The 115,343-nt window shown below is 53.1% G+C and carries 115 protein-coding genes, 1 tRNA gene and 1 pseudogene (1 of these 117 running past the window's edge); 64 read left to right on the top strand and 53 right to left on the bottom strand.

Features of this window, described 5'->3' with window-relative positions:
• The 15 genes from VE954_RS11035 to VE954_RS10965 form a co-directional block, all read left to right on the top strand.
• Positions 1–1,384 carry the 3' portion of a tetratricopeptide repeat protein gene (locus tag VE954_RS11035; RefSeq protein ID WP_324952625.1) on the top strand. It extends 953 nt beyond the left edge of the window, so the window shows 1,384 of its 2,337 coding nt (coding positions 954–2,337); the start codon falls outside the window, past its left edge; its stop codon occupies positions 1,382–1,384.
• 9 nt (positions 1,385–1,393) lie between these two features.
• Positions 1,394–2,521, top strand: coding sequence for a sigma-54 dependent transcriptional regulator (locus VE954_RS11030; protein ID WP_324952623.1), 1,128 nt, complete (start codon positions 1,394–1,396; stop codon positions 2,519–2,521).
• Positions 2,518–2,955 (top strand): flagellar basal body rod protein FlgB, encoded by a 438-nt coding sequence (flgB, locus tag VE954_RS11025; RefSeq protein WP_324952621.1) that lies wholly within the window; start codon positions 2,518–2,520, stop codon positions 2,953–2,955. The genes VE954_RS11030 and flgB overlap by 4 nt, the downstream gene beginning before the upstream one ends.
• The gene (flgC, locus tag VE954_RS11020; protein ID WP_324952619.1) at positions 2,952–3,395 is read left to right on the top strand and encodes a flagellar basal body rod protein FlgC; all 444 of its coding nucleotides are present in this window, start codon (positions 2,952–2,954) and stop codon (positions 3,393–3,395) included. The genes flgB and flgC overlap by 4 nt, the downstream gene beginning before the upstream one ends.
• A gap of 15 nt (positions 3,396–3,410) precedes the next feature.
• Positions 3,411–3,743: a flagellar hook-basal body complex protein FliE gene (gene fliE, locus VE954_RS11015; protein WP_324952617.1), complete on the top strand. Its 333-nt coding sequence runs from the start codon at positions 3,411–3,413 to the stop codon at positions 3,741–3,743.
• A 19-nt stretch (positions 3,744–3,762) separates the two neighbouring features.
• Positions 3,763–5,382, top strand: a complete 1,620-nt coding sequence (fliF, locus tag VE954_RS11010; protein WP_324952615.1) for a flagellar basal-body MS-ring/collar protein FliF — start codon at positions 3,763–3,765, stop codon at positions 5,380–5,382.
• Between the two features lie 9 nt (positions 5,383–5,391).
• Entirely contained in the window at positions 5,392–6,615 is a 1,224-nt protein-coding gene (locus tag VE954_RS11005) for a FliH/SctL family protein (protein WP_324952613.1), read from the top strand.
• On the top strand, positions 6,615–7,973 hold the full coding sequence (locus tag VE954_RS11000) for a FliI/YscN family ATPase (protein ID WP_324952611.1): 1,359 nt from the start codon (positions 6,615–6,617) through the stop codon (positions 7,971–7,973). Before VE954_RS11005 ends, VE954_RS11000 begins: the two co-directional genes overlap by 1 nt.
• A gap of 14 nt (positions 7,974–7,987) precedes the next feature.
• A complete protein-coding gene (locus tag VE954_RS10995; protein WP_324952609.1) occupies positions 7,988–8,443 on the top strand; it encodes a hypothetical protein in 456 nt (151 codons plus the stop codon).
• 3 nt (positions 8,444–8,446) lie between these two features.
• Complete coding sequence (locus VE954_RS10990) at positions 8,447–9,211, top strand: MotE family protein (protein WP_324952607.1); 765 nt, start codon at positions 8,447–8,449, stop codon at positions 9,209–9,211.
• A 72-nt stretch (positions 9,212–9,283) separates the two neighbouring features.
• Positions 9,284–10,234 (top strand): methionyl-tRNA formyltransferase, encoded by a 951-nt coding sequence (gene fmt, locus VE954_RS10985; protein ID WP_324952605.1) that lies wholly within the window; start codon positions 9,284–9,286, stop codon positions 10,232–10,234.
• Positions 10,234–10,857, top strand: a complete 624-nt coding sequence (locus VE954_RS10980; protein ID WP_324952603.1) for a formyltransferase family protein — start codon at positions 10,234–10,236, stop codon at positions 10,855–10,857. Before fmt ends, VE954_RS10980 begins: the two co-directional genes overlap by 1 nt.
• Before the next feature lie 2 nt (positions 10,858–10,859).
• The gene (locus VE954_RS10975; protein WP_324952601.1) at positions 10,860–11,135 is read left to right on the top strand and encodes a hypothetical protein; all 276 of its coding nucleotides are present in this window, start codon (positions 10,860–10,862) and stop codon (positions 11,133–11,135) included.
• Positions 11,083–12,156, top strand: a complete 1,074-nt coding sequence (locus VE954_RS10970; RefSeq protein ID WP_324952599.1) for a hypothetical protein — start codon at positions 11,083–11,085, stop codon at positions 12,154–12,156. The genes VE954_RS10975 and VE954_RS10970 overlap by 53 nt, the downstream gene beginning before the upstream one ends.
• A gap of 150 nt (positions 12,157–12,306) precedes the next feature.
• Positions 12,307–13,827 carry a ChaN family lipoprotein gene (locus VE954_RS10965; protein ID WP_324952597.1) on the top strand — a complete coding sequence of 507 codons (1,521 nt, stop codon included), beginning with the start codon at positions 12,307–12,309 and terminating at the stop codon, positions 13,825–13,827.
• Positions 13,828–14,262: 435 nt separating this feature from the next.
• Here VE954_RS10965 and VE954_RS44195 read toward each other — a convergent pair.
• The 3 genes and pseudogenes from VE954_RS44195 to VE954_RS10950 all read right to left on the bottom strand — a co-directional run.
• Positions 14,263–14,676, bottom strand: a pseudogene (locus VE954_RS44195) (methyl-accepting chemotaxis protein); the annotation flags it as partial.
• A 1,021-nt stretch (positions 14,677–15,697) separates the two neighbouring features.
• Positions 15,698–18,049: a tetratricopeptide repeat protein gene (locus VE954_RS10955; RefSeq protein ID WP_324952593.1), complete on the bottom strand. Its 2,352-nt coding sequence runs from the start codon at positions 18,047–18,049 to the stop codon at positions 15,698–15,700.
• Between the two features lie 58 nt (positions 18,050–18,107).
• Positions 18,108–18,311: a flagellar FlbD family protein gene (locus VE954_RS10950; RefSeq protein WP_324952591.1), complete on the bottom strand. Its 204-nt coding sequence runs from the start codon at positions 18,309–18,311 to the stop codon at positions 18,108–18,110.
• Between the two features lie 151 nt (positions 18,312–18,462).
• Between VE954_RS10950 and prfB the strand changes: the two genes are divergently transcribed.
• The 14 genes from prfB (at position 18,463) to VE954_RS10880 (ending at position 33,146) form a co-directional block, all read left to right on the top strand.
• Complete coding sequence (gene prfB, locus VE954_RS10945; protein ID WP_324952589.1) at positions 18,463–19,527, top strand: peptide chain release factor 2; 1,065 nt, start codon at positions 18,463–18,465, stop codon at positions 19,525–19,527.
• 403 nt (positions 19,528–19,930) lie between these two features.
• Positions 19,931–21,994 (top strand): hypothetical protein, encoded by a 2,064-nt coding sequence (locus VE954_RS10940; protein ID WP_324952587.1) that lies wholly within the window; start codon positions 19,931–19,933, stop codon positions 21,992–21,994.
• A gap of 27 nt (positions 21,995–22,021) precedes the next feature.
• The gene (locus tag VE954_RS10935; RefSeq protein WP_349263812.1) at positions 22,022–23,131 is read left to right on the top strand and encodes a DUF444 family protein; all 1,110 of its coding nucleotides are present in this window, start codon (positions 22,022–22,024) and stop codon (positions 23,129–23,131) included.
• 2 nt (positions 23,132–23,133) lie between these two features.
• Positions 23,134–24,642: a SpoVR family protein gene (locus tag VE954_RS10930; protein WP_324952585.1), complete on the top strand. Its 1,509-nt coding sequence runs from the start codon at positions 23,134–23,136 to the stop codon at positions 24,640–24,642.
• Complete coding sequence (locus VE954_RS10925) at positions 24,608–26,350, top strand: hypothetical protein (protein WP_324952583.1); 1,743 nt, start codon at positions 24,608–24,610, stop codon at positions 26,348–26,350. The genes VE954_RS10930 and VE954_RS10925 overlap by 35 nt, the downstream gene beginning before the upstream one ends.
• A gap of 93 nt (positions 26,351–26,443) precedes the next feature.
• Entirely contained in the window at positions 26,444–27,013 is a 570-nt protein-coding gene (locus VE954_RS10920) for a biliverdin-producing heme oxygenase (RefSeq protein WP_324952581.1), read from the top strand.
• A 207-nt stretch (positions 27,014–27,220) separates the two neighbouring features.
• Positions 27,221–27,688, top strand: a complete 468-nt coding sequence (locus VE954_RS10915) for a response regulator (RefSeq protein WP_324952579.1) — start codon at positions 27,221–27,223, stop codon at positions 27,686–27,688.
• Between the two features lie 12 nt (positions 27,689–27,700).
• The gene (locus tag VE954_RS10910; protein WP_324952577.1) at positions 27,701–28,168 is read left to right on the top strand and encodes a histidine kinase dimerization/phospho-acceptor domain-containing protein; all 468 of its coding nucleotides are present in this window, start codon (positions 27,701–27,703) and stop codon (positions 28,166–28,168) included.
• Positions 28,169–28,255: 87 nt separating this feature from the next.
• The gene (locus VE954_RS10905; protein WP_324952575.1) at positions 28,256–29,188 is read left to right on the top strand and encodes a response regulator; all 933 of its coding nucleotides are present in this window, start codon (positions 28,256–28,258) and stop codon (positions 29,186–29,188) included.
• Positions 29,189–29,208: 20 nt separating this feature from the next.
• On the top strand, positions 29,209–30,117 hold the full coding sequence (locus VE954_RS10900; RefSeq protein WP_324952573.1) for a hypothetical protein: 909 nt from the start codon (positions 29,209–29,211) through the stop codon (positions 30,115–30,117).
• A complete protein-coding gene (locus VE954_RS10895; RefSeq protein WP_324952571.1) occupies positions 30,065–30,667 on the top strand; it encodes a sensor histidine kinase in 603 nt (200 codons plus the stop codon). Before VE954_RS10900 ends, VE954_RS10895 begins: the two co-directional genes overlap by 53 nt.
• Positions 30,668–30,706: 39 nt before the next feature.
• A complete protein-coding gene (locus tag VE954_RS10890) occupies positions 30,707–31,318 on the top strand; it encodes a DUF4360 domain-containing protein (protein ID WP_324952569.1) in 612 nt (203 codons plus the stop codon).
• A 191-nt stretch (positions 31,319–31,509) separates the two neighbouring features.
• Positions 31,510–31,806: a thiamine-binding protein gene (locus VE954_RS10885; protein WP_324952567.1), complete on the top strand. Its 297-nt coding sequence runs from the start codon at positions 31,510–31,512 to the stop codon at positions 31,804–31,806.
• A 20-nt stretch (positions 31,807–31,826) separates the two neighbouring features.
• On the top strand, positions 31,827–33,146 hold the full coding sequence (locus VE954_RS10880) for an erythromycin esterase family protein (protein ID WP_324952565.1): 1,320 nt from the start codon (positions 31,827–31,829) through the stop codon (positions 33,144–33,146).
• A 20-nt stretch (positions 33,147–33,166) separates the two neighbouring features.
• On the opposite strand, the gene VE954_RS10875 is transcribed toward VE954_RS10880, so the two are convergent.
• Positions 33,167–33,958 (bottom strand): UDP-2,3-diacylglucosamine diphosphatase, encoded by a 792-nt coding sequence (locus VE954_RS10875; protein WP_324952562.1) that lies wholly within the window; start codon positions 33,956–33,958, stop codon positions 33,167–33,169.
• 201 nt (positions 33,959–34,159) lie between these two features.
• On the opposite strand from VE954_RS10875, the gene VE954_RS10870 reads away from it, so the two are divergent.
• Genes VE954_RS10870 through VE954_RS10850 form a run of 5 tightly spaced genes read left to right on the top strand, consistent with a single transcriptional unit; the run spans position 34,160 to position 37,313 of the window.
• Complete coding sequence (locus tag VE954_RS10870; RefSeq protein WP_141731038.1) at positions 34,160–34,402, top strand: acyl carrier protein; 243 nt, start codon at positions 34,160–34,162, stop codon at positions 34,400–34,402.
• A gap of 56 nt (positions 34,403–34,458) precedes the next feature.
• Positions 34,459–34,908 carry a ribose 5-phosphate isomerase B gene (gene rpiB, locus VE954_RS10865; protein WP_324952560.1) on the top strand — a complete coding sequence of 150 codons (450 nt, stop codon included), beginning with the start codon at positions 34,459–34,461 and terminating at the stop codon, positions 34,906–34,908.
• A 22-nt stretch (positions 34,909–34,930) separates the two neighbouring features.
• Positions 34,931–36,184, top strand: coding sequence for a serine hydroxymethyltransferase (gene glyA / locus VE954_RS10860; RefSeq protein WP_324952558.1), 1,254 nt, complete (start codon positions 34,931–34,933; stop codon positions 36,182–36,184).
• Between the two features lie 3 nt (positions 36,185–36,187).
• Positions 36,188–36,679, top strand: coding sequence for a transcriptional regulator NrdR (gene nrdR, locus VE954_RS10855; protein WP_324952556.1), 492 nt, complete (start codon positions 36,188–36,190; stop codon positions 36,677–36,679).
• Between the two features lie 16 nt (positions 36,680–36,695).
• The gene (locus VE954_RS10850; RefSeq protein WP_324952553.1) at positions 36,696–37,313 is read left to right on the top strand and encodes a riboflavin synthase; all 618 of its coding nucleotides are present in this window, start codon (positions 36,696–36,698) and stop codon (positions 37,311–37,313) included.
• 65 nt (positions 37,314–37,378) lie between these two features.
• On the opposite strand, the gene VE954_RS10845 is transcribed toward VE954_RS10850, so the two are convergent.
• The 4 genes from VE954_RS10845 to VE954_RS10830 all read right to left on the bottom strand — a co-directional run bounded on the left by VE954_RS10845 (position 37,379) and on the right by VE954_RS10830 (position 42,368).
• Complete coding sequence (locus VE954_RS10845) at positions 37,379–37,621, bottom strand: hypothetical protein (protein WP_324952551.1); 243 nt, start codon at positions 37,619–37,621, stop codon at positions 37,379–37,381.
• A 271-nt stretch (positions 37,622–37,892) separates the two neighbouring features.
• Positions 37,893–39,152 carry a M28 family metallopeptidase gene (locus VE954_RS10840; RefSeq protein WP_324952548.1) on the bottom strand — a complete coding sequence of 420 codons (1,260 nt, stop codon included), beginning with the start codon at positions 39,150–39,152 and terminating at the stop codon, positions 37,893–37,895.
• Positions 39,153–39,226: 74 nt separating this feature from the next.
• Positions 39,227–40,057, bottom strand: coding sequence for an alpha/beta hydrolase family esterase (locus VE954_RS10835; protein ID WP_324952546.1), 831 nt, complete (start codon positions 40,055–40,057; stop codon positions 39,227–39,229).
• A gap of 127 nt (positions 40,058–40,184) precedes the next feature.
• Complete coding sequence (locus VE954_RS10830; RefSeq protein ID WP_324952544.1) at positions 40,185–42,368, bottom strand: beta-propeller domain-containing protein; 2,184 nt, start codon at positions 42,366–42,368, stop codon at positions 40,185–40,187.
• Positions 42,369–42,722: 354 nt separating this feature from the next.
• Between VE954_RS10830 and VE954_RS10825 the strand changes: the two genes are divergently transcribed.
• Together VE954_RS10825 and VE954_RS10820 are read left to right on the top strand one after the other, a co-directional pair.
• Positions 42,723–43,568: a TIGR02147 family protein gene (locus VE954_RS10825; protein ID WP_324952542.1), complete on the top strand. Its 846-nt coding sequence runs from the start codon at positions 42,723–42,725 to the stop codon at positions 43,566–43,568.
• Positions 43,565–44,122, top strand: a complete 558-nt coding sequence (locus VE954_RS10820; protein ID WP_324952540.1) for a hypothetical protein — start codon at positions 43,565–43,567, stop codon at positions 44,120–44,122. The genes VE954_RS10825 and VE954_RS10820 overlap by 4 nt, the downstream gene beginning before the upstream one ends.
• A gap of 15 nt (positions 44,123–44,137) precedes the next feature.
• Here the strand turns inward: VE954_RS10820 and VE954_RS10815 are convergent, their stop codons facing one another.
• Both VE954_RS10815 and VE954_RS10810 read right to left on the bottom strand, forming a co-directional pair.
• Positions 44,138–44,692: a hypothetical protein gene (locus VE954_RS10815; protein ID WP_324952538.1), complete on the bottom strand. Its 555-nt coding sequence runs from the start codon at positions 44,690–44,692 to the stop codon at positions 44,138–44,140.
• Positions 44,693–44,712: 20 nt separating this feature from the next.
• Positions 44,713–45,069, bottom strand: coding sequence for a hypothetical protein (locus tag VE954_RS10810; protein ID WP_324952536.1), 357 nt, complete (start codon positions 45,067–45,069; stop codon positions 44,713–44,715).
• 249 nt (positions 45,070–45,318) lie between these two features.
• Here VE954_RS10810 and ribB point away from each other — a divergent pair, with 249 nt between their 5' ends.
• Genes ribB through nusB form a run of 3 tightly spaced genes read left to right on the top strand, consistent with a single transcriptional unit; the run spans position 45,319 to position 47,343 of the window.
• Positions 45,319–46,464 carry a 3,4-dihydroxy-2-butanone-4-phosphate synthase gene (gene ribB, locus VE954_RS10805; RefSeq protein WP_324952534.1) on the top strand — a complete coding sequence of 382 codons (1,146 nt, stop codon included), beginning with the start codon at positions 45,319–45,321 and terminating at the stop codon, positions 46,462–46,464.
• A gap of 13 nt (positions 46,465–46,477) precedes the next feature.
• Entirely contained in the window at positions 46,478–46,909 is a 432-nt protein-coding gene (gene ribH / locus VE954_RS10800; protein WP_324952532.1) for a 6,7-dimethyl-8-ribityllumazine synthase, read from the top strand.
• A gap of 14 nt (positions 46,910–46,923) precedes the next feature.
• Positions 46,924–47,343 carry a transcription antitermination factor NusB gene (nusB, locus tag VE954_RS10795; protein WP_324952530.1) on the top strand — a complete coding sequence of 140 codons (420 nt, stop codon included), beginning with the start codon at positions 46,924–46,926 and terminating at the stop codon, positions 47,341–47,343.
• Between the two features lie 46 nt (positions 47,344–47,389).
• On the opposite strand, the gene VE954_RS10790 is transcribed toward nusB, so the two are convergent.
• Positions 47,390–48,211: a trypsin-like serine protease gene (locus VE954_RS10790; protein WP_324952528.1), complete on the bottom strand. Its 822-nt coding sequence runs from the start codon at positions 48,209–48,211 to the stop codon at positions 47,390–47,392.
• 199 nt (positions 48,212–48,410) lie between these two features.
• On the opposite strand from VE954_RS10790, the gene VE954_RS10785 reads away from it, so the two are divergent.
• The 3 genes from VE954_RS10785 to VE954_RS10775 are packed head-to-tail and all read left to right on the top strand — an operon-like array spanning position 48,411 to position 51,288.
• A complete protein-coding gene (locus tag VE954_RS10785; RefSeq protein WP_324952526.1) occupies positions 48,411–50,852 on the top strand; it encodes a trypsin-like serine protease in 2,442 nt (813 codons plus the stop codon).
• 19 nt (positions 50,853–50,871) lie between these two features.
• Positions 50,872–51,051 carry a CPXCG motif-containing cysteine-rich protein gene (locus tag VE954_RS10780; RefSeq protein WP_324952523.1) on the top strand — a complete coding sequence of 60 codons (180 nt, stop codon included), beginning with the start codon at positions 50,872–50,874 and terminating at the stop codon, positions 51,049–51,051.
• A gap of 15 nt (positions 51,052–51,066) precedes the next feature.
• Positions 51,067–51,288 (top strand): hypothetical protein, encoded by a 222-nt coding sequence (locus VE954_RS10775; protein WP_324952521.1) that lies wholly within the window; start codon positions 51,067–51,069, stop codon positions 51,286–51,288.
• An 8-nt stretch (positions 51,289–51,296) separates the two neighbouring features.
• On the opposite strand, the gene thrC is transcribed toward VE954_RS10775, so the two are convergent.
• The 4 genes from thrC to VE954_RS10755 form a co-directional block, all read right to left on the bottom strand.
• Positions 51,297–52,538, bottom strand: coding sequence for a threonine synthase (gene thrC, locus VE954_RS10770; protein ID WP_324952519.1), 1,242 nt, complete (start codon positions 52,536–52,538; stop codon positions 51,297–51,299).
• Positions 52,535–53,446: a homoserine kinase gene (locus tag VE954_RS10765; protein ID WP_324952517.1), complete on the bottom strand. Its 912-nt coding sequence runs from the start codon at positions 53,444–53,446 to the stop codon at positions 52,535–52,537. The genes thrC and VE954_RS10765 overlap by 4 nt, the downstream gene beginning before the upstream one ends.
• On the bottom strand, positions 53,439–55,958 hold the full coding sequence (thrA, locus tag VE954_RS10760; RefSeq protein ID WP_324952515.1) for a bifunctional aspartate kinase/homoserine dehydrogenase I: 2,520 nt from the start codon (positions 55,956–55,958) through the stop codon (positions 53,439–53,441). Before thrA ends, VE954_RS10765 begins: the two co-directional genes overlap by 8 nt.
• A 171-nt stretch (positions 55,959–56,129) precedes the next feature.
• On the bottom strand, positions 56,130–56,978 hold the full coding sequence (locus VE954_RS10755; protein WP_324952513.1) for an enoyl-CoA hydratase-related protein: 849 nt from the start codon (positions 56,976–56,978) through the stop codon (positions 56,130–56,132).
• A gap of 148 nt (positions 56,979–57,126) precedes the next feature.
• Between VE954_RS10755 and VE954_RS10750 the strand changes: the two genes are divergently transcribed.
• Genes VE954_RS10750 through VE954_RS10745 form a run of 3 tightly spaced genes read left to right on the top strand, consistent with a single transcriptional unit; the run spans position 57,127 to position 58,859 of the window.
• Complete coding sequence (locus VE954_RS10750; protein ID WP_324952511.1) at positions 57,127–58,485, top strand: sensor histidine kinase; 1,359 nt, start codon at positions 57,127–57,129, stop codon at positions 58,483–58,485.
• A gap of 42 nt (positions 58,486–58,527) precedes the next feature.
• Complete coding sequence (locus VE954_RS44190; RefSeq protein WP_414698992.1) at positions 58,528–58,629, top strand: Hsp20/alpha crystallin family protein; 102 nt, start codon at positions 58,528–58,530, stop codon at positions 58,627–58,629.
• Positions 58,593–58,859: a hypothetical protein gene (locus tag VE954_RS10745; protein ID WP_324952510.1), complete on the top strand. Its 267-nt coding sequence runs from the start codon at positions 58,593–58,595 to the stop codon at positions 58,857–58,859. Before VE954_RS44190 ends, VE954_RS10745 begins: the two co-directional genes overlap by 37 nt.
• Positions 58,860–59,243: 384 nt before the next feature.
• Here the strand turns inward: VE954_RS10745 and VE954_RS10740 are convergent, their stop codons facing one another.
• From VE954_RS10740 to tilS, 9 genes are all read right to left on the bottom strand, one after another.
• Entirely contained in the window at positions 59,244–60,788 is a 1,545-nt protein-coding gene (locus tag VE954_RS10740) for an aldehyde dehydrogenase family protein (protein WP_324952508.1), read from the bottom strand.
• Positions 60,789–60,802: 14 nt separating this feature from the next.
• Complete coding sequence (gene tsaE, locus VE954_RS10735; RefSeq protein WP_324952506.1) at positions 60,803–61,246, bottom strand: tRNA (adenosine(37)-N6)-threonylcarbamoyltransferase complex ATPase subunit type 1 TsaE; 444 nt, start codon at positions 61,244–61,246, stop codon at positions 60,803–60,805.
• Between the two features lie 9 nt (positions 61,247–61,255).
• A complete protein-coding gene (locus VE954_RS10730; RefSeq protein ID WP_324952504.1) occupies positions 61,256–62,011 on the bottom strand; it encodes a pyridoxine 5'-phosphate synthase in 756 nt (251 codons plus the stop codon).
• Between the two features lie 11 nt (positions 62,012–62,022).
• A complete protein-coding gene (gene glmM, locus VE954_RS10725) occupies positions 62,023–63,369 on the bottom strand; it encodes a phosphoglucosamine mutase (RefSeq protein ID WP_324952502.1) in 1,347 nt (448 codons plus the stop codon).
• Between the two features lie 67 nt (positions 63,370–63,436).
• Positions 63,437–64,366, bottom strand: a complete 930-nt coding sequence (locus VE954_RS10720; protein WP_324952500.1) for a CdaR family protein — start codon at positions 64,364–64,366, stop codon at positions 63,437–63,439.
• A complete protein-coding gene (gene cdaA, locus VE954_RS10715; protein ID WP_324952498.1) occupies positions 64,363–65,205 on the bottom strand; it encodes a diadenylate cyclase CdaA in 843 nt (280 codons plus the stop codon). The genes VE954_RS10720 and cdaA overlap by 4 nt, the downstream gene beginning before the upstream one ends.
• 71 nt (positions 65,206–65,276) lie before the next feature.
• On the bottom strand, positions 65,277–66,071 hold the full coding sequence (gene folP, locus VE954_RS10710) for a dihydropteroate synthase (protein ID WP_324952497.1): 795 nt from the start codon (positions 66,069–66,071) through the stop codon (positions 65,277–65,279).
• 23 nt (positions 66,072–66,094) lie between these two features.
• On the bottom strand, positions 66,095–68,044 hold the full coding sequence (gene ftsH / locus VE954_RS10705; RefSeq protein ID WP_414698993.1) for an ATP-dependent zinc metalloprotease FtsH: 1,950 nt from the start codon (positions 68,042–68,044) through the stop codon (positions 66,095–66,097).
• A 379-nt stretch (positions 68,045–68,423) separates the two neighbouring features.
• Positions 68,424–69,476, bottom strand: coding sequence for a tRNA lysidine(34) synthetase TilS (tilS, locus tag VE954_RS10700; RefSeq protein ID WP_324952493.1), 1,053 nt, complete (start codon positions 69,474–69,476; stop codon positions 68,424–68,426).
• A gap of 232 nt (positions 69,477–69,708) precedes the next feature.
• Here tilS and VE954_RS10695 point away from each other — a divergent pair, with 232 nt between their 5' ends.
• From VE954_RS10695 to tgt, 4 genes are all read left to right on the top strand, one after another.
• Complete coding sequence (locus VE954_RS10695; protein ID WP_324952491.1) at positions 69,709–70,590, top strand: flagellin; 882 nt, start codon at positions 69,709–69,711, stop codon at positions 70,588–70,590.
• Between the two features lie 43 nt (positions 70,591–70,633).
• Complete coding sequence (locus tag VE954_RS10690) at positions 70,634–71,554, top strand: flagellin (protein WP_324952489.1); 921 nt, start codon at positions 70,634–70,636, stop codon at positions 71,552–71,554.
• A gap of 242 nt (positions 71,555–71,796) precedes the next feature.
• Positions 71,797–72,474 (top strand): PDZ domain-containing protein, encoded by a 678-nt coding sequence (locus VE954_RS10685; protein WP_324952486.1) that lies wholly within the window; start codon positions 71,797–71,799, stop codon positions 72,472–72,474.
• A gap of 135 nt (positions 72,475–72,609) precedes the next feature.
• Positions 72,610–74,643 (top strand): tRNA guanosine(34) transglycosylase Tgt, encoded by a 2,034-nt coding sequence (gene tgt, locus VE954_RS10680; RefSeq protein WP_324952484.1) that lies wholly within the window; start codon positions 72,610–72,612, stop codon positions 74,641–74,643.
• On the opposite strand, the gene VE954_RS10675 is transcribed toward tgt, so the two are convergent.
• Positions 74,627–76,282: an AMP-binding protein gene (locus VE954_RS10675; RefSeq protein ID WP_324952482.1), complete on the bottom strand. Its 1,656-nt coding sequence runs from the start codon at positions 76,280–76,282 to the stop codon at positions 74,627–74,629. The genes tgt and VE954_RS10675 overlap by 17 nt on opposite strands.
• A 138-nt stretch (positions 76,283–76,420) precedes the next feature.
• On the opposite strand from VE954_RS10675, the gene VE954_RS10670 reads away from it, so the two are divergent.
• From VE954_RS10670 to VE954_RS10655, 4 genes are all read left to right on the top strand, one after another.
• Positions 76,421–76,939: a CinA family protein gene (locus VE954_RS10670; RefSeq protein ID WP_324952480.1), complete on the top strand. Its 519-nt coding sequence runs from the start codon at positions 76,421–76,423 to the stop codon at positions 76,937–76,939.
• Complete coding sequence (locus tag VE954_RS10665; protein WP_324952478.1) at positions 76,936–77,583, top strand: outer membrane lipoprotein carrier protein LolA; 648 nt, start codon at positions 76,936–76,938, stop codon at positions 77,581–77,583. Before VE954_RS10670 ends, VE954_RS10665 begins: the two co-directional genes overlap by 4 nt.
• Positions 77,584–77,747: 164 nt before the next feature.
• Complete coding sequence (locus tag VE954_RS10660; RefSeq protein ID WP_324952475.1) at positions 77,748–79,310, top strand: sigma 54-interacting transcriptional regulator; 1,563 nt, start codon at positions 77,748–77,750, stop codon at positions 79,308–79,310.
• A 99-nt stretch (positions 79,311–79,409) separates the two neighbouring features.
• Positions 79,410–79,769: a hypothetical protein gene (locus VE954_RS10655; protein ID WP_324952473.1), complete on the top strand. Its 360-nt coding sequence runs from the start codon at positions 79,410–79,412 to the stop codon at positions 79,767–79,769.
• Positions 79,770–79,772: 3 nt separating this feature from the next.
• Here VE954_RS10655 and VE954_RS10650 read toward each other — a convergent pair whose 3' ends face one another.
• Genes VE954_RS10650 through VE954_RS10630 form a run of 5 tightly spaced genes read right to left on the bottom strand, consistent with a single transcriptional unit; the run spans position 79,773 to position 84,382 of the window.
• Positions 79,773–80,816, bottom strand: a complete 1,044-nt coding sequence (locus VE954_RS10650) for a hypothetical protein (protein ID WP_324952472.1) — start codon at positions 80,814–80,816, stop codon at positions 79,773–79,775.
• On the bottom strand, positions 80,809–81,678 hold the full coding sequence (locus VE954_RS10645; RefSeq protein WP_324952470.1) for a carbon-nitrogen hydrolase family protein: 870 nt from the start codon (positions 81,676–81,678) through the stop codon (positions 80,809–80,811). The genes VE954_RS10650 and VE954_RS10645 overlap by 8 nt, the downstream gene beginning before the upstream one ends.
• Positions 81,678–82,676: a hypothetical protein gene (locus VE954_RS10640; RefSeq protein ID WP_324952467.1), complete on the bottom strand. Its 999-nt coding sequence runs from the start codon at positions 82,674–82,676 to the stop codon at positions 81,678–81,680. The genes VE954_RS10645 and VE954_RS10640 overlap by 1 nt, the downstream gene beginning before the upstream one ends.
• A gap of 12 nt (positions 82,677–82,688) precedes the next feature.
• The gene (gene purM, locus VE954_RS10635; RefSeq protein WP_324952465.1) at positions 82,689–83,717 is read right to left on the bottom strand and encodes a phosphoribosylformylglycinamidine cyclo-ligase; all 1,029 of its coding nucleotides are present in this window, start codon (positions 83,715–83,717) and stop codon (positions 82,689–82,691) included.
• On the bottom strand, positions 83,714–84,382 hold the full coding sequence (locus tag VE954_RS10630; RefSeq protein ID WP_324952463.1) for a hypothetical protein: 669 nt from the start codon (positions 84,380–84,382) through the stop codon (positions 83,714–83,716). The genes purM and VE954_RS10630 overlap by 4 nt, the downstream gene beginning before the upstream one ends.
• A 183-nt stretch (positions 84,383–84,565) precedes the next feature.
• Between VE954_RS10630 and VE954_RS10625 the strand changes: the two genes are divergently transcribed.
• From VE954_RS10625 to VE954_RS10615, 3 genes are all read left to right on the top strand, one after another.
• Complete coding sequence (locus VE954_RS10625; protein WP_324952461.1) at positions 84,566–85,366, top strand: OmpA family protein; 801 nt, start codon at positions 84,566–84,568, stop codon at positions 85,364–85,366.
• Positions 85,367–85,459: 93 nt separating this feature from the next.
• Complete coding sequence (locus tag VE954_RS10620; RefSeq protein WP_324952459.1) at positions 85,460–86,665, top strand: agmatine deiminase family protein; 1,206 nt, start codon at positions 85,460–85,462, stop codon at positions 86,663–86,665.
• 27 nt (positions 86,666–86,692) lie between these two features.
• A complete protein-coding gene (locus tag VE954_RS10615; RefSeq protein ID WP_324952458.1) occupies positions 86,693–87,346 on the top strand; it encodes an SET domain-containing protein in 654 nt (217 codons plus the stop codon).
• Positions 87,347–87,456: 110 nt separating this feature from the next.
• Here the strand turns inward: VE954_RS10615 and VE954_RS10610 are convergent, their stop codons facing one another.
• The 4 genes from VE954_RS10610 to VE954_RS10595 form a co-directional block, all read right to left on the bottom strand.
• A complete protein-coding gene (locus VE954_RS10610) occupies positions 87,457–88,896 on the bottom strand; it encodes a catalase (protein ID WP_324952456.1) in 1,440 nt (479 codons plus the stop codon).
• Positions 88,893–89,228, bottom strand: a complete 336-nt coding sequence (locus VE954_RS10605) for an ankyrin repeat domain-containing protein (RefSeq protein ID WP_324952714.1) — start codon at positions 89,226–89,228, stop codon at positions 88,893–88,895. Before VE954_RS10605 ends, VE954_RS10610 begins: the two co-directional genes overlap by 4 nt.
• The gene (locus VE954_RS10600; protein ID WP_324952454.1) at positions 89,228–89,377 is read right to left on the bottom strand and encodes a hypothetical protein; all 150 of its coding nucleotides are present in this window, start codon (positions 89,375–89,377) and stop codon (positions 89,228–89,230) included. The genes VE954_RS10605 and VE954_RS10600 overlap by 1 nt, the downstream gene beginning before the upstream one ends.
• Positions 89,378–89,479: 102 nt before the next feature.
• Positions 89,480–90,454 (bottom strand): hydrogen peroxide-inducible genes activator, encoded by a 975-nt coding sequence (locus VE954_RS10595; RefSeq protein WP_324952452.1) that lies wholly within the window; start codon positions 90,452–90,454, stop codon positions 89,480–89,482.
• A gap of 147 nt (positions 90,455–90,601) precedes the next feature.
• Between VE954_RS10595 and VE954_RS10590 the strand changes: the two genes are divergently transcribed.
• A complete protein-coding gene (locus tag VE954_RS10590; RefSeq protein WP_324952449.1) occupies positions 90,602–91,114 on the top strand; it encodes a MarR family winged helix-turn-helix transcriptional regulator in 513 nt (170 codons plus the stop codon).
• Entirely contained in the window at positions 91,098–91,478 is a 381-nt protein-coding gene (locus VE954_RS10585; RefSeq protein ID WP_324952448.1) for a hypothetical protein, read from the top strand. The genes VE954_RS10590 and VE954_RS10585 overlap by 17 nt, the downstream gene beginning before the upstream one ends.
• Before the next feature lie 16 nt (positions 91,479–91,494).
• On the opposite strand, the gene VE954_RS10580 is transcribed toward VE954_RS10585, so the two are convergent.
• The 13 genes from VE954_RS10580 to VE954_RS10520 form a co-directional block, all read right to left on the bottom strand.
• Complete coding sequence (locus VE954_RS10580) at positions 91,495–92,631, bottom strand: hypothetical protein (RefSeq protein ID WP_324952446.1); 1,137 nt, start codon at positions 92,629–92,631, stop codon at positions 91,495–91,497.
• A 107-nt stretch (positions 92,632–92,738) separates the two neighbouring features.
• Entirely contained in the window at positions 92,739–93,128 is a 390-nt protein-coding gene (gene pth2, locus VE954_RS10575; protein WP_324952444.1) for an aminoacyl-tRNA hydrolase, read from the bottom strand.
• 2 nt (positions 93,129–93,130) lie between these two features.
• A complete protein-coding gene (locus VE954_RS10570; protein WP_324952442.1) occupies positions 93,131–93,724 on the bottom strand; it encodes a TetR/AcrR family transcriptional regulator in 594 nt (197 codons plus the stop codon).
• 3 nt (positions 93,725–93,727) lie between these two features.
• Positions 93,728–94,549 carry an SDR family NAD(P)-dependent oxidoreductase gene (locus VE954_RS10565; protein WP_324952440.1) on the bottom strand — a complete coding sequence of 274 codons (822 nt, stop codon included), beginning with the start codon at positions 94,547–94,549 and terminating at the stop codon, positions 93,728–93,730.
• Between the two features lie 92 nt (positions 94,550–94,641).
• Positions 94,642–95,139: an SgcJ/EcaC family oxidoreductase gene (locus VE954_RS10560; RefSeq protein WP_324952438.1), complete on the bottom strand. Its 498-nt coding sequence runs from the start codon at positions 95,137–95,139 to the stop codon at positions 94,642–94,644.
• 169 nt (positions 95,140–95,308) lie between these two features.
• Complete coding sequence (locus tag VE954_RS10555) at positions 95,309–95,911, bottom strand: NUDIX hydrolase (protein ID WP_324952436.1); 603 nt, start codon at positions 95,909–95,911, stop codon at positions 95,309–95,311.
• A 16-nt stretch (positions 95,912–95,927) separates the two neighbouring features.
• Positions 95,928–96,269 (bottom strand): GIY-YIG nuclease family protein, encoded by a 342-nt coding sequence (locus tag VE954_RS10550; protein ID WP_324952434.1) that lies wholly within the window; start codon positions 96,267–96,269, stop codon positions 95,928–95,930.
• 124 nt (positions 96,270–96,393) lie between these two features.
• Positions 96,394–96,470 (bottom strand) — tRNA-Ile (locus VE954_RS10545).
• Positions 96,471–96,607: 137 nt separating this feature from the next.
• A complete protein-coding gene (locus VE954_RS10540; RefSeq protein WP_324952432.1) occupies positions 96,608–96,892 on the bottom strand; it encodes a helix-turn-helix domain-containing protein in 285 nt (94 codons plus the stop codon).
• 486 nt (positions 96,893–97,378) lie between these two features.
• Positions 97,379–98,212, bottom strand: a complete 834-nt coding sequence (mutM, locus tag VE954_RS10535; protein ID WP_324952430.1) for a bifunctional DNA-formamidopyrimidine glycosylase/DNA-(apurinic or apyrimidinic site) lyase — start codon at positions 98,210–98,212, stop codon at positions 97,379–97,381.
• A gap of 87 nt (positions 98,213–98,299) precedes the next feature.
• On the bottom strand, positions 98,300–99,430 hold the full coding sequence (locus VE954_RS10530) for a ParB/RepB/Spo0J family partition protein (RefSeq protein WP_324952428.1): 1,131 nt from the start codon (positions 99,428–99,430) through the stop codon (positions 98,300–98,302).
• An 11-nt stretch (positions 99,431–99,441) separates the two neighbouring features.
• Positions 99,442–100,344, bottom strand: coding sequence for a ParA family protein (locus VE954_RS10525; RefSeq protein WP_324952426.1), 903 nt, complete (start codon positions 100,342–100,344; stop codon positions 99,442–99,444).
• Positions 100,345–100,529: 185 nt separating this feature from the next.
• Positions 100,530–103,952, bottom strand: coding sequence for a methylmalonyl-CoA mutase family protein (locus VE954_RS10520; protein ID WP_324952424.1), 3,423 nt, complete (start codon positions 103,950–103,952; stop codon positions 100,530–100,532).
• A 210-nt stretch (positions 103,953–104,162) separates the two neighbouring features.
• On the opposite strand from VE954_RS10520, the gene VE954_RS10515 reads away from it, so the two are divergent.
• Positions 104,163–104,471 carry a hypothetical protein gene (locus VE954_RS10515; RefSeq protein ID WP_324952422.1) on the top strand — a complete coding sequence of 103 codons (309 nt, stop codon included), beginning with the start codon at positions 104,163–104,165 and terminating at the stop codon, positions 104,469–104,471.
• A gap of 879 nt (positions 104,472–105,350) precedes the next feature.
• On the opposite strand, the gene VE954_RS10510 is transcribed toward VE954_RS10515, so the two are convergent.
• Positions 105,351–106,304, bottom strand: a complete 954-nt coding sequence (locus VE954_RS10510) for a UDP-glucuronic acid decarboxylase family protein (protein ID WP_324952420.1) — start codon at positions 106,302–106,304, stop codon at positions 105,351–105,353.
• Between the two features lie 100 nt (positions 106,305–106,404).
• On the opposite strand from VE954_RS10510, the gene sucC reads away from it, so the two are divergent.
• From sucC to murB, 4 genes are read left to right on the top strand one after another with little or no spacing between them, the layout of a single operon-like run.
• Positions 106,405–107,562, top strand: a complete 1,158-nt coding sequence (sucC, locus tag VE954_RS10505) for an ADP-forming succinate--CoA ligase subunit beta (RefSeq protein WP_324952418.1) — start codon at positions 106,405–106,407, stop codon at positions 107,560–107,562.
• A 19-nt stretch (positions 107,563–107,581) separates the two neighbouring features.
• The gene (sucD, locus tag VE954_RS10500; protein WP_324952416.1) at positions 107,582–108,466 is read left to right on the top strand and encodes a succinate--CoA ligase subunit alpha; all 885 of its coding nucleotides are present in this window, start codon (positions 107,582–107,584) and stop codon (positions 108,464–108,466) included.
• A gap of 3 nt (positions 108,467–108,469) precedes the next feature.
• Positions 108,470–109,033 carry an O-acetyl-ADP-ribose deacetylase gene (locus VE954_RS10495; RefSeq protein ID WP_324952414.1) on the top strand — a complete coding sequence of 188 codons (564 nt, stop codon included), beginning with the start codon at positions 108,470–108,472 and terminating at the stop codon, positions 109,031–109,033.
• Complete coding sequence (murB, locus tag VE954_RS10490) at positions 109,030–109,989, top strand: UDP-N-acetylmuramate dehydrogenase (RefSeq protein ID WP_324952412.1); 960 nt, start codon at positions 109,030–109,032, stop codon at positions 109,987–109,989. Before VE954_RS10495 ends, murB begins: the two co-directional genes overlap by 4 nt.
• Here the strand turns inward: murB and VE954_RS10485 are convergent, their stop codons facing one another.
• Complete coding sequence (locus VE954_RS10485) at positions 109,990–110,469, bottom strand: hypothetical protein (RefSeq protein WP_324952410.1); 480 nt, start codon at positions 110,467–110,469, stop codon at positions 109,990–109,992.
• A 575-nt stretch (positions 110,470–111,044) separates the two neighbouring features.
• Between VE954_RS10485 and VE954_RS10480 the strand changes: the two genes are divergently transcribed.
• Complete coding sequence (locus tag VE954_RS10480) at positions 111,045–111,479, top strand: Hpt domain-containing protein (RefSeq protein ID WP_324952408.1); 435 nt, start codon at positions 111,045–111,047, stop codon at positions 111,477–111,479.
• An 8-nt stretch (positions 111,480–111,487) separates the two neighbouring features.
• Here the strand turns inward: VE954_RS10480 and VE954_RS10475 are convergent, their stop codons facing one another.
• The 4 genes from VE954_RS10475 to iscB form a co-directional block, all read right to left on the bottom strand.
• Positions 111,488–111,784 (bottom strand): DUF971 domain-containing protein, encoded by a 297-nt coding sequence (locus tag VE954_RS10475; RefSeq protein WP_324952406.1) that lies wholly within the window; start codon positions 111,782–111,784, stop codon positions 111,488–111,490.
• Positions 111,777–112,751 carry an Mrp/NBP35 family ATP-binding protein gene (locus VE954_RS10470; protein ID WP_324952404.1) on the bottom strand — a complete coding sequence of 325 codons (975 nt, stop codon included), beginning with the start codon at positions 112,749–112,751 and terminating at the stop codon, positions 111,777–111,779. The genes VE954_RS10475 and VE954_RS10470 overlap by 8 nt, the downstream gene beginning before the upstream one ends.
• Before the next feature lie 9 nt (positions 112,752–112,760).
• The gene (gene trxB, locus VE954_RS10465; RefSeq protein ID WP_324952402.1) at positions 112,761–113,702 is read right to left on the bottom strand and encodes a thioredoxin-disulfide reductase; all 942 of its coding nucleotides are present in this window, start codon (positions 113,700–113,702) and stop codon (positions 112,761–112,763) included.
• 87 nt (positions 113,703–113,789) lie between these two features.
• Entirely contained in the window at positions 113,790–115,085 is a 1,296-nt protein-coding gene (gene iscB / locus VE954_RS10460) for an RNA-guided endonuclease IscB (RefSeq protein ID WP_324952400.1), read from the bottom strand.
• Positions 115,086–115,343: the final 258 nt, after the last annotated feature.

Here is a 115,343-nt window from a genome sequence, read left to right as displayed (position 1 = left end):
TTTCGGAGCCATGCGCCGCCTCGATATCAAATCCATTCGCGCGATTCAGCAAGGCAAGGCCCAGGACATGGCCAACCTCAGCAAGAGTCTGGAAGCCATCCCGACCCGTGATAATCACAGCCTGACAGCACTGGCCGCACTGCGCCGCGCCTACTGGCAGATTGAAGTGGCTGCCATTCAAAAACTCATGCCGCACTTTGCGGAACCACCGGTTGTCGGTCCCAACATCATGATGCGGCTCGAAGAAAGTCGCGCGGGTTCGGATAGCCCACGCACCGCCTTCCTGATCGACAGCATTATCCTGGCCAATCGTTTGAAATCTGAAGTCTGGAATGCAGAAACAGCCAAAATCGCTGGCGAGTATTTCGAACGTTACAAAGGCAAAGCCACCGAGCCCTTCCGTCCTCTCCTGATGAAGCGCTGCGAAGCCAGTATCCTGACGAGCATCGATAAGCATCTCAAGGCTCAGGAATATGCGGATGTCGTGTCGGTCGTGGAAAGCCTGCCGAAAAGCGCTGACGAGCTGAGAAAAGCCACGTCCGTGAGCTGGGCCGCGGCTGAATCCTACCGCCGCATGAAGCAGCCTGTCGCGTCCCTGCCCTACTATGAAAATGCAGCTCGGACCACCGATAGCAAACCCGATCAGTTCCGCGCCTGGTTCTGGCATATGCAGGCTTCCATGAAGGGCCTTGATAACGAGACCGCGCGCAAGTCGGGCAAGGACACTCTGGATCGATTGAACAAGGGCCTTCAAACCTCGGATCGTAATGCCTGGGAAAGCTGGAAGACTCTGACAGCCGAAGAAAAGACCACCATCCATGCCGAAATCAAGGCTGATCTGGAAGCGAATCTCACGGCCCCTCAGTTGGTCCGGACTTCGCCCCGAATCCTTCTCGAAACCTGGAATCAGAAACTGGCCACGGAAACTCCCACCGCTGGTGCCGCCGTGGGAGGCAGTCGCGCGGAAGGCCAACCCACTGCCCGCATGATTTATCTGTTTGCGGATCTCAGCAAACGCTTTGAGCAGCTCAGCATGGATCCTGAACGCCAGGCCGCCAAGCAGCTCTTGCGCAAGATCAACCTCAAATCAGCGCCGCCTGACAAGGATGCTCTGAGGGTCTGGACCAACGAACTCACCGCTCTGGCGGAAGAATTCCGTCGCAACAACGATTACCTGGAGGCCGGCCGACTCTACACACAGACCGGAACTGAAAACAACCAGTGGGAAGGCCGCGCTGAGGCTCTTTACAAAGGCGGACTCCTGCTCTATCGATCAGGCCGCCGGGACGAAGCCATGGCTGCCTTCAAACAAGCCGCCGATGACGGCAACAACCTGTTGTATGCCGAACTTGCTAAGAAGCGTTTGGAGCAAATCCAAAGATAGGAGTCTCTGATGAACATGAAAAGCAACAATGGTGCGATCGCTCATGACGTTGAGGAACCCAAGGTAAGTTCCACGGACTACCTCAATTACATGAAAGACAAACAGAGTCGCGAGAAGCAGCAGCAGCAACAGCAGCAGAAGCCCGCTGCCGTGCCAGCGCCTCAGGCCAATTTCATCTTTGCCGATGAAAAAATGCTGCGCATTCGTGAAATCATCAAGCAGATCGCCGACGCCAACGTTCCTGTGCTGATCACCGGCGAATCCGGAACCGGCAAGGAAGTGATTGCTCGCATGATTCATTCGAGCAGCAATCGCAAGGCTGACCCCTTTGTTGCCATCAACTGCGCGGCTCTGCCTCCCAATCTTCTGGAAAGCGAGCTCTTTGGTTTCGAAAAGGGTGCGTTCACCGGCGCGCATCAGCAGCACATCGGCAAGTTCGAGCAGGCCACCGGCGGCACGCTCCTGCTGGACGAAGTGACCGAAACCGATCAAAATCTGCAGGCCAAACTTCTGCGCGCTCTGCAGGAGCAGGAAATCGAGCGTATCGGCGGCAACGGCCCCATCAAGGTCAACACCCGCATTATCGCGACGACCAACCGCGATATCACCCGCTCGGTGAAAGATGGTCGCTTCCGTCAGGACCTCTTCTATCGCCTGTATGTGATTCATTTGGAAATTCCTCCTTTGCGCGAGCGCCCCAAGGATGTTGAGGTTTTGACCCGTCACTTCCTCAAGGCCTTCAGCACCCAGTTCAAAGGCGAAGCCGCGACGCTGACCGCGGATGCGATGCAAAAGATTCTGAAGTACACCTGGCCCGGCAACGTGCGCGAACTCCAGAACGTGATTCAGCGCGCTGTTCTGATGGCTTCCGGCAACACGATCACCGCCAAGGAATTCGTGCTGGAACAAAAGAAGGTTGATGAAGATCTGGAATGGGTCAAGCATCTGCCTATCGGCCGCAAGATGCAGGAAGTGGAAACCCAGTTCATTCTGGAAACCCTCCGCACCCATAACGGCAACCGTACTCATTCCGCGAAGACTCTGGGCATCAGCCTCAGAACCCTACGCAACAAGATCAACGAGTTCAACCTCGAAGGTCTGGAAGTGCCCCAGCCTGCATCAGGAAAAGCACTATGAGCAGCAGCTTGATTGGTGGCATGTTCACGCGATCGGACCAGCTGAAGATGGCTGCGTTGGATCTGCGTCTGGAACGGCAGCACGTCCTGAACGGCAACATTGCCAACTCCGAAACACCGGGTTACCGGGCCATCGGATTTGACTTTGAAGAGCAGCTTCAAGCTCTGGCTGGCGGCGACGAGGAAGTCGTTCCCATGAAAGCGGCTGACCCCAGGCACTTTCGCAGTGATCTGGTGGAAGCCGATGGCACCCTTCAGGCTGAAGTCTATGTGCGTCCCACCGAGAGCGTCGGGCAGGACGGCAACACTGTGGACGTCGATAAGGAAATGGCGGATATGGCACAAAACCAGATCCTCTACAAAGCCACAGTGGAATTGATCAACAAGAAATTGGCGACTCTGAAATATGCCATCGCCAACGGAGGTCAGGTATGAGTTTCTTTCAGGCCATGAATATTAGTTCATCAGGCTTGGCTGCTCAGCGCATTCGCATGAACGTGCTGTCAGCGAACCTTGCCAACGCCAACACCACACGGACACCGGAAGGTGGTCCTTACAAGCGTGAAGATGTGGTGTTCGCGGCGAATCCAGCCAGCGGCAATCCCTTTGAAGGGTTTTTGGATGAAGATATGGGCACGCAGGTAAAAAAGGTGCAGGTTGTCGACATTCATCAGGACACCAAGGCCCCCCGTATGGTGCTGGACCCGACTCATCCCGATGCGAATGCGGAAGGCTATGTGGCCATGCCCAACATCCAGGTCATGAGCGAAATGGTCAACATGATCGCGGCGACCCGGGCTTTTGAAGCCAATACCACGGCTCTCAATGCCTCGAAGAGCATGGCGAATACTGCCATTGAAGTCGGTCGCGTCTAACAGGAGTTGTAAGCGATGCAAAAAATTTCCTCATCGCTGCGCTTCGGCTCTGAGATCCTGGGCGAGCTGCGCGACCTCAAAGCGCAAAAGAAATTTGAAAGCGCGGGCCCTGAAGATCAGCAGTCGAAGACCAGCTTCATGGATCATCTGAAGAATGCCGTCGAGGAAGTGAACCAGAGTCAACTGTCGTCTGATAAAAAGGCCACAGATCTGGCCAACGGCAAGGATACCAATATCCATGAAACCATGCTCGCGGCGTCTCAAGCCGAACTGTCCTTTAACCTGATGGTCCAGGTGCGAAACAAGGCCCTGGAAGCCTATCAGGAAGTTATGCGGATGCCTGTTTAATAGCTGTTGAGGGGTGACCATGGAAAGAATGAATGAATTTTTCAGGAACCTCAGTCAACGTCTAGGGGGCTTTTGGCAATCGCTGAATGGCCCTAAAAAAATCGCCGTCATGGCGATCGTTGCACTGCTGATCGGTGGCCTTGTGTCCTTGCTCTTCGTGGGCGAACAGGGTGAGACGGCTTACCTCTATCCGAACCTTTCGGAACAGGATAACAACGAAATCGCGTCCGAGCTGCGCAAGCAGGGCGTTAAAAACTTCATCATCGACGACAAGGGGATCAAGGTTCCTGCGGAGTCGGTGATGCCCTTGCGTTTGAAACTGGCCGAAGAAGGACTCCCGACCCGAGGCATGATCGGCTGGGAAAAATTCGATGACCAGGATTTTACGCGAACCGAATTTGAACAGAACATCAACCGCCTGCGGGCCATTCAGGGCGAGCTGGCGCGAACCATCAGTTCGATCGACGGCATTACCTCAGCCCGCGTGCATATCGTGATGCCGAAGAAGGCGCTCTTCCAGGAAGATGACCAGGAACCGACCGCCGCCATCTATATCAAGTCGCAGCGTGGCAAGGAACCGAACGCCAGACAGATTCGCGGTATAACGCATCTCGTGTCCCGTTCCGTGGAAGGCATGAAACCGGAAAAGGTCACGATCATCAACCAGGAAGGCAAAATGCTGACCCGGATTGAATCCGATGATCCCACGACCAAGCTCACCCAGGAGATGACCTCCTACCGCCGGACCATTGAAGGCGAGATGACCGGCAAAATTAAAACCCTGGTCGGCCGCATTGTGGGTCAGGACCGGGTGGATGCCAAGGTTGATGTGGACGTCGACTTCACCCGTGAAGAACAGACCATCAACGACATCGATCCTGATAAGGTCGTGGTCATTTCATCCAACGTCAACAATCAGGAAATGGCCGGCAACGGCTTGAATCCAACCGGTATCCCCGGCGCCAAGTCCAACGTACCTGGCGAGCAGGAGGATCTGGCGATCAATTCCAACTCAACCAAGAGCAAGCGGGCCAGTGAGCGCGTGAACTATGAAGTCTCCAAGACCAAAAGGCACAAGGTCCTGCCGGTGGGTAACATCAAACGCATATCAGCGGCTGTCATCGTCGATGGAACGCAGATCTACCCTTCCGATGGGACGGCTCCTGAGTTTCAAGCCCGTACCCCCGACGAAATGCGCAAAATTGAAGACCTTGTGAAATCCGCCATCGGCTTCAAAGACGGCCGTGACGAGGTCAAAGTTCATAACCTGATGTTTGAACTGGCGGCTACTCAGGTGCAGGCCATCAAAGAGAAGAAGCAGGAGAACCGGAAATACATTTCCACTCTGGTCGTTTCCTCGGTCATCGCCCTGGCTCTGGTCTTCTTCTTTGCCTTCATCGTGCGTCCGTACTTCCGCTGGCTGTCCTACGATCCCGAGCGTAAGCGCAAGGAAGAGATCGTCGAGGAATTCAAACCGGATCTGGAGATGGGCAGTATTCAGAACGTGCAGGTGAAAGAGGATGTACCGTTTGAAAAGCTGTCGCCTCAGGAACAGATTCTTTATCTGGCCAAGCATGAACCGGGCAGGACAACCGAAGCTTTGCGTATCCTTCTGAATCCCCATCAATCGGCTCATTGAGGTTAACGCATGCTGAATCAGGCCAATAATCGCAGCCACGGGCGTTTCATCAAAAAGGATGATCCCGTGCGCAAGGTGATGAATATCAACGAATTCAATCTGATGGAAATCTGCGACAAGCCGGTGACCTATCATGATAATGCCAATGCCAATATCATCCATAATAAGCTTCATTCGGAAGAAGACCTGGCGGAAGGTGTGCGGGACTCCTATGAAATCAATATGAGCTTTCCCCATGAATCCCGACCTGTCATCCGTCCGCTTGACTTCACGGAAGAGTGGAAGAAGCAGAAAAAGCGGATGGCCAACCGCCATCATCGACTGGAAGAGGAAGAGGAATTCGAACTCGATGTGACCAGCCTGCTCATCGAAAAAAAGATTGATTTCAAAAAAGCCAAATTCAAGGTCATGGAGACCACCGCGCCCGAGCAGAAAAAGGATCAAAAGGAAACCAAATCACCGGTCAACCTTTTCCCACAGGCCATGCCTGTGAAAGCTTCGGCCCCTGAACCCAAGGCCGCCCCGACTCCAGCACCGGCTCCAGCACGGGCGAAGGACAGTCGTATGCCGCCTGCGCCCACGGCACCGGAAACCCCGGCGCATCAGGCCCAAATGGATGCTGATGATTTTATGCCCTATGTCCCGACGCGCGAAGTTTCCAATCCGGAAAATCAAATGACGAAAGTGGAGGCCGTGCGCCTCAGTGAAGAGGAACGCGATCGTCTGCGCGCCGAAGCCAGGGCGGAAGGTTATCAGCAAGGCTTTCAGCAGGGTGAGGAAAAAGGGACCTTGAGCGCCCAGGATAAAATCCATTCCATCACTGAAGAGCTGGCCAATATCATGGACAACCTTCAGGGCATGCAGAAATCGATTCTGACCAATGTGCAGGATAACTTTCTGATGATCTGCCAGAGTTTTCTGGAAGCCCTTCTGCACCGTGAATTCAAGGTCAACCCGGAATCCTTCGGCGCCGTGATTGAACGGGCCATTGCCGATGCGTTGCCGGAAGATGAGTTCATGATTCATGTCAGCCCTCAGTCTTTCCAGGATCTGTGCAAATGGTCCAACCCGGAGATGCGCCGTCGACTACGGGTGGATGACAAGCTGCAGAATGATCACTTCAGGGTCGAAGGCAAGCATGCGGTGATCGATGGAGATCTGCCTAAAATCATTCGTGACCTTTTGGATCAGGCCGATATCCAACTCTTTGAAACCAAGGAAAAGGCGGGTTAATGCAAGATTTGCGCAATCTGCGGCGTCTGGATGCTGGCAGTCTGAAAGCCAGCTTCCAATCCATTCCCTGGTCTTTTCAAGGCAAGGTGGCTGAAGTTGTCGGTACCCTGATTGAAGCCACCCTTCCTGGCTGTCACATGGGATCCATCGTCAGCATCAAGGCCACCGATCGCAAGGATCCCATCATTGCCGAGGTCGTTGGGTTCCGGCGTGAGCGCGTTCTGCTCCTGCCCTATTCGCATTTGAACGGTGTCTCGCCTGGTTCGACCATTCAATCGGTGCGATCCTTTACCCAGGTGCCGGTGGGCGAGTATCTGCTCGGGCATGTGATCGACCCCTTTATGAATCGCCTCGATGGCGGTGCGATGGTGGCTTCTGAATCCTGCGAAATGTTTGATATCGATCAGGCGGCGCCGAACCCTATTGAACGCGCGCGCATCGAACGGCCGCTTAGCCTTGGCATTCGGGCCATGGATGCTCTCCTGACCTTTGGCGAAGGCCAGCGCATTGGGATCAGTGCCGGCTCTGGTGTGGGTAAATCGGTGCTGATGGGCATGATCGCCAAACACAGTGAAGCCGATGTCAACGTCATCGCGCTCATCGGTGAACGTGGTCGCGAGGTCCGTGAATTTATCGAACGCGATCTCGGTCCTGAAGGTCTCCGCCGCTCGGTGGTGGTCATCGTCACCGGTGACCAGTCACCCCTGATGCGTATCCGTGGAGCTAAACTCGCGCAAACGATCGCTGAATTCTTTTCATCGCAAGGTAAGCGCGTGATGCTGATGGTGGATAGTCTGACTCGCGTGGCCATGGCCCAAAGGGAAATTGGCAACGCGGTCGGCGAACCACCGACAACCAAGGGTTACACGCCTTCGGTGTTTTCCCTGTTGCCGAAACTACTCGAGCGCGCCGGACCGCAGGCCAAAGGTCGCGGCCCCATCAGCGGACTTTATACCGTGCTGGTGGATGGAGATGATTTCAATGACCCGATCGCCGATGCCGCCCGTTCCATTCTTGACGGTCACATCAACTTGACCCGTGACCTCGCCATGAAGGGGCACTTCCCGGCGATTGATGTCACATCGAGCGCCAGTCGTGTGATGAACGATATCGTGCCGCAAACGCACTGGCAGCAGGCCAATTATTTTCGCGAACTGCTGGGTGTTTATAACAGCAGTCTGGATATGATCCAGATCGGCGCTTATCATCCGGGCACCAACCCGAAACTCGATGAGGCTCTGCGTATCATGCCGCTGATGGAAGCCTTCCTGAAACAGGGTATTCATGAGGCGACCCGGATGGAAGATGCGATGAACGGTCTGCGGCGGGTCCTGTCGGGTATGTCCCATCGAGGTTGATAAGGAAAACGTGAATGCCGAGTCCCAAGCAGAAAACTCAAAAGATTCAGCCTCTGATCAAAATACGCAAGCTGCAGCTCGATCAGGAAACCATGCGGCTCAATCAGATCAAGCTCAAGCGTGAGGAAGCCGCACAGGCTTTGATGCAATCGCAGAGAACGTATATTGAAGGCGTGGATAAACTGAATCGCGAGAGGCAAAGCCCGGAGCGCAAGATGCTGCCCGCCTTGGAGCAAGGCGTGGACTTCGCAAAGGCGCAGTGGTATCAGCGCCTGATGGCTCTGCGCGCTGTCGAAGAGGAGGAGCGCCGTCAGTTCATGATGGTCGCCGAGGCCCAGAAGAAGATGAAGATGCTGGAACACCTGGATGAACGCTATGGTGAGCAGCATACGAAGCATATGAAGATTCAGGAGCAAAAGCAGCTCGATGAGTTTGCTATTACCATGAACCGGCGCAAGGACTGGGAGTGAGCCATGTCAACCTCCGCTCATCTTTTAACACGCTATAGCATCCCTTCCATCATTGTTCTCAAGGTGGCTGTCATCAGCTATATCATGCTCGGTGATAGCAAAATCCTGAGCTTTGGTGACCGCCCGCTCTGGGGTCAGACGGAAAAAGCCGCGGCCCCTGCCGACAATCCCGAGCCGGTGCTGGCACCCCTGACGTCGAACGAGCCGGATGCTGTGGAAAAAAAGCGACGTGGATTCCTGGATGACCTTCTCAATCTGCCCAAGATCAGCACCGAAGGCATGGATAAGGATGAAATGGGTCGTTATTTCACCATGCTGGAGCGTAAGCAGAGTCAGATTGAAAATCGCATCCATATCCTGGGGACCCGCGAAGAGCAGCTCAAGGGCTTGGAAAAGTCGGTCGATGAAAAAATCAAAAAGCTGGAAGACGAGATGATGTTCTTTCAGCAAACCATTCAAAAGGAAAAGCAGCTGCAGGGCGAACGTCTCGACAAACTTGTGGAGTTCTATCAAAAAATGGAAGCCAAAAAAGCGGCTGCCGTGTTCGAGAAACTCGATAAGGATCTGGTCGTCTCCCTCTTCAATCGCTTTCCCCAAAAGCAGACCACGCAGATCCTTGCGCTGATGAATGCGGATCGGTCCGTGGAACTTTCTGAATACTACGGTCGCATCAAATCCGCGAAGGAGTACGAACTCCTGAAGGAAATCAACGTCGCCTTGCGCGGCCAATTTCAGGAATGCAAAGGCCTGCCTAAAAACGTGCCCTGAACTCTTTCCTTGTCCCCTCGCGCTGTCCGTGGCATATTTGCAGCCCATCGCCACTCGACTCGCGAGGTTCAAATGAAAATTATATTCATGGGTTCACCCGAAGAAGTCGTGAGTCCGCTGCGGACTTTAATCGAGCATTGCCGGAGCAGCGCGACCGATGAACTTCTGGGCGTGGTGAGTCAACCCGCTCGACCGGCTGGGCGCAAGCAGGTTTTGACCGATCCTCCTGTGGCGGCTTTTGCCAAGGAACAAGGACTGACGGTTTGGCAGCCGGAAAAAGCCAGGGATGCTGATTTTCTGAATATCCTTGAGCAAGCCGAACCTGATGTCATCGTCACAGCTGCTTACGGACAAATTCTCAGCGACAATTTTCTAAAAATTCCCAAGCGCGCCACCATTAATATTCATCCTTCGGCCTTGCCTGCTTATCGCGGTGCGACACCCGTGCCGGCAGCCTTGCTGGATGGACTATCGGAAACGGCCGTGACCGTTCTGTTTACGGTCAAGGCGTTGGATGCCGGCAATATCATTCTTCAGCAAAAATTCACGATTGAGCCTCGGGAGTATGCGGCCAATCTCACGGCTCGCCTTTTTGCCGCAAGTGGACCTTTGCTTCTGCAGGCCCTGGACAAACTGCGCGACCCCGTATTTAGTGGCACCCCACAGGACCCCGAGCTTGTCACATTCTGTAAGAAGATCGCCAAGACAGATGGCCAGATCAACTGGGGACAACCTGTGGATAAACTTGTGAATGAATTTCGCGCTTATAAGCCTTGGCCGGGCTCCTTCTGCTTTTGGCAGGATGCTCGCGTGGTGATCGAAGATATGGAGCAGGCTGAGCCGGGCGTTCCCAGCCTGAACCCTGGAATTTTCCGTCTGGATCGCAAAAATAAGGCACTTTTAGTAGGAACCGGGACTCACCCGATTTGGGTTCGACAACTTAAACCCGCCGGCTCCAAGTCCGTGGACGCTTTGTCCTTTTGGAATGGCGCACGGCTTAAGGATGAGGGGAGATTTCAATAATGGCCTCATTCCAACCTAAACGCGTCGCTTTAGCCTTGTCCGGTGGTGGCCGTACCTTGCGAAATCTGATCGCCCAGCAATCCCACAGGGCCTATCGTATCGCCGGTGTGATCAGCTCACGCGAGGATTGCACGGGGGTGGAGATCGCTCATGAACTGGACCTGCCAGTGTTCGCCGCGACCTTTGGGAAACATGCATCGCCCACGCTGGCGCGAGACCTTGGGCTTTGGCTCCAGGATGAGCGCATGGACTGGGTCGCTCTTGGCGGTTTTCTCAAGCCTTTCCCCAGCATTCCCGGCTTTGAAAATAGGGTGATCAATATTCACCCGGCCCTGCTGCCCCAATACGGTGGCAAAGGCATGTATGGAATGCATGTGCATCGCGCCGTTCATGAGAACAAGGACGCGGTGTCGGGAGCCAGCATTCACTTTGTGAACGAACACTATGACGAAGGTTCGATTATCGCTCAAATCAGAGTTCCGGTCGTGGGATTGGCGGATCCTGATGCCATCGCTGCCAAGGTTTTTGCCAGTGAATGCAAGCTTTACCCGGAAGTACTTGATCGATTGTGCCGAGGTTCGCTACCCTTGGCCGACGGAACCATTTTTACGATGGAGGCCTGAACATGCGAACCGAGTCACTGAATGATCAAAATTATATGGAAAAAGTCTATCGCTTTGAGGATCGGCAGGCTGGTGTCAGTCTGATTTTCAATCCGGATGAAAATATCTTCACCTACAATGCCTATTGTTTGGAAACCCATCTCATGAAAGAATTATTCACTGTTGAGCAGGAATTTCTTGAAGATGCGCTCGATCTGATCAACGCCGAATTCGGGAGTTGGGAGCTTGTTGAAGTTTCTGGAAAAAGTTCGGGTTGTGGGAGTTGCGCGGCGAAATAGTTATTTCATGCCTCTTTGCGGGCTATTGGGGCTCCTTTCCAGCAGCCCCTCGCTCGCCACCACCAAAGCCCCTCCGCCTCCGCCCCGGTCGCCACAGTGTGAACTGATATCAAAAGGCCCCGCTGTCGCCCTTCAAACGCAGGAAATCCTTCTTCATAATTTTCTAAACGAATGGCTGGATGCTGTTCGCACGGATCAATGGAGCAGGATCGAAGGTTTTTTTCATCCAAGGGCAAAGCGAACCAAGGACCTTGGTGAAAAGATCAAAATGATTTTGAAAAATCGCTATGATTTGCCCTGGCAGTTTTCGGTCTTCCGCGTTTGGCGGATTACCACACCCGAAGCCCACAAAGCGATTTTGGATTCGTGTCCCGACGCCAGCGGCGCTTCGATCATCGTGCAGAATGGTTATGAAACGCAGTATATGGTCTGGCTCCAGATTATGGGACAGAACGAATTGGGCCGCATGATGATCGCTGTCGCGCCTGACAAGGGCCGCATGTACGCCACGGCTTTGCGCCTTCAGCAATGGACTCAGCAAGGGGAAGACGCCGAGGCCTGGGTGCAAAAAGCCGAAACGGCGTTCAAAGCTGATCAGAAGATTCCCGCTTACTTTGCTCTTGATGTCGCTCATAAGCTTCTCGCCGGTGAAGATCTTTTGATCTATCCCCGCCAGCGACAAATTCTTGACGCTCGAAATGGTATCGTATCGCAAGCGGAACTGGTAAAAAAACTCAACGAAGCCTTAAACGTAAAGAGCATCGCTTACATCGGCAGTCTTCTGACCAAAGAAGGAACCGGCATACTGCTGCGCGAAGTCATTGAGAAGCAGGAACCCACGAGTGATCTGCAAAAGCGCTGCCTCAGTCGCGGCGAGGCCTTGATCAAACTGGGCTGGCTCGCCGCGGGCAAGACCGGGCTGCGCTGCAACTACATTTTCCCCGGCATGGATCCCGAGCAGGATTCTCCCATGGGCGGTTTGTATTTCGCACCTGAAGACTTAGTAAACACGAAAAAATAATATCTTTCCCTTCCACTGTTCGCACGCAGAGGATCCCACTCCCGGGAAGCACCTCTGAGTGTGGTAAACTATTTTTAGAGCTTCCACGCCCCATCTTAAAGTGATAAAGCCGGTTCACCGGCCTACCTTTCCCTACGTTTGAGGTTCGCTGTGCCGAGCAGTGCATTGCATAAGTTACAGTCCTTTCATCAGGATCTCTATCAGCATGCGATTCAAGCGACGCAGCATATTACTTCCATGAATACTGCGGAAATTGCCGCTTATTCTCGCAACTTTCAGGCCTCGTTGCCATCGACGTGGGTGTCGAGCAGCATTGATCAGCTGGCGACGTGCATGACTTCAGCGCATCTCATGCTGTTTGGTGACTTCCATACCTTGAGGCAATCACAACGCGGCTTTCTCAGGATCTTGCGGCATCTGCGCAGTCGCGAACCAGGGCGTCCCCTGATGGTGGCGCTGGAAATTTTCAATGCCGAGGATCAGCCTGCCATCGACGAGTTTCTGGCTGGCCGTTTGCCCGAAGACAAATTCCTCAAGCGTATCGACTACCACAACAAATGGGGTTTCCCTTGGGAAAATTATCAACCCATCGTGGCTTTTTGCGCTGAGCAAGGCATACAGATCTGCGGCATCAACTCGCAATTCGATACACCGAATCGTTTGACCCGACGTGATGCCTTTGCTGCCGATATTCTGAATGAATGGACCGCGAAAAATCCAGAGCATCTGTGTCTCTGCCTGATTGGTGAATATCATCTGGCGGATCAACACCTGCTCGCGCACCTAAGTCGTGCTATTAAAACGGTTCGTGTCGTCAATAATATCGATGACTATGCCTTTGGTTTAAAAGGCCTGCCCAGCGAGAGCACGGATTACCTGCAGCTGGATCAGGATTTTTTCTGCGTGCTGAATACGGCGCCCTGGATCAAGTGGCAGTCGCTGGCGATGTGGGAGGAATTTCACGCCAGCTGGGATGGATTCCCTGGGGACGATTTTGATCTCTATACGGAACACCAATACGATTTTGATTACCAGCTTCTCCATATACTCAAGGCTTTGAACCAATTCATGGGTTTGAACCTCAATACCACCGATCTTTCAAATTTCTTTTTGCATATCAAACCCGACAAAGCCACCAGCAGTTACATCAAAGCCAAATTAAAACTGACGCGGGCTGAACTTTTGGCTGCTGAACGCCGTTGCGAGATGGATGGCTTCGCCTATTTCAGTCCATCTGGGACAGCGCTGATCCGGGAACCCAGTATCAATCGCTTTGCAGAAATCGCTGGATTCTATCTTTACGACGCGTTGCAGGCATCAAAACGCGAAAGACGTCTGAATTTTGTCGAGCGTATCGAAAGACAGATCTGTGGAACGCTGACGGCTTCCATCATGAATCCAAGGCGTCCGCGCGCGTCCGCGGTAGGCCTGGATATTCTGCGGCATCCCGAAAGCATGCTCGAAGATCTTTCTCGTTGGAATGAGAAGGATAAGCAGCAGGATTTTGGATTGAGTCGCCTTATCGGTGAGTATCTGGGAGCCGAAATCTTTCAGAGACTGGTTTTGGGCGAGGCTCCTCGACTGGAGGAGGATCTGCGCCGCGTCTTCAAAGGTAATCTCCAGTCGATGCTCGAGATGTTTCCTTTGGATCAGCGGCCTCAGGTGGCCTAAGCGGGATCAGAAGAGCAGCACATCCCCGCGTTCAGCACCTTTTTGATCTTCAGCTTCCTCTTCCTTCGCGCCCGGCGTGGCGTCCTTTTTCATTTTCTCTTCCGGCGTATCAAACACCAGAACTTCGCCAGCCTTGCTGTCCTGCTTTTTCACCGACGTGGTGCCTTTCAGATCGGAGGCTCCCATGGGCGGATCGTCAAAACTCAAGGTCGGTGGCTGCCGTGAGGCTGGGGAGGGCGAGGATCGGGTCGCCATGGGGGGAGCAAAATCCTGTCCGGCTGCCATTTTCATGGGCCTTTCATGGACATTGTCCGTACTCAGCATGCTGAGCTTGGTTACCATTTCTTCGGCCAGACTCGAGATCTGACGGATCGGAACCACAGCGGCTTCAATTTCCTGACGCGTGATATCCTGGAACTGCAGACTCAAAATAATCTGATCAATGTTGTGGGCGACGCTCTGCGAACTGATAACGGACGAATCGACCAGCTTGGAGAACACGGCCGTGGATTCCCGCGCAGTCTGCAGAAGGGATTTCACAGCCTTGTCCACGCTGTCCTTCTTGCTTTCGGTTTTACTGCGGTTATCAATCAGAGACTTCGATATCGCTTCAATGGAATCATTCACCTTGCCCACGATCTGGGTAATATCATTGGACGCCTGATTGGTTCGGTCGGACAGCTTCCGCACTTCCTCGGCAACGACCGAAAAACCACGGCCATGCTCACCGGCACGGGCGGCTTCGATGGCCGCGTTCAGAGCCAAAAGGTTGGTCTGATCCGAGATGTACTGGATATCTTCGGTGATCTTGTTGATGGTCGCGGTATTTTCCAGGATCGCCTGGATGGACTGCGAAAAGTGCAAATTGAGCTTGCCGTTTTCATCCAGCATGTCGGTCATTTCCTGGAGCAATTTCAGAGCCACCGAAATCACACCGGACAGCGAGAGTTTTTCCTCGTCTTCTGTTTTGCCAAGGTTGCCGGAGAACTGCTTGTTGATCTCATTGGATTCTGCCAGATGCTCCTGGGCTTTTTCATAGATGGAGCGAACCTTGTCACCGATCTCAATAGCCGAGGTTTCGGTGTGTTCGATCACAGCGGACATTTGCTTTTGAATGGTGGGAACCAGACCCAGAATATGCCGCAGAAGCTTTTCCTGGGCGGCCAGATGCTCATCCCGCTCGCTCAGATGCGACTGCAGCTGCCGAATCCGCTCATTTTGCTTCACGGCTTCATCATTGTTACCCGGACGGCTGAGGCGCTCACGATGGCCTTCCAGTTCCACTTTAAGATCGTTCAGCTGCACCCGGATATTGGCCAGGTCTGAATTGCGTTCACCGAGCTGCACACGCAGGCGGTTATTATCGATCTCCAGCTCTTTCAGAGCGGTTTCAAGCGAGCTTTTGTCGAGCGAATACTTTCGATCGAGATTGTTCTTCAGCAGAACGAGTTTCTTTTCGGCAATGCGATCGACTTTATCCGTCGCGGTTTGCAGTTCCATATGCAGGCGCTGCATTTCCTCGGCGTCGTCATTCCCTTTCGGTTCCTCGACGCTTCGGCTGCTGAAGGCCTGCATGACGACAAGGACCCAGAGAAGGCCGGCCAGCAGGGGTGCGACGAAGCTCTGAAATTCGATCACAGAGGAAAACCCTATGGCTGCAGCGGGCAAGGTGGCCAGCGCGGCGACAATCAGGGGATCTTTGAATAACCTCGACATAACATTATCCCTTCGCTCGTAACGAAAAAGAGCCGAGTTCAGAATGTGCATCGGCGCTGGCGGTTCATTCTTTAATTCTTTCCATGGCTTGGCTTAAAAGTGGGACGGGCAGGATGTGGGATCACAGGGCTTCAGCCGGTTTCTTGTCAAAAGCTCAATTCTGCCAAAGATTTTCCGTTTCGGTCGGCTGCACATTCAGGCGGCCTTGGGCATAGCGGACTTCGGGAATTTCAGGCCCGCCCTTGGTGGTGAGCAGCTTCCAAAGAGCCACAGCCGAGGCGGAATCACGCTGGGCATGAGCCTCTTCCGCGACGTGCCAAAGGATGGCGGCGCTCATGGGATTGAAGGGGATGTAATCCCGTTTCAGATAGCGTTGGGCCAGCTCCGAAATAGCCCCCTTGTGCATATCCAGTTCGAATTCCATCAGGGAATAGGCACAGTTGGTTTCAAAGCGTAAAAGATCCTTCAAACTGGAATCGATGAAGAAGGCCGTGGTACGCTGAACGGCAAAGCGGCTGCGAATTTTCTCGTTGTCCTGAATTTTCTGCAGCATCGGATAGACGATATCGCAGCCGATGGAAACATCATCCTCAACCCACTTCAGGCCGAGCGCCAGGATCCACGGATAATGTTCCGAGCCTTCCTTATGATTGATGATGCGATGCAGGTAGAGTCGCACGCGATTTTCCAGCGGCAGAAACATGTCGAGCTTTTCGAGTTCGCGGGCCAGCGCCCGATTGCGCTTGATCCAACCCTCCTGCTCTTTGCCCTGAGTCCTGTCGATCAGATCGACCATGACCGCAGCCAGCTGCAAAAGACCCAGTTCATTCATTCTGCTTTTTTCAAAGGTATCGAAGAACTCCCGGGCCCGTTCCGCCTGATTGATTTCAGCATAGGCTGCGAACAGTCGGTTGGCCAGTTTCTCGTTCACAACGGGAAAGAGGTAGGTCCGGGTTTTTTCGAAGAACTGCACCGCTCCATAGATATCGCCCGCCTTAAAATAATCTTCAATCTTGAGCGATTGCACTTCACGCACCGGCTCGACGAGCTTCTGTAGAAAATCGGAGTTGGGATAGTGCTGCGCAAAGGCCCGCACCCGCTCCACCATCTCCGGAGTGCGTTCGTGCTGGGCATAGGATGCGGTCTCGCAGGTCCAGGCCATTTCCTGCGCCTGGGGGGGAATGATATCATTCTGACCTTTGAGTTCCTCGAGCATCTGCCGGGCATGGCGAATGTTATTGCCTTCGTATTCAGGCAGCTCCAAACAGGCCAGGCGAATTTTTGCAAAATTGGCCGTCACGTGCCCACGGAATTCCTGTCCATGCTGGAAGTAGCTCAGACGGGCTTTTTCATAGTTTTTGGTGGCGAGCCAGGTATCGGCGATCCGCAGGCTGGCCAGGGCCTGCATGTTGGTATCAAGCTCTTCCACGGACTGCGGCAGACCCGCGGCCTGCAGCGCGTACTGCATGGTCTTGCGCGCTTCCTCGAAACGGCCCAACCAGAACAGGGATTCGCCACGCAGAACGTATTGCGAAGGGCGGATCTCATTCAGTTCACGATTGATCTTATTGGCCGCGGCATAGACCTCTTCAGCCAGTTCAAAGTTATTCAAATCATAGTAGATATCGCCAATCCGGGCGAAGATGGCTGCGGAACTGGCTGTATCTTCATCCTGACGGAGGGTCATGTCGAGTTCCTGGACAGCTTCCAAATAAGATCGGTTGCGGATGTGAATTTCCGCCATCATGCGATGCATCTCGCGGCGGTATTCCTTGCGACCCGTACGCCGCAAAAAGTCGAGGCCGTTGGTGAGCGATCCGGAAACCCCCGCCCAGCGTTCATAGTTAAAATAAATCACCGATTGGTTGTAATAGGCCCGCGGCGAAACCCGTTCGAGCAAGGCATCGGGGATGTCCTTTTTACGATCAAAAGCCCAGGCAAGAAAGGTGGTGGCATTCACAAAACTCTGCCGCACCTCGGGATGATCATATTTCTTGCCGGAGTCTTTCCAATTCGCCCAGCCCTGATACATAAAGGCCTGCGCAATGAAATAATCCGTGCGTCGATGCGCGGCATAATTACGTCCGTAACGAGCGCGACCACTGAGCCAGGTCTTGCGCGCTTCCTCCACATTCCCTTCCAGAAACAGGACACGACCGCGGTTCATATGCTGGAAGGCCCGTCCCTCCCCTTGCGTAGCCGGAAAGTCAGCACGCATGGCCTCGCTGTCGAACTCAGGATTCATATCCAGTTCGAAGGTGACCTTGGGCAGGGTCGACGGATAGCGCCAAAACACTTCATGACTGTTCGGTCGCGTGTCCTCTTTGAGGTTAAAGTCCCCGACGAACATAAAATTTTTGATGATGCTGTCGGCCGAGCGTTCATAGATTTCAGTCCTGGGGTCCTCTTTCGGCGCCGGTTTAGGGCCCTTCCTGGCAAACGCCATCCCACCTGCAACGCCCACGGCGGACAGGATAAGCGCTAATTTTTTGATGGAAAGACCCAAGTTCCCGCTTCCTTGTTTCTGAAGGTCGCAGGATTGTTCGGCAGAAAATGCCGAAAGCTCAAGGGCTGGCGGGTATGGAATGGCGAAATACGGCAGCCTGGTATTCCACTACGGCTTGGGAGATGGCTTCCATGGATTCCAAAACCATGACTGAATCCCCGTTGGTAAAAAAGATAATCGTATCGGGAACGGCCTCGATATATTTGACTGTTTCCAAATTGATGAGGACCTTTTGCTGATCGAGCTTAGTCAGAAGTATCATGATGAACCCTTTCGCGGCAGCCTGGCAGTGGCGGATGTCTGGGAACTATGGTAGTTTCGTCGGTCTTTGACCGTCAAGCGTCCCTCATTGGAGAATCCTAATATGCAAATAGACGCCCTCAATACCCGCGCCAAAGATGCCTCGACGAAATATGATCGTGTATGGAGGTTTCTTTGACGTCCCTAGCAAGAAATCTGAGCTGGAAGACATCGAAGCTGAAATAGAAGCCCGACCTGATTTCTGGTCCAACCCCAAGCTGTCTGCTCCTATTCTGAAGAAAAAGCGGGCGCTGGAATTGGCCGTCAATCGGGCAAAGGTTTTGACGTCGACCCGTGACGATTTGAATGCTGCCTTGGAACTGGCCGAAGAAGGCAGCGAGGAATATATCGGCGAATCGGTGCGTCTCCTCGAACTGCTCGAAAAAGAGCTGCAGGCGCTGGAAATTCAGAGTCTGCTTGGCGGTGAAGTGGATGGCAATGATGCAATTTTGACGATCAACTCAGGCGCAGGTGGAACTGAATCCTGTGACTGGGCGTCCATGCTGTTTCGTATGTACCTGCGTTATGCCGAACGCAAGGGCTGGGAAACTGAAGTGCATGACCTGCAGGACGGGGACGAAGCGGGCATCAAGAGTGCGACGATTGAAGTGCGCGGGCCTTACGCGTTTGGTTTGCTCAAAGCCGAATCCGGTGTTCATCGTTTGGTGCGCATCAGTCCTTACGACTCCAACGCAAGACGTCATACCTCTTTTGCATCGGTCTATGTTTCGCCGATTGTGGATGACAATATTGAAATCACCATCGTCGACTCGGATCTTAGAATCGATACCTATCGCGCATCCGGCGCCGGTGGTCAGCACGTAAACCGTACCGACTCTGCTGTTCGTATCACTCACATGCCATCAGGTATCGTCGTAGCTTGTCAGACACAGAGATCGCAGCATCAAAACCGTGATCAGGCCATGAAAATCCTGAAGTCACGCCTCTACGAGCGCGAGCTGGAAACCCGCAAAGCGGCCCAGGCTGTGGTGGAAGGCAACAAAAGCGATGTGTCTTTCGGCAGCCAGATTCGTTCGTACGTTCTGCATCCCTATAAACTGGTTAAGGATCATCGCACCGATCACGAATCGTTCGCTCCGGATGAAGTGCTGGACGGTTCCATCGATACGTTCATCAACGAGTTTTTGGGTCAGCAGTATAAGACGCCTGGTGAGTAAGTGACATGAGGGTCAGCAGGGCCGTAAACGGCCTGACGGTTTCGCCTGACCTACCCCACCTCCCCCCGACCGCCGGGGGGCCGTTTTTCCAGCCTTTTCCACCTTTTTTTGCAAAAATTGCGATTTTATCAAGTTCTCATGAAAAAAGGTCCATATCTTCCCTCCGGAGTGTATGCAAGATACCAGTCTTCCAAAACATTTTTTGACTTACCCTATTTTCCCCGATATCCTAATAAGAGAAAGCCGGACACCCACTCATATACAGCAAAAATTCGATGGATGGCGGACGGGGATCGAACAAGGCGCTTCAAAAAGTTGCCAGATGCTTCGGTTTATGCTTCCGTTATCTATCAGGACCTATGATTAGGGCAGCGACATCGTTCACTACCAGCGAGGGGCTAGCATGGATGCCAGCAAGATCATCAGCGCCATCACAGAACATGAATTTCATGATCAGTACAAGACACTGCACTGGACGGGTAGCCTCAAAGAGTATCTGAACATGGTTATTGAGCGCCCAGCGATCGCTCGCACCGCCTTTCAACGCGTGTACGATATGATTGCCGATTACGGTTTTGAAACTTACAACGAGTACAAGAAAGAATTGTATCATTGGAAGTTTTTCGATGACCCGTTCGATAACGGCCGTGACGCCGTATTCGGGCTCGACATTCATCTGAACAAATTAGTGAATGTCTTCAAGGCCGGTGCTCAAAAATACGGACCAGAAAAACGCGTGATCCTTCTGCACGGACCGGTTGGCTCGGCAAAGTCCACCATCGCGCGCCTTCTGAAAAAAGGTCTGCAGGCGTATTCACGCACGGATGCGGGTTCGCTATATACCTACAGTTGGATCGGACTCGGCGACGTGCTGTCGATGGAAGAGGTCATGCCTTGCCCGATGCACGAAGAGCCGCTGCATCTCGTTCCCACGGAACGCCGCAACGCGGTGCTGGAGATCCTGAATAAAAACCGGGATCGCGCCGAAGCTGTGCATATCGAAGGGGACCTCTGTCCAGCATGTCGGTATGTCTATAACAAGCTGATGGAGCAGTACAACGGCGACTGGGAAAAAGTGGTCAATAAGCACATCCAGGTTCGCCGCATGATCCTGTCCGAGCAGGACCGGATCGGTATAGGCACGTTCCAGCCGAAAGACGAGAAGAACCAGGATTCCACGGAACTCACGGGTGACATCAACTATCGGAAGATCGCGCAGTACGGTTCGGATTCCGATCCACGCGCCTTCAACTTTGACGGTGAGTTCAACGTGGCCAACCGCGGGATCATTGAATTCGTCGAAGTTCTTAAGCTCGACGTGGCGTTCCTCTACGATCTTCTGACTGCAAGTCAGGAACACAAGATCAAGCCCAAGAAATTTGCGCAAACGGATATCGATGAGGTGATCATCGGTCACACCAACGAACCGGAATACCGCAAACTGCAAAGCAACGAGTTCATGGAAGCTCTCCGTGACCGTACTGTAAAAATCGACGTTCCCTATATCACGCGTCTGAATCGCGAAGTGGAAATCTACCGCAAGGACTTCAACGCCAAGACGGTACCGCATATCCATATCGCGCCACACACGCTGGAAATGGCGTCCATGTGGTCGATCCTGACTCGTCTGGAAGAGCCGAAGAAGGCCAACCTTACGATCATGCAGAAACTGAAGCTTTATAACGGCAAGTCCATACCTGGATTCACCGAAGATAACGTCAAGGAACTGCGCAAGGAAACGACGCGTGAAGGCATGGACGGTATCAGTCCACGTTATATCCAGGATAAAATTTCCAACGCTTTGGTCGTGGACAAAGGCAACGGCTGCCTCAATCCCTTCATCATCCTGAATGAAATGGAGTCGGGCCTGAAAACCCACTCTCTGATCAAGGATGAAGAAACCCGTAAGCGTTACCGCGAGCTTTTGGCTCTGGTTAAGATGGAATACGAAGACATCGTGAAGCACGAAGTGCAACGCGCGATCTCGGCCGATGAAAGTGCCATCGATAAACTCTGCGGCAACTACATCGACAACGTGAAAGCGTTCACCCAGAAAGAAAAGGTCAAAAACCCTTATACTGGTGAAGCCGAAGAGCCTGATGAACGCCTGATGCGTTCCATCGAAGAGAAGATCGATATTCCTGACTCCCGCAAGGATGACTTCCGTCGCGAGATCATGAATTACATCGGTGCTCTGGCTCTCGATGGCCGCGCCTTTGACTTCCGTACCAACGAGCGTCTGCATAAAGCTCTTGAACTCAAGCTCTTTGAAGATCAGAAGGATACGATCAAACTTACCAGTCTGGTCTCCAACGTGGTCGACAAGGAAGCTCAAGCCAAGATCGATGTGGTCAAAAACCGTCTTATCAAGAACTACGGCTACTGCGAGATCTGCGCGACCGATGCCCTGGGCTTTGTGGCCAGTGTGTTCGCGCGCGGTGATGTGGTGAAGAAAGATAAGAAATAAGATCTAAGCCGGAGATGGGGGTGATTTTTGGCCATGAAAATGGAATCGGATCTCAACCGGTTCAGAAAAATCGTCCGTGGCAAGATAAAAAAAGAACTCCGGCGTTTCATTTCCAGTGGCGACCTTGTCGGTCGCCAGGGAAATAAACGCATTACCATCCCTCTGCCTCGTATCGACATCCCCCATTTCAGCTTCGGCAATCGGGAAAAAGGTGGCGTCGGACAGGGTGATGGCGAAGTCGGTGATACCGTTGGCCAAGGTCAACCGCAGCCAGGTCAAGGCCAGGCTGGGGAAGGCGAAGGCCAGCATAGCCTGGAAGTGGATGTCACGCTGGAAGAGCTCGCCCAGATCCTGGGTGAAGAACTCGCTCTGCCGAACATCCAAAACAAGGGCAAGGAAAACATCGAGGACAAGAAGTACAAGTACTCGGGCATCCTGAAGAAGGGTCCCGAGTCGCTGCGTCACTTCAAAAGAACGTTCAAGGAAGCGCTGCGACGCAGTATTTCCACCGGTGATTATGATCCCGATAATCCGGTCATCATCCCGGTCAAAGAAGACAAGCGCTTTCGTTCCTATCGCATCACCCATGAAAAAGTCGCCAACGCGGTCATCGTCTACATGATGGACGTGTCCGGCTCCATGGGTGATGAGCAGAAGGAAATCGTACGTTTGACCGCGTTCTGGCTCGATACCTGGCTCAGCACACAGTACAACGGCCTTGAGCGCCGCTTTATCATCCATGATGCGACCGCGCGCGAAGTGGATTCCGATACGTTCTACAAGACCAAGGAATCAGGCGGTACCCTGATCAGCTCGGCCTATAAACTGGCCATGAAATTGATCGAGGATAACTTCAATCCGCATGAATGGAACATCTATCTGTTTCACTTCTCGGATGGTGACAACTGGTCGGGCAATGACACCGCGGATTGCATGAAAATCCTTGAAAGCAGCCTTTTGCCGATTTCCAATATGTTCTGTTACGGCCAGGTGGAGTCCCGCTATGGTTCGGGTCAGTTTCTGCGGGATTTGCATAAGCATTTTGGTGAAACCAATGAAGGCATCACCACGTGTCAGATCAAAGACCGTGACGCCATCATGGATGCCTTGAAGATCTTTCTCGGCAAGGGGAGGTAAGCATGGTTCACAACACCCAATTAACTCCCGAGCTGCGTGATCTGGCCGCCTCCATTCAGGAAGCCGCCCGGCGCGCAGGACTGGATTTTTTTGAAACGATTTTCGAGCTCGTCGACTATAAGCAGCTGAATGAAATCGCCGCCTATGGCGGTTTCCCCACCCGCTACCCGCACTGGCGCTTTGGGATGGACTACGAACGTCTCTCCAAGAGCTACACCTATGGCCTGTCGGTGATCTATGAAATGGTGATCAATAACGATCCCTGTTACGCCTACCTTTTGCGCGCCAACAACATGGTTTCGCAGAAGACGGTGATTGCCCACGTCTTCGGTCACTGCGATTTCTTCAAGAACAACTACTGGTTCACCAAGACCAATCGGAAAATGCTGGATCAGATGGCCAACCATGCCTCGGTCATTCGGCGTTTCATCGAGGACGTCGGCCATGATGAGGTCGAGGATTACATCGACTGCTGTCTGTCGCTGGAAAATCTGATCGATATCTATGCGCCCTTCAACCAGGCCGCCCGCAATGTGACACCAGCCAACTACGAGGATGAAACCGAGCACTATCGCGGCGAGCCCGTGCATAAGCTCACGTCCAGTAGAAAATACATGGACAGCTACATCAACCCGAATGAGTTTCTGGAAGGCCAGAAGCAAAAGCAGGAAGAGAAGGCCAAGCGCAAAAAGAATTTCCCTGAAAATCCTGAGCGCGATGTCCTGAAGTTCCTCTTGGAATATGCCCCCCTTAATAGCTGGCAAAAGCGGGTGCTGGGCATCGTCCGGGATGAGGCCTACTATTTTGCGCCCCAGGGTCAGACCAAGATTCTCAACGAAGGTTGGGCTACCTACTGGCATAGCCGGATGATGACGGAACTGCACCCCTTGCAGGATTCGGAAATCATCGACTACTGCGACCAGCATTCCGGGGTCATCGCCGCTGCTCCTGGCCAGCTCAATCCGTATAAACTGGGCCTTGAACTTCTGCGTCATATCAAGAGACGATGGGACAAGGGACAGTTCGGGATCGACTACGTGAACTGCGAGGATCCGAAAAAACGATCCGAGTGGGACAAGCAGCTGGGCCTCGGTGATAAGAAGCTCATGGAAGTCCGCAAGGTCCATAACGATATCACGTTCATCGATGCGTTCCTGGATGAAGATTTCTGCCACGAGCAGAAAATGTTCCTCTATGACTATGATCGGCGGAACAATCGCTATGTGATCACCAATCGCAAGTTCGGGGAAATTAAACACTCTCTCCTGGGCCAGCTGACCAACTTTGGCCAACCCATCATCCTCGTCAAGGATGGGAACTTTAAGAATCGCAATGAACTCCTGCTTGAACATCAGCACGAAGGTACCGATCTTAAGCATGAATTCACCACCGAATGCTTGCGCAATCTCTTCAAGGTCTGGCAGCGGCCAGTTCATATCGAGACGATCATCGAAGACGTCAAACGGCGGGTTTCTTATGACGGCTCCAGCCACAATGTGGAAAAGATCTAAGTTCGTACAATGGCTTCTGGTGCTGGGCTGCGGCCCGGTGCTGGTCCTGCCCGGTCCTCGGGATTCCCTCTTCGCAGTGGAGTCTTCGGGCACCCGTTTGCCCAATATTCGCCAGGTCGCGATCATGCCGGTTTACTGGCAAGGCAGCTTTCCGGAATCCCATCGTTTGACCCAAAGCAAAAAGCACATCGACGCGAACTTTTCCAAAATCGTTCGCGACTCCAAGCGTTTTGTCTTCGGCAATGATGTGCTGACCGCTGACCTTTGGTCCACGCCCGAAGGTCGTCAGCAGCTGGCCGAAGAATATGAGATCGATGCGATGATCAATCTCACCGTGACAGGCCAGGGCGATACCATGCGCTGGACCGTCCGGCTTTTGCATCCGAGCATGCGCAACTATCTGACCGAAAGCGAAACCATGCCCTTCAGCTGGCTCCTGGCAGCCACCGATGCGGACGTGGATCAAAGGCTGCAGAATCTCCTGTTTCGCATGCTGAACCGCTTCCCGGTGGATGTGTATGTGACTTCGATTCAGGGCCGCTATCTGACCCTGTCGAGTGGCAAAGAGCAGAATATCTTTGAAGGTGATGATCTTAATTTTTATCAGACCGATGTGCGCACGCAGCACCCGGCTGATGGTTCGTGGTTGAATTTTAATCAAAAATTATTGGGCAAGGCCAAGGTGATTGAAAGCAAAACGCACAGTGGGATTGCTCAGATCACCGCACTGTCCTACTCTGATGCCATTCGCGTCGGAGATGGCGCCAAGGTGGAAGCGATTGCCACACGGCGGGCCTTCCAGCAGAAAGCCAAGGATGAGCCTTTCTATACGCCGGTGACACCGGATAGTCCGCTGGTGGAAGCACGACCCATTCGGGGAGCTGTGCCTGAACCAGGTCGCACAGAGCCGCCTCGCGTGGCCGAAAATAAAGTCGACACCAAGGCTGAGACCCGACCTGAGCCGGCACCTCTTCCTCCCGCGCCTGTACCGGCCCCAAATCCGGTCATGCCGTCCGACCCTGAATCTGCGAACGCCGAGGGCGACATGCTGCCCATCGCCTTCAAAACAGTGGATTTTCAGGGTCAGAATGAAAGTTTTTCGGTGGCCGGAGCCGCCAAGGCCACCAATGAATTTCCTGTCTATCTGCTCAATCGCGTGGATCTGGCCGCAAGTCAGGACATGACACCCGAAGTGGAAGGTGTGGCCCGTGCCCATGTGCGCTTTGGCTCCACTCAGAATGGTACTTATTTTGGCTTCGGCCTGGGGTTTGAACCGCTCTATCGTCTGCCGCTGCGCACACCGATGATGCCGAGCCTCGATCGCGTGATGGTGGGAGCCCTGATCAGTTTTGAAAGCCTGGCCATCACAGGCGAAAAATTGGGCGGCTGGGACGCCGTTTCCATTGGTCCTTCCCTGCATTTGCAGGGGTCTTATCATGTTATCAGCATGGCCCAGAACTTTGATTACGATATCAGTGGACGTCTGACCCCGATCGACATCGGTGAAGTCGGCGTCCTGGGTAAAAAGCGCAGGATTGGTGACAGTTTGACCCTCGATCTCGAAGCCAATATCATCCGCCGCGAGAAGGCCCAGGATTGGGAATGGGGTGGCATGGTGGGCTATAGCACAGGCAGCTGGAATCTGAGTAAGGGCGCCATCGATATCAGCAATATACGCATCGGCCTCGCCGGTCGCATGCGGCTATAACAGCCGATCCCTCCAACCGACATTGACAGACGACGCAAGCCACGGCACCTTGGCAAAAAAAGCCGGTTATCCGGATCTTTTGCTGAGGTCATTATGATACTGAACCGTTTGCGCCTTGAAACCAGCCCGCACCATGAGCGATTGGATCATCATCCCCTGATGGTGCAGCTGATGAGCCCCCAGGTTTCACGTCAGCATTATCAGCATATCCTCTGCAAATTTTTTGGCTTTTATCAGGTGCTGGAGCCCCTGCTGGCCCGCCGCACCATGTGGCCCGATCTTGGCATCGACTTTTCAGAACGCCTCAAAACGCCCTGGATTCTGCAGGATTTAACCTATCTCAATGGACCGATCGCCAGACTCGTGCATGCCCCGACTCCTGATTGGTTACAGGACGACGCCAGCGCCCTCGGTGCATTTTATGTTTTGGAAGGATCCACTCTGGGTGGTCAGGTCATCGCACGCCATCTGTCCGACACGCTGCATTTAAACCCCGATCAGGGCCTCGCTTTTTTCTCAAGTTATGGAGCGCATGTGGGTCAACGGTGGAAAGAAACCCGGAAGGCGCTGATGCAATTCTCTGAAAATTCCGGAGCCGATGACGTCATGATTCAAGCTGCAAAAAATTCGTTTCTTGATCTGACAACTTGGCTGGATACGTGAGTGGATTTGCATCCCATATCCTCGGTTCGGCCTCACTCCTGTGCATCTGTGCATCCCCTCAACACCGCGCTATGACTTCCCCTACTCCCGGCATTGCTATGCTACGAAGGGGTGCAGGATTTTTCCCACAGATTGACAAGATGGAGGGCTTGCGTCATATCCTAAGATCTTTCATTCCGGCAGCATGAGACACGCGAGGAATCGACGGTGAAACCTTCCCAAATCAAAGTTCTGCTTGTAGAAGATTTCGAGTTCGACGTCGAAGCCATCGTCCGTGCGCTGAAAGACGAGTATGAAATTGTCGACTTCACCAACGTATACTCCCGCAAAGACTTCATCAAAGCCTTGGAAGACGATTTTGATCTGATTATCAGCGATCATAAGTTGCCTGACTTCGATTCCTTTGATGCCTTTGATCTTTTGCGTGCCTCTGGCAAGGATATTCCATTTATCATCATCAGCGGCGCTATCACAGAAGATCGCGCGGCCCAAACCTTGAAAAAAGGCGCCGCTGATTTCCTGTCCAAAAACTCACTGACTCGCCTGGGATCTGCCACCCGGGACGCACTCGAAAATAAGCGACTGCGCGAGGCTCACGTGAAAGCCGCGCAGGAACTCAGTGATGCGCAGGAGCGCCTGCGTCTGGCCATGGAATCGACGCGCGTCGGCACCTGAGATTGTAGGCCTTTGGAAAATCGTTTCACCTTTTGCCCCCGCTCTTCAGAAGCCCTCGGCCTGCAGGGTGCACTCGATCTCAGCAGCCATGAATTCTTTGCTTTGGTGGCTGATGCCGATCTGGAAAATCTCCAGCAGTCCATCATCAATCCGACGAGCACGCTGTCAGCATCCGTTGATTACGCGGTGGAGTTTCGGTTGAAGGCGCGCGAAGCCTGGATTGACCTCAAAGGCAAAGCCTATTTCGATGGCAACGGGACGGTGCAACGCATCATCGGTATCCTGATGGATATTACCGAACAGAAACGGAAAGAGAATAGCCTCCTCGCTCAAACGCAGCGATCCGAAGCAGCCAATCGCGCCAAGTCCACTTTTCTGGCTAATATGAGCCATGAGATCAGGACCCCTCTCGGAGTCATGCTGGGTTATGCAGATCTACTGCTGAATCCTATGGAGACCAGCAAGGACGAGCAGGGGTAGTTTCTGCAGCGCATCATCAAGAACGACCAGGAACTGGCTCGCCTGATCGATGATATCCTGGATCTGTCGAAGGTCGAGGAAGGTCATATGGAAATCGAAAAGAAATCCTTTGATATCTTTGAAGTGATTCATGACATCACCACCTCGTTCGAGATGAAGCTTCAGGAAAAGGCGATCGAGATCACCAGCTCGATCAACCCGCGGGTGCCTGCCGTGGTTTTTTCTGATCCCAAACGCTTGCGGCAGATTCTGATCAACATCGTCGGCAATGCCGTGAAGTTCACTGAAAAAGGTGGCATTCGTCTATCGGTCGATATGATTCAACGGCCCGAGCAATCAGCCCTGCTGGCCTTTAAAATTGTCGATTCCGGCATTGGCATCAGCGAGAGCAAGGATCTGTTCAAGCCTTTTCACCAGGAAGACGCCAGCACCACCAGACGCTTCGGCGGAACCGGATTGGGTCTGGCCTTATCCAAGGCCCTGGCGCAAACCCTTGGCGGCGATGTGGAGCTTGTGGAATCCACAGCGGGCGTTGGCAGCACCTTCCTGATAACCATTGAATCAGGCCGCATGCTCAGCACGCAGACGTCCATCACTGTTGAAAAACCGAGCGCCCCTGTGGAGCAGACCGGCTTGCCATTGAGTGACATGAAGATACTGGTCGCCGATGATTCGAAAGACAATCAGCTTTTGATTAAGCGCATACTGCAACGCAGCGGGGCTTCCGTGACGACGGTGAGTGATGGCGAACTCGCCGTTCAGGAAGGCACAAGCCATCCTTATGATGCCATTCTCATGGATATGCAGATGCCGATCCTTGATGGTTATTCCGCGACGCGCAAACTCCGCAGCCTCGGCGTTGAAATTCCCATCGTGGCCCTGACCGCCCATGCGATGCAGGAAGAGATGCAGAAGTCATTGGCTGCAGGATGTACGGCTCATCTGACCAAACCGATCGATAAGAGCCTCCTGCTGCATACCCTGACGACTCATACTGAACATCAAAAAAGACATCTTTGACGTGAGACCAGGGTAAATCGATGCAGGATAACCATTCGCCCATCTCATCCTGTCATAAGGTTGACCTCGACAACTGCAGCACCGAACCCATTCATAGACCGGGTTCGATTCAACCTCACGGTGTGTTCCTGGCTCTGGATGCGACCAGTGGCGTCATACTTCAAATCAGTGAAAATTGTCAGGAGCATCTGGAACGCCCGGCGGAGTCCCTGCTCGGGCAGTCCATTGAATCTCTGACGCCAGCCGAAGCCAATGGCCTCTTACAGGCGGCGTTGCAGTCCGATAACTGGCGCAAGACCAATCCAATCGCACGGGCCTTTCATACAACCGACAGTTTGAAATTTTTTAATGGCATTATCCATCGCTCAGACGTCTCGGTGATTCTGGAGCTGGAGCCGAAAGCCCACCAGGACATGATCGATTTCCCATCCTATTATCACAACGTCCGGGAATCCATTCTGAGCCTGCAAAATACCCGGACCATCGATGAGGCCTGCGCCGCTGTCGTGGCCCAGGTTCGGCGTCTTTGCGGATACGATCGGGTGGATCTTTATAAATTTGATGCCGACTGGAACGGCAATGTCATCGCCGAAAGCCGCAGCTCGACGATGGACAGTTACCTGTATCAAAGATTTCCGGCAGGAGATATTCCCGAACGGGCGAGGCGGCTCTATGCGTTGAATTGGTTGCGACTGATCGTGACGGCTGACTATGTTCCATCACGCATCGTGCCCGAGAACAATCCTCGAACGGGACGACCCCTGGATCTTAGCTTTTCCACCCTGCGCAGCTTTTCACCCGTGCATTTGCAGTATCTGCGGGCTCAGTCCCAAAACCCAGGAGCGCTTGTCTTCCATCATGGGACTGAGCGAGCTCATGGATGGACTGACGGCTTCGCTCTTTCAATGTGCCCGCCTCGGCCGTTTTAATATGGCCACAGTTCCGACTGATGTGAACGAAGTGGTGGACAACGCTCTCTTTCGTCTTCAAAGCATGGTGGATGCCGAGCGCGTTGAAATCGTGAGACCGCAAACATTCCCCACGGTGTCCTGCAATCCGGTACGCGTGGGGGAAATTTTTTACAACCTGATCTGCAATGCGATTCAATATAATCAAAGCCCTGCAAAAAAAATCATCATCGCCTGCAGGGATCAGGACATTGAAGGCGATGTTGTGCCGGTTTTCATGGTTCAGGATAATGGCATTGGAATTGAGCCTCGGTTTCATGACAGTATTTTCAAGATTTTCCGGCGCCTGCATCCGCAAAGCGCCTACGGAGGCGGCACAGGCGCAGGTCTGGCCATCGTCAAAAAACTCGTTGAAGGCCATCACGGCCGCATTTGGATCGACTCCAAACCCGGTGAAGGTTCAACCTTCTATTTTACGTGCAGGCGCATAGCTGAAGCATGCTCTGTCAACCATCTGCCCACAGAACACTTTGATGCAATTCTCCTGGTGCTGACCGAACACTTACCTTAGATTTCACTCAGGATCAAACCCAGCATTGGAGATTGCTTTATGAAAACGTTAACAGCTCTGGCCTTGTGTTTAGGGTACGCCTCGTTTGCTCAGGCTCAAGTCGATCTGGACATGAGCAATCCGCTCGACGTGGGTCGCACGCGCTTCGGCATCGATTCGGTGACGTTCAATGGCACTGGCTGTGCGGGCGGCCAGGGCACAGGTTACCTCGTTCAGAATGATATCCTCTGGTTGAAATTCGCCGATGCGCAAACCGCAACATCCGGTCCTGGCACTTCGCTCAGCGCCAGCCGTCGCAACTGTTCAGCTATTATCAATTTTAAAAATAGCAACCGTTCCTATGCCGTTGAATCGGTTGCCTTCTATGTGGAAGCGGATTTGCCCGCCCAGAATGCAGCCAACGTTTCGGTCAACTGGTTCTTTGAAGGTCAAGGTCAGACCGGATCGTTCGCCAAGACCTTGAATGGCGATTATTATGGCGTCTGGACCAATACCTTTGAAGGTGCCGTGTCCGGTGATATCTGGAAACCCTGCGGCGCGGATCGCGCGATGACCGTCAACGGCGCCATCCGGGTTACAGGTCCACGCGAACAGGAATCCAAGGCCCAGTGGCAAATTCTCGGCGTGCGTTTGAAATCACGTTCCTGCTAAAAGACATCGGCCTGGGGCTACCCGCACCCGGGCCTTTTTTTCTGCGTAAATCCCCCCTATTTTCCCACGGCCAAATTTTTGCTTTCTTGTCCATAAGACCCCTTCTTAAACGGAAGTGTCTTTAAATTACGTAGGCTGAAGGATTCGATAAGCCAATAAATTGAGACACGCAGTGGATAGGAGCATTGGAAATGATTGTACAATTCAGCGTCAATCCCATGGACAGCGAACACATCAGTGAGGACATCAGTAAGATCACGGCCTACCTTGACAAAGTAGGACTCGATTACGAAGTCGGACCGATCGGAACCAGCATTCAAGGTGAGTGGGATACGATCATGCCGGTGATCCAAAGATGCCATCAGATGATTATTCGGGATCACGCTCGCGTCCTGACCACCATTACGATTGATGATCACAAGTATAAGGAACACAGCCTGGAGACTTCGGTTGCCTCGGTCTCGGAGCCAGTCAGCATTTCTCTCTAAACTCAGGAAAGGGTTACGCCATGGAAACAGAACCCAAGGTGTCCAGAGAGCTGTTGGAACAGCTGAATGCCCTTTGTCTCCCCCTTAAAAAGGATCAGGATTTTGCGCCGCTCTATGAACGCATCGGCCAGGCGAAGCTCGTCCTGCTCGGCGAGGCATCCCACGGCACGTCCGAGTATTACCGCATGCGAACCACGATCACGAGAAACCTGGTTGAGGAGAAAAAGTTTTCCTTTATTGCTGTGGAAGGGGATTGGCCTGATTGTTTCCTCGTGAACCAGTATGTGAAAGGTCGACTGGACCCTACGCAATCAGCACGTCGCGTTCTATCGGCATTTCGTCGCTGGCCCAGCTGGATGTGGGCCAATGAAGAGATGATCGACATGATCGAGTGGCCCAAACTTTACAACGATCATCAGCCGGAGAAGGCTAAAGTGGGCTTCTACGGGCTTGATGTTTATAGCCTCTGGGAATCTCTATCCACCCTGACCCAGCAGCTTAAAAAGTACGATCCCGAATCCATGGGCATGGTGAATCAGGTTTTTGACTGCTTCAACCACTTCCAAGGCAATGCTCATGAATACGCACGAGCCACCTATTTCAAGGAAACCACCTGTGAAAAGCACGTGCATGGACTTCTGGAGCATCTGAAAACCCGTAAGCTCGTGTTTGATCGCCATGCGGAAGGTCATCTGCAGGCCGAACAGAACGCCCGGGTTCTCAAAAATGCCGAGGCTTACTACCGTGCCATGGTCCGCGGTGGGCCCATGTCGTGGAATATTCGGGATTTTCATATGGTGGAAACCCTGGACGAACTGATGAAGCATCACGGTGAATTGGCCAAGGGGATTGTCTGGGAACATAACACGCACATCGGTGACGCCCGTTTCACCGACATGTTCGACAGTGGGGAGATGAATGTTGGGCAGCTCGTGAGGGAACGTTACGGCGATGAAAATGCCGTTCTGGTCGGTTTTTCTGGCTATCAGGGCTCGGTTATAGCCGCCCGGCGGTGGGAAGCTCCCATGCAGGCCATGCCCTGCCCCAAGGGCCGCGAAGGCAGTTGGGAGGACGTCTTCCATCGGGTCAGCCGCGACAACAAGCTGCTGGTTTTCTCACATGAATTTGCCAGTGATGAAATGCTCGAAGAGCGCGGTCATCGGGCCATCGGCGTGGTGTACCATCCCGAAGGGGAACATCTGGGTAACTATGTCCCCACGATACTCCCGCAACGCTATGATGCTGTGATCTATGTGGATCAAACGCATGCGCTGCATCCTTTGCATCTGCGTCCTCTGCATGACGGGGAGATGGCCGAAACCTATCCTTCCGCCATGTAATTCATCAACCTTTCGAAGTCTTATGGACCTGGCAGGAGCTTGCGGACCAACGGTTCCGCAGGCTGCCAGGCTTGCGCCGACTGCGGATCGAAGTAATAGCGGTAAAAGGCGCCGGCCTTAAAAGCCAGAACATTAGGGCGATCCCAGCTTTCCACACTGAAAACGCCACCGGCTTTGCCATCGCGTCGTGGTTCCGCATAGGGCACATGAAAATGTCCGAATATGCCAAAGGACCCAGGACCGGTTTCCAGCCAAGCATCCACCGCACCTAAAATCTTGTCATGCTCAATCTGACGGTATTGATCCTGAGATCGGGAGACTTCGGATCCCTTGGTGGCCAGGTTATCCATCCACGCTCCTGGCAGCCATCGTGCCACCCCAGTCACCAAAGGGGATTTCACCAGGCGACGAAAGGCTCGGTACATTTTGTGAGAATAGATCAGATCTCCATGAGCCATTTGGATGGTCTCACCCGACTTAAGCCGGATCGTATGGGTCCCCTCGGAGATCACCTGCACACCCTTCCAGGGTAAAGATGCCAGTTTGAACTCGTGATTGCCTTCCAGATAGATAACCTGGGTCCCGGACGCCACGACCTTTTCCAAAGCGCGGCCGATCGCACTGAATTTGCGCTGAAAATAAGGATGCGATCCCAGGCAAAAGTCAAAGATGTCACCCATCAGTACGAGATACTCGACCTCACCAAGGCTGGCGCCTTCCAGTAATTGCAAAAAAAGCTGGCTGCGGTCATCATCAGCATGATTCAAGTGAATGTCTGAAACCACCAGCAAAGACGCCGTCCACAGTGACAATGAAGAGTCCCCCGTTCGTTAAGTCAAGCGATCTGCACAAGATAGCGGGAAACTTCAGGGGTCTCAAGAGGGCCTTGTCAGGCTCCTGCCTCATGGGTTTCACCTTTCGCTTGCGGCCCAACTATTCCCTTGCATTCCCCTAGAGTTTCTGGTTCCTTAGATGAACATAAGGCAAGTATATGCCAAATTGGAGGATAGCCCATGTCGCTCGACATCGAAAGTCAATTGAAAAAAATCGTTGTGAATCAACTCGGCGTTGAAGAAGCGGCTGTTATCAGCAAAGCCAAATTCATCGAAGATCTGGGTGCGGATTCGCTGGACATCGTTGAGCTGGTCATGGCGATGGAAGAAGCATTCGGCATCGATATCCCCGATGAAGAAGCTGAAAGCATTCGTACGGTCGAAGACGCTGTTGGCTACATCAAGAAAGCCAAAGAAGTTTAATTCCGTCCTCCTTTCCCATCGTACTCTCGCAGCAAATGCATCGGAAGGCGTAGACTATGAGCGAACGCATCGGCATTGCCTCCGACCACGGAGGTCGGGTACTCAAGGAAAAGGTGAGCCAGTATCTTCGTTCCCTCGGGCACCAGGTCTTCGACTATGGAGTTCCGGTGGACGACGCGGATTCGGTCGACTATCCAGACTATGCCCAAACTCTCGCCAAAGAAGTGGGCCAGGGCCAACTTCCCCGTGGCATTCTGATTTGCGGGACGGGCATCGGGATGTCGATCGCCGCCAACAAAATCTCTGGCATCCGGGCCGCTCTGGTCTGGGATGAATTCACCGCCCGCATGTCCAAACTGCACAATAACGCGAATATCCTCTGTCTCGGCGAGCGTGTTCTGAATCACGATCGAGCCCTCGAATTCGTCAACATTTGGCTCAATTCTGAATTTGAAGGCAGTCGCCATCAAAATAGACTTGATAAAATTCGTGCCCTCGAACGTTGAGGGTCCACACAAGGACGGCCCCATGAAACCCTGGTCTTCACTGCAAAGCCACGATCCGGAAATCTACCGTCTCATCGAAGCGGAATTCAAACGTCAGGAAGAAGGTTTGGAGCTGATCGCTTCCGAGAACTTCGCGTCCGCCGAGGTGATTGCCACCATGGGCAGTATTCTCACCAATAAATATGCGGAAGGCCTTCCCGGCAAACGCTATTACGGTGGCTGCGAAATCGTGGATCAGATTGAAACGATCGCCATCGAACGCGCCAAGCAACTCTTCGGCTCGGCTAATGCCAACGTCCAGCCGCACTCCGGAGCGCAGGCCAACGCAGCTGTGTTCCTGGCTCTGCTGCAGCCTGGTGACAAGGTCCTGGGCATGGACCTTTCGCACGGCGGTCACCTGACCCACGGTTCGAAAGTGAACTTCTCAGGCAGCATCTATGATTCTCATTTTTACGGCGTCGATCCCGAAACAGAACGCCTGAATTACGATATGATCGCGGCCAAAGCCAAGGAAGTGAAACCCAAGATGATCATCGCCGGCGCCAGCGCCTATACGCGGATCATCGACTTCGGCCTGTTCCGTGAGATCGCCGATTCCGTCGGCGCCTACCTCTTCGTGGACATGGCTCATATCGCGGGTTTGGTTGCGGCTGGTGAACATCCGAATCCGGTGCCTTACGCCCACGTGACCACGACCACCACGCATAAGACTCTGCGTGGACCACGCGGTGGTTTGATCCTTTGGAATGACGAGAAACTGAATTTCAATAAGGCTGTCTTCCCCGGTATCCAAGGCGGTCCTTTGGAGCACGTTATCGCGGCCAAGGCGGTCAGCTTTATGGAAGCGCTGAAGCCGGAATTCAAAGACTATCAAAAAGCCATCCGCACCAATGCCAAGGTTCTGGCCGAATCGCTCGTGAGCAAGGGCTTTAAGCTCGTCTCCGGCGGCACGGACAATCATCTCATGCTGCTCGATTTTTCGAAGACGGAACTGAGCGGCAAGAATATGGAAGACGCCCTGGGCAAAGTCCATATCACCGTCAATAAAAATACAGTGCCGAATGAAAACCGCAGTCCTTTCGTAACCAGCGGCATTCGCATGGGGACACCGGCCCTGACGTCACGTGGCATGGGCCCTGCGGAAATGCAGCAGATTGCGGGTTGGGTTCGGGAAACTTTCGACAACTTCAAGGATGAAGCCAAACTGCAAGGGATCGGAGCTGATGTGATGAAACTCAGCAAACGATTCCCGCTCTATCCCCAATGGAAAGGCTGAAACTTGAAGTGCCCCAAGTGCGATTACCTGGATACCAAAGTACTGGAGAGCCGCGTAAGCGTGGACGGCCGCAGTATCCGGCGTCGTCGTGCCTGCCTCAAATGTCATCATCGGTTCACCACCTATGAAAAGGAGGAGGAACTCATCCTCCAGGTGAAAAAGAAGGATGGCAGCTTCGATGAATTCAGTCGGGAAAAGATCATTCGCGCCATCACCATGGCCTGTCGCAAGCGGCAGATTTCGATGGATCAGATCGAAGCCATGGTGACAGCTATCGAAGCCCAGCTTCGTTCCGAAGGTGACCGCGTGATTCAAAGCAGCAAGATCGGTGATCTGGTGATGAAAAAACTTCGCCAGACCGATCATGTCGCTTATGTGCGCTTCGCCTCCATCTACAAGGACTTCAAGGACCCCGAGGAATTCGTCCGCGAATTGCGCGGTTTGAAAACCAGTCGGGAACCCCCGACACCGGGGAACAATCCTCCGACCACTTGAAAAATAAAGGAAAGCCATGTTTACCGGACTCGTGGAACAGGTCGGTCGCATCCAGAGTATCGAGGAACAGGCTGGTTACAAGGTTCTGACGCTGGCCATCGCGGATGCTGACGTGTATGCGGAAAAGCTGGGCGACAGTATAGCCGTCAATGGCTGCTGCCTGACCGTAACCAGTCGTTCGAAAACTGCGATGTCGTTTGATGTCAGTCATGAAACACTGGCGAAGACCAGTCTGGGGCAGCTGAAAAAAGACTCGCTCGTCAATCTGGAACGGGCTCTGCGCGCCGGAGATCGTTTGGGTGGACATATGGTGGCTGGTCATGTCGATGCCGTGGCAACGGTTCGGAGCATCGATCAGCTGCCCGGCGGTTGGAATATCTGGGTAACGCTGTCTCACGAGCTGGCGCGCTACGTCATACCCAAAGGCTCCATAGCATTGGATGGCATCAGCCTGACCGTCAACGAAGTCAAAGACGAGCCCAAGGCCTCGCATATTCGCCTGACCCTGATTCCGGCGACAATCGAAAATACCAACGTGCAGACCTGGACGCCGGGCAGTTTGATTAATGCTGAAGTGGATATGGTCGGCAAGTATATCGAGCGCATGGCTTTGCCGCATTTTTCGGGGAAGTAAGACGTCAGGGGGCCCAATAAAGAAAGCCTGTCGTGCGACAGGCTTTCCTGAATTCCTAATATAAATTAGGGAGCTTTTGGAGCTTCAGCAGCAGGTGCAGCGTCAGCAGCAGGTGCAGCATCAGCAGCGGGTGCAGCGTCAGCAGCAGGTGCAGTCTTGTCAGCTGCAGCAGCTTTCTTAGCTTTCTTAGCTTTTTTTGCATCTTTCTTAGCGGTTTCTTCGGTCTTGGCCTTAGGGGCTTCTTCGTTAGCCATAACAGGAGTAGCCAAACCAAGAACAACGGCGAACATAGCGACTTTCTTCAACATACTTGCCTCTCTCATTCTCAAAAGCTTGTGTTATCAATTTCTGGAAAAGCTTCACTGAAATTTTCCCAGACCATCATAATCTCGTGTTGGAGCGGAGTTGGCCACGAAAGAAATCAAAATAAATATTTTTTTATACCGACTTTGACGGACTGACTCTGGACATCTCCTCTTGAAGAGAGAGATGCTTGATCTTTTATTCCCGAATATTCAAACAGCAAACGGTCGCTTTTTTTCAAATCCCAATTCGTTGTTCCATTTCCCTAAAAATCTTCTAATAGGCCAGGCTGCCTATTGTCTGCCCGATGAGACCCAATATTTTCGGTCCCAGGATCGGATGAATTTTATCCAGAGTGTCGGTACTGCGATGATAGGCGGGATAATCCAGGTAATCATTCTCAATGAAAAGCACCGCGGGAATTTTCCTATCCAGAAACGGCACATGATCAGAACCCCAGTAATCCAGGCTTTCCGACAGCACCAGCTCGGAATCCACATGCGCTGCGCGGATCTGATCCAGAAAGGGTCGACTGGCTGCCGAGGTTTCGAGCAGACAATCCAGTTCCGCATCCCCGCTATAGCCGATCATATCCATGATAAACACGCTATGAATCTGCTGCGTCCGGCTTTCGCGAAGCCACGCATCGAGCCAGGCGCGACTGCCGAGCATGCCCTGTTCCTCGCCGGAAAACGCGACAAAGATAAGGGTGGCCTCGGGGGGCTGGTCGGCAAAAATGCGAGCCAAAGTCAAAAGTCCAGCGACACCCGAAGCATTATCTTCGGCTCCTGGCGCCTGATCCAAGGGTCTTTCGCTCGTGCTATCATAGTGGGCCCCCACGACATAAACTTCGTCAGGACGTGAGCGTCCGGGCAGTTTTGCGACGATATTGGTGGCCATGCCGCGTGGGGTCGGAAAACTCACCTCTTCGACCTGCAGGCCGGGCAGATTGCGAAAACGGTTGGTCAGCAGGATTCGCGACGCTTCGATTTCCGGGCCATAGGTATAGCGGGAGAACCGGCTCAGTTCATCCACATCACTCCGCCAGGTGTCGGCATCCAAAGCCGCACTGATGGAGTTGATTTTCATCCTGGGATGGGGGGCCAGAGGCAGTTTTTGCACGAGACGCACATTCGGCTGCAGAGGACGCAAGCGGTGGTGATGATCATCAGGCATCACGATCGGCCGCGGGCTTTCGATAACCCTGGTCCGACCTCCACGCACAAGTTCGCGGCTTTGGGCTGGCAGGGGACCGGACCCCTGATAAAAATAAACCATACTCGGTCTGGCGGCAGCCTCGATCACCACGGTGCGCGAACCACCGGGGGTATCCTGCGCTTCCCAACGGTCCATCCCGATGAGAATGCGATCCTCGCCCTCGACCCAATAGCTGCCGGGATGCTTCGCCACCCAAGCCTTCACTTGAGACGCTTCACTCAACGGCGCCAATCCAAAAAAACCCGCACAAAGACAGGTAGCGCTGGTAAATGCCGACAGGAAAACAATCAATCCCTGCAGAATTTGCCCAAAATTCATGTCCCGTCTCCTCACGCCGTTTATGATGTTTATCCATCATAGGGGAGAGGCGACGGGAAATGCTTGCCCGGCCGTCATTCCACGAATTTAAGGGCTTCCTTGAGCCAGTTCGCATTGAAATAAGGGGCATGGGCTGTGCCGTTGACTTTCCAGTATCCAACCTTGGTTGCAGCCTGGCAGTTATCCCAAACCAGAGTATCGGTTTCCGCTCCGCTGACACTCACCAGGTCAAGGGCCTTGGGAGTTTCCCGAACGTCATCACAGGAGCCTCGCTGAACCCAATAATCGATGCCGCTCTGTGTTGATGGCAAACCGCCGCCGCCGGCGAGCGGAACCGTCGGGTCCTGCGTGCCGTGAATCTGCAGGATATTCAGCAAACCTGGATTTTTACAGAGCGCGGGATTGCGAAAAAAGGCTCCGGAAACAGAGATAATGCCGCGCAGAAGTTCAGGATATTCGCAGGCCATGCGATAGCTCATGAAGCCACCATTGGAATGGCCCACGAGGTAAACGCGCGTGGGATCGATAGGGGCCACGGATGCAGCTTCACGAATCAGACCGGCAATATAAGCTGCATCATTCACACCTGTCTGTTCGAAGTCACAGCATTCCGGTGTGGCATTCCAGAAACGATTGCCCTCGGAATTTTGGGTTCCATTCGGTAGGGCGACGGCAATATTCAAGGCATCCCGCTGTTTCGAAATTCCGAAAAAGGTATCGGATTGGGGACCATTACTGGTGTAACCATGCAGGAAAACGACCAGGGGAATTTTCTGGCTCGTGCTGGTGTTGGTTGGGGTCAGCAGCGTCGCAGGCCTGGAGCCGCCGATGGTGAAAGTCTTGGCCAGCACTGGAGTGCTAAGGAACAGAAAGAAACTGAAAAGACAGGTTATCCGTCGAAGCATGGGTTTCTCCTTCCAAGGGGTTTTCTCGGTTCTAGCGGATTCCCCATGCCTTGCACAGAATAATTTTGTGTCGACGGATCGACAAAGGTGAAAACGAAACCCACCGAAGCGGGTTTCGTTGGCAGGATTAAAAGGGCATTGGATAACTTGCCTGGCATTCACCGACCGGAGATTTAAACGTTACAGTGGCGGTCGGCGCTGTGAAATCAGTCAGAGTATAGGCCTTCATTCCATAAGCTGAGAGCGTGATCAGCCGATCATCGACTCGATAAAGACGGTTGATATCCAGGGATCTTCCACCATAAGCCATCTGGTTTTGACAGTAACTGGGGATCAACTCCCGATGCGAAACGCGACCCCGATCCACCAGAGTGTTGCCATCAAAGAACAGAAGCTGAGCGCCGGTAAACTTGATGCTGCCGTAATCAAACAGTTCCACCAAAGGAATTCCAATCAGGCCGCTGGCGCTATCGAAAAAGAAAGCGTGGTGGTCATGGTTAATATCCGAGTTCGATCCACGTGAACCATAGGCTTTGGCATCCAGGCGGCTCATGAGCGTCGGGTCGCTGGTATCGAAGAGCGAGACCTGCACGCCCTGCACCTGACCGGTGGTGAAGGCATCAAATCCCACACCTAAAAGACGGCCAGAAGCCAAAGGATGCATGTAGGTGGAGAAACCGGGTATCTTGAGGCCACTCAGCATAGCCGGCGCTTTGGGATCAGTGATGTCAAAGGCAAAGAGCGGGTCCGTCTGCCGGAAGGTCACCACATAGGCCGTATTCCCCACATAACGCACCGACCGAATATCTTCATTGGTCCCAAAATTTTCCACGCTGCCGATCACATTCAAACGTTGGGCGGCTGTATCCTGCTCCAGAATATAAAGGTGATTTTGCGCTTCATTTCCGCCGTTTGACCACATAAAACCTGTGCTCGTCGCGATCACCAGATTTTTCCCGCCATTCATGCCATGCAGGGCCCAACGGTCCTTGATACGCCCGCGTACCTCACCATCAGCCAGCGGATTGAGCGCGCCCGTGGCGCCATCAAAACCGATTTGCTGAATCAGAACCTTTTCATCGACGCTTCCGATCCAGACCGGGCCGCCCCAACGCTCCTCAAACCACTTCACCTGGGTTTTCAAAAGATAGAGGGAGTCGGTGGTCATATAAATTTCACCGCCTTGCCCAATCACACCCAAATTCTGCGCTGCGGTTTTTGGATTCACGGTATCCAGCGTCAGAACCTTGGAAATACCCGTGTCCCAATCCGTCATTTTCCGTTTCACAAAGTTCTGGCAAGGAACGCCATTCAGATTCTGACCGTCCGTTTTAACAGCGGAATCGCGGCTGGTTTTGCCCCAGTAACTCGCAAAGTATTCCTGGGCGCGTTTATCGGAAGCCCATTCTTCATCCGCGAAATCCTCGAGTGTGACGGGAACCGTTTCCATGGCGACCTGATCGCTGACCACGAGGACCAGTTGATTCTGCACCAAACGGCTATCCAGGTAGGTCCCTTCGACAAAAGACTCGGACAGGAGAACAGGCAGCTGACCCACTGCTGTTTGATACACAGCGATTTTAACTTTACCGCCATAGCCGTAGCCGGGAAACGGCATCGATGCATCAGCAGGCGCTGCGGGCTCAGTCGACCCTGGGATGACCTTGCCGTTACCACTTTCATTGGGATCTCTTACCGTCTGGCCCACCACGATGAGTCGATCATTTTTGGTAAAAAATTGTGGGCTATACCAGGCGGAAACATCCAGGCTGCCTTGAAGCTGCAGCGTGGTGCGATTGATGATTTGGATTTGACCAAAGCTGTGCGCATAGATCTGATCGCGACCGATGCGATAACGATCGGCCTCGTCCACGCCGGCTTCCTGAACATTGGTCAGAGTATCGGTGCTGCCTGTGGAATTGCCCGCCGCTTCCGGAGCTGACGACGGAGCTGACGACGGGGCTGCTGCATCCGTTGTCGCTTCTTCACGCCCAGTCACGATATCCTTATTGGGAATCAGCATGGACGCAATGCTATCGCTGATGCTGGCACGTTGCTGAATCCAGCGCTGCTTGACCGATTCATTTAAATCCGCAGCCAGGACTTCGCAATTTTCATAGAGCGCCATGCCCTGCCGAATCTCTGGCTGAAGTAACGCCATGCGCTGGGCCTCCAGGCGCGCATTCGTTACATAACCCGAATCATAAGTTTTGTCCTTGTCCTGGCTGGACTTATCAAATAAGCCGCAAGCGGTCAGGGACAAAAGGCTGAAACTCAAACCTAAACTGTTGGTAAAAGCTCGTCGGATCATGCTGGCCTCCTCACGTTGCCTGGATGAGGACTTTACGGCAGAAAACGGGGGGCCAGGAGGCCAAATCCGCACTTTCCGTATTCTGGTGTATTCCAATCCGCATGAAATCAGGAATACAGAAAAACTGACAACAGGTTCATTTTGTTGACAGTCCAGGGACCCCCCTTCCAGGGCGGGTCAAGTCCAGAATACAAAACCGTCGTGAGACCCGCTTGCCTATTCCTGTGTTAATTTGAAGACTTGCTGTTCTGGAATACGCTTTGACTTGCAACCCATCAATTTTACAATGAAATTTTTTACTCAGGGGATTTCGCAATTCTTCCGAGAATACAGATGAACAGCGAGGACCCGAACATGAATCAGGGACCCAGCATCTATGGTTACACGAACTACCGCCTCTTCCTTGCGGACTACTATCAGTTTCGCAAGGAGAGCAAACGGGGCTATAGTTTCCGGCAGTTTTCTCAGGCTGCCGGGTTCAGTGCGCCCAATGTCTTGAAATTGGTCATGGATGGCCAGCGCAATATCAGTGGACCGTCATTGGAAAAATTCATTCAAGCCCTGAGCCTGACGGCAGGGCCCGCCGAGTATTTTCGCTGTCTCGTCGCCATGAATCAGTCGGACGATGATGAACAGCGGGCGGCTTTCTATGAGAAGCTGAAACGCCTGACCCCTTCCTCGCGGCGCTACGAACTTGAAAGTGATGCGGTGGAATATCTGAGCCACTGGATTTATCCCGTGCTGCGTGAGATGGCTTTGCTCGATGGCTTTCGGGATGATCCCTACTGGATTCAAAGGCGATTGAATGGTCGCATCGAACTCAAAGAGATCGTGGCGGCTTTGAATTTTTTGAAGAAAAAAGGCTTCATTGAAAAACGCCCGGATGGGCAGTTTACAGTGAAGGATGATATTGTCATCAGCAGCGATGAAGTGAAGAGCTTGGCCATACGTACCTTTCATCGGCGCGTTTTGGAACAGGCTATCGAGGCGCTCGAGGACTTGCCTCTCGATCAGCGCGAATATGGGGCTTTGATCTTTCAGCTGCCCGAAGAGGCCATGCCGGAACTCAAAGCAAGGCTTAAAAATTTTCGCAAGGAACTGCACCAGTGGGCCCTGGAACAAAATCAGCAGACCCAGGAAAAGGCCGTGGTGCAACTGAATCTGCAAATGTTTCCTCAGACCAAGGGATCCGACTCATGAGACACCTTTTACCTATGGCTCTCAGTCTTTTGCTTTGCCACTGCGGTACGGAAGTGGGAAATGGTGTGGCTCCAACGGAATCGACGTCACCCGAAGGCACTACGAACGATGCAGGGGTCCCAACGTCCGCCCCCCAGGCTGATGGCAAAGAAACAGTGAATTATGTGTTATCGACGTCATTTATTGCGGCTTGCGCATCACCGTTTGCCGAGTCCATCGAAGGCACATTTGCCAATAGCGCGGCCACAACCGTGTTTACCGTGACACTGGGCAATGATGGAAAGAAAACGGTGGCTCGATCCGATAGCTCGACGATCTTTGTCCTGACACCAGCACCAGGCTCCGGAACCTATGCGATTGAGGCCTTGCCTCATTCGCCCCAGGTGACCTGCAGCGCCGTGACGAGTCAGACTTTAAATGACGGGAGTGTGCAGCGGAGTATGACCCTTAGCAGTGGCACGCTGGTCCAGTGGACCCTGAGCGCCGGCAAGGTGGTCAGCATGAAACTGACAACAGCTGCGATGGCAGAAGAATCATGGACGAAGCGCCCATGATGGGGGCACGCCAGGTCATGGATTTTTGAGGGCCAGCGTACAGCTCTGAACCAAATTCACCGAACCCAATGGCGTTGAGGTCAGGATCAGCTGATACCTCTCGCCTTCTTCGAACGCCATGGTGATGGCTTTCTTGCAAATTACGCGCAAATGCGTGTTGATATCCCCAATCGAAAAAGGCGCACCTTGCACTTCATTCTCACCCTCCAGTAAACCCACGATAATAGGACTGTTCGCCTCGCGATCCATGGTGACTTCACGAATCTTCGTCCAGTTCCAGACGCGAACGTCAGGAGCAGGCGCAATCGTTGGCAAAGGGGTTGGCGTTGGAGTGGGTATGGGCGCAGGAATCACCGTAGGTAAGGGCTCAGGGGTGACAGTCGGAATTGGGGTCGGGGTCGGAGTTGGGATCGGCGTCGGTGAACGGCTCACTACGGGGATAATAGGAACCACTTGTGGCGCTGGATCCTTGCTCGAACTCTTATGATGGTCGCACGCCTGAGCCAACCAACCCAAGGTCAGAACGATAACCGGATAAAGTTGCGATACCTTCAGAGGATGGAATAACACGTCCAGGTTCCTTTATTTCTTCAAGGATTTCTAAGCGCCAGAGTGCAACTCTGCACGATATGGGTTTGGCCAGATTTTTTGGCGGTCAGCATCAGTTCATATTTGCTGCCGTTTTCAAAGGCCTTGAAGATGGCGTCGTAGCATATTTGGCGGAGATGCGAATGGAGGTCTCCAATGGATAAAGTTGTCGTCACAAGGGCTTCATCATTTTTCACAAAGCCCTTGAGTATGGGATTCCCGCTATGGCTTTGATCGCGATTGACCGAGATCTCGCGAATCTGGGTCCATTGCATGGATATGGTATCCGTCGATTGGCTCATCGAATGGCTGGAATAGATGGAACCTAGGGCAATCATTACGAATGAAATCTTGCGCATGTGAAACTCTCCTGCGTCATGAGATTCGCGATCCAAGCGGCTACCAATAGAGGACGGACCACAATGGGTTTTCTTGCATCGTGGTGAATACCATGCCGCCGAAGCGGGTTAAACCCCCGACTTTCCATGGACAGAGCCCTGAATCTGGGCTAGGATGCGGGCATCAGACAAGCAATGCTATTTTGTCGCATATGCGTGATCTTTGACAACCACGTTTCCTTCGCTCAGCCTCGGATAAAGGGTATCGCCATGCAGATAGACCAGGATAAGCTGATCGCCAGAGTACGCAAAGCCATCGACGTCATTAAACAAGGCGGGATGGTGATTATGGTCGATGATGAAGACCGAGAAAACGAAGGAGACTTGGTTTTAGCCGCCGAATGTGTGACGCCGCAAAATATCAACTTCATGGCGAAAGAAGCCCGAGGTCTGATCTGCCTGACGCTTGAACCCCATATTGTCGATCACTTGAAATTACCGATGATGGCCGACGGCAGCAAACGCTTCCCGGATCAGGGCACAGCCTTTACCGTCAGTATCGAAGCCCGCGAAGGTGTCTCCACCGGTATTTCCGCAGCGGACCGTGCGCATACCATTAAAGTCGCGATTGATGATCGCAGCAGTCCCGGCGATATCGTTGTGCCGGGTCACATCTTTCCTCTGCGCGCGCGTCCGGGCGGAGTTCTGGAACGCGCTGGTCACACGGAAGGTTCGGTGGATCTGGCTCGTCTGTGCGGATTCAAAGGCGCCGGCGTGATCTGCGAGATCATGAACGATGATGGCACCATGGCTCGTATGCCGGATCTGGAAGTCTTCGCCCAAAAACATAATATGCCGATCGTCGCTATTGCGGATCTCATTCAATATCGATTGATGCATGAATCCATGGTCGAGGAAGTCGCGCGCGAGACGATCAAAACCATCGGCGGCACCTGTGAAGCGGTGCTGTATCGCAATACTGTCGATGGTCTGGAGCACCTGGCTTTGATCAAAGGCAAGGATTTTGAAAACAGTATCGTCGACGTGCGCGTTCATAGTCAGCATCATCTGCTTGACGTTTTTGCGGATCGCAAAACCGGCTCCGCTTTCAGGCTGCAGCATGGCCTCGATCTGCTGGCGCATCAGGACCGCGCTGTCCTCATCTATCTCAATCATCCCCAGACCTCGTGGCAGGATGAGTTGAAACAAATGGCCGCCGATTATCAACAGACAGCGGAAGACATGGCGAGCACCCGCAAGATGGATCTGCGTTTGCACGGCACCGGGGCTCAGATTATTCGGGCCCTTGGCGTCAAGCGTCTGCGGGCTCATACCAGTTCCCCTATGGTTCTGAAGGGTCTTTCGGGTTTTGGTCTGGAAATCGTCGAGAATTCCATCATTCATAAGTCGCTTTAAGGAAGGAACGAGCATGAGTCTTCGCCATCTCATCGTCGCAGCCCGCTTCAACGATTTGATCACCAAATCCCTGGTTGAATCCGCGCTCTCGGTCTATCAGGAGCAAGGGCTGGCGGATACGGTTGATATCGTTTGGGTGCCAGGAGCCTTTGAAATTCCTGTGACAGCAGCCAAGGCAGCCCGCAGCAAACGCTATGCGAGTATTATTTGTCTGGGTGCCGTGATTCGCGGCGAAACACCGCATTTTGAATATGTGGCGGGACCCTGTGCGTCCGGCCTGATGAATATCGGCATTGAAACCGGTATCCCGACGATTTTCGGAGTCCTGACGACCAACACGGTCGAGCAGGCTTTGAATCGCGCGGGCCTGAAGCTTGGCAATAAGGGCGCTGAAGCAGCCCTGACCGCCATCACGATGGTTAAAACGCTCAAACAATTTGATTGATACGGAGTTTTTCGGTGCAACGTGAACATCACCCCAATGCACAATCACGGGAATGGGCTCTCCAGTTCCTGTATCAGTGTGAAATCGAAAAGCTGTTCTTCTTTTCAGCCAACCACTGCGATCGGTTTATCAGTGATTTTGGGGTCGATCGGGAGCATGCGGCTTACTTTCGCCGCCTGGTCGAAGGGATTTTCGACAATCTGAGCGCGCTCAATGAAAAAGTTGAGGCCGTCTCGGAGCATTGGACCCTGGCCCGCATGCCCGTCATCGACCGCTGCGTTCTGCGCCTCGCGGCCTTTGAACTTCTCTTCACGGATACGCCGAAAAAAGTGGTGATCAACGAAGCCATTGAATTGGCAAAAAAATATAGCACCGAAAATTCCGGTGCTTTCGTGAATGGTATTCTGGACAAACTCGCGCAGAAGACCCAATAAACGCGTGTGATCCATAACCCAGGCGGCACGGCCTGGGTTTGGTCTTTTAATCCAGAACGCTGTCCAAAAATTCACGACTGGATGCGCTGTTCAGGTCAACAGCATAGGAAATGCTCGACACCTGACCGGCTCCGCCTTGACGAACGTCCACCGCCACCATCATTCCCACAACCTCTGCATTCAGCAAAATAGGGCCACCCGAGTCACCTTGCGCGGTGGCTACATATTGTCCCCTTTGCAGGCTGGGTTTGGCCTTATCCACGCCCACCACGCTCAAAATTCCATCAGCCGATGCCTTGATAGAGTTCTGGCCATGACGCTTGATGCCGGTCGCGCTTCCGGCTGCGGTCGAGCTTACCCCAGCAACTGTCTGCTCAGAGCCATAACCAACCAGGGTCACCGCATCATTTGCGCGAGGCGCCCGCGAGCTCAGACGAGCCTTGGCGGCCGCTGTCCCGGCTGGAAATTCGACGACGGCGATATCATAAGGATTGGCAAGACGCTGCAGGCCCCGTTCAAAATCTCTATGCATATAATACCGGAGAGCCTTGGCCTCTCGCCCTTGGGACGTTTCCTTGCCTCCTGCCGCCAGATAGAGCTCGGGCTGCTCAGCCTCAAGGTCTTTCACACAATGAGCCGCTGTCAAAACCTGATATTCATTAACGAAGAAGCCTGAGCAAAAGCGCAAATTGTTCTCGCCCTTCGACCTAAGCTGAACAACTGCGGGAAAAGCCGCACTCTCAGTCTCGATAGCATTCGTCAGTTTCAATGAGCTACCATCGTCTGATGCATCACAAGCCATCAGACAGAAAGCGCTGACGAGAGCCAAAGATAAACTTTGCAGCATTTTGCCAACTCGATTGCGCATGAAGTCTCCCTTCGTAAAATCAAATGAATCTGCGTTGAACATAGACTCAAAGCGATGGACTGTAAATGAGAATACTTGCCAAGCGGCCAAGAATCAAAAATTGACTCGTCAGGAAACGGCATACTCTGCTGCCTTGACTCTGCATGGCACGAAGCGTGCACTCCTCACGAAGAAGTCTGCACTGAGGGAGTTCAAGCCAATGTTAGAAAAAATCCGCCAGCGCCCTATATTTCACGGTCTGTTCGCGTCGTTTATCCTGCTCGTGCCCGGCTTTCTGCTGATGTGCGATCGAGCAACGGACGAGGAAAGTTCAGTGCTTCGCATGGTGAACGGAAGCATTCCTGCGGCTGATCACCCCGCTGCCTTGAGTGCTGTCGCCCTCGTGGATAAGAATTCTCAGAACCACTTTTGTTCAGGAACATTGGTAGCTGAGAATTTGATCGTAACCGCTGCGCACTGCGTCTTTGATAAAAGGCCGGAAGACTTTCAGATCCTCTTTGGCCGCGATACCAAACAGGGTAATGTTGTGCTGCGTACGCCCGAAGCGCTGTCCACATTCAAGAAGTTTCAAAAGTTTGAATCCAATTTTGACATCGCCTGGGTCCGTTTTCCGGGTGGGGTGCCGCAGGGTTTTCAGCCCGTTGAGATTTGGCATCAACCCAACGCTTTGGAAGCCAAGACCCCACTTTCCATCGCAGGTTATGGTCGAACCTCGTCCCAATGCATGTTTGATGATCCCACATGCCAGGGCGGGAAGCTTCTTTACGTCGATACGAATGTGCGTGAATTCGTCAATCATGGGCGTCTTTTCAATCTGATCGTCATTGGACCTCGACCGGATCACGGCCCCTGCTTTGGTGATTCCGGCGGACCAGCTTACGTGCAGCGCAATGGGCGTTGGTATCTGGCTGGGGATTTTATGGGCTGGGATCGCATCCTGGTGCCTGAGCAGCTCGAAACCATCTGCGACACGGGCGAGGCTATATATAACTTCGTTGGTGACTTTGTTCATTGGATTGAAGAGACATCGGATGTCAAACTGCCCTATGACGCCGCTACAAATCCACGTCAACCAACGGAAAGTCTGGAAATCCTGGCTGAGGAACCCAAGGATTTCCAGGGCTGGTGTCATTATAACAATCACGAGGATCCTTCCTGGTTTACCATGCAGCGGCTGATTCGCATCGTCAGCGATTATCGCATTCAGAGCGGTGATGAAGCGGGAGCCCGCGAGATTTTTGAAAACTGTGAGGTCGCTGAAGTCTGGTTACGTAAAATGCTCAGCGAGCGGCCTACGCTCGAAATCGGCGGCTTTGATCCTTCGACCTTTATCGACAGTGCCCGCCTTGAGGACATTCGGCCCCTGCGCATCCTGGGCGATATGGGCCTGCAGGAACTGACTCTGTCCGATCACGCAATTCTGGATCTCAGCCCCCTGGCTTCGCTCACAAGCCTGAAAAAGCTGACCATCGTCGACAATGTGCTGGGCGGTCGTCAGACGCCACTTGATGTGGCTCCGCTCCGTATTGCCGACTTTCCTCAGCTGGAGCATTTGCGCCTGCAAAACCCTGGCGTGGCGTTGGATTTCTCCAACCTCAGCGCTTTGAAAAATCTGACAACTCTGGACCTGGCTTACCTGGATTTACCCGCACTTCCTGATATGAAAAATCTGCAGCTGAAGGAGCTGCGCCTCGATACCGTGAGTCTGGTTCAACCGCTCGAGCTTGAGCCCTTCACCCATGTTCAATCCCTGTTTCTGAATAAAGTGGCTTTAAAGAGTTTTCCGCTGCAGTGGAGCGAATTGGAATCGCTGGATCTTTTGGAAGTGACAGGCCTCACAGCACTTCCCGCTGATGCGCCGCGAATGAAACGCATTTTTGTGTACGCCTCGGATATCCAGGGTGATGTTAAAGCCGGTAACTGGCCTGCTGTCGAGGAAGTTTCCATTTTCGCCAACCGAAGCATGACACGCTTCTCGCTCCCCTTCGCACTCCCCAATACACATTTTCTGGAAATTGCAGAAAATACGCAAATGAATGATCTGTCTTTGCAGGCACTGCCCAAAATTGAAAATCTTTCGATGTCCAACAATGCCCTGAAGGTCCTGCCTGATCTTTCGCAGCTCAGCACGCTGCATCGATTGAATCTGGAGAATAATCAACTGGAATCCATCCAGGGTTTAACCGGACTCAAAGCTGTGGAGTACATCGACCTCAGCAACAACCCGCTCAAAAATCTGGAGGGCCTTACGGATCTGCCTGCTCTCAAACGCGTCGTGCTGCAGAATACCAAAGGTGAAGGACTGAAAAACCTGCAGGGCATGCGCCATGTGCCGAAGCTGATTGAGATCAATTTGACCCGCAATTCATTGACCAGCGTCCAGGAGCTGACTGCCTTCACATCGCTCAAAGTCGTGATCCTGAACGACAACCTGATCGAGGACATCGCGCCCCTGAAGGCTCTGCCTCAACTGGAATATTTGGAAGTCATCAATAACCCCCTGAAAGATAAGACCTGTCCCATCCCAGACAAACCCACTGCCTGCCGTTTCGAGTGGTTGAACTTTTCGCAGAATGGCCCCATTATTTTCCCAGGCTCGACCCGCGCTCAAGTCAAGACGGGGCATGCCAGGACGCACTGAAACAGCGCAGGAGAATGGAATGGAAGAGCCGGTGAATGTCGAGTGTCCCTGGTGCGGCGAAGTTTTTGTGACATTTTTCGATCTTTCATCCGGTGCGACCAACTACATCGAGGACTGCCAGGTTTGCTGCCGCCCGATCATGCTGGTCTATCAGATAGGTCGATCGGGACAGGTCAGGGTCCAGGCTCATCGGAGCTGATAGGAGGGCCACCTTATGAGCAGTATTACCGAGTCCATCAAAGTCTGGCTCAATCAGGAGAACGCGAGCGGCACCCGCAAATTTTTGCAGATGACGGCGCTGATCCTGGGTGGGATCGTCGCCATGCTTCTGGGCGTTCTTCTGGTTGGTGTGATTCTGATTGCCAGTCCTCTTTTAACGGTTGTGATTCTGGTTTTTCTCTCGATCTATGGCATCGTCACAGCGCTCAAGCGATAAAAGTCCAGTTAAACGCGATCCAAAGCTTTGGTGATGGCATCCACGTTCGCATCCACTTCGGTGCAGTCGAGTGTCTGGACTTTCAATATCGCATCGGGATCCTTGAGCATATGTCCGGTCAGAACCAGGACCACATCTTCCTCGGGCCCGATAATATTTTTTTTCACTAGCTTTCTCACACCAGCCAGCGTCGCGGCGCTGGCCGGCTCGCAGCCAATGCCGGCATGATCGATGGCGGTTTTCGCTGCCATGATTTCCGTATCGGTGACATCGGTGACGACACCGTTGGTATTGATGATGGAACGCACAGCCCGTGGAAAGTTTACGGGATAACCGATGCGAATGGCTGTGGCGATGGTTTCCGCCGTGAGCGCTTCCAGACTTGAAAAATCCTTGGTGTAGCTGCGAAAGAAAGGGTTGGCTCCTTCAGCCTGAATGGTGGCCAACCGTGGTTTTTTCGTGATCCAACCCCACTCATAGGCTTCATCAATGGCCTTACCGAACGCGCTGGTATTCCCCAGATTACCACCCGGCACCACAATCCAGTCCGGTGCGTGCCAGTTACGATCCTGCAGCATCTCCCAGATAATGGTTTTCTGCCCTTCAATCCGATGCGGGTTCAAGGAGTTCACCATATACACCCGACCGGCGTTGGCAAGGTCCCGAACGATCTGCATGGCATCGTCAAAATCGCCACGGATGGCCATGCCCTTGGCGCCGTAACCCAGAGTTTGTGCCATTTTCCCCTGACTGACCTTGCCCGCTGGTAAAAAGACAATGGCCTTCAAACCGGCACGCGCCGCGTAGGCTGCGAGGGATGAGCTCGTGTTGCCCGTCGAGGCACAGGCCACCACAGGCATTCCAAGCCGTTTGGCCATTGACACGGCCGCGGTCATGCCGCGATCTTTGAAGGATCCGGTGGGGTTTTCACCTTCATGTTTTAAGGTCAGGTTGCTATGACCCGCCCATTGATTGAGGGCAGCACTTTCATAGATGGTGGTCTGCCCTTCATTCTGCGTGACGATCATGGATTCGGGCAGAGGCAGGACACCTTCACGAAAACGCCAGACGCCACTGCGATCGTAAGGTTTGCGTGACGTCAAACGCAGCTCGGCTTTGTCCGGAAGCTGACGCAAGGCCGGGTCATTGTGTTTGACTTCCAAAAGGCCACCGCAATCGCAGGCATACCGAAGTTCAAGCCAATCATAGGTCCTGGTGCATTGAAGACAAGCAAAGCGGGCCTGGCTCATAAAATGCTGGCTCCTTGTAAACTGGGTTCTGCAATATGAACAAGCGTCTGCGGTCCAAAAACCTCGCGCACGGCATCAGCAACCTTATGCGCGGTGGCCTCATCAGCACTTAAAGCAAAACAGGTCGGACCGCTGCCACTGATGGAAAAACCATAGGCCCCTACGTTCATGGCCAAGGCTTTGGCCTGAAAAAATCCTGGAATTAAATTCCCCCGCGCTGGTTCGGCGAAGGGATCCTTTAAACCAAAAGCGATCTGTTCATGATCACCTAGCGCCAGGGCCAGCGCCAGCGTCGTGCAATGCGCCATCTGCCGGGTCCAGCGTGGTGTGTCGAGCTGCTGAGGCAACACCTTGCGTGCTTCCTTGGTTTGAATATGCAGGGGCGGTGTCGTCAGCGTAATCCAAAATTTGGCTCGCATGGGCACGGGATAAACCCGCAGATCGCCGACATCCTGCACCAGGGTCAAACCACCAAATATACAGGGCGCGATGTTATCCAGATGCGGACCAGCCACTACGGTTTCTGCAGCCAGGGCCGCTTTCAAAATCAAATCCTTGCGATCCAGAACGCCGGCAATTTTTGCGGCAGCGAGCGCTCCCGCCACACTCGAGGCGGCACTGGAACCGAGTCCACCCGCTAACGGCAGGGTGCGTTCCAGCGTGACATGAAACCTTTTGGGTGTGATGCCAAGGCTCACATACAAAGCCTCAGCCGCGAGCGTCACAGTATTTTTTTCCGGCTCCAAAGGCACCAGACGGGCATCACGCCCCTGGACCGCAATGCTGTAATGATTCGATTCCTCGAAGACAAACGTATCACCGAGACCGGCGACGGCTAGTCCCAAAACATCAAAACCCGAGGCCACATTGCCGATGGTGGCTGGTGCAAAAATTCGAAATTCACTCATGCCGTCCTCCCCGCTCTTGACTGCTGGCGATTGTGATAATGTCATTCAAAACACCCGCGGCCGTGACTTCAGCCCCTGCGCCAGGCCCTGTGACAATCAAGGGATTGTTCGCATAGCGATGGGTTTTCAGCGTCACCTGGTTGTCGGTTCCACGCAGACGTCCGAAGGGGCTATTTTTATCCAACTCTTCAATCCCCACGCTCACGCGCTCACGGCTGATACGAGCGACAAAGCGCAGAACTGCGGATCGAGCCTGCGCCGCGCGAATGCGTTCGTTATAAGCTTGATCGAGGCGTTTCAGATTTTCCAAAAACACCTGGGGATCATCGTGACTGCAATCGGCCGGATAAAAGCCCTCGAGTTTGATGTCTTCCAGGTTCAGGGTCAAACCAATCGTACGCGCCAGGATCAAAGCCTTGCGGGCGACATCAAGGCCGGACAGGTCATCCCGCGGATCCGGTTCCGTGTAGCCCAGTTCATAGGCCGTGCGTACAGCCTGTGAAAATGGAATGCCATCTTCCATTTGCGTCATCAGATAGCCCAATGTTCCCGACAGACAGCCCAGAACTTCCAGCACCTCGTCGCCGGCAACTTCCAATTTTTCAATCGTATCCAGAACAGGCAGGCCTGCACCGACCGTGGCCTCGTAACGGAGCGAAAGATTTTTCGAGGCTGCGATATCACGCAGCTCCTTATAATCCTGATAAGGAATGGCCAGCGGTTTTTTATTGGCCAGCACCACATGAAAGCCGGCCAGCAGAGCCTTTTTCAAAAGCGGAGCCGTATCCGTGGCGGTCAGATCAATAAAAATCTTGCGATCCCAGGCGCCGTGCCAAAGATCATCAACACTGGCGCTGCGTCCCTGATCACAGAGTTTTTTCTTTTGCGCCTTGCACTGCAAAAATTCCTCCAGGGCCTCTTCCGAAAAACCCTTATCGGTGGCGAGCAGACCGGAGCGATCCGCCACACTGATAATGGGGAACCGTAGTTTAAGCTTTTGATCGAGATAGTCCTTCTGGTCCTGCAGCTGCCGCACCAGAACCTGACCGATCTGCCCAAGCCCAAAGATGGCCAGATTGATTTCACTCGGATCGCGGATCAGCACGGGCCGAATTTTCTCAAGTCCATACTCATGATGCAAGGTGCGCAGAGCACGGGGTGCCTGGTGTTGTTCGATCACGACGGAAATATTCAGCTCGGATGAACCCTGGGCGATGGCAATGATGTTGATATTCTGTTTGGCTATACAGGAAAAAGCGCGCGCGGCAATGCCAGGCGTTCCGCTCATGCCAAGGCCAACCACGGCCAGCACGGCGATATTCGTGGTGAGCTTGATTTCATCCACCAGGTGACGGTCGATTTCATAGCGGAAGCTGCTTTCCAAAAGCTTGCGAGCCAACTCTCCCTGTTCACCGGGGACAACGAAGCAGATGCTGGCTTCACTCGAGGCCTGGGTGATGAGACAGATGGAAATATTTTCCTGAGCCAAAATACCAAAGACGCGTGAGGCCATGCCGGGCACGCCCATCATGCCTTTGCCTTCGACCGAAATCAGGGCCTGCTTATCGATATAGCTCAGCGCCTTGACAGGATAGGAACCCGAGGCCACATCCCCGGCGATCCTTGTGCCGGGTTTATCCGGGAAAAAAGTATTTTTAACGATCAGAGGAATTTTCTGAGCCACAAGTGGGATGATAGCCCTGGGGTGTAATACCTTGGCTCCGTAATAAGCCAGCTCAGTGGCCTCGCGATAATGCAGCTCGGGCAAAACCCGCGCTTCAAACACATGTCTGGGATCGGCGGTCATCAGACCATCGACCTCCTTATAAAGCCACACGGCATCCGCGCCGAGGTACGCACCGATCAAAGTTGCCGAATAATCCGAACCTCCTCGGCCCAGGATCATAACTTCGCCTTCCGGTCCTTCGCCAAAAAAACCAGGCACGATGACAATCGACCCTGCACTTAAAACCGGTTTCAAACGGTTATGAATGGCTTTCTTTGAAGCATCATCGTCGGGTGTATATTCGTTTTTTTCCCGCATGAGTTTGATGAGTTCGGTGGAATCGATCCGTTCCACATTCTGATTGCGGGCTTTTAAAGCCTCGCTAACCACCAACGCCATCAGACGCTCACCATAAACCACCGTTTTCGACAGGGTCTTGGCCGTCAGTTCCCGCAGAATGGCCAGACTTTCACAGATGCGGGCGATTTCATCGAGCAGCGCTTTAACAGCAGACCAAACCCGGTCCTGTTCGGGTCCGGCCGGAATCAGACCCTGGACCAGAAGATGGTGCCGATCCGAAATTTGCTGCAAAAGAGTGGCTTCTTCATCGCGTCTATTCTGCACAGCACCATAATAGAGCTTATACAGGTTATCTGTCACACCACTGCTGGCGGAGACCACGGTGCAGAGACCTTCCCGGTGTTTTTCAATGATGCCAAGCACCTTTTGCAATGATTCCGGACTGGCAAGCGATGTGCCGCCAAACTTGAAAACCTGAAACCCCATAGTTGCGTTACCTCGCGCTGGACACCCTCGATTCGACCTGGGAATATCATGTCCTGTGATACGGTCTTTGGGAAGGGACTTCAAGGCTTCTGCGTTTGGGTAAGGTGGGCGACCGTAAAAAATGTAGCCCGGACAAGGCATCCGGGCACACAATCGTGAGATTATGCAGCATCATGGGACGAACATCCGCGCGTCGTGGGGGATGCGTCTGAGCCAGACCGGATCCGTCTTCTGAAAAAATGAGGCAAGTCCCGCCTGGCCCATGGCACCAGCCCGGGTGCGAGCAATGGCCTCCACCGTCTCCGGCCCTTGTGCCCATGAACGTGCTTCCACCGTTTGATAAAGGCTTTTGCACGTGCTCTGTGCTTCCGGACTGGCGCTTAAAAGCAGATTCAGTTCCTCGTGCAGGAGCGCTTCCACCGTATCGACTTGAGCAATGGCCTGCACAAGTCCAGCCGATAAAGCGTCCTCAGCCTGAAAAACTCGCGCGCTGAGCATGAAGCGTTTCAAAGCCCCGGGGTTTATCTTGCGACCCAGATAAGGCAAAATTACCGCAGGCAGAAGACCAATCCTCACCTCACTCAAACAAAAGCGGGCCTTGTCCAAAGCCACGGCATAGTCACAGGCTGCAATCAGTCCCACGGCTCCCCCGAACGCAGCGCCCTTGGCCACGGCCAGTGTCGGCACACGAAGGTTGGCCAGCGCTTCAAACAGAAACGTGAGCTTGTCGGCCTCCTGAACATTTCCAGCGTAATCCAGTTGGGCTGCCTGCTTCATCCAATTCAAATCCGCGCCGGCGGAAAAATGCTTGCCGCTGCCCTGCAAAAGGAGAACGCGCACACTGCGGTCCTTGTTCACCTCATGCAGCAGTTGGGTGAGCTGCACCAAAAGTTCGCCACTGAAAGAGTTGGCGGCTTCATGGCGATTGATAACCAGCGTGGCGACACGATCCTCAGTCACAGCGCCTTCGTTATTTTCGAGCGGGGTGTAATGCAAATATGCCGCCAATTCGTTTGTCATTGGACCTCCGTTTATCCTTTAACTCGTTGACCGCATGGAACTATATCGCCAGGTCGCTGTCAAGTTTAGCCAGACTTTCCGGCAAATACATGTTTACATTGTCGCTGGTTAAGGTTTACGAATGAGCTAACTCACCTGGACATAAATTTTGAACAAACTTTGGCAGATCTGGAAACAAATGTCCGACATAGGGGAACACACGCAGCGTTCCGCTCGTGAGCGACGTTGTTTGCAAATGTGCAATCAGATTGCCTTGATCGTGGCCTGCCTCGTGGCTGTTTACGGCCCTGTCTATTGGATCAAGGGTTTCCCCAAAATCGGGGTATTCAACCTTCTGGCAGGCCTCATGATACTGGCGATCGTGCCGGCCAACCGCAGCCTGCGCTTTCCTTTATTGGGTCGCAATCTTTTTCTCTTGATCAATAACGGCCTCATCCTTGTGTATTGCATTATTCTTGGTAGAAACTGCTGGCCCCATCTTTTTTTCCTGAACATGATGACCGTGGCGTATATCATTTTTCCGTCGCAACATCGTTGGTACATCCAATTTTGGAGCCTGGCGCCCGGCGTACTTTTTTTTGGTATGGAGGGCTGGGGTTTTGCACTTTTTTCCCAGTACTCGATCCTGACATTGGAGCAGCAGCAGCAGTTATTCTGGCTGATTTGTCCCAGCGTGTTTGCCATTGCCCTTATCTATGCCAACTATCTCTATAGGATGATCAACAAGCATGAGGAAGCTCTGCTGCAAAGGATCAAGGAGCTGCAGCAAAGCCATCGAACGATTGAAGAACAACAGCTTCATTTGGCCGCCTCCACCCAATTCAGCGCCGTCGCGGAACTGTCCGCCAGCGTCGCGCATGAAATCAATAATCCGCTGGCCATCATCCGGGGATTTGCGGAACAGCTCGAAATTCTTTTGAAGCGTAACGAGTTTGAGATGGATAGGGTGAGCACGATTGCGCAACGCATCAAAGAGACGGTCGATAGGATTACAAAAATCACCTCCAGTCTGCGCAATGTTTCACGTGAGGGATCGGAAGACCCCTTTGAAGAAGTGGATATGTCGCGCATCATTGATGAGGTCCTCGCCATCAGCAAGGAAGGTCTCATTCACAATGGAATCGATCTGCGCGTCGAAATTCAAACCGATGAGGCCCCTTGCGTCTGCCGCCATGTGCAGATTGCTCAGGTCCTGCTGAGTCTTATTCATAATGCCAAGGATGCCGTGGCTGAGCTTGCTGACAAGTGGATTCATATCAGACTTGAGGTCAAAGATCAGGTCTATGATGTGGCAGTTATCGACAGTGGCACAGGCATCAGTCCGCATATATTGCCTCGCATCCACCAGCCTTTTTTTACAACCAAACCTCCCGGCAAAGGCACAGGTTTAGGGCTCAGCATATCCCGCAAAATACTGATCGCGCATCATGGGCATTTATTTGTCGATACTCAGGCGGCGCATACAACTTTTATCATGCGATTGCCGAAGACCGGTCCTGTGCGTTAAACCGAAAACCTTGACAAGTCCTTCCCCGGTCCTATCATCGCGTTGCCTGCTGGCATCAACGCCCAGGACATAGAAGCTCAGTACGAAAATGGAGTGCTGACCGTACCGTGCCGAAAGCAGCCGAGGCCAAGCGCCAAAAAATAAAAATCGGTGAAAACCGCAGTGGCTTGCCTGGTAAACTCGTTGGGCTGGGTTCAAAGAAGGACAAGGAAACGATTGATGTCAAGGCGGGCGATAGTCGCATGCAAAGCACGGCTGCTCATGGATCCGTCTGCTCAAGGCCCATACCACCACCCTCGCCGGGTGGTGGTTTTTTTCAACTCAAGCTGTTTCAAAAAAGCAAAGAGCGCATCCTGTTATGGGATGCGCTCTAGCGATGCAATAAACTTGTCTGTTTAATGCTCCCCTTTAGCAGCTGGGAAATGGAAATCTTTTCACTCCTTCTGCTAGTGCCATTTTACAGAACCGCGTTCGAGAGTAGAGCTACCATTCTGCAGTAAACATCCCTCTCATTCACCAAGATAAACCTGCTGGAAATTTTGTCAAGACCCTGTCTCACAACTAAATTTTAATAGCCTTGTTTGTATTGGTGGCAAGGCCCGAAGGCGCGAGAAATCTTTTGAAGCTCGATCCTGAGGGCCTTCTGCGCCTTGTGCTGAAGGAACCCCAGGAAGCATCGGATTCATTACGGATGAGCTGGCTGAAGGAAGGAATTCAGGCGTTCCAGTTGAGCCCGGTTTTGGGTTACGGGCCTGGGCTTAAATATCGAACTTGATACCCTGCGCCAGCGGCAGCTGACGACCGTAGTTAATGGTGTTGGTCTGCCGACGCATATAGGCTTTCCATGCGTCCGAGCCTGATTCGCGACCGCCGCCGGTTTCCTTTTCACCACCGAAGGCGCCACCGATTTCCGCACCCGATGTTCCGATGTTGACGTTGGCTATCCCGCAGTCTGATCCGTTCGTTGAAAGGAACGTTTCCGCCTCGCGCAGATTCAAGGTGAAGATCGAGGAACTGAGTCCCTGCTTCACATTGTTCTGAATGGCAATGGCCGACTCAACGTCACCGCTGTATTTGAGCAGATAAAGAATCGGAGCGAATGTTTCCTCCTGCACCATATGCATCTCAGGTTTGGCTTCGACGATGGCAGGCTTCACATAACAGCCCGAACCATAATCACCGCCCGTCAGCACATCGCCACCGTAGAGCAAGGTTGCGCCTTCTTTTTTAGCCTGATCAAGGGCTGATTGCATCATCTCCACAGCCTGCTTGTCGATCAAGGGACCGACATGATTTTTTTCGTCGAGCGGCGAGCCGATGCGAAGGCCGCTGAAGGCTTTGACCACCATGGCCTTGACCTGATCATAGATCGATTCATGAATGATCAGACGGCGGGTCGTGGTGCAGCGCTGGCCGCAGGTTCCGACCGCACCGAAGACGACAGCAGGAGCGGCGATCTTAAGGTCAGCATCCGGAGTCAGAATGATGGCGTTGTTGCCGCCGAGCTCCAGGATACTGCGACCCAATCGTGCACCGACCACAGCGCCGACGCGCTTGCCCATGCGGGTCGAACCCGTGGCGGAAATCAAGGGAATGCGTGGGTCTGCAATCATGGGTTCGCCCACTTCCGTGACGTCGCCGACGATGAGGCTCATGACGCCTTCCGGAACCTTATTCGCGGTCAGCACATCACGAATAATATTGAAGCAGGCAATGGCGGAAAGAGGTGTTTTTTCCGAGGGCTTCCAAATCGAAACATCACCGCACACGGCCGCGATCATACTATTCCAGGACCACACGGCGACGGGGAAGTTAAAGGCGGAAATGATGCCGACAAGGCCGATCGGATGCCACTGCTCATACATGCGGTGACTGGGACGTTCCGAGTGCATGGTCAGGCCATGCAGCTGCCGGGAGAGGCCGACGGAGAAATCACAGATGTCGATCATCTCCTGCACTTCACCCAGGCCTTCCTGCAGGGATTTGCCCATCTCATAGGCCACGAGCTTGCCCAGAGGTTCTTTCAACTGGCGAAGTTTATCCCCCATCTGCCGCACGATCTCACCGCGCTGGGGCGCTGGAACCTGGCGCCACTTCAGTGCGGCTGCTTCCGCGGTTTTGATGATCTTTTCGTAGTCCTGGCGATCGGCTTTATAGACGTTGCCGATGAGCTGGCCATCCACAGGCGAATAGGAGGCAAAACTGCCTTTTTGTTTGGAACCAAACCATTCCGTACCGGTGCTGGCTGCGGCGTTTTCTTTGGTGATGCCAAGATCTTTGAGGAATTTCAAATCAAGACTCATAGGTCCCCTCTTATTTAATTTTGGATTTGAATCATTGTATAAAGACGACGTTCCCAGCCATCCGCCTCAATTTTCAGAATGTGGGTCGCTGGGAGTATTTCACCGGGACCGCCCTGCTCAGGCCATTCGACGAAAAGACCTCGATAAGGCCTCGCGTCGTGCACCCCAAGCTCAGCCAAGGAAAAGTGTTCATCCGCCCGATAAAGGTCGAGATGCGCATACCAGTCCTTGCCGATCTGATACTCGTTCATGATGGTATAAGTGGGAGAAACAACCGGTGTGCGAGGCGACAGCCCCTGCTCATAAAGATAGGCGCGTACAAAACTGGTTTTGCCCGCACCCATTTCACCCTGCAGCCAAAGAACAAAGTAAGGATACTTCGATAATTCACGCTGCACAGCTTCCAGGAGGGATGGATCACCCTCGGCATGACTCTGACGAAAAAGTTCCTGCGCCATGGTCCTGCCTCAGCTGCCTATGGAGGGGCAGAATTGCGAATCATTGAGCAAAGCCTTCATCTCCCGTACGGCTTGCGGCAGTCCCACAAAGAGGGCGCGAGCCACAATCGCATGACCAATATTGGCTTCTTCACAATGCGGCACGAGCTGCATCCACTGGGCATTGGTATAGTTAAGGCCATGCCCCACGTGCACCTGCAGTCCCTGCTCATAAGCCACCCGCGCAGCTTCCTGCAAAGGCTTGAGCAGCGCGATCTGCTCGGCTGTGGTTCGGGCATCCTGCATGCCGCGACAGTAATGTCCGGTGTGAATTTCAATGGCCTGCGCGCCCAGTTTTTTCGCCATCACCATGGCCTTGGCATCCGCTTCCACAAAAAGAGAGACGACGATGCCAAGATCACGCAACGATTGGATTTGATCGCCCAGTTTTTTGGAGACCTGATTAAAATCCAGACCGCCTTCCGTGGTCAGCTCCTGACGTTTTTCCGGAACCAGGGTCACAGCATGAGGTTTGGTTTGGCTGGCAATCCGCACCATTTCTTCGGTGGCCGCGATTTCAAAATTCAAGGGCACCTGAATGGTGCGTTTCAGGAGCTCGACATCGGCATCACGAATATGCCGACGATCCTCGCGCAGATGACAGGTGATATTATCCGCGCCGCCGATTTCCGCAAAGGCGGCCGCCTGCACGGGACTCGGATAGGATTCACCACGCGCATTCCGCACCGTGGCGATATGATCAATATTCACACCCAATCGAATCATTTTCCTGGCCTCTATTTCTGGGCTGTTTCCAGGGCACGCGCGATATCGGCGGCCATGGTTTCCAGCCGGTGCTGGTCTTCACCCTCCAGCATCACCCGGGCGAGGTTTTCCGTGCCCGAATAGCGAACCAGAACCCGTCCTCTTTGTCCGAGTTTACCCTCGGCCGACTGAATCAGCTTATGGACCTCAGGGATCTGGTCAAAGGGAGTCTTATGCTGAACGCGGACGTTCCGCAAGACCTGAGGCAGGACTTCCATGCAGCGTTTGAGCTCCGCCAGGGGCTTGCCATTTTCCAGCATGACTTCCAGCAGGTTAAGCGCTGCGAGAATTCCGTCCCCGGTGGTATTCAGGTCCATAAATACAAGGTGGCCGGACTGTTCGCCCCCCAGGTTGTAGCCGCCTTTGCGCATCTCGTCCACGACATAACGGTCGCCGACCTTGGTCCGCAGCAGCTTGACACCCACCTTCTGCAGGGCGATTTCCAGGCCCATATTGCTCATGACCGTGGAGACCACGGTGGCTTTTTTCAAACGCCCGGCCTTGACCAAATGGCCCGCGCAAATGGCGAGAATTTGATCGCCATCCACCAGTTCACCGGTGTGATCCACCACAATCAAACGATCGGCATCCCCATCCAGCGCAATCCCCAGATCCGCCTTGTAGAGTTTGACCTTTTCCACCAGCGAAGCGGGATGCAAAGCGCCACACTGTTCGTTGATGTTTCGGCCATCCGGATTATTGCCTGTGACAAAGATTTCGGCACCCAGTTCCTCAAAAACCTTCGGCGCCACTTTATAAGCGGCCCCGTTCGCGCAATCGATCACAATGCGCAGGCCGTCGAGTTTCAGATGCTTGGGAAATTGTTCCTTGAGAAACACTGCGTACTGACCCACAGCATCATCGATGCGTTTGGCGCGACCGATGTGAATACCCGTGGGAAAGGTTTCAACACCGGGATTATCGACCATTTCTTCAAGTTTGTTTTCAATTTCATCCGGCAGTTTATAGCCGTTTTCACTGAAAATCTTGATGCCGTTATCATCATAGGGATTGTGCGAGGCGGAAATCACAATGCCGGCACAGGCCCGCATGCCCCGGGTGAGGTAAGCGATACCAGGCGTGGGCAAAGGCCCAAGAAATTGTACGTCGACGCCGACACTGCAAATCCCAGCGGAGAGAGCCTGTTCCAGCATATAGCCGCTGCGGCGCGTGTCCTTGCCGATCAGAATTTTGGGATGGGGATAGGCGTTGCGAAAATGCAAGCCGATGGCCTGACCTAAACGCAGAACAAAATCGGGTGACATCGGAGATACGTTGGCTTTGCCACGAATGCCATCTGTGCCAAAATATTTGCCCACTCTTGTATCCTTAGCTCATAAAATCGTTAGGGTCTCAGACTAGACGATTTTATGAGGCAAGGAAAGTTCAGTCCTTGCCGATCGCAACGATCCCTTTTTCGGGGAAGGTTTCAATCAGGGCTGTATCAGCGGGAATTTTGACCCGAATATCCTGCTCGTAGCGTCCGGGTCCAAGGCCCCTGACTTCAACAAAGGCACGGAAATCACTGCGTTTCAGAAAGTTGAGGACGCCAGGCACGCCCTGCACCATAATGGAAACAAACTGCGGTTTGACCGTGGCACCCTGATCCGCACCGATGATTTCAACCGGTATATTGCCGAAACGTTTGTTGATTTTGCTGTCACCGACCTGCAAGGCCACGCGCACCATATCGGTGGAGAGGGCGTCGGCGCCAAGGCCTGGTGATACCAATCTGACGTCGAGCACCCGGCTTTCCTGGAAACCGCTGACGTCGATCGGCTCGGTATAAACATAGCGAAGTTTCAAAAGATCATTCCGTATGCCTTTGACCGTGATCGATTTGGGTTCGATATTCACTTTTTCAATGATGTAACCGTCTGCAGGCGTGCCATGAATCGCTTCCTTGACCGGAATAATGCGTTCCATCACGCGATCCACGAACAGGTCGAGATAAGGTTCGTGGATAATGATTTCCAGCCGTTCATTGAGGTTTTTAATGTCGTCCTTGCTGAGGCGCAGACGGTAGCGTCCGACTTTGCCCGTCGGAATATAGATGTCCGCGGTCAGTTTTTTCGGAACTTCCAGGAGCCAGGCCTGCGGTCCCCGCACGGTTGCGGCCTTGACCCGCACCAGTTCACCACGAATGCCGTATTCAGGCGCCACATGAATGGCCACGAGGACCTCACGGCTGACTTCCTGGACCTGCTCGCCCTGGATAATGGCCCAAACGATGACAGCTAAAAACAGCGAAAGGATCTTATAACCGAAGTTATGAAAGATCAGGCGCACGGTGCGATTGAGAAGGGCACGAATCATTTGCTCCCCCCTCGATTAAAAAACGAACGCACACGCTCCGCCCAAGGCGTTTTGGTATGGGCCGGGCTTTCCGTTTCTTCAGTTTCGGTATTGAGGGAGTCTTTCAGCAGACGGCGCAATTCCTTGCCATCCAGATTGCGGGACACCCGGCCATCCACCATCAAAGAAATGGTCGACGTTTCCTCGGAGACAGCCAGAGCCAGGGCGTCGGTTTCCTGGCTGATGCCGATGGCGGCGCGATGCCTGGTCCCAAAGTTGGGATCCACATCTTCGTCCCGGGTCAGGGGTAAAAAGCAACCTGCTGCAGCGATGCGGCCTTGTTGAATGATGACCGCACCGTCATGAATGGGCGAGGTTGGGTGAAAGATGGAAACCAGAAGTTCCTTGCTGATGCGCCCGTCGATCAAAACCCCGATATCCACATAGCGGCTGAGGATGATGTTGCGTTCAATCACAATCAAAGCCCCGATTTTCTTGCCCGCCAGCCCTGTCGCTGCGCGCGCAATATCATCCAGGACCTGGCGTGATGAGGCCTGCTCCTGGGTGGGAAAGACGGTTTTCTTGCCCATACGGCTTAAAACGCGCCGGATATCTTCCTGAAACAGAATCACGATAATGATGATGATGGACGAATAGAACTTGTCCATCAGCCATTTCAAAGTTGTCAGAGGATAGACCTGGGAGATGAAGAAGGCAAAGCCGATGGTCATCAGAATTCCAAGCACCATCTGCATGGCCCGTGTTCCACGGATGAGCAGCAAAAGGCGATAGATGATCATCGCGATGATCGCGATATCGATCAATGCCCAATGGCCCAGCTTGTTGTAGAGTTCCGACATCGTTCACACCACCGAATCGTTCACGCCACCGAATCGTCCACGCCACGGAATCGTTCACACGATCAAGTCTTTCACATTGTCAGGTCCCGAAGGGCCCGCAAACGCGCCACATCATGCGTTCGAATCCCGCGTACCCCGGCAAAGAGAAAACTCAACTCCAGCATCTTGGAAGGGGCATCACGCTCCTTGGGATCCGTGATCCCCAGCAGACGGCCGATGAACGACTTCCGCGAGACGCCAAGCACGATTTCAAAACGCGAAGCTTCCGCCAGCGCCTGCTGGATAACCTGCACGTTGGCCCGATCGGTTTTGCCAAAACCCACCCCTGGGTCCAGCCAGATATGGTCCTTGGCAAATCCTGCTTCCATGAGCGCCGTCTGCGTCTTGTCATAAAACGCAGCCACCTCACGCAGGGCATCGGCTCCATCGAGGGGGTCCTTATGCATGTTCGCCGGATCGCGATGCATGTGCATAGCCCAGTAGATGAGGCCACGCTTGGCAAGGGTTTCCAGAGTCCGGCGATCTGCAACACCGCTTATATCATTGATAATATCGACCGGGTAATCCAAAGCACGGCGCATCGTCATGGGTTTGTATGTATCGAGGCTGATGCGTGCCTTGGGTCTTTGGTCGGCGAGGGCGGCCAGAACTGGCTCAAGTCTGCGCCACTCCTCATCCGCATCGACGGGTGCCGACCCAGGACGGGTCGATTCTGCGCCGATATCGATGACGTCCGCTCCGTCATCCACCAGATCCCAGGCGTGAGCCACCGCCTTTTCAGGATCCAGAAAAGTTCCACCATCAGAAAAAGAATCCGGGGTTACGTTGATAACCCCGATAATTAAAGTGCGCGCCGCTGGATTCAACTCAAAGCGCCCTCCTTGCGGGATCAGGTTCCCAGGGGCAAGGGTTCAATAGGCGTCGGTGAATCGGCTTCCGGTTTATCGCTGGCATCGCGGCCTTTGGCCACTTTCTGCGAGGTCTTTCCGCTCATCAGCTGTTTTTCGCGCTGAACCCGTTCCTTGTATTTTTCCCGCTCGTCATCCGAAATGATGATCTGGCCATTCATGATGTTTTCGATGTCCGACGATTCCAGAGTTTCCCGGATCAAAAGAGCATCGGCCATGTTTTCAAGAGCGGAGCGGCGTTCTTTAAGGATCTTGACGGCGAGTTCATAACCACCGTTGACGATCCGCTTCACCTCGCTATCAATCTCTTCCATGATTTTTTGCGAGAACCCTTCACGGCCACCAAAATCGCGTCCCATGAAGACCTCATGGTCAGGAGCGGCCCAGGCGATGGGTCCGAGTTTCTCACTCATACCCCATTGGCAAACCATCTTGCGGGCCATGTCCGTGGCCTGCTGAATATCACTGCCAGCGCCGGTTGAGAGCACGTTAAAGATGATTTGTTCCGCGGCACGGCCACCCATCGCGGTCGCAATACGGGCTTCCGCATACTCGCGCGATACGGAAAGCTTGTCTTCGGTCGGCAGATAAACCGTCATACCCAGGGCATAGCCACGTGGAATGATCGTGATCTTATGAACCGGATCCGAGTAGGGCAGCACTTTCGAAACAATACAGTGACCCGCTTCGTGGAACGCTGTATTTTTCTTTTCCTCTTCGCTGATGATCATACTCTTACGCTCAGGACCCATCATGACTTTGTCTTTGGCGGATTCAAAGTGCATCATCGAAACAGTCTTGGCGTCCTGACGAGCAGCCAGCAGAGCGGCTTCGTTCACAAGGTTGGCCAGGTCAGCACCCGAGAAACCTGAAGTTCCCTGGGCCAGGATATCCAAATCAACATCAGCCGACATGGGCGTTTTACGGGTATGAACCTTCAGGATACCGCGGCGACCGCGAACGTCAGGCTTCGGCACGTGCACCCGGCGATCGAATCGACCGGGACGCAGCAGCGCCGGATCCAGAACATCAGCCCGGTTGGTCGCTGCGATCAGAATCACGCCTTCGTTGGTTTCAAATCCATCCATTTCAACGAGGAGCTGGTTCAGAGTTTGCTCGCGTTCGTCATGACCGCCGCCGAGTCCGGCCCCGCGCTGACGACCCACAGCATCGATTTCATCAATAAAGATAATACAGGGAGCCTGCTTTTTCGCTTGTTCGAAGAGGTCACGAACGCGGCTGGCACCAACACCCACGAACATCTCGACGAAGTCAGAGCCGGAGATGGAGAAGAAGGGAACACCAGCCTCACCGGCAATGGCTTTGGCCAGAATCGTTTTACCGGTACCGGGAGGGCCCACCAGGAGCACACCCTTGGGAATACGTCCGCCAAGACGAGTGAACTTCTTGGGGTCTTTCAGGAAGTCGACGATCTCTTCGAGTTCGTTTTTCGCTTCCTCGATGCCTGCGACGTCTTCGAAGGTGATTTTGGTTTGGTTTTCGTTCAGCAGCTTGGCCCGGCTTTTCCCGAAGGACATGGCCTTGCCGCCACCCACTTGCAGCTGACGCATCAGAATAATCAGGAACACGAGGATGATGACGATGGGAACCAGTTGGAAAATCAGAGACGACTTCCACATACTGCCGCCTTCATTTTCGGCTTGTTCATAATTGACCCGAACCTTCTTGTTACGCAATTCGTCGCGCAACGCGGCGTCGGTAGCCGCCTGTACTTTGTAGGGCGTGCCGTCTTTCTTGACCGCGATGATTTCGTTGTTGCCGCGGAAGGTCACATCGGCAATCTCATTTTTGTCGACCGCTTCCATGAAATCCGCGAATTTCATGTTCTGGTCTTCGGCTTGTTGGGGGGACATCATGTTGAACATGATGAAGAGTAGAACCAAACCAACAAGCATCAGCGTAAACTTCATCTGCTGGTTCGGTTTTTTGGCTTTAGACATGGATCTCGCTCTCCTCATCTGGGGCTATCAGGCACACTTCAGCTTTAAGAAACTGACGAGCCGACATGCTACCTGTTTTTACATGCGGCTGTTTAAATTGGAACTAAAACTTACATCGCTACACTAAGCTACGATGCTTACCCACGCCATATTATTCGGAAGCTTCGATGATAAATAGTCTGTAACGATGACCGGTTTTGGGCTCGAGTCTTTCCTGCATTTATTCATTATTAGCGATCCTGTGTCTTCCTTCAAGCAACAAGCACTTTCAAGAATTCAAGTCCGCTCAGATTCCAGTCTAGCAGGCATTGACAAAGGGTGCGGCGACATTTTTTGTCAGCCTAACTCTTCATGGCGCAGCTGGCGGCCAAATATCCCAACTTTCGTCGAGCAAGGCCGCCCGAAACTGTTGCCAGCGTTCACTCACGGGCATTTGATTGCGAACAATCGACAAAACACCATCCCGGCAAACGGCTTGTGTCCCAGGACCCAGCATTCCCGTCCAGGCCTTTCCCTGGACCATGGCCTCATGAATGGTCAGCAGCAAATCACGCGATACGTGCACCCCGGGGTAGTGAAGAGCAAGGTACCGACCAATTTCATGTCGAGCCAGAAAGGAAGGCCTTGCCTGCAGCTCATTCAAACGCAAAGTGTCCTCGAAAACCATATCGGGATATTGATATTGAACAAAGCCAAGGCAGTCCTGCAAATCTTGCGCATGCAGCCAGATATTTTGCGCCAGTCCTGGAAACAGCGTTTCGAGTTCCGGCAAAATCTTATGCCGCAAGCGGTTGCGGGTATAATCAAGACCCTGGTTGGAACTGTCTTCACCAAAAGCGATGCCGTACTCCTGCCCCCAAGCTTCCAGCTGGTGCTGCGTGTAATGGAGGAGAGGCCGCCAGATTTGTTCATGTAGAATTTGCATACCTGACACTGCCATTAAACTATGGCCGCGACACAGTCGGGCAAAAATAGTTTCGACCCAATCATTCCGATGATGAGCCATGGCAATCCAATCGCGCGGTCCTCGCTGCTCCATGAACCATTCGTAACGAATGGTGCGAGCCCATTCCTGAATTCCTGTCTTCTGTAGGGGATGTTGCTTGGGGTCGATCTTAAGAACCCGCAGTTCACGGCCATATTTTTCTGCGGCCTCGCGGACCAGGTTTTCATCACGATCCGACTCCGCGCCCCGGAGTGCATAGTTCACATGCAGAACACCCAGCTCGAATGTTCCCACCTTTCGCTGCAGCTCGTTCAAAAGAAAGAGCAAAACACTGCTATCCAGCCCACCTGAGCACGCCACCCAAACCTTATCTGGTCCCCCAACACCCTGCAATTGCGTCGCAAGATCTGCCTGTACGGTATGGAGTTCCGTGCGTTCTGGCTTTTGATCTTTCATGAAAAAAGCTCGTTTTCTTAAATAATTTCTTACTTGTACGAAATAATCCCCATCCGACCATCATCATAACTCATTGATTTTTATGAGTTTTACCCCCTCGGCTCGAACCCCCCGAAACCGCAAACGTCAGGACCGCTTTTAAGGAAAATTCCAAACTCCCGATGGTTCTTTTGCAAGTTGCGACGCTTCTCCCAGCCCAGGTACGGGCTTGGCACTTTTCAAGGAGGAAAGTATGGGTCTGCGCATAGCCACCAATGTGTCTTCACTTATAGCTCAGCGCCACGCTCAAACCAATTCGAATGAAATGGACCGCAGTATTGAAAAACTGGCGTCCGGCTTTCGCATCAATAAATCTTCGGATGATGCGGCTGGACTGGCGGTTTCTGAAGGCTTACGAGCCAAGGTCCGCGGCCTCAATCAAGCCAAACGCAACGCATCTGACGCCGTGTCGATGGTGCAAATTGCAGAAGGCTCTCTGAACGAAGTCGGCAACATCATGATCCGCCTGCGCGAACTCACCGTGCAATCGGCCTCGGACACCATCGGGGATATCGAACGTGGTTATCTGAACCGCGAATATACCCAGCTGGTGGATGAGATTGATCGGATCTCGAGCACGACGGAATTCAATTCCCTCAAACTTTTTGATCCCAACCAAAAAGATCGTCTGATCATCCAGGTAGGCGTGAATGCCAGTGCGCCCGAGGCCAACATCGATACCATTTCGATCGGCCTTGAAGGGTTGAAAACATTCAACTCAGAACAGCTCGGCCTCGGTAAGGGTGCAGAAATTGGACCCATGGAAATCGACGGCAGTGACCCTGTGTCCCGCGAAGATATCACCGACAAACTCAACGTCATCGACAATGCCCTCACCCGCCTCAGTGGCGAACGCGCCACGCTCGGTTCCATTCAAAGCCGTCTGGATACAGCCGTGAACAACCTCGGCATCCAAACGGAGAATCTCACCACTGCCAACAGTCGCATCCGCGACGTGGATTTTGCGGAAGAGACCTCGAAGCTCACGCAAACCAAAGTTCTCCAGGCGTCTTCAATCTCGGTTCTTACGCAGGCTAATGCCAAGCCAGAGATGGCTCTGCAGCTGCTGCGTTAATTTTTAGGGTTTTAAAAGGCTTTTCAACAAGGAGGTTTTCGTTATGGGTATTCGTGTAAAAACCAATGTGGAATCTTTGATCGCACAGAAAAAGCTCTCGGATAGCCGTCGCGAAGTCGCGTCGTCTATCGAGCGCTTGTCGTCCGGTCACCGAATCAACAAATCAGCCGATGATGCAGCCGGACTTGCTGTGTCGGAGCGGATTCGTTCCCGTATCGCCAGCATGGATGTTGCAAAACGCAACGCGAACGATGGTATCAGCTACATTCAAGTGGCCGAAGGTGGTCTGAATGAGATGACCAACGTCATGCTCCGTATGCGTCAGCTGGGATCCCAGGCCGCATCGGACACCATCGGTAACCGCGAGCGTGAATTCCTCGACCGTGAATTCCAGCAGCTTCGCGACGAAGTCGGTCGTATCATGAAAACAACGGAATTCAACGGCCGCAAGGTTCTGGAATCCAGTGACAACACCGCCATGCGTATCTTCGTCGGTTCGTCCAACCGCGCTGATGTCGATGGTTCGGCCCCCGATATCGACCCTGAAAACGATCCGGATATTGTGACGATCAACCTGGAAGAGCTGAGCGCTCTGAACGAAGCTCTGGACAAAGTGGTGAACGGCGGTTTGAAAGTGGTTCCTGATGATCCTGAAGGCGGCGCGGCTGACCTGAGTCCAGATGGAACGGATGCGCTTTTCAACGTGATCGATACGGCCATTAACGAAGTCGCCGGTTACCGCGCTTCGCTGGGTTCCGTTCAATCACGCTTGAACTCCGCGATCTCGAACATCGATGTGACCAATGAAAACTTGAACGCTGCCAACAGCCGGATCCGTGATGTGGATTTCGCGGCAGAAACCGCCCGCTTCACCCAGAACAAGATTCTGGAACAGGCTGGTGCCTCCGTTCTTGCTCACGCCAACTCAGCACCTGAACTCGTGCTCCAGTTGCTCCGCGGCTAAGGAAACCAAGGGGGTGTGACCCACCCCCTTGCCCTTTGTTCTGAAGCATGAAAAGGGCGACCTGTGTCGCCTCTGCTGACAGTAAGTGAAGAATCTTACCTCAATCTTTCCCCTGCATTTTCAAACACATGGCCCTCAAAACACATGCCCAGTGAATCGGCACGAGCCTTGCTCCGATAGGTTTGAAGAGCGGTCTTCTGTGTGGTTCCCCCTGTTGTTCGGATATGGGAAAGGTTGTGGTCATGAGTATGTTTGCCCGATTCTGGATCCTCCTATCACTGCTATGCGGGGCCTCCCTTGCCCAGGGAAACCCCTTTGATTATAACGTCCTCGGCGTGATCGCCAGCAGCCAGAATCAAAAGGGTGTGGCCCTGATCAAACAAAAGCCCAGCGGTCGGGTTGCCGCTTTCCGCGAAGGCCAGGATATTGCCGCCGGCTGTCGGATTGAAAAAATCTTCCGTAAAACCGTAACCTTTTCCTATAACAGCAAATTCTACGAACTCAGCGTCGGCGATGAGACGCCTACCGAAGTCAAAGGCACGCCCCAGAGCAACGTAGCTGAAAACCTGGGTCAGGCGGATGGCATCGAGCGCCAGGGCAATACTCTTAAAGTAACCCGCAGTCTCAAGGACAATCTGGTCGGGGAAAATCTGAACAAGATTCTGATGCAGGCCGCGGCTGTGCCCCACGTGGAAAACGGTCGCCTGATGGGCTTTCAGCTTCTCGAAATCGATCAAGGCAGTATCTTTGATGTGGCCGGCCTGAAAAACGGTGACATCATCACGCATATCAACGAGCAGCCCATCAATGATGCGGCTTTGGCCATCAAAGCGCTAAGTCAGCTTAAGGCCGCCTCCAGCGCGACCTTCAACTACATCCGAAATCGCAAGCCGATGGAACTCGTGATCCAAATTAATTGATCCCCAAAACACGTCACATTGCCGCTTTAAATTCCCACGACTTCCTCTGAGGAAGGTCATTGCCCCGCTCTGCGCCATTGGGTATAACCCAGGGTCCCGGCTTTTGCCCAAGTCAACATTTATAGGTCACCCGCCATGACTCGTTTGAATTTCCGCGTTGAAGCCAAGGCTTCAGGATCTCACGCCCGCGCCTGCCGCTTTCAAACTCTGCACAGCGAAGTGCAGACACCTATCTTTATGCCTGTGGGCACCCAGGCCACGGTGAAAGGTGTCAAGCCCGAGGAACTGGCGGCAACCGGTGCCAATATTCTTCTCGCCAATACCTATCATTTGATGCTGAGACCCGGTGCGGCTGTGTTCGAACGCATGGGTGGTATTCATAAATTCACGAGCTGGGATAAATCGTTCCTGACTGATTCCGGTGGATTTCAAATCTTCTCGCTGCCGAATGCCCGCGTCATGGGCGAAGATGGGGCTCGCTTTCGCAGCTACGTGGATGGCACCGAACATCTTCTGACTCCCGAACGCAGCATCAGTATGCAGCGCTCCATCGGCAGCGATATCATGATGGTGCTGGATCAATGCGTGCCCTCCACATCCGATTATCAAGTGGCCAAGGAGGCGATGGAACTCACGCATCGTTGGGCCAAACGCAGTCTCATCGCGCGGGGAGATTCGCCCCAATCGATGTTCGGCATTGTGCAAGGCGCCTGTTATGAGGATCTGCGTCGGCAAAGTGCTGCCACTCTTTGCGAGATGCCGTTTGACGGTTTCGCTATTGGTGGCCTGGCGGTTGGGGAAACCAAAGCCGAGCGCGAGGATTTCTGCGAGCTGACGGCCAGTCTTCTGCCCGAGCATCTGCCGCGCTATCTGATGGGTGTGGGAACGCCCATTGACCTTTTGGAAGCCGTGCATCGCGGCGTGGATATGTTCGATTGCATCATTCCCACAGCGCATGCCCAGCAAAGCGTCGCCTATACCACGCTCGGTCAGCTGCGGTTGGAACGTGGCGTTTATAAGTTCGGTGAAGAAAAAGTGGACCCGAACTGCAGCTGCTATACCTGCCAGCGCTATTCAAGGGCCTACATTCATCACCTTTGCAAAGCCAGCGAAGGCTTGGGATCGCAGCTTCTTTCCATTCATAATCTGCATTTTTATCAGGACCTCATGCGCCGGATGCGTGAGCATATCATGAACGATACCTTTGCCGCTTTTTATCGCGAGCAACGCGAGGTCCTGGTCATCCGCGATCGGGATTTCCCGGCGAAGCCCACCAAGCCCAAACGTAAGCCCAAAGAAGCGTCGCGGCAGCGTGGGGATTACCGGCTGATCGAATCGCCCCAGGGTTTTTTCAGTATTGGTCAGCGCTCCAGCGGCGAGGTCATGCATTCCTTTGTCCATCCGGATGAGGAAGCGCGACTTCTTTATGCGGAGCAATCCCATCTGAGTCATCGACTCCGGGAAGGTGGCGCCGAACCGTTGGTTCTTTGGGATGTGGGTTTGGGTGCGGCGCACAATGCGATGGCAGCCATTCGCGTGTATGAAGGGCTTTTAGCCGACGGCCACACGGGCCTCAAGCCCTTGCATATTCATAGTTTTGAAAACGATCTTGATTCCTTGCGCCTGGCGCTCGATCATTTGCTGCGCTTCAAACATCTCTGGCACAGCGGACCTTCGCGTCTTTTGAAGGAGAGGTCCTGGAGCAGTGCCGATGGCCGTCTCGTCTGGAAGCTTTGGGAAGGTGACGCCCAGGCGCTCATGGCGGAAGCCCCGGCACCGCAGATTGTTTTCTATGATCCATTCTCGGCTAAAACCAACGGGCCGCTTTGGTCCCTGGAAGCCTTTCAAAAACTTTATCACTACTGTGGTCACGAAGCGGCGGAAGTCTTCACCTATTCGGCTTCGACCCCGGTGCGCGCTTCGCTCCTGGCGGCTGGATTTACTTTGGCCAAAGGCCGACCTTCGGCCGCAAAAGCGGATACCACGATCGCGCTGTCACCGCGTATGGCCCAGATCAATTCCTTTCAAAGGGAACTGCTGGATCAAACCTGGTTTGGTCGGTGGGAACGCAGTGATCGGCCCTATCCGGAGAATTTAGACGCCGGCCTGATTCCCTGGTTTTTGGGTCAGGTCCGACAGCATCCGCAGTGGATCAAGTCCCCGTCCTGAGTTTACGGCGAAGGATCTTGCCAACGTTGGTTTTCGGCAGTTCCTTCTCGAACGAATAGTGCCTGGGGCGTTTATAACCGGTCAGGTTCTTCTCGCACCATTCGCGCAACTCAGCCTCAGTCAGCGTATCATCCTTCTTCACAACAAAAGCTTTGACCGCTTCACCGGAGGTATCATCCGGAATGCCGATCACGGCCGCTTCCATCACTTTAGGATGCATGGCCAGAACTTCTTCGATCTCATTCGGGTAAACGTTGAAGCCCGAGACCAGGACCATATCTTTCTTACGATCGACGATGTAGAAAAAGCCACGTTCATCCATCTTCGCCACATCGCCCGTATAGAGCCAGCCATCGCGAATGGAATTGGCCGTTTCGTCTTCACGGTTCCAGTAACCCAGCATCACCTGGGGGCCTTTGACAATCAATTCACCGGGCTCGCCCAGGGGCACGTCCTTGCCATTGTCATCCACAATCCGAGCATCGGTCGAGGGTAAGGGCAGGCCGATGGAGTTCGACGGGCAATCGATATGCATGGGGTTACAGTGCGTCACCGGCGAGGCTTCCGTTAAACCAAAACCTTCCAGAACCCGGGTGCCTGTAATGCGTTGAAATTCCGACGCAACCGCCGACTGCAGAGCCGTACCACCGGCAAGAGCCACCTTCAAAGTTTTAGGCGCGAGGGTGCGGAACTGCGGACAATTATTCAAGGCGTTATAAAGGGTATTCACACCGGTCATCACCGTGATGCGATACTTGGCAAAAATCTTGGCGGTGTTTTCTATCGGCACAGGCTTCGGCAAGAGGATCATGCGACCGCCGAGGTTTAAAAATGCCAGGAAGTTTACCGTCAGCGCAAAAATATGGTAGAGCGGCAAAGCCGTGAGGATGGTCTCGTCACCTTTAGCCACATAGGGCTTCGACCATTCCTGAATCTGCATCATGTTTGCCACAACGTTCCGATGGGTGAGCATCGCACCTTTGGAGAGACCTGTGGTCCCGCCGGTGTATTGCAGCACCGCGATATCTTCCAGCTTGATCTGCGGCTTCGTATGCCCTTTTCCTGACCCAAGGCGCAGAGCCTCTTTGAAGGGGACGACGGTCAGATTATGCTTGGGAATCTGTCCCTTCAAACGCAAAACAGTATTGACCAAGGCTCCCTTCCAGGCTGGCAGCTGATCGCCGATACTGGTCACGATCACCGTTTGAATGTCGGTTTCCTTGAGAATTTCTTCGAGCTTGTCGAGGAACATATCGAGAATGATGAGAGCCTTGGACCCGGAATCATGAAACTGATGCTTCATTTCCCGCGCGGTATAAAGCGGGTTGGTATTCACACAGATCACACCGATTTTGGTCGCGGCATAAAGGGCGATAGGAAACTGAATGACATTGGGCAGCATAATTGCAAAACGATCGCCTTTGCGAAGGCCGATCTCATTTTGCAGATACGAGGCGAAGTCGTTTGCCAATCGATCAAATTGCCGAAAAGTCAGATCTGCGCCCATACAGGTCAGAGCGATTTTTGAGCTGTATTTCTGACAGGTATCTTCGATCACAGAGGCGATATGAGTCCCCTCGGATAATTCGATCGTCGGTTTGACGATTTCGGGATAGTGCTGCAACCAAGCGTGGCTCATGACCGCGTGACCTCCAAGTCAAAATTTCATATTTTCCCGGTGACCCTACCGCTACACTTTTTTACGGTCTTTTATAGAATAAAGTGGGAATATACCTGTGTCTGGCTGTCCCGGCCAGTTAAAAGAGAGAGTACATAAGTGTTTGCCATCGATCATGTGATTTTTGAAGAACCCCTGCGCGAGTTGCAGGACATCTGTCTGTCTCATCAATTCCTCATGGCCACTGCAGAAAGTTGTACAGGTGGGCTGCTGTCGGCTTTGCTCACGCACAGGCCTGGCAGTTCGGGATTTTTTCTGGGTGGCGTGAATGCCTACGCGAACAGCATCAAGTCCCGGGTCCTTGGCGTCCCGGACGAGACGCTGAAGCGATTTGGAGCCGTGTCCACGGAAACGGCCAGCAGCCTGGCGTCAGCCGTCCAGCGACTGTTTCAGTCGCATTTCAGCTGCTCGATTACCGGCGTGGCCGGACCGGGTGGCGGAAGCCCGGAGAAACCGGTGGGCCTCGTCTGCTTTGGCTGGTCCACCCCTGATGGCACCACAGTCCAGGCCCTTCAGCTCCCAGGATCGCGTGAAGAGATTCGTGCCGCGAGTTGTCACGTGGCTTTGCTGGGACTTTTGCAACGTGTTCAAGCCTATGCCCATAAGGAGGTTCTGTGATTCGAGTCGCATTGTTCCTGGTTCTGAGTCTGACGACCCTTCCTGCTGCAAAGGCTGCGGAGCCGAAACTTCAGGATAAATATGCAGAAATCTTCTCTACCGTCGAGCATCTGTCGGTGGACTTTTCGCAGACGACCTACAAGAAGTTGCGCGATCGCTCCACGATTCGCAGCGGCAACGCTTACTTTTCCAAGCCCGGGATGTTTCGCTGGAATTTCACGGAAGGCAAAAGCGGCCTTGAAGAGTACTACTTTAATGGCGAGAAACTGACTCATTATCGCGAGAAGGACCGTCTGGTCAACAACTACAACACCAATGCCAGCCTCGCTCGGGAGCTGCATGAGGTGGTGAACCTGGTGCTGGATCCAAGGGCCCTCCTCAGCCGTTACAAGGTGAAGGATATCAAATCCAAAGGGGGGCATACCGAGGCCATCCTGGTCCCCCAGCAGCCCGAAGGCACCGACGTCTCGTCGATCTTTGTCAAAGTCTCAGACGTCAAGAAATTCGTTGAAGAGGTCCAAATTTTTTACATTGACGGGAATAACACACAGTTTGCTTTTAAAAACCCCGTGAGCAAAACTAACGATCCTAAAATCTTTACCTTTTCCCGCCAAGGCAACTTTACAGTTAGGCATCATGGTTGAACAGGAGCTGGGCAGTCACTGCCCAGCTATCCGGCACTTTTTTCCAAGCCCTTAAAATTCCAACGGGAAACGATGTAAAGGTTTTGGCCGCTCGAGCCGATACGTACTTTGATTGCGAAGTCCATGGACACTGCAAAAATCAGTACTTTTCGGGAGCTTTGCGTATGAGCCAGGAATCTGTCCGTTGGGAAGACTTTGATAAGATGCACGTCATCAGAAAGCTGAAGGAAATCGTCGGCAAATGGTGGCGCGTTCAAATCAACTTCACGGATAAAAAGGGCTTCCTGCGAGGGGTGCCGGAAGGCAAGTTCTTCAATCCGCTGAACCCTATCTGTCAGGCCATCGTTGCTGATGCCAAGGGCTTCTCCAAGCGCCTGGAAACAGCCAGAAAAACGACTGTTGAGTCGATGCATGGCAAAAAATCGCGCGTTTCGATCGATCCGACCGGTTTTTCGGTGATTTCGGTACCAATTAACGTCAAAGGCGAGTTCCTCGGGACCGTGTTTGGCGACGGCTTCATCTGCGAAGACTCGGCAGCTGCCCAAAAGATCCAGATCTGTAACTATCTGGAACGTGACTTCCCCGAGCGCAAGGACCTCATTGGCAAGGTCGAGGACCTCCCGGTGCTGTCCACCAAGGAACTCCATTATCTAACAGAACTCATTAACCTCGTGGTCGATGAGATTCTGGTCATGCACCGTTATCTCGACGATGAAAAGAGCAAGGTCAGCGAGCTCTCCAAGGAACTCGGTCAGCGTTATGGCTTCGACCGGATGATTGGCAAATCCATGGCCATGCAGGAACTCTATCGCCTGCTGGAGCGCGTGTGCGATTCCGAGACCACCGTTTTGATCCAAGGTGAAAACGGTACTGGTAAGGAACTGATCGCCAAGGCTCTGCATTACAACTCCAAGCGTAAGAACAAGCGCTTCCTGGTTGTGAACTGCGGTGCATTCAACGAAAACCTTTTGGAATCTGAACTCTTCGGTCACATGAAGGGTGCTTTTACCGGCGCTGTGAAAGACAAAAAAGGTCTCTTCGAAGCCGCCGATGGCGGTACGCTCTTCCTCGATGAGATCGGTGATACCTCCATGCAGATGCAGGTGAAATTGCTGCGGGTTCTTCAGGAAGGCACCTTTACGCCGGTGGGTTCGACTGAAGTGAAACGCGGTAACGTCCGTGTTCTCGCTGCGACCAACCGTAACCTGATCGAGATGGTCAAGCACGGCGAGTTCCGCGAAGACCTTTACTATCGCTTGAACGTCATCAACGTTGTGGTTCCGCCCCTGCGCGACCGCAAGGACGATATCGTTCTCCTGGCCGATCACTTCCTGACCAAATTTTCCAAGACCAGCAACACGCCCAAGAAGCTGGTGAAGCAGGAATGCCTGGAGCGCCTGATGGATCATGACTGGCCCGGTAACGTCCGCGAGCTGGAAAATGAAATTGAGCGCCTTTGCGTCCTGGCCGGTGAGCTGAAGGAAATCAATTCCGAGCAGCTGTCACAGCGGATCAAGGAAAGCACCAAGAAAAAATTCCCAGGCCTGCGCGTCAACGGCAACCTGAAGGATTCGCTCGAGGTCATGGAAAAGCAGATGATCCTGGAAGGTCTAGAACGCACGGGTTGGAATAAATCCAAGCTGGCCAAGGAACTTGGCATCAGCCGGGCGGGATTGATCACCAAGGTGCAAAAGTACAATCTGGAAAAACGCGCCAAAACCAGCTGATCCCGCAAGCGGGATGACGAGGGGCGGAAACGCCCCAAATAAGCTGAACATGCAAAAGCAAGGCAGGTAGCCTTACAAAACGCCCCAAGGAGGGATATCATGGTGCTCAAACTTTTCAGTAAGTCGGTCGAGCAGGAAGGAACCCCTGCCGAACCCCTCGATGGCAACCAGCGTATGGAACAGATGGAAAGCCATCTCCGCGACCTTGGGCTCGAAGTTGTGAAACTTCGCCAGGAAGTGAACACCATGCTGGTCCGTCAGCAGACCTTTAAAATTGCTCTGGGTCGTCTCCGCGAATATCTGGAAGAACGCGGTGCGCTGGATGAAGCTGCTCAGGAAATGCAGGTTCCTTTCCAGGAACTCCTGCATGAAAGCGCAGCCGAAACTGAAACCTCTCGTAGCAATGGTCCTGCAGCCGCCGCAGCACCCGCCCGCAAGAACAAAAGCAATCTGCACTGATCCTTAGGACTGTATCTTCGCCAACTCGATCTGGATTTCCCGATCGAGTTCCGGCCCAGGACCCGGCAGGTCATGAAAGAAGCTGCGCGCTTCTTCGGCCACAGGCTGGGGACCCTGACCATAAATTCCCGACACATGAAAAACATGGAAATGCTGAATGCCGAGACTGCGAGCGATCAATGCGCTTTGGCGGCTCGTCAGGTGGGCCTTATCCACCGCACGCGAACGATCTTCATCGGCAAAACTGCTTTCCGAAATACCATCTGAAGCCTGACCAAAAGCCTTCTTTAAAGCCTCAAGATTGCGAGGGGAAAAAGACAGATCCGTAAGGTAGACGAGCGATCGCCCCTTGTGCTGGGTGATCAACTCATGGGCCAGCTCTTCAATTGCAAACGTTCGACCATCCGCTTCGATATCCCCCTGCACCCGGCCCGTTCGCACCCGATGCTGCAAATCCCCGAGCCAGGGACCCGCTTTGAGATGAAGGGATTTCAATTTATCAGTCCGAACTTTAAGGATCGCCGGGGCTTCCAGTTTATAGGACACCGACATGATCCCCTTATGCTCCATGAGAGCCGCTGCCACCTGGGATCCATCGCGCAGCGTCACCAAATGATGATGCGTGATATCGGTCAGGGATGCCGACGCTGAAAATTTATCTGTATTGGTTAACAACGCCGACCATACCGATCCATCGACGCGGACCTCATGCACCAGAAAACGAATCTGATCGGGTTCAATGAGATTCCACGTATAGGAATTGAGTTTCGCGCGCACCCGTTCAATAAAATCATCCGGACCAAAGATCGAGAGCTGACGCCGATGCGGAACATTGACCCGCAAAAGCCGATCAAAACCCACAAAATGATCCATGTGCGCATGCGAGACAAAGACGTGCCGGACCCGCAGCATATCCCGGTGACCGAGGTTTTCGATCGAGCCCAGGTCAAACAGCAGAGCTTCGCCCATCCGTTTTAACAGCACGAAAACTGCAGGATCACCCTGCAGGCCATTGACGAGTCGAAAATCAAAGGGCTTGTCACTCATAAAGCTCAGGACGCCTATTGCGAAGAGCAGGAAGTCGATCACGCACGGCCTGGATGCGAGCCTTTTGGGCTTCTGCTATGGCCACACCAGGCACAGCGCCTGTGTTGGCCAGCACGTAACCCCAGGGATCGACGATCATGGAATGCCCATAGGATGATCGACCGCGGCCGTGATCTCCCGTTTGATTCGAGGCAAACATATAAGCCTGCTGCTCCACCGCACGCGCGCGCAGGAGCAGCTCCCAGTGATCCATGCCGGTATGCAAGGTAAAGGCGGAAGGCAGCACGATGATATCCAGCGCCTGGTCTTTCGCCATGCGTTCAAAATAGCCAGGAAAACGCAGGTCATAGCAGATACCCAGGCCGACCCGGAAACCTTCGAGATCAAACGTCATCGGTTCATCGCCCGCCATGAATCCATCGGATTCGCAGTAAAGCGCTTCGCCCTTGGCACTGTAAAGATTAAAAAGATGCGTCTTGCGATACTTGGCCACGCGTTGACCCTGACGATCGAAGACAAAGCAGGTATTGAACACCCGCCGATGACCAAGGCGACCTTTGACATCCGCCTCACTCAGTTCGCCCTGTGCGGCCTGCTCACCGAAACTGCCGGCAAAAAGACAGATTTTATGCTGACGCGCAGCCGCAGCCAGCCGGGTGCCCAGAGTCCCACCCTCAACTTCACCCATTTCATGAATCCGATCATAGGATCCATGATAGGCAAAAACCTCAGGCAAAAGCACCCAGTCAGCCCCACGAGCGGCAGCATGCGCCACCCAATGCAGGGCTTCCTCGATATTGCGTTCCCGATCCTCGGTGCTGGTCATACAAATGCTGGCCAGGATGAGACTATCTTTGGTCATTAAAGCTCCGGAAGAATGATCTTGCGATCCACCCCAAAGATCTTAGTCAGCAGCGCTACCCTTGTCCACATGCCGTTTCTCTCCTGACGCCAGTATTTGGCGCGCGGATCGTTATCGATCGCGACATCCAATTCCTCGCGACGCGGCAAGGGGTGCATGATCACGGCGGTCGTTTTCATGAGCGGCAAATGTTCCGCTTTCAGGTGGAAGCGGCGATAGTCGACTTTTTTCGACTCGCCATTGGTGTCATACTCGTCCTGGACACGGGTCATATAAACCGCATCCGCGACCCGCAAAGCGTCCTCGAACTGATCGGTCTCTTCAAATTGCTGCCCCTTCTGCCTAAGCTTCTGACGCAGATCGTCGCTGATCCGAAATTCGGGAGGCGAAACAAAGAGGATCTTCACATCGCGATAATTGCTCATCAGTCCGCTGAGGGAACGAATGGTACGACCGCGCTTCAGATCCCCGACCATCATGATGGTTTTGCCATCGATGCCGCCGTGACGAACAAAGCTGCGGCTCAATGTATAAATATCCAGAAGGGCCTGGGTCGGATGCTCATCGGGTCCTGATCCGGCATTCACAATCGGAATCGGCCGCTCGGTTTCATCCAGAAGATTGGCGATCCGATCGCAGAGGCCGGGCTCGGGCGTCCGCATGATGATGACGTCCACGTAACTGGAAAAGGTGCGCAGGGAATCCTCGATGCTTTCCCCTTTGCGCTCCGAACTCGTCGAGGAATCACGGATCTCATTCGTGCCCATCCCGATGATCTGACAAGCGGTCTGAAACGACAGGAACGTGCGCGTCGACGGCTGCGTGAAATAAAGCATGGCGCGTCGGTGGGCAAGGAGCCCCTGCAGATACATCAGGCCTTCCTTCGATTTATCGAAACGCCGGATCGTATCAGTCAACTGGCACATATGGTCCAGAAAAGGGCGATCAAACTGCGAGCTGCTGAGAATATGCAACGGTATGCTTGGAAGTTCGTCCATAAAACAATCCCCTCAAAGATAACGAACAGTGGACTCGCCAGACCCAGGAATCATTTCACCGATGGATGCGCATCCGAGGCCCAGTTCCTTGCTGATCTGATGAAACTTCGCTTCGGCCTCGGCAGCCACCACGGCGATCATGCCGGCACCCATATTGAAAACGCCTTCGACATCTTCAAAGCTCGCACCATGGCTTTCATAGAATGCGCGCATCCAATCCGGCGTCGGAATTTTTTTCGGATCAATCTGCGCATCCAGTCCCTCGGGCAGAACGCGCGGCAGGTTGCCGGAAATGCCGCCGCCTGTGATATTAGCCAGGGCGTGCAGTGGCCCCCATCCCAGCCGCTTTAAAAGCTCCGGCACCTCATGGTAAATTTTGGTGGGCTGCAGAATACGGTCAAGCATCGTCCGATCGACCGGTTTTTCCGCCAGCCACTTACGAACCAGGGAATAACCATTGCTATGGAATCCGCTGGCGTTCAAAGCAATCAGTTTATCGCCGCGCTTGACCAGCTCCGGCTGGAGGCGTTTTTTTCCATCCACCACGCCGACCACAAATCCGGCAAGGTCGAAGTGCCCTTTTTCATAGAGTCCTGGCAACTCTGCAGTTTCACCACCGAGCAGCGCCGCGCTTGATTGCGCCAGGCCTTGGCGAATACCCGAGAGTATGGCCTTGAACTGATTCTCGTCCAAAATTCCGGTGGCATAGTAGTCGAGGAAAAAGAGCGGACGGCCGCCCACGGTATAAAGATCATTCACGCACATGGCGACGAGATCGATCCCCAGACCCTCGAGTTGGTTATGCTCGATGCCGAGCAAAACTTTGGTGCCAACCCCATCGGTTCCGGAGACGAGGAGCGGATCCTCCATCCCGGAAAAATCGGGACGGAAGAGCGCGGCGAAACCACCGATACCCGAGACGACCTGACCACCACTGACCTGATCGGCTTTGCGGCTTTGCAGCCAGTCCACCAGGGCATCACCTTTGGCAACGTCCACGCCGGATTCCTTGTAGAGATCTTTGCCTTTTTGCTCGGTCATATCCTGGGCTCCTCTATGATTTCAAAATGAAGGATCAATTGTTTGAGTTGATGATTGGTATTTTCATCCGCGTTGCCATAAGGCAACAGAACCTTGCGGTCCTTAAAAATAGGCAGTTCCAACAGTTCAGGAACGGCCACCTCACCTTCAAGACCGATCCAGCTTTCCGCTTGCACAAAAAGCGCGCGCGCCAGCTCTTCTTCGTTCGCGCAGCGCAGCAGGACGGGGACGCCGTAGTCCACTCCGACTTCGGCAAGGTATTGCAGCGTTGCGGGATCATGATCACGCACATTTAAACTATAAAGGTCAGCACCCATGGCGATGGTTTCCAGCACCTGAGCTTCCCCAGGCAAGGCATCCCAACGACCAAAGGCACGCAGAGAATCCAGCTCCTTGGCCCGACGAAACCAAAGCGGTTCAGCCTCGGAATTTTTCAGTTCATAAAAGAACAGCTCCACGTCCGGTCTTGTCTGAAAGAACCTGGAATCGGGAACTGCGCTTGCGGTCGCGGCGCGGATCGGAAGGCCGGAACCCCGGCTGGTAATTTTTCGAAGGGACGGGGCCGTGGTGGCCAGAGACTTCAGACGATTCAGGTATATGGCTTCGTCCTGAGCCGAGCGCGGCTTTTGCATCTGTTCAAGCAGGACATCCAGAAAATCTTTCACGTCCGCCCCCTGGATTCTTTAAGAAAAACACCAGTAGTTTGAGAGAGTTGCAAAAAGGTGTCTAATGTTTTGACGGGCCGTGCCGAACCCTTACCTGGAAGACAGAAAGACCTGTAGCCTTGTGTGGTGGCCATGGTAGCACTTAAGAATGTCCGTACAAACTGGATCATATTGGCTTTGTGCATGTCTCTCGCTGCACTTACAAACCATAGTCATGGAGAAGTTGTCTACAGGAAACTCAGTGCCCCTGAAGTCATAGCGGCGGCTGAATCTTGCGAGCCTTCGCCGGCTCCGACTTTGGCTGTGGAAGAAGCGTCAGCTGGACTAGCTGTGGTGAAAATTCAAAAGAAAGGCCGATCCCTAATAGCACTTTTGGCTGGGGGACAGCGTGATGGGCTTTTGCCCGGGAGTATTTTGCAAACGAGTCGACGGGGCATTCCCACGGCTCTGCTTAAAACCACCGAAGTCCGCGAAAATTATACCCTGGCCGAAGTTACCGAGGACGGCTCCAAAGACTCCGGCGTTTATTATCCCGAGGCACCTGGATTAATGGTCGGTGACCGGGCTGAGCCGCAGGAAATAAAAATCAGTCAGAGCCTTCGCATTTTGCCTCATCGAACTTTGACTTATGAGCGCCTTTTCATCGATCCGAAAAATCTTCCCACCACATTCGAACTGTCGGCGGAGGGTCGGAATTTTCTGCTCGAGCAGGCCCAGATTTTCATGAAGGCGCATGCACCTTTGCTGCTGGTCGAAGGACACACCGATCCCAAGGGTGACAGCCAGAGCAATCAAGTGGAATCCTATCAACGAGCCATGACGGTTCGGCAGGTATTGATCGACGAATTTGGCCTCGATCCCAACCGAGTGGTGGCCATCGGGCTTGGCGAAACTGAACCTCTGGACGAACCCTATCTGCCAGGCCGAGCTGAGGAAGCCCGAAGAATTATCCTGAAGGTAAAATCCCAGCCCCTCCCCCACTGATTAAGTGTATCTATTTCAAATAAAATCGGGCAACATGAGTCCTTGTTGCCTTACTTCCGTCACGGGACTATTTATGGACGCCGACGACTGACGATGAAAAAGAAACTTCTTCTGCCAGCAACCTGCTTGCTCGCCATCGCTGCTGTTCTGGGCTATCAGAACTGGGCTCCGCAAAAGATCCAAATTCCCCGACTTAACATGGATAAAACGATCCATCCGCGACCGGTGGCTGAATTCGAACCGATGTTCGGTGTCGCCATCAGTGAGCAGATTCTGTTCCGGGAATCCGGCATCGAATTGGTGCGCGCGCTGCTGGCCGCCAATGCCAAAGTCTATATCTTCATGACGGCTGCTTTCAAAGACCAGGTCGACGAACTCTTTGCGAAAAAGAAGCCTTTCAAGCCTCATGAACTGACTTCGATTACCAAGGTTCAGCTGGAGCATGAGAGCCCCTGGCTGCGTGATTATTTTCCGGTTCCGGTCCTGCGGGCCTATCCCTTTCTTCCGCCGACACCAAGTTTTGTGGATTTCGTCTATCGCGATGGCAACAGCTACGACGATGCCGCGATTCATCAGTTCGCCCTGGCCATCAATTCCAGCGTCGAGCATCTGCCGATCGTCATGGACGGTGGCAACTTCATGACAAATGGTGAAACCTGTGTCGTGTCCGAGGAGATGTGGGATGATCCGGAGTCGAATCGCAAACAGGATCCGGGTTTTTCTTTGAGTGAGCACGTCGCCGATATTTTTCAACTGGCGCTCGGCTGTCGGAAAACCCTGGTCGTGAGTCAAATCCCACATCCACATGTCGACATGTTTTTAAAATTCATCAATAGGGATACGGTCCTGGTCAACGAGATCCAGGACCGAACCATGGCCCTCGTCGGCGAGACGGATATCGACGATAAAGCCAAAATTCCCAAGATAAAAGCCGAGCTGGATCGGATTGCCAAGGATCTGAGCAAAACCTTCCGGGTGGTTCGGGTGCCCATGCCTCTCCCGGTGCACGATATTTTCTTTACTTATGCGAATTCTGTGATAGTAAACGATACAGTGATCATTCCAAGTTACAAGAACCCCGACCCGGGTCGAGGCACCTACCCCGACCAGCGGTATTACGCGTCCTATGAGGTCGAGGTTCAAAAGATTTATCAGGAACTCGGGCTGAAGACGGTTTTTCTGAAGGCAGACGACTTAATCAAGGATGGAGGCGCCTTTCATTGTATAACGTTCCACCTTCCCGATCTTGATGCAATAGTACCGGATACGAGTCATTTGGCGGCAAAGCCTAAGCCATGACCATTTTTAACGTGGGAGAGAGCCTACATGATACACCCCGACACCAAGTTAAAGTGGGTTAGCAAAGAGATCGGTTACGGTGTCTTTGCAACCAAGTTGATCCCGAAAGGCACGGCGCTTTATGTGCGGGATCAGCTCGAGATCATTGTCGAGCGCGACGCCGCCTTGATTAAAAATCCCGCCTATACGGATATTGTAAAAAAATATTCGTATATCGATGCCAAGGGCGACTACGTCCTGAGCTGGGACCACGGCCGGTACGTGAATCACTGCTGCAATCCCAACACCGTGACGACTGGCTACGGTTTTGAGATCGCGCTGCGTGATATCGCTCCGGGCGAAGAGGTCACGGATGATTATGGTCTCCTGAACCTGGACGAGGAAATTCCGCTGGCCTGCTGCAAGGAAGGCTGTCGGGGTGTGGCGCGTCCCGAGGATTTTGATACCTATGCCGATCACTATGATGGACTGGTTGCGGATGCCCTGACCCACTTTTATCTGGTGGATCAGCCGCTCCTGAAATTCTTTGATCGGAATACTCTGAATCAGCTGAACGGCTATCTGGAAACAGGTACGGCCTATATTTCAGTGCGAGCTCAGAAGTTTGTGGAAGGGGCCTTGCCCACTCCGGAGCTGCGCTATCGCGGTGAACGCAAACGCAGTCTCGAACGTTCTGAGTAGTCGAGCTCCCACTCTCCCTGCCAAGCATCAGCACGTGGACCACCACGTGCCCGTCTTCCATAAAGAGACGCCAGGCTTCAGAACCTGGCGTCTTTTACGTGGAGTTTGCGTTACACCTTGAGACCCACCTTGGCTGCGATCTTCAGTCCATAGTCCTGATCACAGCGCAGAAAGTGTTCGATACACGGGCGAAGAATGTCATGAGGCACGCCTTGCATGGCTGCGGCCAGGTTATCGGTCAGACGCTCGCGTTCCGCTGCCGTGAGAATACGGTAGAGGTTGCCGGCCTGCGTGAAGTCATCGTTTTCACGATGCGCATCATAACGCAAGGCATCACCCTGGATCCGCAGCGGAGGCTCGGCAAAGGATTCGTTCTGGGCCGGTCCGTTGAAGCCATTGGGTTCGTAGTTATCATTCCCCCCCCCATTGCCATCGAAGCGCATGCCGCCATCGCGATGGTAAGCCGTCACCACGTTGAGAGGCCGGTTGACCGGCAGACTTTGAAAGTTCACACCCAGACGATACCGTTGGGCATCGGGATAAGCAAACAGTCGAGCCTGCAGCATTTTATCAGGTGAATAACCAATTCCCGGTGATACGTTTGCAGGCGAAAATGCCGCCTGCTCGACCTCGGCAAAGAAGTTTTCCGGATTGCGATTGAGTTCCAGGATGCCTACTTCATGCATGGGGTAATCCAGATGCGGCCAGACTTTGGTTAAATCAAAGGGATTGTAAGGCAATTGTTCCGCATCCAGCTCGGGCATAATCTGCACCATCATTTTCCAGCGTGGATACTGCCCCGCTTCAATCGCTTCGAAGAGATCGCGTCCGGCATAATCCGGATCCGTTCCGGCGAGCATCGCAGCTTTTTCAGGCGGCAGGTTTTTAATGCCCTGCATGGATTTAAAGTGGAATTTAACCCAGAAGCGCTCGCCATCACGATTCCAAAGACTGAACGTGTGACTGCCATAGCCATTCATATAACGATAGCCATCCGGGATACCGCGAACACTGAAGAGGATCGTGATCTGGTGCATGGCTTCCGGCGCCTGAGCCCAGTAATCCCACATACGGCGCGCATCCTTGTAGCCCGTGCGTGGATCACGTTTCTGCGAGTGAATGAAGTCCGGGAATTTCAAAGGATCGCGCTCGAAAAAGACCGGCGTGTTGTTGCCGACGATATCCCAGATGCCTTCCTCAGTATAAAATTTCAGGGCAAAACCGCGGGGATCACGATCCGTATCTGCCGATCCTTTTTCACCAGCAACAGTGGAAAAACGGAGGAAAGTCGTCGTTTGCTTGCCGACACCGGCAAAGACCGCAGCCCTTGTGAAACGAGTGATATCCTGCGTAACGGTGAATGTACCATAAGCTCCAGAGCCCTTGGCATGGACCACCCGCTCCGGGATGCGCTCCCGATTGAAATGAGCGATTTTTTCGATCAGGTGCATGTCCTGAAGGAGGACCGGTCCACGCGCACCAGCTGTTAAAGAATGCTGGTTCTGGCTCACGGGATGGCCACCGGCAGTCGTCAATAAAGGCTTTTTCATACGGCTTTCCTCACTCTCTTAAAAGGGTTGATATATCCGAACCAGGCGGTGACCATCTGCTGCCAGCGGGCCTTGGGCTTGCCAGACTGCAGAAGTTCAACGCAATCGAACCGTCCAAACATTTGGGCAAATTGCAGAGCGTTCTGCCCGGCAGAATTTCGATGGTGAGGATGGGCTCCTGCACGAAGCAGCAGCTGGAGTATGTCCGCGTGTCCTTTGAAGGCCACACCCATCAGGATGCTATTGCCAGCCGGGTCTGTGGAATTCAGGTCCGCGCCGATCGAAATGAGGTAACGGGTGGCTTCGAGATGGCCGTTATAGGCTGCGAGCATCAAAGCGGAATAGCCTTCGCATTTTTGCGATCCAGGTCACCTTTCTGCTTCGTCAGCCGGGCCAGCTGCAACATGTTGCCGGTACGGGCAGCCTCATGAACATCATCATCTGTCGCAAACGTCGCCTTATAATCATTCCAACTTCGCATACGCGGGTTCCTTTCCTGCGTGACCCATTCGCCGGCCACAGAGGAAGTATCGACCCAAATCTCATTGAACAAAAATATGAATATTCTATGGTTTAATAGTATTTAACTATGAGGCGGGAGGAAATGCTGGGGTCCAGGATCCAGAATTTTCAATCTTTTTTCACGGGCTTGGGCCAGGACCCCGGAAGGGATATGGCTTTGCAGAATTTTAAACAGAGCTTCAATGAGAGGCTTTTTTAAAAACGAGCGGTGATAGACCAGACTCACCTTCCGTGTGGGAATGGGCTCAATGAATTCCTTGATCTGCTCCTTTTGCTGAGCAGCACTTAGACTTTTGCGCGCCAGACTTGGAATGAGCGTGAACGATCGCTGCTGATCCACCAGTTGCATTAAGGTCTGCAGCGTACCGACCTTCAATTTGATGCCGTGACCTTCCCGCAATTGACTGTCACAGATCTGAGTCAGTTGATCGCGCATGCAATGCGTGTCATCCAAAAGCGAAGGGGCCCAGCTCTCCAAATCAGCCAGGGTAACGGTTTTTTGAGCCAGAAGAGGATGACCCTGATGAGCAAAGATGCAAAACGGTTCATAGTATAAAACCCGCTCGAGCAAGGACTCAGGAGCCTGACGCGGCGTCGAGAGTATCGCCGCATCCAGACGACCTTTATCCAGGCCTTCCATCAGCGCTTCGGTTTTATCCTCGGATATTTCCACCAGCAAGTCCTTGTGCTCACGAGCCAGGGCCGCACTGAAAACCGGCAAAAGGTAAGGACCAATGGTCGGAATGATCCCCAGTCGCAGAGTGCCACGAATATCCTTCTGATAGCTCAGCGCGATATCGTGAATGCGTTGCGTTTCATTCAGCACACGACGCACCATATCCAGGATCTCCCGTCCCGCATCGGTGATGGTGACCTGCCGACGATCACGATCGAAGAGTCGAACGGCGAGTTCCTCTTCCAGTTTCATGACCTGCGTACTCAGACTCGGCTGCGTCACGTGACATTCTTCGGCTGCCCTGCTGAAGTTGCCTGTGCGTTCGATTGCGAGAATGTACTCAAGCTGGGTGAGAGTCATGCCAGGGTTCCGGATGTGAAGGATACGGAGAGGCATTGTGCAAAACTGGCCCCCAGGGCGCAAGAACATTTCCAGGTGACCCAGGTTTCTCTGGACACCCGACTCGGTTGATGAAAACATGGGATCCCATATATCGGGGTGAAAGCCATGACTGAATGCCATTCCTCATACTCTCCCATCGTTTTGAACTGCCTGCGGCGGCTGGTGAGTGCGCTGCATGTCGCATCGCGGCAGACTGAAAAGCAGCTGGGTATGAGTACGGCTCAACTTTTCGCCCTACAAAAACTCGAGGATGGTCAAAAACGCTCTCTCAATGACTTGGCCTCGTTGACTTACACCCATCAAAGTTCGCTGTCGGTTGTGGTTCGAAAGTTGGTGGCCAAGGGGTTGATCGAAAGCAGTGCGGCGCCTGAGGATTCGCGGCGTCTCATGCTGGGTTTAACAGATCAAGGCCGGAACGTTTTGTCCAAGGCATCGGCGAGCGTACCGGATCGATTGCTCACGGCTTTGGCTGGCATGGAGCCCCAGGATCAGCGGCAGCTCGGCGATCTCCTCACGCGGCTTTTGGATCGAGCGGCGATGAGTGAGACCAGGGCTGAACTATTTTTTGAATACGATGAATTAAAAACCCAAGAGGAAAGTCATGACAACCCAGGCTGAAGGTCAACTGCGTGCTGTGTCGGGCGACAAGGAAACCACAGGGCCCGCTGCCATTCGCATGCTTACGCCTCGTGACGCGGCCCTTCGCGGCCTCAAAACGTTTGCCCTGACCGCACTGGCGGCTCTGTGTACGATTATTATTCCTGGTGTGCATTTTCTTTCAGTCCCAGGTGGTTTGATCGCCGCGCCCATCGTGGGCATCCTGGTCTTTCTGAAAAGTCGAGGCACCATCCACGGCATGTCCGGCTCGTTCCCCTGCCCTCACTGTGGTCAGAGCAATACCCTTGAGTATCAGGAGGGCAAGCCGCCTTATTTTGGATCCTGTCCGCATTGCAAGAACCCCTACCAAGTATGGCCCCGGTAAAGGCGTTTCCTGCCCGTTAACTTTGAGGCGGAAGCCCAAGAACCTCATGGACGGCTTTGCCGGCTGGGTGCACGACGCTCACGCACTCCGTCTGGCTTTTTTGAAATTCCAGCTTCATCGGCACCGTTTTCGTGGTCAGCTCGCGACCATACTGGAAAAGATCCGGCTGACAGAATTTACCCGTCATGCCCCAATGAATCGGAAAATTCCGCAGTTTCTCATCGTCCTTGGGGTTGTTCGTCAGCAGATCCACTCGATTATTACCGTCAAATTCAAAACCCAGATGATTCTGCACGATCATCGCCAGATGCTCATACTGATTGCCATATCCATAGATGTCAATCACGGGGCCGTCTTCATAGGACTTGCCGATGTCGGCCGGCGTGTAGCCAGCAAGCTTGTCCTTGGAACCCGCTTCACCAAAAAAGAGCCACTGAGCCAGATGATAGACCGCATTGTCGGGCACTTCGGGGAGGGCATCCGAGAGATGCGTTCCCGTCAAGGCCGCAGCTTTAAAGTCACAAGCATGCGCTAGCTCGTGGGCCAGCAGTCCTTCCAAATCCAAACGCCGACTGTCCTCGATGCTCTTGGCCTGCACGGTATCCACGGTAAAAAACAGAAGTTCGATCTGGTCAAAATTCTCTTCACGGGAGTCAGGATTTTTGCTGACGGTGTTGGCTTCCTCGGCGTTGGCTGCAAAATAACGGGCATCCAGGTAAATGGCCGCGCTGGACGGATAATAAAAAGAGGGCCGAATATCCGTGGAGATAGCGATCCCTTTCACACAGGACAGCATGGAAATAATTTCCGGCCGCGTCGCCTGCAGGAAGGTTTTGAAACGTTCCTTCTGCCAGTCGTGACTGATCAGGGTATGGCCCAGGATGGACTCCACCTGCTCCTCACGCGTGACGCCGGGGACTGTTAAATAAGGCAACTGACAGGATGCCAGCACGTCGGGATCGGCATCGCCGGTGATGCATCGATTGAATTTGGCATCATCCCGCTGATCCGGAATCGAACCGGCGAGGCTCAGTGGCGTTTGCACCAGAAGTTCGTCCGGTGCATGAAGGATGTCCTTGCGAGTTTTCCTTTTATGACCGCAACCCGTCACAGCGAGGGCACAGGCGGCAATGCAGATGGCTTTGAATTTCACGTGACGTCTCCCCGGCTTGGCCTGGATTTCTGAATGAAAAGACAGCAAGCCTGGATTTTTCTATAGCGGATTTTTAGGATTTCGGGAACTGAGCTTCGGTAACGCGCCTAGTACAACGTCAAATCTCCAGTAATTTCGTCGATCTTTTCCGCCAGATCAGGGCCAATGGCACAGGCTGTCAGAGTGGGCTCGCCGTGAAATTCAGTGCGTCCGCTATCCTGAATCATAAAGCTCTTGAGGCCCGCGGCGAGGGCTTTCTCATGATGGGCGATCAGCTCCTCCTCGCTATTAACCCGAAGACAAACTTTGGCCATGCCGTGGACCATCCAATGTTTTTCAGCGTCGGTCAATTCCAGCAGCGTGGGTTGATTCTGGATGAGAAGCTGACGCAGAGGTTCAACCAGAAAATCCATCGACGCGTGCGAGCCTTGGGCAATTTCCTTGCCGCGTCGCATGTTGAGATCCTTGCGAACCAGAATAACCTGTTTAATGCGCATGACTAATGTTCCTTGGGTTGAACCGACTGCCAGATTCGCTCGGGTAAAAACTCCCAGGCAGCCTCCAGATCCAGTCCCGAACCACCGCTGAGCCAGCGTCGAGCCAACTCCGCAAGGGGACCGATGAGTAAAATTTCATAAAGCGGCAGCGGGAGGGCGATCAATTCGCCTGCACGGATGTGAGGTTCGAACAGAGCCATCAGTTCCTGGAGGATGGGCTCTTTCGCCTGGCGAATCTCCTGCTCGTACTGCTGCATGTAGGGCGCGTAGGCCGACGCATGGATAAAGCGCGCGGCGTTTTTCCTGTCACGGGTCCATTCAATATAGGCCCGCGCCTGCGCCATAACCTTGTTTTTGGCCGTGGTCTGGGCCCGAACCGCTTCGATAATGGTTTGCAAGAGGTCGGCCATCGAACTCTGATAGAGAGCGGCCGACACGCCATGAAGATTGCTGAAATGATGATAGATGGACCCGATTGAGACCGCTGATTCCTCGCTCAGGCGCTCGATGGAAAGTTCATGACGACTGAAAAGTTTCAGCGCCGTTTTTAAAATTTTGTCCGAGGTCTCCTGACCTCTTTGCTGTTTTCCAGCCACGGGTCATCCCGCTTTTTTCGTAAGCTGCAGCGCCTGCTGCCAGACCGCTGCACGGAACGATGCGTCCTGCATAAAGGGTGCAAGCGTCGTTTCCTTGAAGCGATCATAAAAACGCCCACTGACTCCTTGCAGCGCAGGGTCCGAACACAAATAAACGGGAGCCTCAGCCCCCTGCTCAGGCGTCAACCAAAGACGTTTGACCCAATTCAAAAGCACACCTTTCAGACCGGTCATGGCCCCGAGTTCGGTTCGGACGACACCGGGATGTACAGCATTGATCGTGGCACCACTTCCTTGCCAGCGTTCGGCAAAGGACATCGTCGTAGCAAGGTTCAAAAGCTTTGTCGAGGCATAGGTCTTGAACGCACTAAAATTATCGCCGATTGCCGTCGCCGTGTAGTGACGATCACCAATCGGATAAAGACCTGCTGTCATCTGCACCACACGCGTGCCGTCCCGTTTGAAACGACCTTCCAATTCGAGATTGATGAGAAAGGGTGCGAGGTGATTGATGACGAAAGCCTGTTCCAGACCATCAGGATTGATCATTTTCTGCTGGGGCCAGAGCGCAGCATTATGTAGGAAACCTTGAAGAGGCGGTAACGCAGCCATGACCTGGGTTGCGGCGTGGATGCCCGCCAGAGTGCCAAAATCACCCTTCAGGACGCGGATCCCCTGCCTGGACGGCAGAGATCGTATCAATGCCTCAGCAGCCTCACAATCGCGGCAAAGCAGCGTTAATTGACAATCCAACGCGGCGAGGGCTCGGGTCATTGCAGCACCTATCCCGCGGTTGGCTCCAGTGATCAAAATATGCCTGGTCATGACAGCCTCCTAAAACTAGAAAACATTACTAGAAACATTTTCTAATTCTAATCGGAAAGTTGCCACCGTAACATAAATGGCCGGAAATTTTACTATAACTGTCTGTTATTATTTGAGTTATGGCGCAAAATTTCCTGAGTCATCAATTCAATAGCTTCCGGTCGTCCATGCAATTGAGCCGGAGTGTTTTGGAAATGGGCCACCATCCACTGCTTGGAACGGCGTACCGCGGTCATAATCTGATACGCATTCAGCTTGGGATCCATCTCGGTTTTTTGGGGCGGGATCATACCTACGATGGCTTCCAGCTGAGCCACGTCGGGGGTCAGGAAACGAATGCCTTTGATCTTGGCCAAAAAAGGCGGTGGAGCATGATCGCGAAAGATCTGACCCACGGAATCCTCAATAGCCCTGGCGCCGCAATGATGAGTTCCATCAAAGCCAATGATCAAACCATCCGTCTCGAAGGGCGCGGCCATCTTTTTGGAATCGTGTTGATTCCAACCTTCAATCACACTCAGATAAAGTTTTTCAATCTGAGCTTCCTCGCTGCTCGCTCCATAAGGGGATCCGGAAAATTGTGGGCACATGGTGTCTCCCTCCATAATGAGAGTCGATGCTGGTTCATGAAGGGGATCATCTTACCGGGAAACTTTTTAAATGCGAAGCACGCCCTTGCCGAAATGAAATTAAGAACGCAGAGTGATCGCCGTTGGTTGATCAACGTAAGGAATCGAAAGGGCGGCTTGGGGGTTACCCTTAATCAAAGTCGGTGGGTCGCTCAGGATTTAACCAGTGATGGAAGAGAAGATCGATCTGCTCGATCGTGGTTCTCTTTGCGGAGAGCGGCGGCAACGCATCCCGGGGGAAAAAATCAGCAGCGCTGGTCTCGGCCGTGGGATGGGGTTGTCCTTCCTGAGCGTGACAGACGAACAGCAGTTTGTAGGAATGATAAAACTGTTTCGGTCCGCGGCAGTTGGTGTCATGGACAGCGGCGAGCTTCAGGGCCTGGGTTTTCAATCCTGTTTCTTCGAAGAGTTCTCGTTCCACAGCCTGCCTTGGTGTCTCGTTGATATCTGCCCACCCCCCTGGCAGGCACCAGAGTCCATCCGACCTTTCCCGAACCAACAGAATACGATCTTTGTGAAAGATGCCGCCGCGCACATCGACCTTCGGTGTGCGATAGCCGCGATCCTCCAGGATCAAAGCCTCAGCCTGGTCCTGTGCAAGGCCTGTTTTCTGCTGCAGGAGCTTCACGGCAAGGCCCAGAATAGCGTCAAATCGCTGACGGTCAAAAGGATCCTTGGTATAAGCGAGACCGGTTTGAGCCAGGCTTTGCAGAGTCTGTACAAGCTCCATCATGAACATCGGACCTTTTCTACCAGGGCGGCTGAGGACGAATGCGCAGTCGACCCGGTGGTGCATAGGGATTTTTCAAATGGGGCGGGCAGTTTTTTTCCTCAGCCTCGAACTGTCGGATAAGCTGCTCGCGCTCGAAACGCGACATGCGCTTGATCTCCTTTTCCCGGATCGCAGCGTAGGCGGCCAACCCATGCGTTTCGAAATAAACGAGATAAGTGATGTCATAGCGTGCCGTATAGCTGTTCGGGTTATGTTGGGATCGATGCTCGAACAGACGACGTTCCAGATTATTCGTGACGCCGGTATAGAGAAGACTTCGGTATCGATCACTCAGAATGTAGACGTAATAAGTTCTCATTTCCTGCTTTTAGACGGAATTCGCCGGGAACGGAAATGACATCATGGAGAGGGAATGTCCTTGGGCTGCGGTTATCGAACGCAAAAAACCCGGCTGCGATTTCTCGTCAACCGGGTTTTTTTGATGGTGGGGATGAGAAGACTCGAACTTCCGACCTCACGCTTATCAGGCGTGTGCTCTAACCACCTGAGCTACATCCCCATCGGAAGACACTTTATAAGGGTTCGCCTTTTTGCTGTCAACCATTTTGAATCCAAAATGCTCGACAGGACTGGACCAGGCCTAAGTAAAAGAGCCCCGCACTTCTGCAGGGCTCTTGTTCAGCACGAGGCTGGAACTTAGTTGGTGAATGAAGGGCTTTCTCCGCCTTCCACCATGTCTTCACCGCCAACTTTGGTCTTGAGACCCCAGTCAGACGCGCCGTAACGCTTCAGTTTGCGTTGCAGCGTGCGGATACCGATTCCCAAGGCACGGGCGGTATGCGTACGGTTGAAGTTTTTCTGTCTCAGAGTTTCCAGAATCACAATGCGCTCGATTTCGCGCAGTTTGGTTCCGGGGGGAAAAGTGACAGAAGATGTGTCGAAGTTGAGTGCAGCATCATTCGTGTTTTCCGGTGTCATCATAGCTGATTTCCTCCGATTTGGCTATTTATCCCGTTCCTCACATCCGCAAGAAACTTTGGTACCCCATCGCTCACACAGGACCCAAGACATCCATTCTTTCAACATCTCTTCCCCATCCAGGGACCGATGGCGGCCGCATCCTGCAGCTCTGTCCTGTCTTACCTGCCGTGAACTCCAGTTCACAAGCAAACTTTGGCATCTCTCGTATACGATCAACACATCAGTTTCAACTCGGAAGGGCTTTTTGCAGGACTCCTGCGGATCTTCCGTGGTGGCTTGACGTGAACTCAATGCCTTAGCTGCGACAAATTAGCAGTTTGAGAGACAATGTCAACATATTTAGTGAGGTTTTTTGTGCTTCTCTTCAAATTTTTTTGCGCGGTGCCGGGAAGGCTGTGTAACCCGCTGAAATCACACAGGAACCCAGCCTTTTCAGATATGTCAATTCCGACTGTTTTGTGGCTCAGCGTATGCGGGACGGGCTTTTCAGCGTTGGCAACGGCGGCAAAAGTATGTCGCACGACCCCCAATTTTGCTGCTGCTTATCTCTGTTTTGCACCGCAAACAAGGATCACCACCACGGCCATAAACACTCAGTGAGAGTTCAAAATAACCCGGTTCTCCGTCGACATGTTTATAGTCGCGGAAGCTTGTTCCGCCAGCTTGTATTGCTGCATGAAGCACCGATTGGATCGCATCACTGATTTTTTTCCATTCATCCCGTTTCACCGATGATGCTTTTCGTGAAGGTTTCACCCCAGCTAAAAACAGACTTTCATTTGCATAGATGTTGCCGACGCCTACGACATTGTGTGCGTCCATAAGAAAGTTCTTCACAGCCACGGTTTTGCCGCGACTGCGTTCAAACAGGATCTCATCCAGCGCCTCTGTGGCCAAAGGTTCCGGTCCTAAATCTTTCAACAGAGGATGCTGCAGCAGGGCATCGCGCGAGCTGCAGAGAATACAGCCGAATCGTCTGGGATCCACATAATGCAGATAGCCCAGTGTTCCGGAATCATCGATCACGCGAAAACTCGCGTGGGTGTGGTTCCATGACCCAATGGATTCCGCACTGAACAGCATATTGCCGGTCATTCCCAAATGGATGATGGCATAGCCGCTTTCCGTTTCGATCAAAAGATATTTGGAACGGCGTTCCACGGAGAGTATGGTTTTTCCCGCAATCAATTCCCTCAGATCCTGCATGGGAATCGGCCACCGGAGATCAGGTCGATGAAAGACCATGTCATCAAGTTTTTTGCCCAGGATGACTGATCGCACAGCACGGGTCAAACATTCCACTTCTGGCAATTCAGGCATAAAAAAACGCTCCCTTGCACCACCATCCCGGTCTGGGATGGTGCGAAGGGAGGATCATAGGAATAATTCAGCGCTGAAACAAGGTGATTACGATTCGGCGGTCGAGGGACGACGGGCGGCTTTTTGCGAGCCAGGCAGCAGCTGGCGCCGCATGCGATTGAGCAATGCTGGTTTAAAGTAGCCAGCAACGCAGAGCTGCTCCACAAGTTGCCAAGCCTGCTGGGCCTCGGATGGACCACGCGCGCCTGAGAACACAGCCTTCAGCCCATCCCTGGCTTTTTTCTGCTGTTCCACATCGATCGTTTTCGGTAAACGATCCGGCTGAGGGGTTTCATCCTGATTTTCTTTGAGAGCCTGATGACGAGCGAGCATAAACTGCATCTGCTTCATCAAAACCGCAAGGGGAGGCAATTCTCCCTTACGCGCCATCTGAATGGCCCAGGTTGCATGGAAAATATCGGGATTTTGCCGACAAAGAGCCTGGCATTCGGGAGCCATGCTGGTCAGACGCCGATACCAACCCACGGTGCGGGGATTGACGCCCACGCGTTCGGCAATGGCTTGATCACTCTCACCCAGATGATTCGCCTGCTGATAAGCCTGCGCCAGATCCAGATAAAAAACATCTTCACGCAGGTTGGCTGCGATCGTGTGATAAAGCTCATCACGCGTCGAGGCAAAAGGCAGAATCACGCATTCAATGGTTTTCCAGCCCAGCATCTTCGCGGCCAGGATGCGGCGATGACCGTTTTTGCAAACAAACGAATATTCGCCATTCGCTCCGGTTTTCAAACAGAGGGTGGGAAATTGAATCAGACCATCCTTCTGAATGGATTCCGCGAGCATCTTCAGATGATCCTGATTATAGGCTTCACGAATATTCTCGTGCAGCTTGATGCTGTCGACCGGGACCTTTTGAATGGTCTTGCCGTTTTTTTCGATCTGCGCCTGCAGCTGTTCAAAAACCGAGCTGGGAGCAGGCGCTGTCCGGGTCGGTTCCCGAGCTGGGGCTGGAGCTGCAGTTGCGGTCGCCGTTTCTGCTGATGCAGCCGCTGCTGCCGCAGCAGCAGCAGCAGCGGCTGCTGCTGGAGGCGCTGCCGGAGCTGGCTTGGCTGGACCCGCAGACGAAGCGCCGGTCCGTGAGGTGTTCACTTCACGCGCCGCGCCCTTGACCATCTTATCAAGATTCTTTTTGGCCGTTTCACGCATGGATGCCATGGGGACCTCGCTTAGAGCAGATTGATTTCTTCATGACCATCGGCCAGCTGCCACTCACTTTCATCCCGGACCTTCTCCCGGATGACACCCAGGCGTTCCAGATCAGGGCGTTCGATTTTTTTCGCAGCCACCTGCTTTTGCAGGACCTTGGTGAGTTTCAGGTAATCATCCTTGACTGAACGGGCGCTGGGCAAGGCGGCGGCTGGACAGCTCTGCAGGTTACCCGTTGCCACAGCATTGGACACCCGGATGGCAGGTTTCAAAAGGTTGACCCTGGCGCTTTTCAAGTGCTTGCTGATAAAGCGGACATAAGAATCATGGGCCGGGATTTTCTTCACGCAGCTCAGCATCACGCCGAGGCAATGCAGCTGGGGATTCTCCTCTTCATGAATCTCTTCGCACTCGGCAACCAGATCCAAAAAGCCATCATAACTATCCGGCTCAGGGAAACTTGGGATCAAATACCAGTTGGAAGCCGCCAGGGCCGCCTGCAAAAGGACGTTGATCTGAGGCTTGGTATCGATCAGGACAAAATCAAAATTTTTGTCCACCCCTTTGAGAAGATGCTTGAAGAGTTTCAAACCACGGGCCGAACGACCAAATTCTGTCTGCGCCGCTTTCAGGTCCTTGGTGGAAGGTATGACCCAAATATTCTTATAGGGGCTCTCGACCATCACCTGATCATAGGACAGCTTGTTACGGAGCGCATGCCAGAGCGTTTCCTGGTTGCGATCAAACAGATCGCGGACACCCAAAGCCTTGGTGGCATTGCCTTGATCATCGGAATCAATCACCAGAACGCGTTTGCCAAGGACGGTACCAAGCAAAAATGCAATGTTGGTTACCGAGGTCGTCTTACCGACGCCACCCTTAATATTGGCAAAGGTGATAACATGAGAACCAGGTTCACGCATGGGACCTCCCTTCAATCGATACATACTGTTATGATGTCTAGGAAATACGGTACCGGTTTTCGTGGGGGGCAACAAGCGTAGAAAAAAAGTCGGAGCTGTACATGATGTACAGCTCACATCGAAGGCTCTGATACGGCTTTATTTTAAGGGCATTTTTGCTGATATGACCAATTTATGAATTCCGCTCACATGTTCCGTCGGTACTGACCACCCACTTCATAGAGCGCTTGGGAAATCTGTCCTAACGTACACATGCGACCCACATCCATCAGACACTCGAAAATATTCTTGCCGTCCAGTGCCGACTGCTTCAATCGAGTCAACGCCTCGTCCGCGGTACGGGCATTTCGCTTGATGAAGTCATGCGTGGATCGAATCGCAAATTCCTTTTCCTGCTGAGTGGAACGAATCACCTCGGCTGGAATCACCGTCGGCGATCCGTCCTTGCCGAGGAACGTATTCACACCGATGATGGGCAGCTCGCCGGTATGCTTCAAGGATTCATAATAAAGCGATTCATCCTGAATCTTGGAGCGCTGATACATGCGTTCCATGGCACCAAGCACCCCGCCACGCTCGGAAATCGCCCTGAATTCAGCCATCACCGCCTCTTCCACCAGGTCGGTCAGCTCCTCGATGATAAAGGAACCCTGCAGCGGGTTTTCGTTTTTGGCAAGCCCGAGTTCCTTATTGATAATGAGCTGGATCGCCATGGCCCTTCGCACGGATTCTTCCGTTGGGGTCGTGATCGCCTCGTCGTAAGCGTTGGTGTGCAAGGAGTTGCAGTTATCATAAATCGCGTAAAGCGCCTGCAGCGTGGTCCGGATATCGTTGAAGGCGATCTCCTGGGCATGCAGACTGCGTCCCGAGGTTTGAATATGATATTTGAGCTTCTGGGAACGATCATTGCCCCCGTATTTGTGTTTCATCGCCTTGGCCCAGATGCGTCGAGCCACACGGCCGATCACGGCATACTCAGGATCGGTGCCATTGGAAAAGAAGAACGACAGGTTCGGCGCAAAGTCATCGATATTCATGCCGCGGGACAGATAGTACTCAACATACGTAAAGCCATTGGCCAACGTGAAAGCCAGCTGGGTGATGGGATTGGCGCCGGCCTCGGCAATATGGTAGCCCGAGATGGAGACGGAATAAAAGTTTCGCACCTGCTCTTTGATGAAATATTCCTGAATATCGCCCATCATCCGCAGGGCGAATTCCGTCGAGAAAATGCAGGTATTCTGCGCCTGATCTTCTTTTAGAATATCCGCCTGCACGGTCCCGCGCACCTGCTTCAGCGTACTGGCCTTGATCTTTTCATAAACATCCCGCGGCAGCACCTGATCACCGGTCACACCCAGGAGCAGCAAACCCAGGCCATCATTGCCCTCGGGCAGCTCGCCATCATAACGAGGTCGCGCTCCATCATAGTCGCGATAGATGGCTTTGATTTTTTCTTCGACCTGCGCGGTCAGACCCTGCTCGCGAACATAAAGTTCACATTGCTGATCGATGGCGGTGTTCAGAAAGAAAGTCAGCAGCATGGGCGCGGGACCATTAATGGTCATGGACACCGAGGTATTCGGCTGGGCCAGGTTAAAGCCGGAGTATAATTTTTTCGCATCATCGACCGTCGCAATGCTGACGCCCGAGTTGCCGATCTTGCCGTAAATATCCGGACGATGATCGGGATCTTCACCATAGAGTGTGACCGAGTCAAAGGCCGTGGACAGGCGCTTGGCGGGCATACCATGGGAGACGTAATGAAAGCGCTTATTGGTTCGCTCCGGGCCACCTTCACCCGCAAACATACGAGCTGGATCCTCACCTTCGCGTTTGAGCGGGAAAACTCCAGCCGCGTAAGGAAATTCACCGGGAACATTTTCAGTCAGCAACCAGCCCAGGATTTCACCCCAATCTTCATAGCGAGGCAAAGCCACCTTGCGAACTTTAAGATGTGACAGGGATTCGGTGATCAGACTCTGTTCAAAAATTTTATCACGAACTTTGTATTGATAGACAGGACCGGCATATTTTTCTTTCAGTTCATGCCAGCTCACCAGCATCTGCCTGCACTCATGATCCAGTCTCGGTTCCAGCGCATTGTAATGTTTGATCAGCTCCTGAATGACTGGCGTATCGCTGGTCGAAGTTTCAAAGCTGCTGACATAACGAGCGGTGGAGAGCGGGGCCTTGCGCAACGATCCAATGGTGCCAAGGATCTGAAAAAGCTGACGCGCGATGGACACCTGCTGCTGGGTGAAGGATTTATACTGCTCGTGATTTTCGCTCAGCTCGGCCAGATACCGCACCCGATCCGGGGGCATGACGTAACGTCTTTGGCTCGCACCAAGCTCCTGGTGCACAAGGGTTTGAAACTTGCTTTGAGTTTTGCTGTTGAGAATCTCGATCATGCGATTGTAAAGCAGATTCATGCCAGGATCGTTGAACTGCGAGGCAATCGTGCCGAGCACGGGCAGATCATCATCCGATCCCGTCCAAAAATTATGATTGCGGCGGTACTGTTTCCTGACATCACGCAAGGCATCCAGCGAGCCACGCTTGTCGAATTTATTGATGGCAATCACATCGGCAAAGTCGAGCATATCGATCTTTTCCAGTTGCGTGGCGGCTCCGTATTCCGACGTCATCACATACAGCGAGACATCCGAATGTTCGACGATCTCGGTATCAGACTGACCAATGCCCGAGGTTTCCACGATGATGAGATCAAAACCAGCGGCTTTGCAGACCTCGATGGAATCCTGCACATATTTGCTTAGCGCCAAATTGGATTGACGTGTGGCCAGTGAACGCATATAGACGCGTGGGTGGTGAATCGCATTCATGCGGATGCGGTCGCCCAGCAAAGCCCCACCGGTCTTGCGTTTCGAAGGATCAACGGAAACGATGGCCACGGTTTTATCGTGATGCGCGCGCAGATAGCGGCGCACGAGTTCATCCACCAGTGATGACTTGCCGGCTCCACCTGTTCCTGTGATACCCAGCACGGGCACCTTGCGATCCCCACGCAGAGTCTGGACCTGCTTCTGCAGAGTCTCCCGATAGTCGGCAAAATTCTCGGCCACCGAAATCACGCGGGCAATGGACTGCGGATCCTTTTGCGTCACCAAAGGCAGGAGAGCCTCAACAGGTGGCTTCTGCGTGCTGAAGTCGCAGCTTTGCAGAAGATGATTGATCATGCCCTGGAGACCCATGGCGCGACCATCATCCGGAGAATAGATGCGCGTGATGCCATAGGCGTGCAGCTCCGCGATTTCCGTGGGCAGGATCGTGCCCCCACCGCCGCCGAAGACGCGGATGTTGGCCTGACGTTCCTTCAGGAGGTCATGAATATATTTGAAGAACTCCAGATGACCACCCTGATACGAGGTGATGGCAATGCCCTGGGCATCTTCCTGAATCGCGCATTCGACGATTTCAGCCGCCGATCGGTTGTGGCCCAGGTGAATCACTTCGGCTCCCGAGGCCTGCAATATACGACGCATGATATTGATCGCCGCATCATGACCATCGAACAGAGATGCCGCGGTGACAATACGTATTTGATGTTGGGGTTTGTATACCGTTGCCTGGGAAAGGGTCATGGGCCTTCACTCCTTCATTCTTGTGCCAATCTTATAGCCTGGCCAAATCGAGTTTGGCTAGGATTCTGCAGGCCAAAAAACGTCAAAGTGGCCCCTGAAAAGTGCAGGATGCGATTGAGCTGAAGCCTCGGAAAAAGGTAGCTTTGTTCTCAGCACCTTGAACATGGTGTACAATGGCTGCAATTTCATATTATGAATCGGAGGCTACGAATGGCAAAGTCGAAGAAGGGCGCTGGCAGCAAAGGCAAAAGCAGAAAGACGGTGGTCAAAACCAAGAACGCCGTCAAGAGCAGCGCCCGCAAAAGCGTTGGAAAATCCAGCGCCAGTTCTCCCGCATCGGCCAACCGGCAAACGGGAGCCAACAAGGTTTTGGAGTACAAACTCTTTGTCGAAGACTCAGTTCGCAATCTGGAAGATCAAGTGAACTACTACATCGGTAAGGGCTGGTCTCCTGTGGGTGGTGTGGTTGTGCAAGGTCAGAACAACTATATGCAGACCATGGTTCGTCAGGAAGGCTAAGAAGCCGAGGAGGCCTCCACAATTTGCTGGAGGCTTTTCCAATGCCTTGCTCGCCTTCTCTTCTTCCTGCGCTTCCGCTCAGGATTTTCACCGTGAAAATATCTGCGTCTTTCTGCATAGCCGGAACTGCAAAGCCTGCATCGGCGGGGTTTGATTCATTACGTCAGCCTGCGGCGCTCCCTATGCCGATAAGGCTCAAAACCTGGAAATTCGGTGACAGAAAGCCTTTCACGAAAAATATCCAACCTTTGCTGCACGGAAAGATCTCTACATAATTATACCCATTTTTGATCACCATGAAAAAGTTTTCCGTAAAGATCATCTTCCATTCCAGGGTGTAATGCCATTCATACTGTATATCAATTTGTACAAGATGCTGATTTTATAGGGTCTTGCTTTCCTACAATAAACTCTTTTCGGCCATAAATGATTTGTAAGCTTGAAACCGTTGGAAGAATGGTACTTGCGTGGGCCCAAGCAAAGTATTGGATAACATGAGCAGCTGCCCGTAGATTCAGGTGCAGGTCCAGTAGCCCCATTCGCTCTCGACCCCCGAAATTATGCAAGAACGTGAAAGCCCTAAAATGATCGAAAACTTCCATTTCAATCAAAACATTAGCTCTTCGGAAGCCGAACAGCGGAAGGCCCGAATAGTCACAGGAATTCGCGTAGCTTTATTACAGATGTACTCTCAACATGCCGTACCTGAAACGGTATCAGGAAAACACGTCTCTTCCCCGTTTTTCTGGTCCAACTCGCCCTAGTGGTACGAAGTCCCTATCCCGTGGGTTTATCCCCCTTCGCCGCCAAATGGCTCGTTTGGCATAGCCCGTCCGTAAGGACGGGTGCCCATCTTTCAACCTGAAAAATGATAAATTTTTAGCGCTGCTGAAGTGCTGTGCGGAAATATTCGATGGTCTTTTTCAAGCCTTCTTCGAGTTCGACTTTAGGCTTGTAGTCGAGCAGTTGTTGGGCGAGTGACAGATCGGGCCGACGAACTTTGGGATCATCCTGCGGCAGTGGTTTTTGCACCAGACGCGAACGACTGCCAGTCAAACGAAGCACACGTTCCGCAAGTTCGGCGACCGTGAATTCGTTGGCATTGCCGCAGTTCATGGGACCTAAAGTCTCGTCCTGTTCGGTAAGACCAATGATGCCATCGATCAGATCATCACAGTAACAGAATGATCGCGTTTGCGAGCCATCACCGTAAATGGTGATATCCTGCCCCTGCAAAGCCTGCACAATAAAATTGGAAACGACCCGGCCATCATCAATAGCCATGCGCGGTCCATAGGTGTTGAAGATGCGGACCAGACGCACGTCAACTCCATGCTGACGGTTATAATCATAGCAAAGAGTTTCCGCCGCTCGCTTGCCCTCGTCATAGCAGCTGCGTGGACCGATCGAGTTCACATTGCCCCAGTAGGCTTCCGTCTGCGGATGCTGCAGAGGATCGCCATAAATCTCCGAAGTGCTGGCGTGAGTCAGACGGGCCCCGACGCGTTTCGCCAGGCCTAAAAGATTCATCGTGCCCAGCACCGACGTCTTCATGGTCTTGATCGGATTGCTCTGGTAGTGCACAGGGCTTGCGGGACAGGCAAAATTTAGTATTAAATCCACTTCGGCAAGATAGGGCTCAACGATATCATGGCGCACAAGTTCGAAATTTGGATGCGCGAGAAGATGCCGAATGTTGGACTTCTGCCCGGTATGAAAATTATCAAGACAGATGACTTCCCAGCCCCTGCCAATATATCTATCGCAGAGATGGCTCCCAAGAAAGCCGGCGCCGCCAGCAATAAGAACGCGACCTGTTGTCGGCAATGGCATCAAAACCCCTCCGTGTCCGTGATTAAGGATGCAAGGTCCGATCATAGTATGTTAGCCTATTGCGACCTGCAAATGATTTGTCGATGCTCCGGAGGATTAAATGAACATCCACGAATACCAGGCAAAAATACTCTTCAAGCAAAACGGTGTGCCGGTTCCTGACGGATACCTGGCCACCAATCCTACTGAAGCAGAATTTGCCATGCGCCGTCTCGGAACTGAAGTCGCTGTTGTCAAAGCCCAGGTGCACGCGGGCGGACGCGGCAAAGCTGGTGGTGTCAAGCTCGCCAAGAGCCCAGAGGAATGCCGAAAGATCACGGAAGCCATGATCGGCATGAACCTGATCACGCACCAGGCTCCCGAGGGCAAGAAGGTCCACAAGGTCTACATTGAGGCCGGGAGCAAGATCGTTAAGGAATACTATCTCGCCCTCTTTTTGGATCGTGAGCACGCCGGCATCGGCATCATGTTCTCGACCGAAGGCGGTATGGATATCGAGGAAGTGGCTGCCAAAACCCCGGAAAAAATCGCGACTGTGATCGTCGATCCCACCGTGGGCCTGCAGGGTCACCACATTCGCCAGCTGAGCTGGGCGATGAATCTGCCGGAAGCCGAGCAGAAGGAAATGACCCCGATCATTCGCAATCTTTATAAGATGTTCATCAAGTACGACTACTCGATGCTCGAAATCAATCCGCTGATCGTCAATGATCAGGGGAAAATGTTCGCGCTCGACGGTAAAATGAACTTCGATGACAACGCTCTTTATCGGCAGAAGGATGTGGAACTTTTCCGTGATTATATGGAAGAGGACGAGCGCGAAGTCACCGCTTCCAAATTCGGCCTGAGCTATATCGGTCTGGATGGCAACATCGGTTGCCTCGTGAACGGCGCCGGTCTCGCTATGGCGACCATGGATATCGTGAAGCATTATGGTGGAAAACCAGCCAACTTCCTCGACGTTGGCGGTGGCGCGTCCCAGGAAACGGTCACCAACGCGTTCCGTATTCTGTTCGCGGATCCAGGCGTCAAGGGACTCTTCGTCAACATCTTCGGCGGCATCATGCGCTGCGATGTGATCGCCAACGGTGTGGTGGCAGCGGCCAAGGAACTCGGTCTGCGCGTCCCTATGGTGGTTCGTTTGGAAGGTACCAACGTGGAGCAGGGCAAGGAGATTTTGAAAAAATCCGGCCTGAACCTCTATGCCGCCAGCGATATGGCCGATGGCGCCAAGAAAATCGTCGAACTTGTGAAGTAAAGACTGAAGGAGCATCCACGTGTCTATTCTTGTCGACAAAAATACCCGCGTTATCACTCAGGGGATCACCGGCAAGTCTGGTGAATTCCACACCCGTCTTTCTCACGAGTACGCCCCCCGCTTTGTCGGTGGTGTGACTCCCGGCAAAGGCGGACAAAAAGGTGTGAGCGATCTGCCGATCTTCAACACCGTGCACGAAGCCCGCGAAAAAGCTGGCGCCAACGCTTCGATGATTTTCGTTCCGCCCCCCTACGCGGCAGATGCGATCCTGGAAGCGATTGATGCTGAAATCGAACTCATTATCTGTATCACCGAAGGCATTCCGGTTCTGGATATGATTCCGGTGAAAAAAGCTCTGGAACGCTCCAAATCACGCCTGATCGGCCCCAACTGCCCCGGCGTGATCACGCCTGGCCAGTGCAAGATCGGGATCATGCCGGGTCACATCCACAAGGTGGGTTCGGCCGGTATCGTTTCCAAATCGGGAACTCTGACTTACGAATCCGTGGGTCAAACGACAGCGATGGGCATCGGTCAAAGTTCGTGCGTGGGCATCGGTGGTGACCCCATCATCGGCACCAACTTCATCGACGTCTTGCAGCTCTTTGAAGCCGATCCGCAGACGGAAGGCATCGTTCTGATCGGTGAGATCGGTGGCGACGCGGAAATCAAAGCGGCGAAGTTCATCAAAGATCATATCAAAAAACCTGTGGCTGCTTTCATTGCGGGTCAAACCGCACCTAAAGGCAAGCGCATGGGTCATGCCGGGGCTATCGTGTCGGGTGGCAGTGGAACAGCCGCCGAAAAAATGGCCGCTTTGGAAGAAGCCGGCGTTGTCGTTGCCAAGAGTCCAGCGGATATCGGCCAGTCGCTGAAAACCGCTCTGGAGAGAAGACGGAGATAATCCATGCTGGGCCTACGTCATTACCGGGGAACTGCGGTCGACCTCTTTCAAGGTGATATCACCAGCTTCGTTTGCGATGCGATGGTGAATGCTGCGAATACGTCTCTTCGTGGAGGCGGTGGTGTCGACGGTGCGATTCACCGGGCCGGTGGGCCCAGTATCCTTGAAGAATGCGAGCGCATCGGCGGCTGTGAAACGGGCCAGGCTGTGGCCACAACCGCCGGTCGTCTGCCCGCAAAAAAAGTCATTCATACGGTCGGCCCCATCTGGCGAGGTGGCCACGAGCGGGAAGCCGAACGTCTGCAGTCGTGTTATCAGTCCAGCCTACATTTGGCTGCTGCATCGAATTTACTTCATGTCGCAATTCCATCGATCAGTACGGGAATTTATGGTTACCCGGTGGCGGAAGCCGCAAAGGTTGCCATGCAAACCATCCGATCATTTTGTGACGACAGGCCCCAGGCTCTCCGTCGCATAACCATGGTTTTGTTTGACAGCGAAACCTACAAGGCCTATCAAAAGGCTCTCTTCGCCTGCTTTCCCGAAGCCGAGGGGGACGAGACTTGAAATTAAGGGATTTGACCTATTATCGAACCGGCGGACGTTGCCGGGCCCTTTATGAACCCAAGACCATTGAAGATCTCAGCCGTATTGTTCAGGCGCTCCATGTGACCCAGCAGAAGTATTTCGTGCTCGGTGGAGGCACCAACTCGCTCGTGCTCGACGAGGATTGGACCGGTGCTGTGATTGTTTTCCGTCGCATGAAACACATCGAGGTGCGTGGCACCAGCCTTTATGTGGAAGCCGGCGCCGACAACACCGATGTGGCCAAAGCAGCGCTTGATGCCAAACTTGATGGCATTGCCTGGATGAATCGTCTGCCGGGACAGATTGGGGGCACGGTCCGCATGAATGCGCGGTGCTACGGCGGCGAAATCAGTCAGGTGGCGAAGGAAGTGCATGCTGTTCTACCCGATGGCACGATTCGCGTGTATACGGCTGCAGACGGCATCTTTCGCGGCTATAAGGATACCATCTTCATGGACAATGGCGCAATTGTGGCCGCTGCACTTCTGCAGCTGGTCGAAGGCGTACGTGGATCCATCGAAAGCCGCATGAATTTTTATGAGCAGGACCGCGTGAAGAAAGGGCAATTCCATTATCCCACCTGCGGCTGCGTCTTTAAGAATGATTACACGGTTGGCATTCCCAGCGGCATGCTGCTCGATAAAGCTGGAGCTCACAAGCTGAGTCGCCCCGAAGTGGCTTTGAACCCCCAGCATGCAAATTTCGTTTATAACAAAGGCGCCGGCAGCCGGGACATCCTTGAGTTGACTCTGGCCATGCGCGAGCTGGTTTATAAGGAATTTGGCGTCTGGATGGAATATGAAATGGAAATTCTGGGCGAGCTGCCAGCTGATCTGGCAAAAAAAATCAGTGAGAAAAAGCCCCATCGTCTGCTGGAGGACAAACTCCAACCGTTACGGGCGCTTTTTCAAAAAAAGAGCACTCCTGGCAGCTAATCATTGACCATCGGCCCTTATGTTTAAACGCAGCTTAAGGGCAGCATTGAGAATTTTTTCATAACCGGCTGATTTTTTCATGAAGGTTTTGACGCACGACGGGCAGCTCATCATTTCCTTGCTGCGGTCCACCACGCTGATCATCACCATGGGTTTGTTGCCAAAAAGAGTCGTCATGTAGTCAGCCACATCCTTGCCACTTATATCGCCCAGATCATAATCCACGATCGCCACATCATACTTGGCTAGCAGACCGACAAAACCCAGATCATCCAGGGAATTGAAGACATCCATTTTCACGCCTTCCAAAGCAGCCCAGCGACCAATGACAGCGCCATAGACCGGATCATCATCAATCAACACAATCCTGGGTTGCTCCACGAGCGCAAGGTCACGGGTTTCGATTTCGGTTTTGACCGAACGCACCTTGTTATGCGGCTGCGATCCAAAGATCGAAGTCAAGGCCATGGTCTGATTCATGATGTGTCTCCTCTAGATGATTCTGCCAGGGCTGTCCCGCGATGCTCCTCGCCGAACGCCAAGCACTCTATCGCACAACGCGGTCCCTGAATTCACACCTTCTCTCCCGAGGCTTTCGGTGTTCGCACAAACCCCTGATGTCAAACAAAATATTGGAAAAATCTGACCGTGAAGTAAGAGGCGAAAAAGGTGAATTTCACTTGCCTGCATGGCGTCTGCCGACGCCAGCCCAGCATCCTTAAGGGGGTGAGGCTGTCTTATCCGTAGCCTGCGCCTTCTACATAGAGATGACTGGATACAAGCCCTCATGCGCCAGCTTTAGAAACCATACGATCAAGCAGACCATTTCCGACCAAGGCGTTCAGAGGCGAGGCCGAGGGTCGACTAAAATGAGCCATAATAATTCTTACAAAAGAGTAAAGAGTGGAATCGTTTTTGCAGATATACCGTGGCTTTGAAGGGAGGCTCATGCAGGAAGCGAATCGTACTTAAAAAAAGGCGTACGCTTTTACGACACAATTAAGGTGTGAAGTATGGCCCTGGAGTCGATGATCCTTACCATAGAGGAGAAGAAGATGAACAACATGTCTCAAGCCCAACAATCGTCCGAACCATCTGAGGAACAGGATATCGAACTCACATCTTCACAGGACATCCTCAATGATTCGCTTCTTGCGCAATACGAAGCGATGGATGAGGGCATCACCGACGATCCGCTGCTTCCCAAGCTCTTCAGCATCTTTCAAAAGAACATTACGGATCATCTGAAAAAATTGGCTGTGGCTCTGCAAAAACACGATGAAACCGAAGTGAATTATTTGATTCACAAAATGTTGGGCATGGCTCACAACGTGGGTGCGCTGCGGCTGTCGGATGTCCTCATGATTCTGGAACAGGCCGAGACTTCGACCAAGATGCGATTGGACGGCCATCATCTGGCCATCTTAAATGCAGAATACAAAGCCGCGGAAGCAGCCCTGATCCAGCATATGAACAGTCGATCACACTAAGAGCGGATTCAGCCGATCTCGCGCAGCCTTTCAAACGGATAGATGCCGGTCCGATGTCCGTCAGTGAAATGAATGGTGAGGGCATAGCGCCCCACGGATTCCACTTTGACTGGACGCACGCTTTCGGGAATCTCATCCGGATTGAGCGTTCGCTTGCGAGTCATTTCATCCACACAATTCGCACAACGGCACTGCCGACGCAGTTCCACGACATCATAAAGACTCTTACGGCCATCGGTCCAGTTGATAGCCAGAGTGCGATCATCCTGTTGCCAGATGCGTTTCACACGCGCTTGATCAGACATTGCGTTTCCACTCCAACAGGAAATAGCCCATAGCTCCATCGCTATCACGCTGCAGTTTTGCGTGCTGGTTCTTCACCTGCTTCGCCATCTCCAGATAAGCCTGGCCGACCGCTGATGAAGGATTGCTGACCACGAAGGCCACTCCAGCATCGCCGGAATCCGCCACGCGAGGATCGAGTGGCAGTTCGGCAAGCAGCGGGACATCGGCTTCAGCAGCCAGCTTTTTGCCGCCGCCGCTCCGGAATATATAATGCTTCTTGTCACAGCCATCGCAGATGAAGTAGCTCATATTTTCAACAATTCCGAGCACCGGCACGTTCACTGTTTGAAACATATGCACGGCCTTGCGGACGTCGATCAGGGAGACTTCCTGCGGGGTGGTGACAAGAACAGCGCCGCTCAGCGGCACCATCTGCGCCAGGGTCAAATGAATATCACCCGTGCCTGGTGGCAGATCGATCACGAGATAATCCAGTTCACCCCAGACCACCTGAGTCAGGAACTGGCGAATGACCTGGGTCACCATGGGTCCGCGCATCAGCTGCGCCTGACCCGGGGCGGCAAACATCCCGATCGACATGACCTTGACGCCTTCATATTCTGAAGGAACCAGAAGATCGTCATCTGTCATCGTCGGTCGCGCAGCCCGCGTCATCTGCTGAAGGGACGGACCATGGACATCAGCGTCGACGATACCAACCTTATGGCCTTCCTGCGCCAGGGCCAGAGCCAGATTCAAAGCGACCGTGGATTTTCCCACCCCGCCTTTGCCGGAACCCACTGCGATCAGATGCTTCACCTGATCCAGCGCACCGGATTTGGGCGGCACATGCGCATGCGCTCCAGGAGCGCGGGTTGTTGCCGATGCAGGCGTGGGACTGGGGGCCGAAGGCGCCGGAGTCGGGGACGCCGGTCGCGGCTCCTGACTCCCGCTGAATTTTTCCTGAATTCTTTTGAGAAAGCTCACACCTTGCTCCTAGTTTGAAAGGCTTTCCAGGTAATGTTGAGCCTGGATTGCCGCCTGACAGCCCATGCCGGCCGCGGTAATCGCCTGTTTGAAATGGGGGTCGGCGATATCACCGGCTGCAAAAATGCCAGGAGTTTTGGTCGTCGTATGGTTCGTGACTTTGATGTAGCCATGATCGTCGATATCCACAAAAGGCAGGAACACCGAGGAATTGGGGGTGTGACCGATGGCATAAAACAAACCATCGATGACCATTTCCTCCTGAGCTCCTGTCTCGGTGTTTTGCAGAACCACACCGGTCAGTCCCGTGTTGTCCGATTTCAAGGAGCTGATCGTGAACGGCACTTTAAAGGTAATCTTAGAATTCTTACGCGCGCGATCCAGCATGATGGGCGAAGCTTTGAACACCTCGCGACGGTGAATCAGAATCACTTCGCTGCAGAGTTTGCTGAGGTAATTGGCTTCTTCCATCGCCGAGTCGCCGCCACCGACCACGAGCACGCGCTTGCCTTTGAAAAAGAAACCATCACAGGTTGCACAGGTGGAAACACCGCGCCCCATGAGCGACCATTCGCCATCGATCTGGAGCGTCTTGGCGGTCGCGCCCGTGGCCAGAATCACAGCCTTGGCGTGAATTTCTTCGCTATCGGTCCACAGCTTTTTAATGGGACCGGAAAAATCCACCTTGGTGATGGTATCGTAGATAATCTCAGTGCCGAAGCGTTCCGCTTGAGCACTCATATCCTGCATCAATTTTGGACCCATTATGCCGTGTTCGAAGCCAGGAAAGTTTTCCACTTCGGTGGTCGTGGTCAGCTGACCTCCGTGCATAATCCCGGCATAGATCACAGGACTGAGATTGGCACGGGCCGCGTAAACGGCTGCTGTCAGACCCGCAGGTCCGGTCCCGACGATGACAACATTGCGAACTGGCTTGGTGGTCATATTCATAATATTTCCTCACAAGGATACCCACCGATTCATCGATGGGAGGAATTGGGAGTGAGCTATCTCCTGGATCAAAGGTTATCCTGTTTTTCAGGAGTTCACAGCATAGGAGTAACCATCGGCTCTCTGTAGGATACGGCAAAACTTATGGCTGATGCCTTGGACGATTTTCCCTTCCGCTTTGATATTAAGATTACCCGTCGACCTGACAGCAACGCGGCCTTGATAGATGCCAATCTTTCTGCCTTTTGTCACTTTTGCTTCAACAAGATCCCCAGTCTGAAAACCAAAGACACGCTTTTGTGCTTTCGGAGCCGTGCGAGGAAACCCATATTTATCAGGCAAACACATTTGTCGCGATCCCTTTGATTCAGCTTTGATCAGGAGCGGCTTATGAAGGGGATGAATGAAGACTCTGCGGCCACTCTCACCCACGCAAGCGGCATCCACCCAATGGTCCTTAGGATAATTTTGCTGGCAGCGATTGAATTTGGTCCGCCCGCCGGAGGAAAAGCTTATGGGCAGGCATAATGTTTTTAGGGCGTCGCCTATGGCGTAGCGTGATGCGTTGACTGCGGCGGCATCCTTGAGCGGAGCTTTTGCACTTTTCAAGATCGTTGAAAGAAGATCCTTTTTTGACCTCAAAAAGTCCTCGATGGACCGGCTGCCTTTTTTTTCGTTGCATGGGCGACATGCAAGGGTCAGATTACTGACCCTGCTCGATCCGCCAAGACTTTTGGGACGAATGTGTTCCACTTCAAGCGGAACTCCTTGCTTTGAACAATAGGCACAATGGCGACCCCATTTTTCCAGAAGGTATTCCCGTACCTCATAACCGAGGAGAGAGCCCTGCTGATACCCGGTGCCGGATATTTCCGGATCTTCCAGTTTTTGCATATCAAAGCGGACCGTTTCAACAGCTATCGCCGAGATGGGAGAAAACCTTAGGAGTTTATTGGCCAGACTTTGAACGTTTCCAACGCGAGACATAAGCGATGGCGGCAGCCACCCTTCTGGCCTTGTACGATTCAAAAACCTTGGAGCCCTATAGCGGGTCTTTCTCGCTCGACGCGAGCGGCGAAGCGACCTTCTCGACTCAAGGGCATCTTTTACGGCCTGACCTCGGTGGAAAAGATGAGCAGCGAAGATCACGCGTTCACCGCGTTTGAACTCGCCCACAAAGGCAATGCCTGTGATCCTGCTTCCTGGATCGACCTTAAGCTCAACTGGTTGAACATCTCCAACGGTGCGATCTTTCAGAATGATGGTAAAAGGAAAGCGCCGATACACCGCTGCCCTTTTTTTCTTCAAAAGTTCTTTTGCTCTTGCCGGGTGGCAAGGCATAAGCGACTTTTTGCTGTTTGATAGAACCAAAACTCTTTGCATGTTTTTGAGTTACCTCAAAGTTTTCCGCTTTCGCGGATAAAGGTCACCTTGACAATGTTGTCGAACGGTTTATTTGCAAGCAGCACTGACTTAACCTCTTACATCTGTTTAACCACCTGCCGCAGGGCCCAGGACTGGTGAAGCATCCGGGGGTGCCTATAGGATTCGCTCGCAACGTAGCTCTTTCGAGCTGAGTCGGGTCAACTAAGCATGAATTCCGTCTCCTTCTTTCATGCCTGCCACTTTAGTGGCGGGTGA

This window comes from Oligoflexus sp. (assembly GCF_035638955.1).
Lineage (GTDB): Bacteria > Bdellovibrionota_B > Oligoflexia > Oligoflexales > Oligoflexaceae > Oligoflexus.
The sequence above is the reverse complement of the archived record's forward strand: the minus strand, read 5'-3'. Positions and strand labels throughout refer to the sequence as shown.

Excerpts from the sequence above, each read along its gene's own strand:
- VE954_RS10690 (WP_324952489.1), top strand. The coding sequence starts at position 70,634 with ATGGGTATTCGTGTAAAAACCAATGTGGAATCTTTGATCGCACAGAAA.
- VE954_RS10565 (WP_324952440.1), bottom strand. The coding sequence starts at position 94,549 with ATGACCAGGCATATTTTGATCACTGGAGCCAACCGCGGGATAGGTGCT.
- VE954_RS10625 (WP_324952461.1), top strand. The coding sequence starts at position 84,566 with ATGTCTCTCGCTGCACTTACAAACCATAGTCATGGAGAAGTTGTCTAC.
- VE954_RS10645 (WP_324952470.1), bottom strand. The coding sequence starts at position 81,678 with ATGACCAAAGATAGTCTCATCCTGGCCAGCATTTGTATGACCAGCACC.
- VE954_RS10475 (WP_324952406.1), bottom strand. The coding sequence starts at position 111,784 with ATGTCTGATCAAGCGCGTGTGAAACGCATCTGGCAACAGGATGATCGC.
- VE954_RS10845 (WP_324952551.1), bottom strand. The coding sequence starts at position 37,621 with ATGTTGAAGAAAGTCGCTATGTTCGCCGTTGTTCTTGGTTTGGCTACT.
- VE954_RS10610 (WP_324952456.1), bottom strand. The coding sequence starts at position 88,896 with ATGAAAAAGCCTTTATTGACGACTGCCGGTGGCCATCCCGTGAGCCAG.
- VE954_RS10890 (WP_324952569.1), top strand. The coding sequence starts at position 30,707 with ATGAAAACGTTAACAGCTCTGGCCTTGTGTTTAGGGTACGCCTCGTTT.
- VE954_RS10940 (WP_324952587.1), top strand. The coding sequence starts at position 19,931 with ATGGATGCCAGCAAGATCATCAGCGCCATCACAGAACATGAATTTCAT.
- tsaE (WP_324952506.1), bottom strand. The coding sequence starts at position 61,246 with ATGGCGCAGGAACTTTTTCGTCAGAGTCATGCCGAGGGTGATCCATCC.
- VE954_RS10755 (WP_324952513.1), bottom strand. The coding sequence starts at position 56,978 with ATGACAAACGAATTGGCGGCATATTTGCATTACACCCCGCTCGAAAAT.
- VE954_RS10810 (WP_324952536.1), bottom strand. The coding sequence starts at position 45,069 with ATGCGCAAGATTTCATTCGTAATGATTGCCCTAGGTTCCATCTATTCC.
- VE954_RS10835 (WP_324952546.1), bottom strand. The coding sequence starts at position 40,057 with ATGCTTCGACGGATAACCTGTCTTTTCAGTTTCTTTCTGTTCCTTAGC.
- VE954_RS10950 (WP_324952591.1), bottom strand. The coding sequence starts at position 18,311 with ATGATACTTCTGACTAAGCTCGATCAGCAAAAGGTCCTCATCAATTTG.
- VE954_RS10885 (WP_324952567.1), top strand. The coding sequence starts at position 31,510 with ATGATTGTACAATTCAGCGTCAATCCCATGGACAGCGAACACATCAGT.
- VE954_RS10615 (WP_324952458.1), top strand. The coding sequence starts at position 86,693 with ATGATACACCCCGACACCAAGTTAAAGTGGGTTAGCAAAGAGATCGGT.
- VE954_RS10820 (WP_324952540.1), top strand. The coding sequence starts at position 43,565 with ATGAGACACCTTTTACCTATGGCTCTCAGTCTTTTGCTTTGCCACTGC.
- VE954_RS10660 (WP_324952475.1), top strand. The coding sequence starts at position 77,748 with ATGAGCCAGGAATCTGTCCGTTGGGAAGACTTTGATAAGATGCACGTC.
- VE954_RS10975 (WP_324952601.1), top strand. The coding sequence starts at position 10,860 with ATGCGAACCGAGTCACTGAATGATCAAAATTATATGGAAAAAGTCTAT.
- fmt (WP_324952605.1), top strand. The coding sequence starts at position 9,284 with ATGAAAATTATATTCATGGGTTCACCCGAAGAAGTCGTGAGTCCGCTG.
- VE954_RS10790 (WP_324952528.1), bottom strand. The coding sequence starts at position 48,211 with ATGCGCAATCGAGTTGGCAAAATGCTGCAAAGTTTATCTTTGGCTCTC.
- VE954_RS10605 (WP_324952714.1), bottom strand. The coding sequence starts at position 89,228 with ATGCTCGCAGCCTATAACGGCCATCTCGAAGCCACCCGTTACCTCATT.
- VE954_RS10825 (WP_324952542.1), top strand. The coding sequence starts at position 42,723 with ATGAATCAGGGACCCAGCATCTATGGTTACACGAACTACCGCCTCTTC.
- flgB (WP_324952621.1), top strand. The coding sequence starts at position 2,518 with ATGAGCAGCAGCTTGATTGGTGGCATGTTCACGCGATCGGACCAGCTG.
- tgt (WP_324952484.1), top strand. The coding sequence starts at position 72,610 with ATGACTCGTTTGAATTTCCGCGTTGAAGCCAAGGCTTCAGGATCTCAC.
- fliE (WP_324952617.1), top strand. The coding sequence starts at position 3,411 with ATGCAAAAAATTTCCTCATCGCTGCGCTTCGGCTCTGAGATCCTGGGC.
- VE954_RS10560 (WP_324952438.1), bottom strand. The coding sequence starts at position 95,139 with ATGTGCCCACAATTTTCCGGATCCCCTTATGGAGCGAGCAGCGAGGAA.
- VE954_RS10540 (WP_324952432.1), bottom strand. The coding sequence starts at position 96,892 with ATGATGACACCGGAAAACACGAATGATGCTGCACTCAACTTCGACACA.
- VE954_RS10555 (WP_324952436.1), bottom strand. The coding sequence starts at position 95,911 with ATGATGGAGCTTGTACAGACTCTGCAAAGCCTGGCTCAAACCGGTCTC.
- ribB (WP_324952534.1), top strand. The coding sequence starts at position 45,319 with ATGCAGATAGACCAGGATAAGCTGATCGCCAGAGTACGCAAAGCCATC.
- VE954_RS10550 (WP_324952434.1), bottom strand. The coding sequence starts at position 96,269 with ATGAGAACTTATTACGTCTACATTCTGAGTGATCGATACCGAAGTCTT.
- fliF (WP_324952615.1), top strand. The coding sequence starts at position 3,763 with ATGGAAAGAATGAATGAATTTTTCAGGAACCTCAGTCAACGTCTAGGG.
- VE954_RS11005 (WP_324952613.1), top strand. The coding sequence starts at position 5,392 with ATGCTGAATCAGGCCAATAATCGCAGCCACGGGCGTTTCATCAAAAAG.
- VE954_RS10520 (WP_324952424.1), bottom strand. The coding sequence starts at position 103,952 with ATGACCCTTTCCCAGGCAACGGTATACAAACCCCAACATCAAATACGT.
- VE954_RS10765 (WP_324952517.1), bottom strand. The coding sequence starts at position 53,446 with ATGAGTGAATTTCGAATTTTTGCACCAGCCACCATCGGCAATGTGGCC.
- VE954_RS10530 (WP_324952428.1), bottom strand. The coding sequence starts at position 99,430 with ATGGCATCCATGCGTGAAACGGCCAAAAAGAATCTTGATAAGATGGTC.
- VE954_RS10925 (WP_324952583.1), top strand. The coding sequence starts at position 24,608 with ATGACGGCTCCAGCCACAATGTGGAAAAGATCTAAGTTCGTACAATGG.
- VE954_RS10695 (WP_324952491.1), top strand. The coding sequence starts at position 69,709 with ATGGGTCTGCGCATAGCCACCAATGTGTCTTCACTTATAGCTCAGCGC.
- VE954_RS10775 (WP_324952521.1), top strand. The coding sequence starts at position 51,067 with ATGAGCAGTATTACCGAGTCCATCAAAGTCTGGCTCAATCAGGAGAAC.
- VE954_RS10895 (WP_324952571.1), top strand. The coding sequence starts at position 30,065 with ATGGATGGACTGACGGCTTCGCTCTTTCAATGTGCCCGCCTCGGCCGT.
- VE954_RS10850 (WP_324952553.1), top strand. The coding sequence starts at position 36,696 with ATGTTTACCGGACTCGTGGAACAGGTCGGTCGCATCCAGAGTATCGAG.
- thrA (WP_324952515.1), bottom strand. The coding sequence starts at position 55,958 with ATGGGGTTTCAGGTTTTCAAGTTTGGCGGCACATCGCTTGCCAGTCCG.
- VE954_RS10655 (WP_324952473.1), top strand. The coding sequence starts at position 79,410 with ATGGTGCTCAAACTTTTCAGTAAGTCGGTCGAGCAGGAAGGAACCCCT.
- VE954_RS10980 (WP_324952603.1), top strand. The coding sequence starts at position 10,234 with ATGGCCTCATTCCAACCTAAACGCGTCGCTTTAGCCTTGTCCGGTGGT.
- VE954_RS10920 (WP_324952581.1), top strand. The coding sequence starts at position 26,444 with ATGATACTGAACCGTTTGCGCCTTGAAACCAGCCCGCACCATGAGCGA.
- ribH (WP_324952532.1), top strand. The coding sequence starts at position 46,478 with ATGAGTCTTCGCCATCTCATCGTCGCAGCCCGCTTCAACGATTTGATC.
- VE954_RS10900 (WP_324952573.1), top strand. The coding sequence starts at position 29,209 with ATGCAGGATAACCATTCGCCCATCTCATCCTGTCATAAGGTTGACCTC.
- sucC (WP_324952418.1), top strand. The coding sequence starts at position 106,405 with ATGAACATCCACGAATACCAGGCAAAAATACTCTTCAAGCAAAACGGT.
- VE954_RS10990 (WP_324952607.1), top strand. The coding sequence starts at position 8,447 with ATGTCAACCTCCGCTCATCTTTTAACACGCTATAGCATCCCTTCCATC.
- VE954_RS10495 (WP_324952414.1), top strand. The coding sequence starts at position 108,470 with ATGCTGGGCCTACGTCATTACCGGGGAACTGCGGTCGACCTCTTTCAA.
- VE954_RS10515 (WP_324952422.1), top strand. The coding sequence starts at position 104,163 with ATGGCAAAGTCGAAGAAGGGCGCTGGCAGCAAAGGCAAAAGCAGAAAG.
- VE954_RS10730 (WP_324952504.1), bottom strand. The coding sequence starts at position 62,011 with ATGATTCGATTGGGTGTGAATATTGATCATATCGCCACGGTGCGGAAT.
- VE954_RS10840 (WP_324952548.1), bottom strand. The coding sequence starts at position 39,152 with ATGAATTTTGGGCAAATTCTGCAGGGATTGATTGTTTTCCTGTCGGCA.
- thrC (WP_324952519.1), bottom strand. The coding sequence starts at position 52,538 with ATGAGCCAGGCCCGCTTTGCTTGTCTTCAATGCACCAGGACCTATGAT.
- VE954_RS10780 (WP_324952523.1), top strand. The coding sequence starts at position 50,872 with ATGGAAGAGCCGGTGAATGTCGAGTGTCCCTGGTGCGGCGAAGTTTTT.
- VE954_RS10620 (WP_324952459.1), top strand. The coding sequence starts at position 85,460 with ATGAAAAAGAAACTTCTTCTGCCAGCAACCTGCTTGCTCGCCATCGCT.
- VE954_RS10685 (WP_324952486.1), top strand. The coding sequence starts at position 71,797 with ATGAGTATGTTTGCCCGATTCTGGATCCTCCTATCACTGCTATGCGGG.
- VE954_RS10650 (WP_324952472.1), bottom strand. The coding sequence starts at position 80,816 with ATGAGTGACAAGCCCTTTGATTTTCGACTCGTCAATGGCCTGCAGGGT.
- VE954_RS10595 (WP_324952452.1), bottom strand. The coding sequence starts at position 90,454 with ATGACTCTCACCCAGCTTGAGTACATTCTCGCAATCGAACGCACAGGC.
- VE954_RS10480 (WP_324952408.1), top strand. The coding sequence starts at position 111,045 with ATGAACAACATGTCTCAAGCCCAACAATCGTCCGAACCATCTGAGGAA.
- flgC (WP_324952619.1), top strand. The coding sequence starts at position 2,952 with ATGAGTTTCTTTCAGGCCATGAATATTAGTTCATCAGGCTTGGCTGCT.
- iscB (WP_324952400.1), bottom strand. The coding sequence starts at position 115,085 with ATGCAAAGAGTTTTGGTTCTATCAAACAGCAAAAAGTCGCTTATGCCT.
- glyA (WP_324952558.1), top strand. The coding sequence starts at position 34,931 with ATGAAACCCTGGTCTTCACTGCAAAGCCACGATCCGGAAATCTACCGT.
- rpiB (WP_324952560.1), top strand. The coding sequence starts at position 34,459 with ATGAGCGAACGCATCGGCATTGCCTCCGACCACGGAGGTCGGGTACTC.
- VE954_RS10525 (WP_324952426.1), bottom strand. The coding sequence starts at position 100,344 with ATGCGTGAACCTGGTTCTCATGTTATCACCTTTGCCAATATTAAGGGT.
- VE954_RS10485 (WP_324952410.1), bottom strand. The coding sequence starts at position 110,469 with ATGAATCAGACCATGGCCTTGACTTCGATCTTTGGATCGCAGCCGCAT.
- trxB (WP_324952402.1), bottom strand. The coding sequence starts at position 113,702 with ATGAATATGACCACCAAGCCAGTTCGCAATGTTGTCATCGTCGGGACC.
- VE954_RS10720 (WP_324952500.1), bottom strand. The coding sequence starts at position 64,366 with ATGATTCGTGCCCTTCTCAATCGCACCGTGCGCCTGATCTTTCATAAC.
- VE954_RS10640 (WP_324952467.1), bottom strand. The coding sequence starts at position 82,676 with ATGGACGAACTTCCAAGCATACCGTTGCATATTCTCAGCAGCTCGCAG.
- VE954_RS10675 (WP_324952482.1), bottom strand. The coding sequence starts at position 76,282 with ATGAGCCACGCTTGGTTGCAGCACTATCCCGAAATCGTCAAACCGACG.
- VE954_RS10880 (WP_324952565.1), top strand. The coding sequence starts at position 31,827 with ATGGAAACAGAACCCAAGGTGTCCAGAGAGCTGTTGGAACAGCTGAAT.
- VE954_RS10995 (WP_324952609.1), top strand. The coding sequence starts at position 7,988 with ATGCCGAGTCCCAAGCAGAAAACTCAAAAGATTCAGCCTCTGATCAAA.
- VE954_RS10785 (WP_324952526.1), top strand. The coding sequence starts at position 48,411 with ATGTTAGAAAAAATCCGCCAGCGCCCTATATTTCACGGTCTGTTCGCG.
- purM (WP_324952465.1), bottom strand. The coding sequence starts at position 83,717 with ATGACCGAGCAAAAAGGCAAAGATCTCTACAAGGAATCCGGCGTGGAC.
- prfB (WP_324952589.1), top strand. The coding sequence starts at position 18,463 with ATGATCGTGTATGGAGGTTTCTTTGACGTCCCTAGCAAGAAATCTGAG.
- VE954_RS10905 (WP_324952575.1), top strand. The coding sequence starts at position 28,256 with ATGGAAATCGAAAAGAAATCCTTTGATATCTTTGAAGTGATTCATGAC.
- tilS (WP_324952493.1), bottom strand. The coding sequence starts at position 69,476 with ATGAAAGATCAAAAGCCAGAACGCACGGAACTCCATACCGTACAGGCA.
- pth2 (WP_324952444.1), bottom strand. The coding sequence starts at position 93,128 with ATGCGCATTAAACAGGTTATTCTGGTTCGCAAGGATCTCAACATGCGA.
- mutM (WP_324952430.1), bottom strand. The coding sequence starts at position 98,212 with ATGCCTGAATTGCCAGAAGTGGAATGTTTGACCCGTGCTGTGCGATCA.
- VE954_RS10830 (WP_324952544.1), bottom strand. The coding sequence starts at position 42,368 with ATGATCCGACGAGCTTTTACCAACAGTTTAGGTTTGAGTTTCAGCCTT.
- VE954_RS10930 (WP_324952585.1), top strand. The coding sequence starts at position 23,134 with ATGGTTCACAACACCCAATTAACTCCCGAGCTGCGTGATCTGGCCGCC.
- VE954_RS10590 (WP_324952449.1), top strand. The coding sequence starts at position 90,602 with ATGACTGAATGCCATTCCTCATACTCTCCCATCGTTTTGAACTGCCTG.
- ftsH (WP_414698993.1), bottom strand. The coding sequence starts at position 68,044 with ATGAAGTTTACGCTGATGCTTGTTGGTTTGGTTCTACTCTTCATCATG.
- VE954_RS10585 (WP_324952448.1), top strand. The coding sequence starts at position 91,098 with ATGACAACCCAGGCTGAAGGTCAACTGCGTGCTGTGTCGGGCGACAAG.
- VE954_RS10740 (WP_324952508.1), bottom strand. The coding sequence starts at position 60,788 with ATGAGTCTTGATTTGAAATTCCTCAAAGATCTTGGCATCACCAAAGAA.
- VE954_RS11030 (WP_324952623.1), top strand. The coding sequence starts at position 1,394 with ATGAACATGAAAAGCAACAATGGTGCGATCGCTCATGACGTTGAGGAA.
- VE954_RS11000 (WP_324952611.1), top strand. The coding sequence starts at position 6,615 with ATGCAAGATTTGCGCAATCTGCGGCGTCTGGATGCTGGCAGTCTGAAA.
- VE954_RS10510 (WP_324952420.1), bottom strand. The coding sequence starts at position 106,304 with ATGCCATTGCCGACAACAGGTCGCGTTCTTATTGCTGGCGGCGCCGGC.
- VE954_RS10600 (WP_324952454.1), bottom strand. The coding sequence starts at position 89,377 with ATGCGAAGTTGGAATGATTATAAGGCGACGTTTGCGACAGATGATGAT.
- cdaA (WP_324952498.1), bottom strand. The coding sequence starts at position 65,205 with ATGTCGGAACTCTACAACAAGCTGGGCCATTGGGCATTGATCGATATC.
- VE954_RS10870 (WP_141731038.1), top strand. The coding sequence starts at position 34,160 with ATGTCGCTCGACATCGAAAGTCAATTGAAAAAAATCGTTGTGAATCAA.